Annotated in this window: 78 protein-coding genes and 1 pseudogene; 56 read left to right on the forward strand and 23 right to left on the reverse strand. The window is 34.1% G+C overall.

Features of this window, described 5'->3' with window-relative positions; genetic code table 11:
- Positions 1-1,144 (reverse strand): replication protein (locus tag AC0C45_RS25525; protein WP_472928958.1); only part of this gene is annotated, 1,144 nt, incomplete at its 3' end.
- Positions 1,145-4,161: 3,017 nt separating this feature from the next.
- On the opposite strand from AC0C45_RS25525, the gene AC0C45_RS25530 reads away from it, so the two are divergent.
- The 18 genes from AC0C45_RS25530 (at position 4,162) to AC0C45_RS25615 (ending at position 25,100) form a co-directional block, all read left to right on the forward strand.
- A complete protein-coding gene (locus AC0C45_RS25530) occupies positions 4,162-4,380 on the forward strand; it encodes a hypothetical protein (protein ID WP_353636128.1) in 219 nt (72 codons plus the stop codon).
- 550 nt (positions 4,381-4,930) lie between these two features.
- On the forward strand, positions 4,931-5,182 hold the full coding sequence (locus tag AC0C45_RS25535; RefSeq protein WP_472928959.1) for an AbrB/MazE/SpoVT family DNA-binding domain-containing protein: 252 nt from the start codon (positions 4,931-4,933) through the stop codon (positions 5,180-5,182).
- Between the two features lie 702 nt (positions 5,183-5,884).
- Positions 5,885-7,840 carry a BglG family transcription antiterminator gene (locus AC0C45_RS25540; protein WP_472928960.1) on the forward strand — a complete coding sequence of 652 codons (1,956 nt, stop codon included), beginning with the start codon at positions 5,885-5,887 and terminating at the stop codon, positions 7,838-7,840.
- Between the two features lie 155 nt (positions 7,841-7,995).
- The gene (locus AC0C45_RS25545) at positions 7,996-9,930 is read left to right on the forward strand and encodes a fructose-specific PTS transporter subunit EIIC (protein ID WP_472928961.1); all 1,935 of its coding nucleotides are present in this window, start codon (positions 7,996-7,998) and stop codon (positions 9,928-9,930) included.
- Between the two features lie 18 nt (positions 9,931-9,948).
- A complete protein-coding gene (gene manA / locus AC0C45_RS25550; RefSeq protein WP_472928962.1) occupies positions 9,949-10,893 on the forward strand; it encodes a mannose-6-phosphate isomerase, class I in 945 nt (314 codons plus the stop codon).
- Positions 10,894-11,450: 557 nt separating this feature from the next.
- Positions 11,451-11,789, forward strand: coding sequence for an HNH endonuclease (locus AC0C45_RS25555; RefSeq protein WP_472928963.1), 339 nt, complete (start codon positions 11,451-11,453; stop codon positions 11,787-11,789).
- Positions 11,790-12,074: 285 nt separating this feature from the next.
- Positions 12,075-12,386: a PTS sugar transporter subunit IIB gene (locus AC0C45_RS25560; protein ID WP_472928964.1), complete on the forward strand. Its 312-nt coding sequence runs from the start codon at positions 12,075-12,077 to the stop codon at positions 12,384-12,386.
- A 2-nt stretch (positions 12,387-12,388) separates the two neighbouring features.
- On the forward strand, positions 12,389-12,721 hold the full coding sequence (locus tag AC0C45_RS25565) for a PTS sugar transporter subunit IIA (RefSeq protein ID WP_472928965.1): 333 nt from the start codon (positions 12,389-12,391) through the stop codon (positions 12,719-12,721).
- 25 nt (positions 12,722-12,746) lie between these two features.
- The gene (gene celB, locus AC0C45_RS25570) at positions 12,747-14,069 is read left to right on the forward strand and encodes a PTS cellobiose transporter subunit IIC (protein ID WP_472928966.1); all 1,323 of its coding nucleotides are present in this window, start codon (positions 12,747-12,749) and stop codon (positions 14,067-14,069) included.
- A gap of 22 nt (positions 14,070-14,091) precedes the next feature.
- Positions 14,092-15,498, forward strand: coding sequence for a glycoside hydrolase family 1 protein (locus AC0C45_RS25575; RefSeq protein ID WP_472929034.1), 1,407 nt, complete (start codon positions 14,092-14,094; stop codon positions 15,496-15,498).
- Between the two features lie 106 nt (positions 15,499-15,604).
- Positions 15,605-16,222, forward strand: a complete 618-nt coding sequence (locus AC0C45_RS25580) for an SGNH/GDSL hydrolase family protein (RefSeq protein ID WP_472928967.1) — start codon at positions 15,605-15,607, stop codon at positions 16,220-16,222.
- A 271-nt stretch (positions 16,223-16,493) separates the two neighbouring features.
- Positions 16,494-17,207, forward strand: a complete 714-nt coding sequence (locus AC0C45_RS25585; RefSeq protein ID WP_472928968.1) for a GntR family transcriptional regulator — start codon at positions 16,494-16,496, stop codon at positions 17,205-17,207.
- Between the two features lie 130 nt (positions 17,208-17,337).
- Positions 17,338-18,231, forward strand: a complete 894-nt coding sequence (locus AC0C45_RS25590; protein ID WP_472928969.1) for an ROK family protein — start codon at positions 17,338-17,340, stop codon at positions 18,229-18,231.
- Between the two features lie 20 nt (positions 18,232-18,251).
- Complete coding sequence (manA, locus tag AC0C45_RS25595) at positions 18,252-19,202, forward strand: mannose-6-phosphate isomerase, class I (protein ID WP_472929036.1); 951 nt, start codon at positions 18,252-18,254, stop codon at positions 19,200-19,202.
- A 1,663-nt stretch (positions 19,203-20,865) separates the two neighbouring features.
- A complete protein-coding gene (locus tag AC0C45_RS25600; RefSeq protein WP_472928970.1) occupies positions 20,866-21,813 on the forward strand; it encodes a dihydrodipicolinate synthase family protein in 948 nt (315 codons plus the stop codon).
- Positions 21,814-21,919: 106 nt separating this feature from the next.
- Positions 21,920-22,927: a LacI family DNA-binding transcriptional regulator gene (locus AC0C45_RS25605; RefSeq protein ID WP_472928971.1), complete on the forward strand. Its 1,008-nt coding sequence runs from the start codon at positions 21,920-21,922 to the stop codon at positions 22,925-22,927.
- A 174-nt stretch (positions 22,928-23,101) separates the two neighbouring features.
- Positions 23,102-24,505: an MFS transporter gene (locus AC0C45_RS25610; protein ID WP_472928972.1), complete on the forward strand. Its 1,404-nt coding sequence runs from the start codon at positions 23,102-23,104 to the stop codon at positions 24,503-24,505.
- 205 nt (positions 24,506-24,710) lie between these two features.
- On the forward strand, positions 24,711-25,100 hold the full coding sequence (locus tag AC0C45_RS25615; RefSeq protein WP_472928973.1) for a VOC family protein: 390 nt from the start codon (positions 24,711-24,713) through the stop codon (positions 25,098-25,100).
- Between the two features lie 275 nt (positions 25,101-25,375).
- On the opposite strand, the gene AC0C45_RS25620 is transcribed toward AC0C45_RS25615, so the two are convergent.
- Both AC0C45_RS25620 and AC0C45_RS25625 read right to left on the reverse strand, forming a co-directional pair.
- The gene (locus AC0C45_RS25620) at positions 25,376-25,954 is read right to left on the reverse strand and encodes a YpmS family protein (RefSeq protein ID WP_472928974.1); all 579 of its coding nucleotides are present in this window, start codon (positions 25,952-25,954) and stop codon (positions 25,376-25,378) included.
- 82 nt (positions 25,955-26,036) lie between these two features.
- Positions 26,037-26,318 (reverse strand): hypothetical protein, encoded by a 282-nt coding sequence (locus AC0C45_RS25625; RefSeq protein ID WP_472928975.1) that lies wholly within the window; start codon positions 26,316-26,318, stop codon positions 26,037-26,039.
- 430 nt (positions 26,319-26,748) lie between these two features.
- Here AC0C45_RS25625 and AC0C45_RS25630 point away from each other — a divergent pair, with 430 nt between their 5' ends.
- The gene (locus AC0C45_RS25630; RefSeq protein WP_472928976.1) at positions 26,749-28,971 is read left to right on the forward strand and encodes an MMPL family transporter; all 2,223 of its coding nucleotides are present in this window, start codon (positions 26,749-26,751) and stop codon (positions 28,969-28,971) included.
- Between the two features lie 66 nt (positions 28,972-29,037).
- On the opposite strand, the gene AC0C45_RS25635 is transcribed toward AC0C45_RS25630, so the two are convergent.
- Complete coding sequence (locus AC0C45_RS25635; RefSeq protein WP_095380001.1) at positions 29,038-29,682, reverse strand: response regulator; 645 nt, start codon at positions 29,680-29,682, stop codon at positions 29,038-29,040.
- Positions 29,683-30,879: a sensor histidine kinase gene (locus AC0C45_RS25640; protein ID WP_472928977.1), complete on the reverse strand. Its 1,197-nt coding sequence runs from the start codon at positions 30,877-30,879 to the stop codon at positions 29,683-29,685.
- A gap of 567 nt (positions 30,880-31,446) precedes the next feature.
- Here AC0C45_RS25640 and AC0C45_RS25645 point away from each other — a divergent pair.
- Complete coding sequence (locus AC0C45_RS25645) at positions 31,447-32,094, forward strand: DUF6198 family protein (RefSeq protein ID WP_472928978.1); 648 nt, start codon at positions 31,447-31,449, stop codon at positions 32,092-32,094.
- Positions 32,095-32,407: 313 nt separating this feature from the next.
- Here AC0C45_RS25645 and AC0C45_RS25650 read toward each other — a convergent pair whose 3' ends face one another.
- Positions 32,408-33,637, reverse strand: coding sequence for a sugar diacid recognition domain-containing protein (locus AC0C45_RS25650; protein WP_472928980.1), 1,230 nt, complete (start codon positions 33,635-33,637; stop codon positions 32,408-32,410).
- A gap of 618 nt (positions 33,638-34,255) precedes the next feature.
- On the opposite strand from AC0C45_RS25650, the gene AC0C45_RS25655 reads away from it, so the two are divergent.
- From AC0C45_RS25655 to AC0C45_RS25725, 15 genes are all read left to right on the forward strand, one after another.
- Complete coding sequence (locus AC0C45_RS25655) at positions 34,256-35,023, forward strand: electron transfer flavoprotein subunit beta/FixA family protein (protein ID WP_472928982.1); 768 nt, start codon at positions 34,256-34,258, stop codon at positions 35,021-35,023.
- Positions 35,024-35,035: 12 nt separating this feature from the next.
- Positions 35,036-36,016 (forward strand): electron transfer flavoprotein subunit alpha/FixB family protein, encoded by a 981-nt coding sequence (locus AC0C45_RS25660; protein ID WP_472928983.1) that lies wholly within the window; start codon positions 35,036-35,038, stop codon positions 36,014-36,016.
- Between the two features lie 40 nt (positions 36,017-36,056).
- On the forward strand, positions 36,057-38,198 hold the full coding sequence (locus AC0C45_RS25665; protein WP_472928984.1) for a (Fe-S)-binding protein: 2,142 nt from the start codon (positions 36,057-36,059) through the stop codon (positions 38,196-38,198).
- Between the two features lie 142 nt (positions 38,199-38,340).
- A complete protein-coding gene (locus AC0C45_RS25670) occupies positions 38,341-39,507 on the forward strand; it encodes an NAD(P)/FAD-dependent oxidoreductase (RefSeq protein WP_472928985.1) in 1,167 nt (388 codons plus the stop codon).
- Positions 39,508-39,527: 20 nt separating this feature from the next.
- Entirely contained in the window at positions 39,528-39,725 is a 198-nt protein-coding gene (locus tag AC0C45_RS25675; protein ID WP_472928986.1) for a hypothetical protein, read from the forward strand.
- Between the two features lie 21 nt (positions 39,726-39,746).
- Positions 39,747-40,532, forward strand: a complete 786-nt coding sequence (locus AC0C45_RS25680) for an SDR family NAD(P)-dependent oxidoreductase (RefSeq protein WP_472928988.1) — start codon at positions 39,747-39,749, stop codon at positions 40,530-40,532.
- A 73-nt stretch (positions 40,533-40,605) separates the two neighbouring features.
- Entirely contained in the window at positions 40,606-42,054 is a 1,449-nt protein-coding gene (gene nhaC / locus AC0C45_RS25685; protein ID WP_472928989.1) for a Na+/H+ antiporter NhaC, read from the forward strand.
- 57 nt (positions 42,055-42,111) lie between these two features.
- Complete coding sequence (locus AC0C45_RS25690) at positions 42,112-42,885, forward strand: LamB/YcsF family protein (protein ID WP_472928990.1); 774 nt, start codon at positions 42,112-42,114, stop codon at positions 42,883-42,885.
- Positions 42,886-42,934: 49 nt separating this feature from the next.
- Positions 42,935-43,669, forward strand: coding sequence for a 5-oxoprolinase subunit PxpB (pxpB, locus tag AC0C45_RS25695; protein WP_472928991.1), 735 nt, complete (start codon positions 42,935-42,937; stop codon positions 43,667-43,669).
- Complete coding sequence (locus AC0C45_RS25700; protein WP_472928992.1) at positions 43,657-44,637, forward strand: 5-oxoprolinase subunit C family protein; 981 nt, start codon at positions 43,657-43,659, stop codon at positions 44,635-44,637. The genes pxpB and AC0C45_RS25700 overlap by 13 nt, the downstream gene beginning before the upstream one ends.
- A 59-nt stretch (positions 44,638-44,696) precedes the next feature.
- Positions 44,697-45,170 (forward strand): acetyl-CoA carboxylase biotin carboxyl carrier protein, encoded by a 474-nt coding sequence (gene accB, locus AC0C45_RS25705; protein WP_472928993.1) that lies wholly within the window; start codon positions 44,697-44,699, stop codon positions 45,168-45,170.
- 66 nt (positions 45,171-45,236) lie between these two features.
- Entirely contained in the window at positions 45,237-46,589 is a 1,353-nt protein-coding gene (accC, locus tag AC0C45_RS25710; protein ID WP_472928994.1) for an acetyl-CoA carboxylase biotin carboxylase subunit, read from the forward strand.
- A gap of 35 nt (positions 46,590-46,624) precedes the next feature.
- Entirely contained in the window at positions 46,625-47,911 is a 1,287-nt protein-coding gene (locus AC0C45_RS25715) for a Glu/Leu/Phe/Val family dehydrogenase (protein ID WP_472928995.1), read from the forward strand.
- Between the two features lie 259 nt (positions 47,912-48,170).
- A complete protein-coding gene (locus AC0C45_RS25720) occupies positions 48,171-48,917 on the forward strand; it encodes a class II aldolase/adducin family protein (protein ID WP_472928996.1) in 747 nt (248 codons plus the stop codon).
- Between the two features lie 495 nt (positions 48,918-49,412).
- Positions 49,413-50,762 carry an MFS transporter gene (locus AC0C45_RS25725; RefSeq protein WP_472928997.1) on the forward strand — a complete coding sequence of 450 codons (1,350 nt, stop codon included), beginning with the start codon at positions 49,413-49,415 and terminating at the stop codon, positions 50,760-50,762.
- A gap of 632 nt (positions 50,763-51,394) precedes the next feature.
- Here the strand turns inward: AC0C45_RS25725 and AC0C45_RS25730 are convergent.
- Complete coding sequence (locus tag AC0C45_RS25730) at positions 51,395-52,270, reverse strand: LysR family transcriptional regulator (protein WP_472928998.1); 876 nt, start codon at positions 52,268-52,270, stop codon at positions 51,395-51,397.
- 245 nt (positions 52,271-52,515) lie between these two features.
- Between AC0C45_RS25730 and AC0C45_RS25735 the strand changes: the two genes are divergently transcribed.
- Positions 52,516-53,058 (forward strand): acyl-CoA thioesterase, encoded by a 543-nt coding sequence (locus AC0C45_RS25735; protein ID WP_472928999.1) that lies wholly within the window; start codon positions 52,516-52,518, stop codon positions 53,056-53,058.
- Between the two features lie 692 nt (positions 53,059-53,750).
- On the opposite strand, the gene AC0C45_RS25740 is transcribed toward AC0C45_RS25735, so the two are convergent.
- Both AC0C45_RS25740 and AC0C45_RS25745 read right to left on the reverse strand, forming a co-directional pair.
- Positions 53,751-54,056: a PepSY domain-containing protein gene (locus AC0C45_RS25740; RefSeq protein WP_472929000.1), complete on the reverse strand. Its 306-nt coding sequence runs from the start codon at positions 54,054-54,056 to the stop codon at positions 53,751-53,753.
- A 948-nt stretch (positions 54,057-55,004) separates the two neighbouring features.
- A complete protein-coding gene (locus tag AC0C45_RS25745; protein WP_472929001.1) occupies positions 55,005-55,496 on the reverse strand; it encodes a PepSY domain-containing protein in 492 nt (163 codons plus the stop codon).
- Positions 55,497-55,920: 424 nt separating this feature from the next.
- Between AC0C45_RS25745 and AC0C45_RS25750 the strand changes: the two genes are divergently transcribed.
- Positions 55,921-56,409, forward strand: coding sequence for a PepSY domain-containing protein (locus tag AC0C45_RS25750; protein WP_472929002.1), 489 nt, complete (start codon positions 55,921-55,923; stop codon positions 56,407-56,409).
- 699 nt (positions 56,410-57,108) lie between these two features.
- Here the strand turns inward: AC0C45_RS25750 and AC0C45_RS25755 are convergent.
- Complete coding sequence (locus AC0C45_RS25755; RefSeq protein ID WP_472929003.1) at positions 57,109-57,429, reverse strand: PepSY domain-containing protein; 321 nt, start codon at positions 57,427-57,429, stop codon at positions 57,109-57,111.
- An 858-nt stretch (positions 57,430-58,287) separates the two neighbouring features.
- Between AC0C45_RS25755 and AC0C45_RS25760 the strand changes: the two genes are divergently transcribed.
- A complete protein-coding gene (locus AC0C45_RS25760) occupies positions 58,288-60,360 on the forward strand; it encodes an ArnT family glycosyltransferase (RefSeq protein ID WP_472929037.1) in 2,073 nt (690 codons plus the stop codon).
- Positions 60,361-61,323: 963 nt separating this feature from the next.
- Complete coding sequence (locus AC0C45_RS25765; RefSeq protein WP_472929004.1) at positions 61,324-62,436, forward strand: polysaccharide deacetylase family protein; 1,113 nt, start codon at positions 61,324-61,326, stop codon at positions 62,434-62,436.
- A 1,103-nt stretch (positions 62,437-63,539) separates the two neighbouring features.
- Here AC0C45_RS25765 and AC0C45_RS25770 read toward each other — a convergent pair.
- Positions 63,540-64,622, reverse strand: a complete 1,083-nt coding sequence (locus AC0C45_RS25770; protein WP_472929005.1) for a glycosyl hydrolase family 18 protein — start codon at positions 64,620-64,622, stop codon at positions 63,540-63,542.
- A gap of 62 nt (positions 64,623-64,684) precedes the next feature.
- The gene (locus AC0C45_RS25775) at positions 64,685-68,011 is read right to left on the reverse strand and encodes a glycosyltransferase (RefSeq protein WP_472929006.1); all 3,327 of its coding nucleotides are present in this window, start codon (positions 68,009-68,011) and stop codon (positions 64,685-64,687) included.
- 832 nt (positions 68,012-68,843) lie between these two features.
- Here AC0C45_RS25775 and AC0C45_RS25780 point away from each other — a divergent pair.
- From AC0C45_RS25780 to AC0C45_RS25810, 7 genes are all read left to right on the forward strand, one after another.
- Entirely contained in the window at positions 68,844-69,857 is a 1,014-nt protein-coding gene (locus tag AC0C45_RS25780) for an SIS domain-containing protein (RefSeq protein ID WP_472929007.1), read from the forward strand.
- A 303-nt stretch (positions 69,858-70,160) separates the two neighbouring features.
- Positions 70,161-70,346 (forward strand): YitT family protein, encoded by a 186-nt coding sequence (locus tag AC0C45_RS25785; protein WP_472929008.1) that lies wholly within the window; start codon positions 70,161-70,163, stop codon positions 70,344-70,346.
- A gap of 161 nt (positions 70,347-70,507) precedes the next feature.
- Positions 70,508-71,305 carry a substrate-binding periplasmic protein gene (locus AC0C45_RS25790; RefSeq protein ID WP_472929009.1) on the forward strand — a complete coding sequence of 266 codons (798 nt, stop codon included), beginning with the start codon at positions 70,508-70,510 and terminating at the stop codon, positions 71,303-71,305.
- Positions 71,306-71,326: 21 nt separating this feature from the next.
- Entirely contained in the window at positions 71,327-72,001 is a 675-nt protein-coding gene (locus tag AC0C45_RS25795) for an amino acid ABC transporter permease (RefSeq protein ID WP_098525984.1), read from the forward strand.
- Complete coding sequence (locus AC0C45_RS25800; RefSeq protein WP_472929010.1) at positions 71,979-72,746, forward strand: amino acid ABC transporter ATP-binding protein; 768 nt, start codon at positions 71,979-71,981, stop codon at positions 72,744-72,746. Before AC0C45_RS25795 ends, AC0C45_RS25800 begins: the two co-directional genes overlap by 23 nt.
- 150 nt (positions 72,747-72,896) lie before the next feature.
- Positions 72,897-73,739, forward strand: coding sequence for a PfkB family carbohydrate kinase (locus AC0C45_RS25805; protein WP_472929011.1), 843 nt, complete (start codon positions 72,897-72,899; stop codon positions 73,737-73,739).
- Positions 73,740-74,023: 284 nt separating this feature from the next.
- Complete coding sequence (locus AC0C45_RS25810) at positions 74,024-74,755, forward strand: GntR family transcriptional regulator (protein WP_472929012.1); 732 nt, start codon at positions 74,024-74,026, stop codon at positions 74,753-74,755.
- 356 nt (positions 74,756-75,111) lie between these two features.
- On the opposite strand, the gene AC0C45_RS25815 is transcribed toward AC0C45_RS25810, so the two are convergent.
- The 3 genes from AC0C45_RS25815 to AC0C45_RS25825 all read right to left on the reverse strand — a co-directional run bounded on the left by AC0C45_RS25815 (position 75,112) and on the right by AC0C45_RS25825 (position 77,636).
- Positions 75,112-76,293, reverse strand: a complete 1,182-nt coding sequence (locus AC0C45_RS25815; RefSeq protein ID WP_472929013.1) for an IS256-like element ISBame1 family transposase — start codon at positions 76,291-76,293, stop codon at positions 75,112-75,114.
- Positions 76,294-76,717: 424 nt separating this feature from the next.
- On the reverse strand, positions 76,718-77,050 hold the full coding sequence (locus AC0C45_RS25820; RefSeq protein ID WP_472929014.1) for a hypothetical protein: 333 nt from the start codon (positions 77,048-77,050) through the stop codon (positions 76,718-76,720).
- 337 nt (positions 77,051-77,387) lie between these two features.
- Positions 77,388-77,636, reverse strand: a complete 249-nt coding sequence (locus AC0C45_RS25825; protein ID WP_472929015.1) for a hypothetical protein — start codon at positions 77,634-77,636, stop codon at positions 77,388-77,390.
- A gap of 356 nt (positions 77,637-77,992) precedes the next feature.
- Here AC0C45_RS25825 and AC0C45_RS25830 point away from each other — a divergent pair, with 356 nt between their 5' ends.
- The 5 genes from AC0C45_RS25830 to AC0C45_RS25850 all read left to right on the forward strand — a co-directional run bounded on the left by AC0C45_RS25830 (position 77,993) and on the right by AC0C45_RS25850 (position 81,877).
- Positions 77,993-78,871 (forward strand): Rpn family recombination-promoting nuclease/putative transposase, encoded by an 879-nt coding sequence (locus tag AC0C45_RS25830; RefSeq protein ID WP_472929016.1) that lies wholly within the window; start codon positions 77,993-77,995, stop codon positions 78,869-78,871.
- A 225-nt stretch (positions 78,872-79,096) separates the two neighbouring features.
- The gene (locus tag AC0C45_RS25835; RefSeq protein WP_098580618.1) at positions 79,097-79,306 is read left to right on the forward strand and encodes an alpha/beta-type small acid-soluble spore protein; all 210 of its coding nucleotides are present in this window, start codon (positions 79,097-79,099) and stop codon (positions 79,304-79,306) included.
- A 433-nt stretch (positions 79,307-79,739) separates the two neighbouring features.
- Positions 79,740-80,039, forward strand: coding sequence for a hypothetical protein (locus AC0C45_RS25840; RefSeq protein ID WP_335443323.1), 300 nt, complete (start codon positions 79,740-79,742; stop codon positions 80,037-80,039).
- A 12-nt stretch (positions 80,040-80,051) separates the two neighbouring features.
- A complete protein-coding gene (locus AC0C45_RS25845) occupies positions 80,052-81,185 on the forward strand; it encodes an FtsK/SpoIIIE domain-containing protein (protein WP_472929017.1) in 1,134 nt (377 codons plus the stop codon).
- Positions 81,182-81,877, forward strand: coding sequence for a hypothetical protein (locus tag AC0C45_RS25850; RefSeq protein ID WP_472929018.1), 696 nt, complete (start codon positions 81,182-81,184; stop codon positions 81,875-81,877). Before AC0C45_RS25845 ends, AC0C45_RS25850 begins: the two co-directional genes overlap by 4 nt.
- A gap of 94 nt (positions 81,878-81,971) precedes the next feature.
- Here AC0C45_RS25850 and AC0C45_RS25855 read toward each other — a convergent pair.
- A protein-coding gene (locus AC0C45_RS25855) for an IS3 family transposase (protein ID WP_472929020.1) occupies positions 81,972-83,128 on the reverse strand; the annotation gives its coding sequence in 2 pieces (ribosomal slippage) (positions 81,972-82,858 and positions 82,858-83,128; 1,158 coding nt in all).
- A gap of 355 nt (positions 83,129-83,483) precedes the next feature.
- On the opposite strand from AC0C45_RS25855, the gene sinI reads away from it, so the two are divergent.
- Together sinI and AC0C45_RS25865 are read left to right on the forward strand one after the other, a co-directional pair.
- Positions 83,484-83,618 (forward strand): DNA-binding anti-repressor SinI, encoded by a 135-nt coding sequence (gene sinI / locus AC0C45_RS25860; RefSeq protein WP_472929021.1) that lies wholly within the window; start codon positions 83,484-83,486, stop codon positions 83,616-83,618.
- Between the two features lie 388 nt (positions 83,619-84,006).
- On the forward strand, positions 84,007-84,564 hold the full coding sequence (locus AC0C45_RS25865; protein ID WP_472929038.1) for a hypothetical protein: 558 nt from the start codon (positions 84,007-84,009) through the stop codon (positions 84,562-84,564).
- Positions 84,565-84,762: 198 nt separating this feature from the next.
- Here the strand turns inward: AC0C45_RS25865 and AC0C45_RS25870 are convergent, their stop codons facing one another.
- Both AC0C45_RS25870 and AC0C45_RS25875 read right to left on the reverse strand, forming a co-directional pair.
- Entirely contained in the window at positions 84,763-85,065 is a 303-nt protein-coding gene (locus tag AC0C45_RS25870) for a hypothetical protein (RefSeq protein ID WP_472929022.1), read from the reverse strand.
- Positions 85,066-85,171: 106 nt separating this feature from the next.
- Positions 85,172-86,305, reverse strand: a complete 1,134-nt coding sequence (locus AC0C45_RS25875) for an NADH:flavin oxidoreductase (protein WP_472929023.1) — start codon at positions 86,303-86,305, stop codon at positions 85,172-85,174.
- A gap of 573 nt (positions 86,306-86,878) precedes the next feature.
- Between AC0C45_RS25875 and AC0C45_RS25880 the strand changes: the two genes are divergently transcribed.
- The 3 genes from AC0C45_RS25880 (at position 86,879) to AC0C45_RS25890 (ending at position 89,675) form a co-directional block, all read left to right on the forward strand.
- Positions 86,879-87,211 carry a hypothetical protein gene (locus AC0C45_RS25880; protein WP_472929024.1) on the forward strand — a complete coding sequence of 111 codons (333 nt, stop codon included), beginning with the start codon at positions 86,879-86,881 and terminating at the stop codon, positions 87,209-87,211.
- A gap of 132 nt (positions 87,212-87,343) precedes the next feature.
- Entirely contained in the window at positions 87,344-87,748 is a 405-nt protein-coding gene (locus AC0C45_RS25885; RefSeq protein WP_472929025.1) for an NUDIX hydrolase, read from the forward strand.
- 373 nt (positions 87,749-88,121) lie between these two features.
- Positions 88,122-89,675 carry a DUF4365 domain-containing protein gene (locus AC0C45_RS25890; RefSeq protein ID WP_472929026.1) on the forward strand — a complete coding sequence of 518 codons (1,554 nt, stop codon included), beginning with the start codon at positions 88,122-88,124 and terminating at the stop codon, positions 89,673-89,675.
- Between the two features lie 95 nt (positions 89,676-89,770).
- Here AC0C45_RS25890 and AC0C45_RS25895 read toward each other — a convergent pair whose 3' ends face one another.
- From AC0C45_RS25895 to AC0C45_RS25915, 5 genes and pseudogenes are all read right to left on the reverse strand, one after another.
- Positions 89,771-89,992, reverse strand: coding sequence for a helix-turn-helix domain-containing protein (locus tag AC0C45_RS25895; RefSeq protein WP_075422544.1), 222 nt, complete (start codon positions 89,990-89,992; stop codon positions 89,771-89,773).
- 337 nt (positions 89,993-90,329) lie between these two features.
- Positions 90,330-90,809 (reverse strand): hypothetical protein, encoded by a 480-nt coding sequence (locus AC0C45_RS25900; protein WP_472929028.1) that lies wholly within the window; start codon positions 90,807-90,809, stop codon positions 90,330-90,332.
- Between the two features lie 801 nt (positions 90,810-91,610).
- The gene (locus AC0C45_RS25905) at positions 91,611-92,345 is read right to left on the reverse strand and encodes a MerR family transcriptional regulator (protein WP_472929030.1); all 735 of its coding nucleotides are present in this window, start codon (positions 92,343-92,345) and stop codon (positions 91,611-91,613) included.
- A 692-nt stretch (positions 92,346-93,037) separates the two neighbouring features.
- Positions 93,038-93,724, reverse strand: a complete 687-nt coding sequence (locus AC0C45_RS25910) for a ParB N-terminal domain-containing protein (protein WP_472929032.1) — start codon at positions 93,722-93,724, stop codon at positions 93,038-93,040.
- A gap of 107 nt (positions 93,725-93,831) precedes the next feature.
- Positions 93,832-94,093 (reverse strand): annotated as a pseudogene (locus AC0C45_RS25915) (replication protein); the annotation flags it as partial.

The following is a 94,093-nucleotide window of genomic DNA, read 5'->3' on the forward strand; positions in this document are numbered from 1 at the left end:
CTTCTGGCGTTAGTTCTTGCCCTAAATCTTGCTTTAACTGAATCATTTCAAGCTGTTGATCCAAAGAAATAGTTTCTTCTTGTGTACACTCATTTTGCTCCTGTTCAGCTTGTAACCAAGCAGGAACGATTTCCTTACGGATGATATGTTTAGGTATAAATAGTGCTGCTGTCTCGGCTTCTGTATGTATGTCTGACTCAGGTGTTGGTTCTTCCATATTCCCTTTAAGTAGATTCTTAAATTGATTGAGTGCAATTTGATAAACAAGACGGCACATGTCATCCAGTGATAGGGGAGTACCCTTATGATTCGCTTCATGGACATATTTATCTAAGCCTACAATGGCTGTATAAGCGATTTCATGAACTTGTTCTTTCACAATCTCAATCTTTGTATCTCGTTTTACGGCTTTTGCTGCATTTTGAATACGCGCATAAAAGTCTTTTAGTTGATGACCATATTTCCCTGCATACACATGATTTACTTTTTTAGGCACACCTTTGATATAAGCAAATGACTGTGAAGCAGATATTAAATGATTATTTAAATGCTTTTTAGGTAAATCAAGGTTAATAAAGGGGGACGATGTTTTTTCGCCCTCAAAGCTCGGTGTATCAACGTTTTCAGTACTTTCTGGACTTGTCACAGGAGTTGTCACAGGAGTTGTCATTTCTTCTTGTTGAAGCGTTTGAATACCTGTTGTATCGTGTGCAAAAAAGATTTCCTCACAAATTTGATTAAAGTTCGTGTGGCTTTTAAGGATAAACACATAGCTATCAGGATGAGCACCTGTTGTATCTTCTTTAATGTAACGTGCCACGATCATAAATGGTGTTTCCTTTAACGATTTCACAAAGCGAGAAACGGTACTTTGGGATACATCAAACTTTTCCATAAGTGTTTTGGAGTGAATCGCTTGAATACCTGTGGCAACAAGGTTATAAATCACGTAATCTAACATTTCCATACGTTTTTTAGGGAATACTTTATGTAGGGCTTCTTGTTGTTGTTTAAAATATGTACGAAGGGTTTCTAAAAACGCTTCTTTCTTTTTACGAAGGGTCGGTTTTTCTTTCCATAACCATTTAAATCGTCCGTTGAAGGTATTTACATCTGGTAAATAGCAAGTTAATATCTTGTTCATTTGTTCATCTTCTCCTTTAAGGAACACAAAAAAGACACTGTTTCCCTGAAGAAAGGAAAACAATGCCGTGATTTTGATGAACTAAGCCCTTGAAATAGATGTCAATTTCATATAAAATAAAACCATAAGTTTTATTTTATAGAAAAACTAACTCTATTAACAAGAGACTTCGACAAGTGTTTTCCCTACCGTAACTAGGGGGAACGGTTTAAGAGTGGTGGTACACTACTTAAACAGTTGAAGTCTTTTTTCTATCCGCACGTTTTTGTTAGTTTTATTATAGCGTTAACTAGTCTCATAATTCAATAAAAATTAGCAAAATATATCAAAACAAGTATTTTTAGCTACGATCGGTTTGTTATTTCTTTAGGAGTCGACTTCATCATAGCTGAATTTGTGGAATTTGGGGAGGGGTATTTTTTTACCCCTCCCCAATTAGTTAAAAGTATGTTATGATGTTTATTTTGTTATTTTTGGGAATTTAATGAATGAATACAACTTCAATGTTAAGGGTAAATGGGCATTCTGGTTAGTGCCATTTTTTATAGTCCTTTTTCTAAAAGGGGACTATAAAAAATGACACTATGCAAAATTCAAAAAGTATGATATAGGCAGGTTCTACTTATAAATGTAGAAGCCGCTTTTTTTATTAATGTGTGAGGAGAAAATAGTCCTATTAGAAAATTAGGAGCCTCAAGTGGTGAGCTTACTTATGAGAAAATTAGTGCAGTTCCATTCTTTTTTTGTTTATATTTGAATTGATTACAAATGTCAGATATAGCGTCGCCAGGATATCTAAATTTGTTTTTAAGCATGTAATCTTGAATGTATTAATATGTGACTTTATCGAGTAAAATCATCTGGATTTTGTAATCATCATCTCTAGGCTTCCTCATCAATTTTTTTAACATATCATTTAAGTTTTTCATCGGAATTACATAACGTTCCATCATCTTACTGTTGGCTTCAATTAAATTCTCAGGATGTCTTTCTGGCTCAGATTGTTGATTGAAAATAGCTAATGTGTGAACCTTATTCCTTGAAAATTGTTATCATGATTGACCATGTTTCTTTGCTAACTTATCAATCTTTTTAACATCAATAGGACCAACATCTCTTATTTGAAGTTCCATATTTGTTTGAAATTCTTAAAATACTGGTGCCCCTTAAAAAATAGAGAGAAGAGCATAAGGGGTTTTTGCCCCCACAGACTGTGTGGGATTAGGCAGAGCCTAACAAAACCTTGGGTACAAGGAAATGTTTGCAAGAACCCCCTCAGCGCACCCTCGAATTAAAGGACAGTCCCTTCACCGTACCTTCAGTGATCGCAACATTTGTGTCAGAAGCCCCTTCACCGGCCCTTCATAGTTGATAAATGTCCCCTCAAGGGTCACTTCATTTTGAAGTGTTTTTTGAAAAAATAAGACAGAAGCAAACGATCTTTCTTTATTTATTTCGCACCTTTGTAATCAAAACGGCCATTTCTTTTTGCTTACAATACAAGTGATTTACTCGTGCTTTTTTATCATTCATGAATCAAATTTTATTCTATAAATGATTACCGTTCTGAAAAAATACACGTTCATAGGCGTCGATATTTATTTTTTTTATGTAGAAAAAGATTTTATAAAAAAGAAAACGAAAGGCTATGGAAAAGCCAAGACAGAATCTAAAATTGTGATAAAAAAGATGCGATTCAATCTAATGATGAAAGCATTCAGTTCTATGAGGGTGACCAAAAAAGTCTACAAGAAAAGATCCAAAAATTAAGTTAAAAGCAACAGGATTTTGTCGTAAAGTGAAAAAACACATGTTAACAGTAGGTCAACATGTGTTTTTTTGAGGTTCACAGCAGGTTCACATGCTCAATTTTCATGTTCACAGTAGGTTCACGTGAAGGAGCTTACATCAACAGTAGGTTCACACTTTAGAGGTTTTCGTGATATCACGGTTTTGCTAGGCTTTGCCTAGCCTATCACCCTATATGATAGCAAAAACCCCTTATGCTCTTCTCTCTTTTGTAGTGGGAACCACAATTTACAGGAAAGGAACGAATGTCATGGATATGTTTTTACAAAATATCGATTTGATTGTCGTTTAAAAATTAGGTGAAATCGCGAAAGGAAAGAACATTTCTTCCCAAGAATTTTTAAAAGTCAGCTTAAAAAGGAGGGAGGTACAGAGAGAGTTAAAGGATTATGACAAGGGAAGAAAAGTGAAATAATAAAATGGATTTACGAAATTTTTTGCACGGAATGATGGCGCACAAGAGATAGAACGTTAAAAAAAGCAAAGGTTTGAAAACGAAGTGAAGGCTGAAGAGTATTCTTGTTTTATACTGGGAAAGTAGAAGGAGAGAAAAAGCAGCAGGCAAAACAAGGTGAGGCTCTTTTAGTTATGAAAGATCCATATTTATAAATTCATAGTCAATCAATTGAATCTTATAAAGACCTTTTCCCCCCCCATTTTGCGAGCAATGCACATAATCATTACAGAACTTACAATGGGTTAGATCCTCCTTCCTAATTGGTGGATTAACAATACTCCCACAATAAAGACAAGTTAGTGTAGTCACTATAAAACCCTCTTATGTTGTAAAAAAAGAGAGCATTAATGCTCTCTCTTAACACTCAGGATTCATACTCCTTTTCTTCATCAATCCATCTATCTTCGGTCAATAGCCCACACTTGGGGCATTTATATTTTGGATCTATTTGAGTTGTTATTTCCTCAACTTTACAAGGTTCACATAAATGAATTAAAAACAAGTATTATCACACTCCAAATAAATAGAAACCATATCATTGTTATTATTATGGGTTCCATAAGTGATAATAACATCTTTTTCATATTTTAAAAGGTTACATAATATCAAATTAGCTTCTCCTTAAAAGAGAGCAGTATTAGAAAGTATATGAGTCAAGGATTAAGGGGAGGGCTTCTTTTTATTTTGTCTTCTTACCATATAACCCTTATCATGGAAGTAGATGATAATTATGGTGAAGGAGGACGCAATTATGCGAGCAAAAATCGAAAAGGCTAAACATGTGGTCATGTTTAGAGCTACAGGAGAGTTTTATGCGCATGAGGTCAATCAAGATAAAATAAGAATGGGTTTTTTTGTCTGTCCTTCATGTGAAGTCAAAGTACATTATAAACATGATCATTTCTTTTCTCGTGAGCATACACGAAATTGTATCTATGTGAAAGAGCAATTTAAGAAAAAAGCCTACTAGATAAATGAAGATTCAATGATTTTATATGAGACTACGGAAAAAGGGGGAAAACTGCATGAAAAATCGTGTTTATCAAAATGGACGCTTAATTCAAACAAATAAAAAGTTTTCAGCATTGAAGAAAAACAGAAAGAGTGGATAACGAACGAATTAAGACAACGTTATATCAGCGCAATTAACTATCCTTATACCAAATTACACCCTAAGAAACGAGATCAAATTTTAGACGAAGTGTACGACCTTATCGAGAGAGAAGAAATTTGGATACCTTATGACGAAGTGAAGAGACACTATTTTAGTAAAATCCCTTCGTTTATTCGTAAGAATAAGAAGATAATGCAAGAAGAAACAAAAGATGTCTAGAGTAACTATAGACGGGCACTTTTTTAAACATCCGATAGCCTCAAGGCTACATAACAGGCTTAAGCCTGTTATAGTACTATTTATATACTTGTAGGAAGGCACCTAAGGTTCCTTTGTTGGGGTGATAAATCCATCCATAGAAAATAAAATGAAGTAGAATATCGCAGCAAGAAGAGGAGAATATGAAATGAAGTCAACAGGTATTGTACGAAAAGTAGATGGATTAGGAAGAGTTGTTATTCCAGTTGAGCTGAGAAAGGTTCTTGCTATTAAAGAAAAAGACCCTATCGAAATCTTTGTTGATGGGAACCAAATTATTTTAAAGAAATACATGTCTTATAACGAATGTATAGTAACAGGTGACATCACTCCTCAAAATAGGGAATATGCAAAAGGTTTAGTGCTAAGTCCAAGAGGGGCAGAAATTTTTAAAGAATGAAATTGAGTTTAAGTTCAATATAAAGGCTTAATTTATACATGATTTTATGCAGTAAAGGTAATTTGTCAAAGGCTTGAAATCTTAATAAATCTATAATGTATAAAATTATGCATAAAAAATAAATTTAAATGTCACGTCCTCCCTTGGTACTCAAGGGAGGGCGTTTTTTTATTTGATTCTTTTAAGCGTTATTACGTAAACAGTGATTACAAAATTTGAAGTTGTACTATAGATTCGATCTTACTGTTGTTAAAAATCTATAAGTTTAGTAATGTCTCCCTCTAAATAAGTTTTATTTTTTATACTTATCACGTCTTTCTTTAGGGTAATAGTGGTAGTATGTCTAAGGTTTAAAGATTAATAGTGATTAACTTAAAGTTTCTGCACCATAACCTTCATAATGCATTTAATAAGCCATAAAGGTTTAAATCAATTCAAATAAAAGTATAGACAATTACGTATGCCTATACTAATATAATGAAGATGTCAATTGAAAGCGTTTTTAAGCTCTATCTAAAAATGCTAAAGTAATATGAAAACAGTTTTACTAGCTTCAATTGGGGAGTACAACGGTTGTAAAACATATTAGAATCTGGATCGTGATTAAAGTCTCTTAAATAGCAGTAAGGAATGAAATTTTACAAAAAATAGACTTTTTCTCTATCGGAGCAAATGATTTAATATAAGAAACAGGTGAAACTCATGAATACAAGACAAAAAGAAATTTTGTATCTATTGTTATCTCAACCTGATGAATATTTACTGGTGCAGGAATTTGCGGATAGATTAAATTGTTCTGAAAAAACAATTCGCAATGACTTGAAGATGATTGAATATTACCTTGATAAGCATTCAAATGCTCATCTAATTCGAAAACCAGGACTAGGTGTTTATTTAGATATAGAAAAACATGAAAAAGTGCGTTTATGTAATAAGTTTTATATAGTAGGTAATAATGCAGAGTATGAAATCGGTGAGGAAAGGTTATTGCAAATCTCCTATAACTTACTAATGAATGTAGAGCCAATTACAGCAAAAGAGTTAGCTGCTCAATATTTCCTAAATAGAGCTACAATAAAGAAAGACTTAAATAAAATTGAGAAGTGGTTAGAGCATTTTAGCTTAAGACTAGTCTCAAAACAACGAGTAGGTTTGATAATTGAAGGAACTGAAAAAAATAAAAGAAAAGCATTGGCTAGAATGTCAGATTTAATTAATAACTCAGATTTTGTAGGTCATTTTGTTAAGAGACAGTTTTTATCTCATGAAGTAGAATCTGTAGCAAATGAATTGAAAGCGCTCCAAATTCGTTATTCTTTATATTTTACAGATGAAACGTTTGAAGGTTTATTATTGCATACATTGTTAATGATTCGACGAACGAAACTAAAACAATCTATTTCAATTTCTAAAAGGGAAATAACTCTTTTACAGGAGAAAAAAGAATATAAGTGGACTTGTGAATTTCTTAAAAGATTGGAACAAGTTTTCGCCATGCGTTTTCCGGAAGAGGAAGTAGTGTATTTAACATTGCATATATTAGGTGGGAAGGTTCGTTATCAAAAAAATGGTGCATCATGGAAATTAGATGAAAGCGATGAAGAAAACACCGAATTTTTTAAGGTTCTATGTCATTTAATTCATCGTGTATCTGAACTAACTATGCTAGATTTTGGTAAGGATCAAGTTTTGGAAACGGGGTTAAAAGTCCATTTGTATACAGCTTTAAATCGAATAAATTATGATCTTTCTGTATCAAATCCAATGTTGAATGACATTAAGAAGATGTACCCTTACATGTTTGATATAGTGATTGATGTACTTGGAGAAATTAATCAGTCGTGTGCTCTTTCTATTCCAGAGGAAGAAGCTGCATATCTTACCTTGCATTTTCAAGCATCTATCGAACGTTTAAATGGTAATAGGCAAAAGCAAAAGAACGTAATCATAGTATGCCATATGGGAATTGGAATGTCACAATTATTACGGACAAAGATTGAAAGGAAATTTCATCAAATTTATGTGATGGATTGTATTGCGAAAGCTGATTTAGAGGAGTATTTAACGAAGCATCATGATGTGGAACTTGTTATTTCTACAATATCTCTTCCGGAATTAAAGATTCCTTACCTTGTCGTATCACCACTATTAGAATCTACAGAAGAAAAGAAACTAGGAGAATTTATCAAAGAACTTGAAGAACCAGTCCGTCAAGAACAAATAGAGTTTGCTCTGCTAAACTATGCAACCCCTTTTCTAGTTTTTTTACAAGAGGATATAGAACACCGTTATAAGTTAATCGAGAAGTTAGCAAACGCCTTGTTTGAAAAAGGTTATGTCGAAAAAGAATATGCTGTTCATGCAATTATGAGAGAAAAAATGTCAGCAACAACCATTGGGGCAGGTATTGCAATTCCTCATGCGAATTCCAAATTCATTAAACAGTCAGCAATTGCTATCGCTACATTAAAAGATCCCCTTGAATGGGGAACTGAAAAAGTGAACCTTGTATTTATGTTAGCTGTAAAAAATGATGATCAAAAAATGACAAAGAAATTATTTCAAGAGTTATCTTTTATAAGCGAACAACCATTCTTTATTCAAAAACTTACTAAAGAAACAAACGTAATGAAGTTTCTATCCCATTTACATTATTAAAAAAAGCAAGGCATTTATGCCTTGCTTTTTTTGTTTGATAGGGAAAAAGTTCAATTTTTCCGGAAGCTACGGTAAAAAACAAAACTTTTGACTTTGTGATATTGCTATATAGTATTTGTAGGCGCTTACGAAAAAGAATTTGAGGAGGACTAGAAATGAAACTGTTAGCGATTACATCATGTCCAAATGGGATCGCCCATACTTATATGGCAGCAGAGAATCTGCAAAAAGCGGCAGATAGATTAGGGATTCAAATGAAAGTTGAAACTCAAGGTGGAATAGGAGTGGAAAATGAGCTTACTGAAAAGGATATTCATGAAGCAGACGGCATTATTATAGCTGCAGATCGAGCTGTAAATAAAGATAGATTCACAGGGAAAAAGTTACTAGTTGTAGGCGTTCAAGATGGTATCCGTAAGCCACAAGAATTAATTCAAAAAGTAGCAAGTGGTAATGTACCTGTTTACCAGTCACTATCAAAAGAAGAAAAAAGCAATCAACCGCAGAAAAAACAAAATCCAATTTATCGTCATTTAATGAATGGTGTATCCTATATGGTTCCATTCATTGTAGTTGGTGGATTGTTGATTGCTATTGCTTTAACCCTTGGAGGTGAAAAGACACCAAAAGGTTTGGTTATTCCAGATGATTCTTTTTGGAAGATAATTGAGCAAATTGGAAGTGCCTCATTTACTTTTATGGTTCCAATTCTAGCCGGGTATATTGCTTATAGTATTGCAGATAAACCAGGGCTTGTACCTGGTATGATTGGTGGATATATTGCAGCAACAGGAAGTTTTTATGGAAGTACAAGTGGTGCGGGGTTTTTAGGAGGTATTATTGCTGGTTTCTTAGCAGGATATGTAGCGTTAGGAATTAAGAAATTAAAAGTTCCCAAAGCGCTCCAACCTATTATGCCAATTATTGTTATCCCAGTAGTTTCTTCCCTTATTTTAGGGTTAGCATTTGTATTTATTATCGGTGCACCCGTGGCACAAGTTTTTGTAACATTAACTGCTTGGTTAGCAGGTATGCAAGGATCTAGTTCCATTCTTTTGGCATTAATTTTAGGAGCTATGGTTTCTTTTGATATGGGTGGTCCAGTTAATAAGGTTGCATTCTTGTTTGGTTCAGCAATGATTGGTGAAGGAAATTACGAAATTATGGGTCCAATAGCTGCGGCAATCTGTATTCCACCAATCGGAATGGGACTTGCTACGTTCTTAAGAAAGAGAAAATATCAAGCTTCAGAGAGAGAAATGGGTAAAGCAGCATTTACAATGGGTCTATTTGGTATTACAGAAGGAGCTATTCCATTTGCAGCACAAGATCCACTTCGCGTAATTCCAAGCATTATGGCCGGTTCTATGACAGGTTCTGTTATTGCGATGATAGGTCACGTAGGAGATAGAGTAGCACATGGTGGTCCGATTGTTGCAGTACTAGGAGCAGTGGATAATGTACTTATGTTCTTTATTGCTGTTATTGCAGGTTCTTTTGTAACTGCTATTTTAGTAAATGTGTTAAAAAAGGATATTGCTAAAGTAGACATGCAAGAAGTAGAAGCAATAAAAGAAGTTTCGACAGGAAAAGAAATACCACAAGTTCAAAAACAAGTAGAACAGGTAGAAATAAAAAAATTAAAAGATATAACGAGTTTAGAACTGATTGATACTGATTTAATGGGAGAAACACGTGACGATATTATTGATGAAATGATTGGAAAACTAAACTTTGCTGGTGCGTTATATTCAGAGTCTGAATTCAAACAAGCTATTATGAATCGAGAAAAAGAAAGTACGACAGGCATTGGCATGAATATTGCGATTCCTCACGGAAAATCGGATGCTGTTAAGAAACCAAGTGTAGTATTTGGAATTAAACAATCAGGAGTAGATTGGAAAAGTCTTGATGGAACAGAAGCAAAATTAATATTTATGATTGCCGTACCGAAAAGTAGTGGAGGAAATGAACATTTGAAAATTCTTCAAATGCTCTCTAGAAAACTAATGGATGACAGTTATAGGGAACGATTATTATCTGTCCAAACAAAAGAAGAAGCATACAAACTACTAGATGAAATCGCATAAAACAAAGGGAGATTAATTATGACTGAACTATTATTTTTTGAACCCGTTTTCAAGGAAAGAATTTGGGGTGGAACAAAATTAACTTCTTTTGGTTATGAGATTTCATCGGACCAAACAGGAGAGTGTTGGGCTTTTGCAGCACATACACATGGACAAAGTGTTGTGAAAAATGGTAAATATAAAGGCTTAACTTTAGGTGAATTGTGGAAGAAAAACCGAGCTGTATTTGGGGATTTGGATGGAGATTGTTTTCCTCTTCTAACAAAAATTTTAGATGCTAATCAAGATCTATCTGTTCAAGTACATCCAAATGATGAATATGCCAATATCCACGAGAATGGAGAATTTGGGAAAACAGAATGTTGGTATGTTATTGATTGTGAAGAAAATGCAGAAATTATTTATGGACACCATGCAAAAACAAAAGAAGAATTCATGTCTATGGTAGAACAGGAAGAATGGGATAAGTTATTACATCGTGTAAAAGTAAAGCCTGGAGATTTCTTCTATGTTCCAAGTGGAACTGTTCATGCAATTGGGAAAGGAATTTTAATATTAGAAACGCAGCAAAACTCTGATACAACTTATCGATTATATGATTATAATAGAAAAGATTCAGAAGGGAATACACGTGAGCTTCACTTGGAAAAGAGTGTGGAAGTTACGGAAATTCCATGTACATCAAATAAACTAACTGTTCAACAAGAAAAAATAAACGATTTGAGTGTAACCACTTTTATTGAATGTCCGTACTTTTCAGTACAAAAATGGTTATTAAACGGTCCGACTAGTTTAAAACAACAAAAACCTTTTCTTCTTGTTAGTGTAATAGATGGGAAAGGGAGTCTAATTTCCGGAGGGAATACATATTTCTTCAAAAAAGGAGATCACTTTTTAGTACCTAATGATTTTGAAGAATATCAGCTTGTAGGAAACGCTGAGTGCATTGTTTCAAGCCTGTAGTGCCTTCATTTATGAATAAAAGAGATACTGTTAAAGGCTATGGTTTACATTCATTGTATGGAGGCTGAAATGATTCTTATCTTGAAGAAGGTGTGTTTGCACGGGACGGAAATTACAGAAATTCAAATGCTCGTTTTAACGTAGCAATTTCTTTATGAATGCTAGATGACCTTAAAGAAGATGATGGCACACTACTATAATAGGTCCAGTAATATATTTAAGGCTACGATGATTATTATATTTAGAATGGTTCTGAATTTCAGTATACACATGACAATGAAGATAAATCCCTTTTCTTCTCTACACGAACTGTGGCTAGCTAATGGCTATTTCTATGTTATTTGTAAATTAAAACAGTGCTGTGAAATGGAACTTATCATCTAAATTAGAATACGCCCTTGCTAAATAAACGTAAAGGCGTATTCTCAATAAACTTCTACTATGTATACATTTTGGAGAAATAGTTTTGATTTACTCCGTTAAACATAAAAAGCCTCTTTATATTTCTTTTGTAAGAAATAATCAAATGTAATTAATGTTATAAGGGAGATGATATTTTGAGTAAGAGTAATGAAATGATAAGACTAGCAAACCAACGAGGCTATACAGTTAATAAAGATGGTGAGATATTTAACCCAAAAGGGAGAAAAGTAAAGGGTTCCATACGTAAAACTAAAAATCATTTCTATAAAACATTCGGTATAACATATCTTGGAATGTCAAGACCAATACTAGTTCATCGGTTTGTAGCTTATAAAAAATTTGGAGAAGCTGCTCTAGAAGGTGAATGCATTAGACATCTCAATGATAATTCTTTAGATAATAGACCAGATAATATTGATATTGGAACTTATAGAGAAATTTTTGATGCTACAAAGAATAAAATTCCAGTATGAAAACCGTAATATTACAAATAGTATGTAAAAAATTTTTCACATAAATCTAAAAGTATATTATATATATTTTCTTATTTTACTTGCTTTATATCAGCAAGTTTTTTATTTTAATCATAATATAGGAAGTGAAAATAAAAGATACTCTAGTTATATTCAAATATTTAGAACAATAAATAAAATTAATCATTTTTAATTAAATGTCTAGACATTTAATTAAAAATGATTATAATAATTATTATAAGGTTTATTTGAAAGCGCTTAATAAAAAAGGGGAGTTTGATTAAAATGTACAAAATTTTATTAGCTTGCAGTTCAGGAATGTCTACTAGTTTATTAGTTACAAAGATGCAAGACCATGTGAAATCTTTAGGGGAAGAAGCTGAAATTTGGGCAGTGGGACAAGATAAAGCTAAACAAGAAATGGAAAAGGCAGATGTTGTGCTAATAGGACCACAAATGAGTTTTTTAAAAGGGGAATTTCAAAAAGAAGCACAAAAGCATGGAATCCAAGTGGATGTAATTGACATGATGGCATATGGAATGGCTGATGGAAAAAAAGCCTACGAACAAGCAGTAAGCTTAATAGGAGGTAAGTAAACATGGAAAAAATACAATTAGAAAATTTAACTGAGGAACAAGTTAGCTTCCAAATAATCTTACATAGTGGAACAGCTAGAAGCAAAATTATTCAATCGCTACGTGAATATCGAGAAGGAAATTTAGCACAGTCTTCCACTTTATTACAAGAAGGAGAAGCTGATTTACAAGTCGCCCATGATATTCATTTTCAGATGATTCAAAAAGAGGCAGGTGGAGAAAACACTCCTTTTTCTTTACTTCTAATGCATGCTGAGGATCATTTAATGTCGACGTTAACAATGAAAGAGCTTGTAAAAGAAATGCTAGAAATTTTTAAAGTTAAAAATCTCTAGTCTAGAGATAACAGGGGGATATTTTATGAATCAGGGTTTCTTTGATAAATTGAGCAAGTACCTTGTCCCAATAGCTGGAAGGTTAAACAATAACCGATATCTATCTGTATTACGGGATGCATTTATGCTAGCGTTCCCATTGACGATTTTTGGTTCAATTGCGGTGGTACTAATGAATCTTCCGTTCCTTGACAAAATTATGAGTGAAAGCAGTTTAAATGCTTTTCGCTCAGCTTTTAATATAGCTCCACAGGTGACAATGGGAATTATGACCATTTTTGTAGTATTTGGGATAGGTTATTATCTTTCTAAAAGTTATGGTGTAGAGGCTGTATTTGGAGGTGCTATTGCTCTAACGTCCTTTCTCATCCTTACACCATTTTTACTAGAAGTAGAGGGGAAAGAGGCCATACAAAATGTTATTCCAATTGACAGACTAGGAGCTAAGGGGATGTTCCTTGGTATGCTTGTCGCCTTTACATCAGCGGAAATATATCGATTTATTGTCCAAAAGGATCTTACAATAAAGATGCCCCCAGGTGTTCCTCCGGCAGTAGCTAAATCATTTTCTGCTCTTATTCCAGCTGTGATTACGCTAACTATTTTCCTTGGAATTAATATTTTGATTACCCAGGTATTTAAAACAAATATGCATGACATAATTTATCATCTAGTGCAAGCTCCATTAGTACATCTAGGTAGTGGAATTGTGCCGACATTAATTGCAGTTTTTGCTATTCAGTTGCTATGGTTCTTTGGTTTACACGGCCAAATCATTATTAATTCTGTAATGGATCCAATTTGGAATACATTAGCTATCGAGAACTTAGATGCATATACCAAAACAGGAGAAGTTCCCCATGTGATTAGTAAACCATTTATGGAGATTTATACAGTTGGCATGGGTGGAACTGGGATGACACTTGCTGTCGTAGTATCTATTTTACTTTTTATGAAGAGTAAACAAATGAAACAAGTTGCAAAATTAGGATTTGCTCCAGGACTTTTTAATGTAAATGAACCAATTATCTTTGGATTACCTATAGTAATGAATCCTTTAATCATTGTTCCTTGGATTTTATCACCAATAATCGTTACGCTAGTTTCCTATTTTGCAATGTCTACAGGGATTGTACCACCTCCAACAGGTGTAACTGTTCCTTGGACTGTTCCTATTTTTATTAATGGCATAATGGCTACTAACTCCTTTGCAGGTGGATTGCTGCAGTTGGTTAACTTTTTCATCGTTCTAGCTATATGGTTTCCATTCTTAAAAGTTATTGATCGAGTAAATCTTCAAAAAGAACGAGTTGAAGATGAAAATAATTCAAATCAAAAAATTTCTTAAAGGGGTAATAAATATGAAAATTATGGAAGAAGTTCAAAAATATTTCAAATATCAGTTCCCGAAAGGTTTTTGGTGGGGATCTTCTGCATCTGCTACACAAACTGAAGGTGCTACCGACATAGAGGGAAAAGGAAAAAATATATGGGATTTTTGGTATGAACAAGAACCAAGCCGTTTCTTTAACGGAGTAGGTCCTGCTGATACCTCTCAATTTTACTATCGTTATAAAGAAGATATTAGATTAATGAAGGAAATTGGACATAATTCTTTTCGTTTATCTATTTCTTGGTCTCGGTTGTTTCCAACTGGTAAAGGTACAGTAAATAGTAAGGCTGTAGAATTCTATAATAATGTCATTAATGAAATGGTGGAAGCAGATATTGAGCCATTTGTAAACCTGTATCATTTTGATATGCCTATGGCTATGCAGAATCTCGGAGGGTGGGAAAATCGTGAAGTTGTAGATGCATATGTAGAATACGCTACAACGTGTTTTCAGTTATTCGGAGACCGTGTGAAAAAATGGTTTACACATAACGAACCGATTGTACCAGTAGAAGGTGGATACTTGTATGACTTCCATTATCCAAATGAGGTTAACTTTAGAAAAGCAGTTCAGGTTGGTTATCATACCATTCTATCTAGTGCAATGGCTATCCAAGCATACAAAAAATTAAAACAAGATGGAAAAATAGGTATCATTCTTAATCTGACACCTTCTTACCCAAGAAGCCAACATCCTGCCGATGTGAAGGCTTCCGAAATTGCAGATGCCTTCTTTAATCGCTCGTTTCTTGATCCGTCTGTAAAAGGAGAATTCCCAGCAGAGCTCGTTGCTATTTTAAAAGAAGAAGGATACATGCCAGTGATGGAAGAAGGAGATCTTGATTTAATTAAGTCCAATACAGTGGATCTTCTTGGAGTTAACTATTATCAACCAAGACGAGTGAAGGCTAAAGAAAATATGCCTAATCCTGAGGCACCATTTATGCCTGACCGTTATTTTGATAATTACATTATGCCGGGGCGTAAAATGAATCCACACAGAGGATGGGAAATCTATGAAAAAGGTGTATATGACATCTTAATAAACGTAAAAGAAAATTACGGAAACATTGAATGTTTCATTTCTGAAAACGGTATGGGTGTAGAAGGAGAAGAACGCTTCCGTGATGAAGAAGGAATAATTCAAGATGATTACCGCATTAAGTTTATAGAGGAACATTTAAAGTGGGTTCATAAAGCCATCAAAGAGGGATGTAACGTAAAAGGATATCACTTATGGACGTTTATGGACAACTGGTCGTGGACAAATGCTTATAAAAATCGTTATGGTTTTGTATCAGTAAACCTTGAAAAAAATGCAGAACGTACAGTTAAAAAGAGTGGAAGATGGTTTAAACTAGTATCCGAAAATAACGGTTTTTAAGTAGAAGATGGTCATACGACCATCTTCTTTCAAAATGTATAAGAGCTATCCAAGCCATAAATTGACCGTAATTTATTACTACTTTTAGTAAGGGAGTTACAAAGTAATGAATTCTAATCACTTATTATTATTTATAGGGGATAGTATTACAGAGTCAGGAAGAAATAAAGAAAATGAACATCTAGGAGATGGGTATGTACGATTGATTCGAGATTATTTTCTGATTAATTCCCCCAACAAAGTTGCTACAATTCTAAACAAGGGAGTGGGAGGAGATAAGATAACCGATTTGAACTTACGGTGGGAAGAAGATGTTATTAAACTAAATCCAGATTATATTTCTATTTCCAGTGGCATTAATGATGTTTGGAGACAGCTCGATCATCCAGGGAAAGAGCAAGTTTACCCAGATCAATTCAAGGAAATTTATAGGCGTTTACTAGCGAGGGTAAAAGACCGTACAAAAGCTAAGCTTATTTTAATGGAACCGACCATTATTGAAGAAGACAGAAATTCGGAAGGGAATAAAAAATTAATTCCCTATGTAGAAATCGTACAACAATTAGCAAAAGATTTCCATGCTATACTTGTGCCTACTCACCAGGCCTTTATTAGATACCTCAGCTCAACCTCAGAGTGTCGTCTTATCACTGATGGGGTACATATGAACTCAACTGGAAATCTTCTAGTGGCTCACACATGGATAAAAAGCTTTAAGTTATAGTGAGGAAAACCTCATTAGCTAGTGTGTATTTGGCTATAATCTCCAGTATTGGTATGCAAGCAATTATAAATTCCCATTGTTTTGGTAAAGATTATATTTTAATTTTAAGTATATACATTAGTTATTAAAAGTATATACATTCATATTGTGTATATTATAATAATGAGTATAACTAGGGAAATGCAAATAATAACATGACTTAGCTATGGGAATTTACAGCATATATAAAATAACAATTGTTTTCTTTAAGCAATTACTGGAGGAGAACCTATTGAGTAAATACGAACATATTTCAAGTGAAATGAGAAAGAGAATACTAGAAGGAGTGTATCCTATTGATCAGCCTATCCCTGATGAACTATCTCTTACCAAAGAATTTACTTGTAGCCGAATGACGGTAAAAAGAGCCTTAGATATTCTTGTGATGGAAGGATTGTTATATCGTAAGCGAGGACATGGAACCTTTATTATTAAATCAGCTATCCAAGATAATAAAGTGAATGCCACCGATAGAGAAAATTTAGGATTAACGGGCCTTCTTAAAAATAAAAAGATCGAGACAAAATTAATTAAGTTTGATGTACTGTTTCCGCCGCCCCAGGTAGCTGCTCATCTATCAGTGGACGATGATACGCCAGTATATCATGTTATTCGTCTAAGAAATGTAGAAGGAGAACCTTTTGTTATAGAAGAAACATACATGCCTACCAATCTTATTGTTGGTATAGATAAAAGTGTTCTTTATTCCTCTATTTATAGTCATATTACAGACAAACTGGGACTTAAAATTGGAGGGGCCCATCGGAAGGTGAGGGCAGATAAGTCAACGGATTTGGATCAAGAATATTTAGGCTGTAAGAGTGATGACCCAGTTTTAGAAGTCGAGCAAGTAGCTTATTTGAATACAGGTGTACCATTTGAGTATTCATTTTCAAGACATCGCTATGACAAGTTTGTGTTTACCAGTGTGAATATTAGAAAATAAGCACTTACAAATTTGATTTTAAGAGAAAAAATAATCCATTAATCTATGCGTAAGAAAATGATAGTAAATATTGTTGGGATATCAAGAGTCAAATATTTTATTGGAAATTACAGAACAAAGGGGAATTGTTATGCTATACGGGGGAATAGAAGCAGGTGGAACGAAATTTGTATGTGCTGTAGGTGATGGAAATGGACAAATTTTTGAAAGAGTCCAATTCCCTACTACTACACCTGAGGAAACAATAAAGCAGGTTAGTGAATTCTTTAATCAGTTTAATTTAAGGGCCATGGGTATAGGAGCATTTGGTCCCTGTGATGTGAATGTCGAAAGCGCTACCTATGGGTATATTACTTCCACACCTAAGCTCAGTTGGAGAGGTTATCCTATCCTAAAGAAGCTTGAAGAGTCATTTAATATACCAATAGGTTTTAATACAGATGTGAATGCTGCTGCCTTAGGAGAAGTAACATTAGGGGCTGCAAAGGGGCTTGATAGTTGTTTATATATTACGGTAGGAACAGGAATAGGTGCAGGAGCTGTGGTAGGAGGAAAACTTCTTCAGGGGCTTTCCCACCCTGAGATGGGGCATATCACCGTTCGACGTCATCTCAAAGATACTTATCCAGGGATATGTCCTTATCATAATGATTGTCTGGAAGGGCTTGCTGGAGGGCCTGCCATTAAAGAAAGGTGGGGAAAACCAGGGATTGAATTAGTGAATAGTTCAGAAGTATGGGAAATGGAATCCTACTATCTTGCACAAGCTTTGGTCCACTATATCCTTATTTTGTCACCTAAGAAAATTATTTTGGGTGGAGGAGTAATGAAGCAAAAACAGTTGTTTCCCCTCATTTATAGAGATGTAAAGAAGCTGTTAAATAAATATATTGAATTTCCGCAATTATCTGATGGAATAGAAAAATATATTGTTTCTCCAGAATTAGGGGACCTTGCGGGAATTACAGGAGCGTTACTTCTAGGCAGAAAAGCTAACGAGACACAACCGGAAAAACAAAAATAAAAGAACAAAAGGGGTATATTATAATGCTGCAGCCATTATTTCTAAAGCCAGTTTTTCAGGAGAGAATTTGGGGAGGCAAGGGATTAGAGGATAAATTTGCGTACAAAATCCCTCATGATAAAACAGGTGAGTGTTGGGCAATTTCAGCACATTTAAATGGACCATCTACTGTTGAAAATGGTCCGTTCTCTGGAAAGACTTTAAATGAAGTTTGGAGAAATCACCCAGAAGTTTTTGGTTACTATGAAGGGGATACTTTTCCACTTTTAACAAAAATTTTAGATGCTAATCAAGATCTGTCTGTACAGGTACACCCTGATGATATCTATGCAAATTTATATGAAAATGGAGAACTAGGTAAAACAGAGTGTTGGTATATCATTGATTGTAAGGAAGGATCAGAGATGATATATGGTCACAATGCTAAAACAAAAGATGAATTCATTAAAATGATTGAAAACGAGGATTGGGATAAGTTACTTCGTCGAGTAAAGATAAAACCAGGTGATTTTTTTTATGTGCCTAGTGGTACCATTCATGCCCTATGCGAAGGAACAATCGCACTTGAAACACAACAGAGTTCTGATACTACATATCGCATTTATGATTATGACCGAAGGGATGAGAATGGAAAAAAACGTGAACTACATCTTAAAAAGGCAATAGATGTTACGACAGTTCCTTTCATAGATATAAATAATCAACCCATTGTAACAAAATATAAAGATTTACTAGTTACTACTTTTGTGGAAAGTGAATTTTTCTCTGTTCATAAATGGGAAATAGATGGGATAGCATTTTTAACAATGGACAAACCTTTTACGTTATGTAGTGTAATAAATGGAAACGGAATTCTTAGGGGAGAAGAAGGAGAATATTCGTTTAATAAGGGCAGCCATTTTATCCTTCCTGCAAAAGTAAGAAATTTTGAGATAAGTGGAAACTGTGAATTGATTGTTTCACATTTATAGACTAATAAGTTGATTTATAGCGAGATAAAAATGATCATTTAAAGGATAAAATATTGTACAGTTTAAGTGTAGAGGTACTTAAAAGGAAATTTAGAAATAAAATACCTCTTTTAAAGAAACAAACAAAAGTAGTATGGATAAACAGAGGGCTAAATATTTAATTTTCAAGTGAAAGGTCATGATGACAAGAGATCGATCATGCTGGTAAAGCTAGTTTTATTGCTCTAAGTGTAAATCAAACCATGATTATGCATTTTTAAATAAATACAGAGTAAAAACTTAGAAGGGTATATCTTATGATATGACCTTTTATTATGGTTAAATTTCATCTTTTTTTCACTATTAAATGATAAATTAATTGTTCATCATGCTGTAAAGCATTTTTTCATAGATATTCCCCTTCACAAGCTTACCTAAAAAAGGTGAGCTTTTTTTATGACCTGCATTATATTTACAATTACTTCTAAACTAACTATAGTCCCTTTGATTAACCCATGTAGTTTATTAATTTCCTGGTATTCTCCTCGAAGCGCAGGTAAGAGTTTTTGCTTAATATACTTATTCACCTTTGTGACCGAGATATCAAATTCATAACCACTTTCTATATGACTGTCATCTTTATTAATAGAATTTATTTTTTCTTGTTGGTTATATGTATAGCTAGTTTTCTTTAATAAAGTAGATGACATGAATATTATATATTCAATAAAAATAAGTTTGATAGAATCACAAATCATAAAAAACATTTTTCTTATTTGTAAATTAATTAATAATTTATTATGATACATCTATATAAAGTTAAATGTTAAAAGTTTTATAAACTTATATATAAATATTAAAACATTTTAATTAAAAATAGTTATATCATTTACCTACCTTGTAGAAAAACATTCTATTTGTCGTCACTAAGAGTAAATAGTAAAATTATATTTTTTATAATACAGTTTGTACATTTACAGTTTTAAATAGAATACGTTTATATTGTATTTTTAATTAGATTTATCGTATCACAAACATACTAACATCAAATAATTATATACTTTCTGTTTAGTGAAAATAAATACATCAATTTCTTAAAAAGGAAGTAGAAGATGAAGTGGTATATAATAAAAGTAAAACTCACAATTTGTCGTCACTAAGTATAAGTAGTAAAACCTTAGTAATATATGAAGTACTTTAGTATTTACTTAGATGATAAAATAACTTAAGTAAGGTTATTTTCTGAAAAAGAATCGATCGCAATATTGATTTTTAAAGTTATGTGTATATGAATCTACAAATCTGGACAGGCTAATAAAGTATTCTCCCTATTCCAATAAATTTGAACAACCTTTGTCTTTATAGCAAAGGTTTCTTTTTATATAAATAGTTTTCAAGGTGCACATCTTCTAAAACTAACAGTAAGGTATTAACCCTAACATCCATTTTCAAAGTTAATTATTAAAAATAAAAGCTTCAAATTACGACACTAAATAAGTAAACGTTTACTTTATATTTTTGATGTTTTCCATAGTTTTAACTGCTATAAAAGGGGTTAATAGAGCCTTTTTTAATTTATTTTGTCAGAAAATAAAAATAATATTGACAATTAAGCGTTTTCATTTTATGATTACTTACGTAAACGATTACTATAAATTAAAAATTGAAAAAGGGGATGTTTTTAATGAAAAACAAATTAAAATGGAGTGGTGTATTTCCAGCAGTTCTTATTCCGTTTAAGGACGATTATTCAATTGATGAAGAGGGCTTTCGTTCTTTAGTTCGCTGGGTCGCAGGTCATGAAGGGGTTAATGGAATTGTAGTAAATGGTCATACAGGGGAAATTATGACTTTATTGCCTGAAGAACGTGCAGAGGCCGTACGAATTGCAGCTGATGAACTAAAAGGTCGCATTCCTGTTATCTCTGGTGTTTCGGCAGAAGGAACAATCGAGGCTATCCAACATGCTCGAGCTGTAGAAAAAGCTGGAGGAAGTGGAATCCTTCTTATGCCTCCACATTCTTGGCTACGATTTGGGATGCAAGAAGAATCACCAGTACAGTTTTTTAAAGACGTGGCAGAAGCTATTAACATCTCAATCGTTGTTCACCAATATCCAACTTGGACAAAAACATCGTATACAACTAGCCAATTATTAGAAATGGCTGCTATTCCAAACGTTGTGTCCATCAAAGTCGGACAACGAGATATTGCACAATATGAAGTAGATATTCGAGCACTAAAAAAGAATGCGCCTGATGTTTCACTGTTAACGTGTCATGATGAATACTTGTTACCTACTTTAGTTCAAGGAATCGACGGTGCATTAGTTGGATTTGGCTGTTTTGTACCAGATTTAATCGCAGAGCTAGTGAAATGCGTGAAAGACCAAGACTTAACAGCAGCTAATGCGGTGTACGATCGTATCTTTGAATTAAAGCAAGCTGTATATAAAATGGATGAGCCTTCTTCTACTTCTCATTTGCGTATGAAGGAAGCCATGTATCAACGTGGATTAATTAGTAGCTCATTAGCAAGACGTCCTGTATTACCTTTAAAAGAAGAAGAGGTAGAAGAGATTCGTCAAGGGTTATTAAAAGTAGGATTACTAAAAGATGAAGTGAAAGCGTAATAGATGTTGTAGGTAGTGGGGGCAATCTTGCAACCACTACTCTTTAGTATTTAGGTGGGACTCGTTTATAATAGATAGATATACTTGACCCACGGAGGTATGTACTATGAGTGTAAGTATCAAGGATGTGGCACTTAAAGCTGGTGTTTCAACAGCTTCTGTTTCACGAGTATTGACAAATAAACCTGGTGTTGGTGCGAAAACAGCAGAACGAATTCGCAAAGTAATGGAAGAATTAGATTATCGTCCTAACTTAGGAGCAAGAGGACTTGTTAAACAAAATACAGGAAATATTGCAGTTGTAGTTCCAAGGGGATCATTTATTTTAAATAACCCGTTCTTTTCAACAGTATTAGAAGGAATAGCAAAAGGAATTGACCAGACGGACTATAATATGATGATGTCGTTTACCTCTTCTCAACAGAAACGGTTGCTTGAAACTCAAGCCGTAGATGGTGTTATCCTTTTTGCACCTAGGAATGAGGAACTAAGCTTAGAATGGTTAGAGAGTATTCGATTACCGATTGTCGTAGTGGGGAGCTATTTAGAAGGATCACCTTTTCCTTGTGTACGACCGGATGATGAAGATGGTATCAAACAAGCTGTGAATGCTCTCTATGAGCTAGGGCACCGAAATATTGGGATTGTAAATGGACCGATGAGTTCCATGCATAGTGTCAAGTGTTTGAACGGCTATAAAGAGAAAATGGATGAATTAGGTTTAAATTATTCTTCTGAAAATGTTTTTGAAATTGCTGAATTTGATGCGCTAAAAGCTACAACAGAAGTAGCTGCGTTTCTAAAAAAACATAGAGACATTACAGGCATCGTTTGCTCATCTGATTATTTAGCCATCGGCGTTATTAAAGCAGCTGATATGATTGGCTTATCAGTACCTGAAGACTTATCCGTTGTGGGAGCTGATGATGTTCCGATTTCAGATTTTATAACTCCTGCGTTATCTACAGTTCATGTGGATTTACTAGGTATTGGACAAAAAGCAACCTCGATCCTGATGAGTATGTTAGAAGGGAAACAAATTCGAAAGAAAGACGTCGTATTCACAATGGAATATGTCGACAGGTCCACAACCGATAGGCCAAAACATAACTAACATTTATACGTAGGCTCTAAAAAGATTTTAGGGTCTACTAGTTGTTGTCTTTTGTTGTAAACCTTTTCATTTTATTAAAATCTTATATTTCCACTTTAATTAAGTATTGTTTTATACATCCTAGGATCATTGTCATTGCGGTTAGAGGGAATCCCTACTAAGGAGGATTTATGTATGAATACAGAATTAAACAGAAATTCTTCAGAACCCACTAAGACTATCAACTATGATCACGAAGAAATTGGTTTGTCTAATCGTGCTACTGAACTGCTTACACGTATAGAGAGCGTTCCCTTTTCACGTTGGCATATTAAACCACGTGTCATTATGGGTTCAGCGACATTTTTTGATGCTTTTGATGCATTATCTCTAGCATTCGTTTTGCCTGTATTAATTGGAATATGGAATTTAACTCCTGGTCAAATTGGTATTCTTATCGGTTCCGGATACCTTGGACAAGCGATTGGAGCTATCTTTTTTGGTTGGTTGGCTGAACGGTTTGGCCGCGTTTATAGTGCTAAATGGACCGTTTTTTTAATGTCAGGAATGAGCATTGCTTGTGCGTTTGCTGGGAATTTTCATGCACTACTATGGTTACGGTTCGTACAAGGTATTGGAGTAGGCGGTGAAGTTCCTGTTGCTGCAGCTTATATAAATGAACTTTCAGTTGCACAAGGACGCGGACGTTTTTTTATGCTATATGAAATGATCTTCCCTCTTGGGTTAATGATATCTGCGCAGATTGGTGCTTTAGTTGTACCTAGTTTTGGATGGAAGTGGATGTTTTTAATCGGTGGAATCGGTGGATTAATTGTCTTTTTATTCTTCTTTAGGTTGCGTGAATCGCCTCGTTGGTTAATTTCAAAGGGCAGATTCGATGAAGCAGAACGAGTGATTGAAGAAATTGAATCGAGTACGGATAAACGTATAGAAGCAAAAATTAGTGCACCTCAAGCTGTAGTAAAAGGAGATTGGAAAGAATTATTTTCCCCTTTTTACCGCAGTAGAACGCTAATTGTTTGGACTCTTTGGTTTTCTTCCTACTTTGTTGCGAACGGACTCAATAACTGGCTTCCAAGTTTATACAAAACAGTTTATAACCTTCCATTAGAAGAATCTCTACATGCAGCGTCACTAACGAATGTCATTCAAACGATAGCTGTGTTTGCTTGCGCATTACTTATTGATAGAGTTGGCCGTAAAAGGTGGGCAACTATCGCTTTTCTAGTTGTAGGGTTACTTTTAACAACGCTTTGGTTTAACGGTGCAAAATCTGCTGAAAGTGTTATGTATTTAGGTTCAGCAGCATACGGTGTCATGGGAACAATTACGGTTCTTCTCTACCTCTATACACCGGAAATTTATCCAACACGTATGAGAGTACTTGGAATCGCATTTGCGACAGCCTGGTTACGACTAGCTTCAGCTATTGCTCCTACGATACTCGGCTTTGTATTAGGCGCTAAAGGAATTAGTTCTGTTTTTGTTCTATTCGCTTGTGTAGCTGCAGTGGGTGCATTTATGGCATTTAAGATGATTGAAACACGTGAGAAGGTATTGGAAGATATTGCGCCATAGGCGAGCAAACTTTAAGAGGTAAGGTTAAGATAATCTTACCTCTTTTGTTTATGAAGGCTACGATTTGTTAATTCCTGTACATTATCTCTTTATCCCTACCAGGTAAGAGAAACGTTACAATAATAGAATTTTGAAGTACGTAAATGATCAATAGATGAGGGAGCTCTTTAAGTAATGTTATTTTATGCCGAAAGGAAGAATGCGAATGATTAAAAAAATAGAACACGTAGCTATAATTGTTAAGAACATGGATCAGGCCATTGAATACTACTCGGATATGTTTGGCTTCAAGGTTCGCCTTCGAGGGTCTTCAAAAATAAGAGAGATGGCATTTTTGTATCTGGGCGAACAGCCAAATATAGAAATTGAATTAATTCGAGATATTAGTTCTATGAGTGATTATCATAAAAGGGGTATTGTTAATCACCTCGCTTTTACAGTAGAGAATATGAACGAAGCAATGAACCACTATAAGAAAAAAGGAATTGAATTTTTATCTCCTGAACCCCAACCAACACTAGAAGGTGGACGTATGATTTTGTTCCACGGACCCAGTGATGAACTGTTACAATTAGTAGAAAGAGTAAAACGATAAATAAAACAGAATCATCAAAATAAACTACTTAGGTTATTTCCACTCGATATCTGAAAAAGTAGTATTTATCGTCGGAAACCCACCTGCTAGGCCAGTGGATTTCCGGCTTTTTTAGTTATCATAAAAAATTTTATAGGAACCAAGCAAACGAAAGAACCCCTACGAAATTGAGATTTCCAAGGAGATTGAGCTTCTGTATTTTGCAACCTATTTAAGGAGATTATTCCTTTATCTAAATCAGCGCAAGAACTTGTTAGAAATCTCAATTTCAATCATTAACGATCTGTGAAAAACAGTAATTTGAGGGAAATATCATCTTTTTTTAAATTGATATGATTTACCTTAATTTTCATATGGCTATGATTAATCTTCAACTTTTGTAATTCAACATAAATTATCTTATTAACCGGTTGGATCATTATCCAATCGGGGAGCTTGACCGAGCTATTCACAAGCTTCAAAACAGAAGAAATAGGAAGATTTAACTTACCTAAAGAAAAAGATTTTGGTATTAAAATTAAATCTCCATTTTTTGAAGCTTTGGGTATAAACGTAATTTTTACTTGAACTTTTTCTGAGAGGACAGGCACAAATCCCTTGAATTCAATCACATCATTTTTTAAACGTACGTTGTATGATGTGGTTATATTCACATATTGATTAAGTAATTTGTTAAGGTCTTCCTTATGTGTACTAATATTAAATTGTACAGACTTTTTATTATCCATAAATGTGTTTGGTAATGAAGTTGGCTGATCTGTTGAAAAGACCATGCCCCCAACCATTATTATGATGAAAAGAACTCCTCCTAAAAGCGTAAAAAAGGCAATTTTCCATCGGTTTTTTATACTCATAAGCATGTTCCTTTTAATTCTATTTTTTATCTGTTTACATCTTCTTTTCATAATACGTTTTCGCAGGAAAACGCAACCTAAGTTATTCTTCTAGATTAATATTGTTTAATTGTTGTTTTAGGTCCCAATCTTTAAGTTTTGCCTTATCCTCAAACCATATATTTCCCCCTTGAAGCCAATATTCACGATATTCATCAATAGTCATTCCTAATTCCATTTCGTCATATTCTGGCTGAAAACCACAACAAGAACATATCAGTCCGATATTCGGTGTCCCTTTTTTGTTATATAGTGGTCTCGACAAATGACTATATCCACAAACTAAACAAACGTAAGATTTTCTCTTCCTAAAGTTTTTAAACAATGGGTTTGTTCACCTCTTTTTGAACCAATTAAAAGACTTCAGAATCAGATCATTAAATTTTTTTAAAAAAGACTATTCCTATGACTCTAAGCAATAAGGGTCCTTATCCCATTAATAATAGGGTGTCATCGTATTCTTGGGCTTTAACTTTCCTTATCCTAATACAAAATGAAATTTAAAAAAACGTACGTAAGGGCAATCTAACCTATGTTTTTTAAAAGCAAAGAATGTTCCCACATTTATTGAAATCTTGTTAAATAGACTCTTGGAAGGAAATACCTATTAATTTTTTTGAAAAATCTTTTTTTATAAAAAACATAAAAAATAATAAATCTGCCCAAACGTACGTATTCAGCATTAAAATCCTTTGTTACGATTTGTTTTGAACAAGAGATATATAGATTGAGCAGTAAATGGAGAGGAGAACGATATGTCTAAATTGTTGTATAAAGTAGGTGGCTGGTCTGCCAGAAATAAATTTAAAGTCCTTGGTGGTTGGATCATTATAATGATTGCCATCCTAGGAATTGCTTTTTCCATGAAACCAGCGTTCAGTGAGGAGATGACTATCCCAGGAACAGCTTCTGAAAAAGCTGCTGATATCATTTCTGAAGAATTTCCATCTTCACCTGATGTTGGGTCGATACGGATGATTTTCGGTGCTGAGGGGAAAGAAAAACTTAATTCAAAAGAGGCTCAAAAAGCTATCTCGGATGCACTTGCTAAAATCTCGCAGGATAAATCAGTAAAATCTATTGTGAATCCTTATGAAGTAGGCACCATCAATAGTGAGGGCACTGTTGCCTATGCTGATATTACTTATAAAGAAAAAGCTGAAAATATAACTGAAAAATCTAAAGAACTAGTAAAAGATAGTGCCAAGATGACAGAAAATCAAGGTATTCAAACAGAATTAAGTGGAGATATTACAGCTTTTAAACTTGAGATTGGTGGCATATCCGAAGTAATCGGAATCGTTATGGCATTCATCGTGTTGGTTGTCATGTTCACTTCATTTTTGATAGCAGGATTACCGATTTTCACAGCTCTGATTGGATTAGCTACAAGCCTAGGAATTACATTCTTAGCTACTAATTTCTTTGATATCTCGTCAGTAAGTATGACGCTAGCCATTATGATTGGTTTAGCAGTCGGTATAGACTATGCATTATTTATTTTCTCTAAGCACAGACAACAGCTGTCCGAAGATATGGATATTCATGAATCAATTGCCCGAGCAACGGGAACAGCTGGAGGAGCCGTTGTATTTGCTGGTTTGACTGTAATGGTGGCACTCTGCGGTTTAACAGTAGTTGGCGTACCATTTCTCGCAGTCATGGGATTAACGGCAGCTATCAGTGTTTTAATGGCTATGCTTATCTCTATCTCGTTAGTTCCAGCTGTTTTAGCTTGGGTAGGGAATAGGATGAAACCTAACCAGAATGTGTCAGGTATTTTTCGATTCGTTACAAAGGGAGGGAAAAAGAGACAGGGACAATCAACTAATTGGTGGGGAAGATTTCTCAAACGTCAGCCATTGTTGATTACTATTATTAGTATTTTGCTTCTATTAACTATTAGTGTACCTGCTCTTCACCTAAGACTCGGTCTTCCAGATGACGGCATGAAGGCTGAAGGTACGCCAGAAAGGCAAGCCTATGATTTAATGGCAGAAGGGTTTGGTAAAGGAGTTAATGGCCCCCTTGTTGCGTTGATTGATGTATCTAATACAAGTGAAAATAAAACAGATGCGATTAATAAAATTTCTAAAAAACTAACAGAATTAGACAATGTGTCTAGTACAACTCCCCCGGTACCAAGTGAAAGTGGAGACTACGTAATTGTCAATATTGCTCCTAAAACCGGACCTAATGATGAAGAGACGACAAATTTAGTACATGATATAAGAGATATTACAGCATCAGATAGCAAAAATAGCCCACACATATACGTGACGGGTATGACTGCAATTAATATTGATATAGCCGAAAAACTAAATGACGCTATACCGTTATTTGCTGGTTTAATTGTAGGATTTGCTTTCTTATTACTGGTAATTGTATTCCGATCTCTACTCGTTCCCCTAACTGCAGTACTAGGTTTTCTATTAACTATGACGGCTACGTTAGGGTTTGCAGTCTTCGTTTTACAAGATGGTTATTTGGGTAAATTATTCGGAATTCCTGCAGAAGGGCCTATTTTAGCCTTCTTACCCATTCTTGTAATAGGTATCTTGTTTGGTCTTGCTATGGACTATCAAGTCTTCCTTGTTAGCCGTATGCGAGAGGAATATGTAAACACAGGGAATGCGAGAGAATCTGTTCAAGCAGGTATCAAGTTCAGTGGTCCTGTCGTTACGGCTGCTGGCTTAATCATGATTTTCGTATTTGCGAGCTTTATATTCGCAGGAGATGTAATGATTAAATCAATGGGATTGGCTCTCGCCTTTGGTATCCTATTTGATGCTTTTGTTGTTAGATTGACCATCATTCCAGGTCTTATGATACTAATGGGAAAAGCATCTTGGTACTTACCAAAATGGTTAGATAATATTATTCCAAATGTTGATATTGAGGGCCATGGTCTAGACGAAGTATTAAAAAAAGAAAAAAATAAAGAAGAAAAAAAGCATAGCTTAAGATATGATAAGTAAAAAAAAAAGACTTCTACTTTATGTAGAGGTCTTTTTTTGTTTCGTCTTTTACCTTATCGGTTTATTTTATAAATGAATGATACCAGATTGAATGGCTACAACTACAGCTTCCGTTCTTGAATCAACCCCTAATTTATTATAGATACTGGTTAATTTAGACTTTACTGTTCTCTCTGCAATCCCTATGTCATAAGCAATTTCCTTACTTGTAGAACCACGTGCTATGGCTTGTAAGATCGTCATTTCTCTTGGTGTTAACATGACTTTAGATTTACTTTGCTCTTTTAGAAGTTTTGTTTTATAGTTTTGAATTCGCTCTGTAATCTCAGGCTGTAGCAAAGTCTCTCCTCTAATGGCTGAATCGATGGATTCGAATAAATTCTCTACTCCTGTATCCTTTAATAAATACCCTTTAGCTCCTGCCTCGATTCCTTTCATCATCAATTGATCCTCGTTATAGGTAGTAAGGATAACAATAGGAATTTCAGGGTTTGTTCTTCTGAGTTCCGTAATAGCTTCTAGTCCACTCATGACCGGCATATACAAGTCCATTAAAATAACATCTGGCTTTAGTTTTTCTACTAGATCAATAGCTATTCTCCCGTTTTCAGCTTCCCCTACGATTACATATTTATCACTTGTTTCAATAAGTAATTTAAGACCCTCTCTCACTACCAGGTGATCGTCTACAATTAATATTCTATGTTGCATTTACTCAGCTCCTTGCAGTGGGATGTTAATTTGTACATTTGTTCCTTTATTCTCCTCGCTATCAATGTCCACTTTTCCTCCTATAATACGAACTCTTTCTTGAATACCTAACAATCCATAGTGGTTCCCATTATTTATTTTCATATCAGTATTAAAACCGATCCCATCATCTTTGACTGAAACGAAAAGAACGTTTTCCTTTACCTCAATTCTTATCCAAACGTTTGTGGCTTTTGCATGACGCGCTATGTTTGATAAACATTCGCTTATAACACGCAAGCAGTGTTCTGATATCGTACTGGAAAGCTGTTGCATAACTCTGAATTCAAAATGACATTCTAGTCCAGTTGCGACAGTAAAATACTGTACTTCCTCTATAATAGATTGTTGGAAATCATACTCTTCCTTAGTATGCAGGCGTAAATTATCAATTGCTAATCGTGCATCAGCTAATAATTCACTCACTCTCTTCATAGATTGCACGACAATTTCTTGGGCTCTTTTGTCATTCCCTTTAGTGAGATGAACATTCGTTGCTTCTAATTGCATTTTTAGTCCAGCCAACCCTTGTGCCAATGTATCATGTAAATCCCTTGCCATCCTTTGACGCTCGTTATGTAGTGTGAGCCGTTCAACTTGCTGGTGAGCTAATTCAATTTCTTCTAACATATACTGTGTTCGTATTCTAGCATTAACTTGGTTGAAAAATATAACAGCATAAGACACAATAACCACCATGATAGGTAGAGTAATAATCAAAAATGTATCAATGATTTTATCAGGGACCATAACTAATGTATTTATAGTGAATAAAACAAGAATCATCAAAAATAGATAGTTTTTTTTGCGTCCTGCGGTTCCTATTGCTTGGCCAACCAATAAGGGATAAAGAGTAATAATTATTAGAGGGATATCTTGTGTGAAAAAGGCACTGATATATACAATGAATGACTGCAAGACAAAATACATCCAAAATTTTCTAGGTAAAAATAAATTAGAATAACAATAGATAGTGGTAAAGAGTATAATGAGTATTGTAAAAATTACATATTGTTCGATTGCAGGCGCAGTTTTAATTTTTAATATTAAGGATATAGTATAAGCTATTACTATCCATATTAATCCAGGTAATCTTGCGGCCCTCATATTGTTATATTCTTTCTCATTCGGTGTCCTACCATAAGCCGTATTATTCATAACTCTTCACTTCCTTTAGTAATAAACATAATATAAATTCTCCCATTATATATGCCCTTAAGGGCAATCAAAATTTCTATTATTAATACTCAGAATCTGAGTCAGAGTCATATAAAGTTATTGAGAAGATAAAAAATAAAAGATGGAACAAATCTAATAGTAATCTTTTGTAAGTAGTATACAATATGTATTTCTGGTTAACATAATGGATTTTATAGGTAGTTACAAATGTAAGAAATTTCATTATTTTTAAATGTTTTAAGTAGTAACACTATATAGATACAAAAAGTATCTGATATACCTTAAGTAGGGGTGTAAAACTTTCAAAAGAATGTTATCCTATAAATCGGACTAACTGGATATGAGCTAATTATAGTTATACAAAAAGAATTCTTAATATAAAAATTTCATTATTTTTTTCCTAGAGGCTTTGGCTTTAACTTAGAAGAATTTCAAATAAAAGATGTATAGGTAACTAAGCCAAATGTTAAATGTAATTTTTATTAATAAAATAAACAGGCTTAATTAAATTTTTAAGAAGAATCACATCAAAATAGGGGGGAGTAGATGAGAAATCGTTTTGTAAATCTCTTATGGTTTGTTTGTTCCATTATGCTCAATGCTTTAGGCAATAGCTTTATGATAATTTCACATTTAGGTAGTTCTCCCTGGACAGCTGCTGGTCAGAATCTGGGTTCTATATTACCGTTTTCTATCGGTGTATGTATTATCATTTTAAATTTTTTTTCATTTATCCTTAGTTATTTGATGAAAACAAAATTCACTTTAATTATGGTTATAAAAAGTATGGGGTTAACTTTCATTTATGGGATGTTTGTAGATATGTTTGTGTCTTTACATCAGGTAGTCTATGTACCCGAAAATATATGGGTTCGTTGTTTATATTCATTAATTGGGCTTAACTTTATTGCAATTGCTATATCTATTTACTTTCAAGCAAGTTCAATATATTTACCTTCTGATTATTTGTTAAAGTCATTTGGAAAGCTAATGAACAATTACAAAATTGGAGCAATTATGTGTATGCTAATTCCTTTAACAACTAGTATTGTTATTATGTTACTTAATCATCATGTAATTGGTCTAGGTATAAGCACTCTACTATTTGTATTTGGAAGTGGCTTTTTAATAGATCATTATAATAGGGTGATTATACTGAATAACTATAAAAAGCCAAATATAAGCGCACCATAAAGGGTTTATGGTGCGAAGATAATGTTTATTTAAAACACATAGAGATTTCTAGATGAAGTGTCTTTTAAACAACGTTTTCAAATAGTCGATAGATGAACTTCACTTGATTTTGGAGAGCCTGTTTCCATAAAACAAGCTGTCCTTTCTTATTATATACATCGAGTCTATGTCAGAAATGAGAGGTGTAGCCGTGCGAAAGGATTTCAGTTCTAACGTGGAACACAATCATCGATTTATTAAAAAATGATGATTGTGTTCCATATTTTTGTGCTTACTTCTAGTAATTAATTAAATTAGTAGACTCTTAAGGGTCCTAGTTGATATTTGTAACAACATTATCTGAATTGTTATATTGTTTAATAACAAGATAAAGAAGCATACAATGTTCAAAATTAGATGTATCTAATGATGTTAGTTCTTTTATTTTTTCTAAACGATAAATTAATGAATTACGATGTATGTATAGGTTCCTTGCTGTTTTACTTAAATTCATATTGTATTTACAATAAACTAAAAATGTCCTAGCAAGGGTAGAAAAGTTATCATGGTTTATCAGAGGAAGTAAATCCTGACTGAGATTATTGAAAAACTCGGATGGTAATTCGTTTGTTAATATTTCTAAGGTAATATCCCAATTATTGTAGTGATAAACTTGTGGAACTATATTTGTCTTTTTTCCTGCTATTAGCGCTCTTGATGCGTTATGATAAGATTCCTTCATTCCTATAATTCCACTTTTTGAGTCACCTATTGAAATAGCAGAAGAAAGATTGTATTTTTTATTTAAATGCTGATTAAATTTTTTAATTGTATAGTTAATTTTTTTCATAAATTCAATGTCAGTTTCTTCTGAATCAATAACTTTGAAAATTCCAAATTGTTCGAAGTTTAATTGACCAATTATATCCTGGTTATTGCTCATAAAAAAGTACCTAATAATCTCCAAGAGCTCCTGTTGAATTTGTTGTATTGATAATGAACTATATTGTGTTCTAGATGAATTAATTGCCAATGTATCAATATCAATAATTAAACAAATTCTTTTTATTGTTAAGTTATAACCTAGCATTTCTCCATATCTAGTAATATGTTCTAAGTCATATTCATTATGAGTGCCATTAAAATGGAGAAGATAATGTATCAAGGTATCTAATGCTTTTACTTCAAGTGAATTCATCTCTTTTTTTAAGGATTCATGACAGATCATCTCAATATGATTTTTTACAAGCTGGATATATTTATCAGTCTCCTCATTTTTTTTAATCTTCCCTATAATTCCAATAGCACCAAGTACTTTGTTATTCACAATAATAGGAGCAGCTACTCCAGGATAAATATTTGGTAAATTTCGTACGTGTTCTTCCCCCCAATAAATTAATTCTTTTCTTTTAACTACTTTAAATAATAGTTTATCGAAAATACCTAATCTCTTTGGGTCACTTACTCCAATAAGATAGCCGTTACTGTCAGAAATGCTTACAGGATAACCTATTATCTTGGTTGTATCTTCTGATACTGTTTGGGCAATATGTTCTAGAATCAATTGGGTCTCCTCCTTGATGTTTAGATATAATTTATTGTCCCTGAGAGGAATAAATGAATTATAGAAATAATCGTTTTTTATTCTTAAGAACAGAAAATTTTTTTATTAGCTACACTAATTTTCGTAGTTTTAATAATTAATTTTAAATTTATTTATTATATATCTCTATCAACTTGTTAGAAGTTCTTACATAGTTAGATTTTATATAATGGTAAAACCATATATTAATAGAATTCAATTCATATTTTATAAAAAAAGACAATTAATTGTAAACGCTTTATTTTTAATTATAAGGCATTCGAAAATAATTAAAAGAATAAATCTTTCTAAATTAGAAAGGAAGATAATCTAATATTTACAAAAACTAGCCATATTTTTTACATAATTATACATATAATTTAATTTTTTGTGTATTTTTCTGTTCTTTTGTTGAAATTACACTAATCTAATAGTCAGAAAAGTTTAATTTTTTGTACATTTTTGACGTAGTTTAAAAACCAATATTTAAATTATAGTTATAACAAGTCCTAATACAAATTATTTAAAAAATAAAAGGTAAGTTTTATTCGGTTAACTTAGTATAGTTCTTTATACAAATTGTTTAAAGGGGGAGTCAATATGAATATTCTTGTAGTTGTAAAAGAAACATTTGATGTAGAAGAGAAAATTGTAATTGAAAATAATAAAGTTAATGAAGAGGGCGCTGAGTTCATTGTTAACCCATATGATGAGTATGCTATTGAAGAAGCTGTTCGTCTTAAAGAGGAAATTGGAGGAGAAGTCACGGTAGCTACCGTAGGCTCAGACCGATCTGAGAAGGTATTAAGAACAGCATTAGCAATGGGAGTGGATAAGGCTATTCTCATAGAGGAAGATACAATATTAGAGGATGAGAGTATAGTAGCAAAAATTTTAGCTAATTTTGCCAATAAAAATAATTTTGATCTTATTATTGGAGGTAATATGTCTGTTGACTATGGATCTGGACAAATAGGTCCACGATTAGCAGAAGAGATTGGAATTCCTCAAGTTACGGCAGTTACTAAATTATCTATTGAAGGTAATGAAGCTACTGTTGTTCGTGATATTGAAGGAGATATTGAATCTATTCAACTGTCACTTCCTTTCTTAATGACAGCTCAACAAGGGTTAAATGAACCACGTTACCCATCTCTTCCTAGTATTATGAAGGCTAAAAAGAAGCCTATTGAGAGAGTTAGCGCTATGGAACTAGGCGTATCTTTAGGAGAAAATCCAGGAAAAAGCATTACAGTTAAACAATATCTCCCGCAAGAAAAACAAGCAGGAAGAGTGCTAGAGGGAAATATAGCCGATCAAATCAAAGAACTTGTTCAAATTATGCAGCAAGAAACTAAATTAATTTAGGAGGTTATTATAATGAATAGAAAAGTGCTTGTATTAACGGAAACTAGAGAAGGCCAATTACGTAATGTATCATTAGAATCCTTATCTGCTGCTAGGAAGATTGCTAATACAGGGGAGGTTATAGCTGCTGTATTTGGGAATGATGGTGAGCAATATTTAACAACGCTTGCTCAGAATGGCGCTGACAATATTTATCTAGTAAAAAATGAACAATTAGAGCAATATACAACTGATGCATATTTTCAAGCAATTTGTCAAGTTATAAAAGAGGTAGAACCTGATGTTATTTTACTTGGTCATACGGCAATTGGAAAAGATGTCGCTCCTCGTGTAGCTTCTCGATTAGGATTAGGACTTATATCAGACGTGACAGATTTGTCAGTGGAGGGGGAAGACATTCTCTTTACAAGGCCAATTTATGCTGGTAAGGCTTTTGAAGTAAAAAAAATTACAGTAGGTAAAGCTTTTGCAACCCTTCGTCCGAATAATATTCCATTAGAAGAATGTGATGTTGAAAAGACGGTGAAATCTACTCTTTTAAATGTTCAAATTCAAGATATTCGTACCACTATCAAAGAAGTAGTTAGAAAATCTACGGGTGGAGTAGATTTATCGGAAGCCAATGTTATCGTATCAGGCGGTCGTGGGGTTAAAGGGGAAGATGGTTTTGTCCTATTAAAGGAGTTAGCTGATGTGCTAAATGGGGCTGTTGGAGCATCCCGAGGAGCTTGTGATGCGGAATATTGTGACTATTCTCTACAAATTGGTCAAACAGGGAAAGTAGTTACTCCTGACTTGTATATTGCCTGTGGAATATCAGGAGCAATTCAACATGTAGCAGGAATGTCAAATTCTAAGATAGTTATTGCTATTAATAAGGATCCTGAGGCTCCTATTTTTCAAGTAGCCGACTATGGAATTGTTGGAGATTTATTTGAAGTAGTACCTTTATTAACAGAAGAATTTAAGAAGTTAAAACATGCTACTGTTTAATTCAGTAAGTATGCCAACCTATAAAGGGATGTGAAACATTATGAGTTGGGTGCATATCAACCTCATTGCATTTTTACTGGTCGTCGGTTATGCAGTTTATTTATTTGCTCATTTGATGTATAGCCGTATGACCTTCATCAAGCTCGGTAGAGCTGTAGATTTAAAAGAAAGTGCGCCCAAAAGTCTTAAGGCATTTTGGGTCAACGTTTTTGGGCAAAAAAAGCTTTTGAAAGATCGTAAAAGTGGAATTATGCATATTGTTTTATTTTACGGTTTTCTCCTCGTACAATTTGGAGCAATTGACTTGATATGGAAAGGGTTGAACCCTAGTTCACATTTACCTCTTGGTCCTATATATCCATATTTTCTTTTATCGCAAGAGGTAGTAGTCATGTCCATTTTAATTGCCATTTTTTATGCATGGTATCGACGCAATGTTGAAAAATTAAAACGATTAAAAAGAGGTTGGAAGGCTAATCTAGTCGTTTGGTTAATTACCATTTTAATGCTAAGTACATTCTTATCTGAAGGGTTGGAAATAATCTGGCTCCATTCAGAAAAACTAGATTTTCATTATACCCAGCCAGTTGCTTCTACAATTGCACTTTGTCTGAGCAATATTGGATCAAATAACGCTGGTGTCTTGTTCTACATTTTTTGGTGGGTACACTTACTTACATTGCTTTTCTTCCTAGTATATATACCCCAGGGTAAACATGCACACTTAATATTCGCATCTTATAACTGGTTAATGAAAGATAAAACTCGTCCACCTGGGAAACTAAGCACCATGGACTTTGAAAAGTTAGAAGAAGAAGGTGCAGAAGAATTTGGAGTGGGAAAAGTTGAAAACTTTACACAAAATCAGTTAATAGATTTATATGCGTGTGTTGAATGCGGACGATGTACGAACATGTGTCCTGCATCAGGGACAGGAAAAACTCTCTCCCCAATGGATTTGATTATAAAAATGCGAGACCATTTAACTGAAAAAGGTGCCGCTATTACTGGTCGTACCCCTTGGATGCCTGCTACTGTTTTTAAAGAAACGAATGGAAATATGTTAGCCAGACAAGCAAAGGTAGCAAATGAAAGTGCTAAAGAAGTAGCAGTAGCTCAAGATCAAACAGAAAATGATAGTCTTTCTGAGCTCAAACTCAAAATTCCTTATGATGTGTCTCTTATTGGAGATGTTATTACAGAGGAGGAACTTTGGGCATGCACAACTTGTCGTAACTGTGAAGATCAATGTCCAGTAGGGAATGAACATGTTGGCCACATTATTGATATGCGTCGTTATTTGGTCATGACAGAAGGTCAGGTACCATCCGATGCACAACGTGCATTAAATAATATTGAACGTCAAAGTAATCCTTGGGGAATTAATAGGAAGGATCGGATTAAATGGCGTAAAGACATGGAAGATGTTGTACCTACAGTAAAAGAGATAGAGTCATTTGATTACCTTTTCTTCGTTGGTTCTATGGGATCTTTTGATAATCGTAGTATAAAGCTGACTCGTTCATTTGTTCGAGTGATGAATAAGGCTGGAATAAAATTTGCTATTCTTGGGAATGAAGAGAAAAACTCGGGTGACACTGCACGACGCCTTGGTAATGAATTATTATTTCAAGAATTAGCAATGGAGAACATTCAAAACTTCCAAAAATATAATGTTAAAAAAATCGTAACTATGGATCCACATGCCTATAATACCTTTAAACACGAGTATCCGGAGTTTGGATTAGACGATGTGGAAGTTTACCATCACACTGAATTGTTATTAGATTGGCTAAATCAAGGACTTATTAAACCTGTAAATGAAGTAAAGGAACGTGTTACATTTCATGACTCATGCTATATTGGCCGATACAATGGTATTTATGATGCACCCCGTCAAATTTTATCTACAATTCCAGGAGTGAATCTTGTAGAAATGGAACGGTCAGGATGTGACAGTATGTGTTGCGGAGCTGGCGGAGGCATGATGTGGCAGGAAGAAGATCAAGGTAAACGTGTTAATATTGAGCGAACTGAACAAGCATTAGCAGTAAATCCAACAACAATTGCTAGTTCTTGCCCTTATTGTTTAACAATGTTATCGGATGGGACAAAGGCTAAAGAAGTAGAAGATGAAGTACAGACTTTGGATATGGTTGAGATTCTAGAAAAATCATTGTAGTCATTTAAAAAGGGCTTAAATTATTATTAATGAATCTTGTAATAATTATTCTTTTTAAGAATGTTAAAATACGCAAATAGGGAAGCGCTTACAAATTTATTAACTAATGCAATTATATTTATCTATTTAAGGAGAGAAGGATATGAATAACCAATTTGATCTAATTATTGTAGGTGGAGGAATTATGGCAGGAAGCTTAGCATACAACCTGCTTAACGACGGTTATACAGGAAGTATCGCTATTCTTGAAAAAGATAGAACTTATGAATACTCTTCAACACCGCGAAGCGAGGGAGGGATTCGCCAAACGTTTAGCACTGAAATAAATATTAAAATGAGTCAGTACAGTTATCAGGTATATAAAAGGTTTGAAGAAGAGATGGCAATTGATGGAGAATTAAGTCTCATTGATTTTAAACAACATGGTTACTTATATCTATTAAATGATAAGACACTTCCAGTATTTAAGGAGATTATGAAAATGCAAGAATCTCTGGGAGTTAAAGCACAATTAATGGATCAAACAGAAACCAAAGAGTTCTTTCCAGAGCTTAATGTGGAAGATCTAGAGGGTTCCGTTTTAGATCCAGATGCAGGAAATATTGATCCCTATTCTGTTTTACAAGCATATATCAAAAAGATAAAAAGAATGGGCGGCACCTTTATTTATGACGAAGTCGAAGCTATTTTACACGAAAATCAAAAAGTTACAGGTGTTAAGTTAAAAAATGGAGAGAAGTATCATGCGCCAATAGTTGTCAATGCTGCAGGTGCATGGGCGGGTGAATTGAGTCGAACAGTAGGTATTGATATTCCTGTTAAACCTCTCCGTCGACAATTATTCAGTATAGATACTAAGAATAAATTTCAAAATCATATTCCATTTACTTTTGATCCTACAGGATTACATTTTCGTAGTGAAGGATCAAAGATAGTTGTCGGGTGGGCAAATGACGTTCCATACGAATATAACTTCCGTTTAGAAAAAGCTTTATTTGAAGACAAGATTTGGCCAGTTTTAGCTGAACGCTCTCCGAATTTTGAGCAAGTAAAGTTAGAAAGAGGATGGGCAGGACTCTATGATTACAATTACATCGACCATAATGCAATTATTGGTGGACATCCATCAATGAAAGGATATTATGTAATCACTGGTTTTAGTGGCCACGGATTTCAACATGCTCCAGCTGCAGGAAAGGGGCTTTCCGAATTAATTCGCCTTGGTAAATTTGAAACAATTGATATGTCTTCACTATCTATAGAACGTTTTGCTACAAAACAACTTATTTTGGAAACAGCAGTATTTTAATAATAGAGCGAGGAAAAAACATGAGGTTAATAGGGAAGGTTTCATTTATAAACAGTCAGAGTCAAAATACTACAGCATTTATGGGACCTGAATTTGTTGAGGCACCTGTTGCTAGAAAAGAATTATTTAAATTAGTTCACCAAGATAAGTTTGAGTCTACTCTAATAGGAACAGGCTTTGTAAAGAATAAATTTATATTTGGAATAACCACTTTCTAATATCATAAGGAGGAATTAAATATGAGATTAAAAGACAAGGTATCAATTATAACTGGAGGAAGTCAGGGCATCGGGGAAGCAACTGCAAAAAAATTAGGGGAACACGGATCAAGAGTAGTCATTGCAGATATCAACGAAGAAATCGGATTACAAGCTGTAGAGAAATTAAGATCAAATGATATTGATGCGATTTTTATAAAAACTGATGTAAGCAACGAAGAAAACGTTAAAAGTTTAATAAATGAAACTGTAAATCACTTTGGGGGTCTTGATTCCTTAGTGAACAATGCAGCAGCCACAATGCGCAAGTCAGTAGTTGATACATCTTTAGAAGAGTGGAAAAAAGTCATCGATGTGAATTTAACAGGGACTTTCCTTTGTTCAAAGTATGCGATTCCTGAAATCTCCAAAAGAGGGGGCGGATCAATTGTTAATATGGCCTCGTGGCACGCATATAGAACAATTACTCGTTTTGCAGCTTATGCTGCTTCTAAAGGTGGAATGACGGCATTAACAAGACAGATGGCTCTAGATTGTGGTCCTCTCAACATTCGAGTGAACGCCGTATGCCCAAGTACTGTTGACACACCAATGTTGTATGAATCATTTAAAAGTTTACCTGATCCAGAAGAGGCATTTAAACAATCTTTAGCCTATCAGCCTCTCGGAAGAATCGCAACTGGTGAAGATATTGCTAATGCCTGCTTATTTCTCATCTCAGATGAATCAAATTATGTTAGTGGGCATTCATTAATGCTTGATGGGGGAACTTTCAATAAGGTTGCACGCCCATTAATGTTTGATTAAATCCATCATAGTTGTTTAGAAAATCCATTAATACTGCTGCAATGCAAAGTATATTAAGGATTGGAGATGTAATATGGAAGTTAATAATACCCGTCAACCGAAATTATGGGAAGTTTTTACGGTACTTATGCTGTTTTTGCTCACAATGTACGTTTCCTTAGCCGTTTTTAATCTTCCTATTCAGTTGTCTCTTTTAGCCTCTTGGTTTTTAATTATTTTTCTTGGGTTACGTCTTGGACATTCTTACAATGGTTTACAAACATCAATTGCAAGGGGAATCTCTACTGGTTTAGAAGCAGTTCTCGTTATTATCTTTGTTGGAGCTTTGATTGGATCATGGATAGCCGGGGGGATTGTTCCGACTCTCATATATTATGGACTAGAAATTATTAATCCGAGTATCTTTCTTTTTGCTACATTAATAGTTTGTGCGATTACCTCTATTGCGACAGGTACGTCCTGGGGAACTGCTGGAACAGTTGGTATTGCAATGATGGGTATTGGTGAAAGCTTTGGACTGCCTCTGCCTCTTGTTGCTGGTGCGGTAATATCAGGAGCATATTTTGGTGATAAATTGTCTCCTCTTTCTGATTCTACTGTTATGACAGCTTCTCTGGCTAGAGTAGAAATAATAGCTCATATCCGATCAATGCTCTTAATAAGTATACCTGCACTAATTATTTCTGGAATTCTTTTCTTGATAGCTGGATTTTTCTTTAACAGTAATAGAGCTGACTTAAGTATTGTACAGGATAATATTAATGCATTAAAGGATGCCTTTAGTATTGGTTGGTACATGCTTATTCCTATAGTAGTAACAATTATTATGTTGGCTAAAAGGATGCCTTCTATACCCACTCTTGCATTTGGTTCTGTGCTTGGAATCATTTGGGCAAATCTATTTCAAGGTATGGATGTCATTCCGGCAATAGAAACTCTGTATAGTGGCTTTAGTATTGAATCAGGTGTACCTTTTATTGACAAATTGTTTAACCGTGGTGGTATTGAATCAATGTTAGGTGTTATTTGCATTATGATATTAGCATTAGGATTTGGAGGGCTAATGGATCATGTTGGGCTCCTAACTACAATTAGAGTCAAGTTGATAAAGTATATGAACAACCCTGGACGATTAACTGCTTTAACGATTATATCTTCCTTTTTTGGGAATTTTTTCGGAAGCTCTGGTTACGTTTCTTTAATAACAGGGGTCAAAATGACAGAAAAGAGTTATGAAAAATTAAAGATAGACCGACGTGTTTTATCAAGAAATTTGGAGAGTGGGGGCATCTTAACTGCCCCAATGGTTCCTTGGTCAGATAACGGTATATATATGGCGACTATACTTGGCGTGTCTACCATATCGTATCTTCCGTTCTTATGGCTGAATTTCGTTGGGCTTGGTGTAGCCCTGTTTTACGGATTCTCTAATAAGTTCATTTGGTATATAAAGAATGACGGAAAAAACAAAGATGAAATTAAAACGGAAATTGAAACGGGAACTAAAACGGGGACTTTCTAAAAAATTACTTAGTAAATAAATTAAATATTAATACAGTTACTTTCTGGGGGTAAAAATATGGTAAAAAAAATTGATTTAAACTGCGATATGGGAGAAAGTTTCGGTGCCTATAAATTAGGAATGGATGAAGAAATTATTAAATTGATATCTTCAGCGAATATTGCTTGTGGATTTCATGCAGGGGATCCTAATGTAATGGATCAAACTGTTGCTATGGCAAAGGAATTTAATGTAGGTATTGGTGTTCATATAGGATATCCTGACCTTCTTGGATTTGGTCGTCGAGATATAGATATTTCACGGAAGGATTTAATGAATTATATCATTTATCAAATTGGTGCTCTTGAAGCATTTTGCCGTAAACATCATGTAGAAATTCAACATGTAAAAGCACATGGTAGCATGGGAAATATGTCATTTGTAAATCGAACAATTGCTGATGCTATTGTCGACGCTGTATATGAAGTTCTGCCTGAAACAAAAATATTTGTTCTCCCAGGTACTGAAATTCAAAAGGCAGCTGAAGAAAAAGGATTATCATCTGTTTTAGAAGTTTTTGCTGATCGTGCATACAATAGGGATTTGACACTTGTTTCCCGCAAGCTACCTGGTTCTGTTATTAAGGATCCCGAAGAAGCAGCAGAAAATGTATTAAGAATGATTCTGGAAGGAAAAGCCAAAACAATTGATGGAGATTTTATTGATATAAAAGCAGATAGTGTATGTGTTCATGGTGATACACAGGGCGCCCTAGACATCGTTCGATACCTGAAAAAGAGAATAGAAGATAAACAGATAGAAATCGCCCCTGTCGGTCAGTGGCATAAATAAAACAGACTATATTTTTAAATTGTTTTATATAAGGGAAGGGTGAATATTGGTGAACACAAATACAGTTAATCTTTCTCCCACATACTTTCCAATGGGTGAACAAGCTATTGTCGTTCAATTTGAAAATAAAGCTTCTATAGAGGTTAGTCGTCAAGTACAAACCTTTGCACATTTAATTAATAGGAATTCAATTGTTGGAGTAAACCAACTTATCCCTGCTTTTAATAACCTTACGGTTTTATACAACCCTAAAATGATAGGATACTATGAGCTATTAGAAAAACTTCAGGAAATAGAGAAATTAAATTCTGAGGAGGTTGATTTTAAAAGTAAAACTATACATGTCCCTGTTGTATTTGGAGGAGAATACGGACCAGATTTAGAGGAGATTTCTAAACATGCCAACCTAAGCATTGAACAAGTAATAAATCTTATTCATTCTAAATCTTATTTTGTTTATATGATTGGATTTATTGCAGGGTATCCATATGGTGGTGATATTGATCAAAGACTTTCAATGCCAAGACGTTCTAATCCAAGAATTAAAGTGAAAAAAGGAACCGTTCAAATTGCTAATAATTTAACTGGAATTTGTACCATGGATTCCCCTTCTGGATGGCATTTGGTGGGATGGACCCCAATGGAAATATTTAATCCATTCGAAGAACCTCCATGCATACTGCAAGGGGGGAACTATATTAAATATATTCCAATAGATAAAAATGAAGCTGAATTATGGAATGAAAAGAAACAAAGAGAGTGGGATCAAGAATGGAATTCGTAGAAGTAATAAAACCAGGATTATTAACTACTGTTCAAGATTTAGGACGACATTTGTACAGAACTTTTGGAGTTTCCGTATGTGGGGCAATGGATCCGTTATCTATACGTCTAGGGAATATTCTTGTAGGGAATGATGAAGGTGCAGCAGCTTTAGAAGCAACTTTGATTGGTCCCCATTTAAAATTTAATACAGAAGGAGTAATTGCAATAACAGGAGGTAACCTGTCACCCCTTCTAAACAATAAGCCTGTTTCTATGTGGAAAGCTTTACGTGTTCAAAAAGGTGATGAACTCAAGTTTGGTAGTTGCAAAGATGGTTGTCGTGCATATATCTCTTTTGCTGGTGGAATCGATATACCCGAGGTGATGGGAAGCAAATCTACGTATATCCGAGGAAATTATGGAGGTATTGAAGGAAGAGCAATAAAAGCTGGAGACTCTATACCCGTTGGGATGTCTTTATTTAGTTTTAATGATTTACATGGAAGAAAGTTACGTCCAGAGGATATCCCGAATTTTGAGGAGAGTCGTCCTATTGAATTTATCTTTGGTCCGCATATTAATGAGTTTACAAAAAATTCTTTTAAAGAATTTATTGAAGGTTCCTACACTTTATCCAATGAATCAGATCGTATGGGATATCGTCTTCAGGGTCCTCAACTAGAACATATAAATGGTCCAGATATTATCTCTGACTTTATGACAGTAGGCACAATTCAAGTTCCTGGTAGTGGTCAACCAATTGTTCATATGTCTGACTGTGGTACTTCAGGAGGTTATACAAAATTAGGAGTTATCGTTGGTGCTGATTTACCTTATATGGGACAAAAAAAACCAGGGGATAAAATTAAATTTAAACCAGTAGACATAGAAGATGCTCAAAGTAAATGGAATAAACAAGAACATTCTATAGAAGAGCTAGGTCTTATTAATAAGCTTTTGCCTAAAAGACGTTTACAAGCAAACTAGTCCTTGTATTTAAAACAAATTTATCTAAATTATATCTTTTATTAATAGGAGTGTTAAGAATGTTTAAAATTCAAGAAATTCGAGAGATTATTAGATTAGTTGATCAATCAGCTATGCAGGAATTCAAATTCGAAAATGATGATACAAAAATTTCAATGAAAAAAGGTGGGGAAGTATTTAAAGATTCCTCTACACCTAAACAAGAACAGCCTTTAACTTCAAATTCAGACGTTTCTTCAATAAAAGAAGAAGAGATTTTAGTAAATGAGGTTGAGCAACTAAAGAAAGATAGTATATATAAGGTATTATCTCCAATGGTTGGTACATTTTATGCTAGACCAAATCCAGAAGCAGACGCTTTCGTACAAGTAGGGGAACAAGTAAAGGAAAAGGATGTGGTTTGTATCCTAGAAGCAATGAAATTATTTAATGAAATTGAGGCAGAAGTAAGTGGAGAAGTTTTAGAAGTTTTAATAGAAGATGGTCAACTTGTTGAATATGGTGAACCTTTATTTTTAATTAAAAGAGATTAATTCTTGAATATCCAAAAGAGTTAATTGATTATTGTCATAGTAAATTGATAAAAAGGGGATATTACGATGTTCAAGAAAGTTCTAATCGCCAACCGGGGCGAGATTGCTGTTCGTATCATTAGAGCCTGCAATGAAATGGGAATTGAAACAGTCGCAGTATATTCGGAAGCTGATAAAGAGGCATTGCATGTAAAACTAGCAGATGAGGCTTATTGCATTGGAAAGACAGCTTCCAAAGACAGTTATTTAAATACTGTCAACTTAATGAGCGTTGCTACAATCACAAAAGCTGATGCCATTCATCCTGGATATGGTTTCCTTGCTGAAAATGCAGATTTTGCTGAGATGTGTGCATTATGTAATATTACATTTATTGGGCCTGAACCAGAAGCAATTCAAAAGATGGGTGCTAAAGCAATTGCCAGAGAAACCATGAAGCAAGTAGGAGTTCCTACAGTGCCGGGTACCGATGGCTTAATTGAAGACTTAGATGAAGCCTTTACAATCGCAAAAGATATTGGTTTTCCCGTTATCATAAAGGCCACTGCTGGTGGTGGTGGGAAAGGTATGCGCTTAGCTTACAATGAAGAAGAATTACAGAAAGCGATTCGTCAAGCACAACAAGAGGCTGAAACCGCATTCGGTAATTCTGGTGTTTACCTTGAAAAGTATTTAGAGGAACCTCGTCATATTGAAATTCAAATTATTGGTGACAAACATGGAAATGTTGTTCACTTAGGAGAACGGGATTGTTCAATTCAACGACGTCATCAAAAATTAGTTGAGGAAGCACCCTCACCTGCTCTTCATGAAGAACTAAGAAGTAGGATGGGAGAAGCTGCTATTTTAGCAGCAAAGTCGGTTAATTACCATGGGGCCGGGACAGTTGAATTTTTATTAGATAAACACGGTGATTTTTACTTCATGGAAATGAATACCCGCATTCAAGTAGAACATCCTGTCACAGAATTAATTACAGGTATTGACTTGGTGAAAGAACAAATTAATGTTGCTGCTGGCTATTTCTTATCATTTAGCCAACAGGATATTTCAATAAAAGGGTGGGCGATTGAATGTAGGATTAATGCAGAAAATCCAGCTAAAAACTTTATGCCTTCACCCGGTAAGGTAGAAATGTACCTTCCTCCCGGCGGATTTGGAGTCAGAATTGATAGTGGTGTATATCCAGGTTACCAAATCTCACCTTTTTATGATTCGATGGTCGCGAAAATTATTACTTGGGGAAGTGACCGCGATGAGGCTATAGATAGAATGAAACGGGCACTTGGTGAATTTGTTATTACAGGCATAAAAACTACTATACCTTTTCATTTAAAACTATTAGAACATGAAGCTTTTAAGGAAGGAAACTTTAATACAAAATTCCTAGAAATTTATGACCTCTCAATTGATGAATAAAATTTAATTTAAGTTAAAGAGAGAAGGAATGGATAATGAGCTCTATAAATCCTACATTAACTAAACAACAAGAGAACGTAGGAGAACAATTGAATGTTTTAGAAAGAACACAAAAAGTCATCTATAGAGCACTTAAAGAGCTAGGATATAAAGAGGAAGCCTACGAATTATTAAAAGAACCACTTAGATTATTGACTGTTCGTATACCTGTAAGAATGGATGATGGAACCGTTCAAGTTTTTACAGGATATCGTGCGCAACATAACGATGCAATAGGACCTACAAAAGGAGGAATTCGTTTTCACCCTGATGTAAGTGAAGATGAAGTAAAAGCCCTTTCTATGTGGATGAGTATTAAATGTGGTATTACCAACCTACCGTATGGGGGAGGAAAGGGAGGGATTCAATGCGATCCTAGAAATATGTCTTTTCAAGAACTAGAGCGTTTAAGTCGTAGCTACGTTCGTGCCATTAGTCAAATTGTAGGCCCTACTAAAGATATTCCAGCTCCTGACGTTTTCACTAATTCTCAAATTATGGCATGGATGATGGACGAGTATAGTCGTATAAGGGAATTTGACTCTCCTGGTTTTATTACAGGTAAACCCTTAGTATTAGGAGGATCTCTTATGAGAGAATCTTCCACAGCTATGGGAGTAACAATGATAGTGAAAGAGGCAGCTAAAATTGTTGGTATTGATATTTCAGGGGCAAAAGTTATTATTCAAGGATTTGGAAATGCAGGTAGTTTTCTAGCAAAGTTTCTTCATGATATGGGTGCAAAGATTGTAGGAATATCAGACGCATATGGAGCCTTATACGATTCAGAAGGATTAGATATCAATTACCTTTTAGATAATCGAGATTCTTTTGGGACAGTTACAAATCTTTTTGAAAACAAAATTTCTAATCAAGAATTATTAATAAAGCCATGTGACATTCTCATTCCAGCAGCAATTGAAAATCAAATTACACAAGAGAATGCTCCATATATTAATGCAAAAATTGTAGTAGAAGCTGCGAATGGGCCTACAACTTTAAAAGCAACAGAGATATTAACTAAAAGGGATATTTTAATTGTACCAGATGTTCTAGCAAGTTCCGGTGGCGTAATTGTTTCATATTTCGAGTGGGTGCAAAATAATCAAGGATATTACTGGACAGAAGAGGAGATAGAAAGTAAATTAAAAAACATTTTAACTACTTCTTTTTTAAATATATATCAAACATCCGTAAATAAAGGAATTGATATGAGACTAGCAGCCTATGTGATAGGGTTAAAACGAATGGTAGACGCTTCTACACTTAGAGGCTGGATTTAAGTAACATGTAATTTAATTAATTCAACTAATTTAAGGAATCAATAATTATAGGCAGACCTATGGTCGTTTAATAATACTGAATATTCCGAATTGTTAGGAGTGTATTTATGTTAATGAATTTTCATATGTATGGCCTCCCTTGATACTTCAAGATTATTCAGGTATCTAGTTATTCAATATTAAACAGCTTTATCTGATATTGAATGTAAATAAGGGTCTATTTAATTATTGCTTTTAAAATTAAAAGGAGTGTTTAGACATGAATACTACAGATCAAAAGACTAACTTTATTCAGGAGCGTAAAGAGAGAAAAGAAAAATTAGCTGGTGCTTTTCGACTATTCTCACTGTTTGGTTTCGATGAAGGAAATGCTGGACATATTACGGTAAGAGATCCAGAATATGATGATTGCTTCTGGGTTAATCCATATAATATGCATTTCAGTCAAATTAAAGTATCTGACCTTATTTTAGTCAATCATGATGGTGTAGTAGTAGAAGGTGATAAAGCTGTTAACAAGGCTGGATTTACGATCCATTCTCAGCTCCATAAAGCACGTCCAGATGTAGTTGCAGCTGCACACGCTCATTCCGTATACGGAAAAGCATGGTCTACCTTAGGAAGATTACTTGATCCAATTAACCAAGAAGCTTGCGCTTTTTATAAAGATCATAGTTTATATGATGCTTATACTGGTGTAGTACATGACTTGCAAGAAGGAGAAAGAATTGGAAAAGCTTTAAAAAATCATAAAGCTGTAATACTTCAAAACCATGGCTTACTTACTGTAGGAGGATCTATAGAGGAAACCGTGTGGTGGTTTGTCAACATGGAACGTTCTTGCCAAGTTCAGATACTAGCCGAATCCGTTGGAAAACCTGTTTTAATTGAGGAAGAACATGCAAAGCATACAGCAGCTCAAGTTGGCACGCCTGAAGAAGCAAAACGTTGTTTCCAACCATTGTGGGAACGAATTGTTAATCAACAACCTGACTTTTTAGATTAAAGTTTTTTGAAAATATAAATCTTATTGCCATTACAGTATTAACAGAATGATTCTCGAAATTGGATTTTCAAATAGTAAATAGCAAGAACAAGTGTCCTTCAAGTCCGTTTTTGGTATTTATCTATGGTAATACACTTACTATTCAGTTTTCACGCAAATGATTTATAAATAACTTCATCCTCTTTTTGGGCAGATTTCATCCGTTGGTGAAGTCGCCCTTTTTTTATCAGATAATGCAAGATAGAGTATGGTTTCCACTAGGATTCTGTTACAAAGATTACCTTTGTTTTTAAAAAGCATATATAGTCCTTTTAAAATTAAATACTATGCGCTTTTTCAAATATTTCATGAATGAACTATAAAATAGCAAGAGCTCATGGGAAATACAAATCATGCATTCTTCAAAAGAATGGGCTTTTTACAGTTGAAGATTTAAACGAAGAGCGTATCTGATGGGTTATAAGAATTAAAAATGATAAAAAGGAGATGAAAGGAATGTGGACACCGAATAAAAATCAAATTGAAAGGGATCCATACAAAAAAAACGCAGGAACGCTAATTGATACCTCAAAACCAACTAACGTTCGCTGGCAAATCTTTATTATGTTACTCATTTTAGTAACGATTAACTATGTCGACCGTTCTGCTTTATCGGTTGCTTTGCCAGCAATAACGCAAGATTTAAATTTGGATCCTTCCATAACTGGAATTATACTAAGTTCTTTTTTTTGGGGATATGCTCTTATGCAAATTCCATGTGGTTTTCTTGCGGATCGTTATAAGCCCACAGGATTAATAATAGGCTCAACAATCGTATGGGGGATTGTACAAACTATTACAGGATTTGCTAATACCAGTAAAGTATTTATATTCCTACGAGTCTTACTTGGAATTGTGGAAGCCCCTTTGTATCCTTCGGGTACAAAGTTACAATCTGTTTGGTTAACCTCTAAGGAAAGAGGACGCGGTGCTACTTTACTTGATAGTGGATCCCCTTTAGGTACAGCCGTTGGTGGCCCTATTATTGTGGCATTTATGGCCTGGTTTGGAGGGTGGCGTCTCGCTTTAGTCGGTACCGGGATCCTTACTATTATAATTGGCTTTCTAGCTTGGTGGGTTATTAGAGGGAATCCTTCAAACCATCCAAGAACTAATGAAGCAGAACGTGAGTATTTGAGGAAAGCTCTCGACGAAGAATACAAGGTAGATAAAAGGATTTCTGAGGCATCAATAGGTTCTAAAGATTATCTAAAAAGCAGCAGTTTCTGGTTCATGTGCATTAGCTTCTTTGCATATAACACCGTATATTTTGGCTTAATGACATGGGGACCCATGTATCTTGCACAAACTCAAAATTTGGATATCAAAAGCGTAGGTAACGCCATTTTTATCATCTTTGGTGCAGGATTCGTAGGAGAGCTAATAGGAGGATGGATCGTGGACAAATGGCGTAAGAAAGGAGGAAGCCACAATATTGTCATGCGGACTCTTTTATCAATAGCCGGTATTATGAGTGGCGCTGCTATTTTCCTTCTTGGGCACATTACTTCCTTAACCTTAGCTATCACTTTGCTTGCTGTCACTTTATTCTTCCTTCGCTGGTGTGGTTTGTTTTGGAGTGTACCTGCGGCCATTTCTCAACAAAAGCACGTTGGAGTAGTGGGAGGATGTTTGGGTTTCACAGGAAATTTGGCAGGCATTGTCACTCCCCTTTATATTGGTTTTATCGTATCTGCAACCAAATCCTACTTTGTCGCACTTATGTTATTTGCTGTAGCTGGTTTTGTTTTAGCTGGTGCATCCTTACTCATTAATTACACTAAAAAAATAGGAAGCGAAACATAATTTAATGAGTTTGAAGTCAAGGTTCCCCCAGCATTACGCTAATTCACAACGTTAAGTGTTTATATCAAAGGTAAGTTTTATTAAAAGTCTATTGTCCTTGGAATTCGGTTTAGAATTGGATTTTTAATTGGTCATTATAATTGCTGGATTATGATTGATAAAGGCCCACAATAAAATATATACTCAGCATAAGATATGTGCAGAATAATTGAAGTAACTAGGAACGACTTTTTTATAAGGAAAGCTAATTTGTCTTAATTATTCCCTCGGATTATATTAGACAAGGAGTAAAATGGAGTCACAATATAGGTCCCAAAAAGAAAAATACATGGAAGATCTATACCTTTAAGTGAAGGATAAAATACATCTGTTATAAACCTTTCAACATTTATATAGCGTATAAAAAAATACAATATAAAAAAAGTATTTTTTATGCTTATATTTGTCCCAATGAAATAAAAAAGTCACCCCCACCTCTAAAGTGGGGATGATTTTTTTGTCAAGGGTTGGACTTTTGCATCTGCTTCTATAGTATAGCATGTGTAAAAATTAGATAAAGATTAAATTTTGAATATTCTAAAAACAAATTATAGATACATTTTTTATGAGGAGTTTTTATAATAGCCTGTATGCTAAAATGTCTCATTTTTCACAAACTCCACAAATTCCCTCATGACATTCCACTCTAAAGATTCTTCATGATAATACATCCAAGTTCTACGCATTATAGGATTTCCTTTTTGATCTACTATGTCAATTTTATGTAAATCTTTCCTGTTAATCAGTATTCTGTCAGGTAAAATAGCGTAACCTAGACCATTTATCACCATTTCTCTACAGGTTTCAACCTGGTCAACTTCTATACTAATAAAGGGTTCTTGTACATAGTTTTCAGACCACCAATTATCAATGAGCAATTTTAACAAATGGTCTCCTCTATAATCAATTCTTGGAACAGTAGGAAGGTTTTTTACATTAATTTCTTCCATTGAGGTGATACATATAGTTTCCTCAAAAAGTAAATGATTCGATAATCCTTTGCAAACATAATCTCCCCTAACAAAGCCAACATGCACATCTTTTTTGTGTATAAGTTGAGAAATATCTTTGCTCCATCCCGTGATTACCTTAAATTGTACATGCGGGTACTGTTTTTTAAATAATCTTAAAAGGTAAGGAAGCTTATAGTTTGCAAAAAAATTAGAAACGCCTAACTTTAAGGTACCTACAACTTCATTATGGATGTTATTACTCATGTTAAAGACATTATCTTTTATTTTTTGATAATTCTTAAGGGCTTCTTCTGCACAACTAACAAGATACTCTCCTTGTGGGGTAAACTGAATTCCTCTGCTTTCACGGGTTACTATTTTAGCACCTAGCTCCTTCTCCATATGTTTTATACGATTCGTTAATGCTGGTTGAGTAATAAACAACAACCGAGCTGCTTTCGTGATGTTTTTTTGAATATACAAAACTTTTAGTATTTCCCAATCGCGATAATCCATGATTTCCCCCATCTATTTCTTATAACTATTTTTTATATGTATGTATAATTTTTTAGCATTTTATTTTTTCTCATTATTCATTTATTCTTATTCATAAATAATCCAGAGCTAATTTAATAGCAAAGATATCTACATAGAATTATTATATATAGCCACTAAGAAGAAATCATTAAGAAGATAAAACTATTTCTATATTCTTAATCTCAATGAGGAATAGATGAGTATACAATAAGGAGGCGTAGTATATGGAATTTAAGTATTGTAATGAATCTAGAGTAGTACGAACATGTCGTGTATTCCCAAATGATATGAATAATCATCATACATTATTTGGTGGTAGGTTAATGAGTGATTTAGACCAGGTTGCTTCCATTTCAGCAGCTCGTCATAGTCGAAGCGATTGTGTAACAGCTTCCATTGATTCAATTGATTTTCTACATTCTATTAAGGCTACAGATTCAGTATCTTTTGAATCTTATGTGACCTGTACAGGCACATCATCTATGGAGATCTTTGTGAAAATAATAGCCGAAGGTTTAAAAAGTGGGGAACGTAAAATAGCAGCTACTGCTTTTTTAACATTTGTGGCTGTTGATCAGTTTAAACAGCCTATAGATGTTCCTACAGTTATTCCTCAAACAGAAGAAGAGATAAAATTACATCAGACTTCGCTAGAGCGGACAAAAACACGCAAAGAAAGGAAAGAAAAGAGTAAAGACTTAGCCACATTTTTAACAATTGATAATCCTTGGGATTTGAAAAGACTAGGTCAACTTACGAACGTATGATTTAGTAATAGGGTAAGAAAAAAATTCTATGCATCTGTTCTAAAGAAATAGCGTGGTGTAGCAGGGTAATTACTATAAAATATGCTTCTTTAGAAAAATTACAATTGAAGAATTGAACAGTTTTACTTAACGCTACTATTTGTATGATACGCGAATTACAAACTAAACAAAAAAACTGCAATTATGTTTCTAATTGACGGCATTGTAGTTTTTTTGCTTTTTTTTAAAAAAATATGATTTCAACTAATAGATAAATCTTTAATTAGATGGATAATTATAGTAAGCAATATTTTTTATTAAATAAATTTCGACTTGGTATAAGGTAGAATCTATACGCTTAATCATATTAAGCAGTTTAAAACGGTGAAACTTTCTTTAGATGCTATGTCTCTACTGAAAAATGGTTAGATACTATTCTGTCCAAAAGGGCACCTTTTTTGTTTTTACATATAAGTAAATTTGAGTAAAAATATATAAAATATATTCTTTTTCTCATAATTATGCTATAATTTATCTGCTAATATATATTTCCAATGATTATTCTTCTAAAGAGCTACCTCGTTTTTAATAGAGGTAGCTCTTTATTTTGCTACTTTTTAATCTGGACCAACTATAAATAAGGATTAAAAAACTCCGGAGTATTTTCCGGAGCCCACTTAATGAGAATTATAGAACTCCATTCGTATTGATAATTAATCTAAAGGTACAACATCTAACACCGTACCTGTTTTTGCATCTACCGTTACTTTAAAATCATGACCATCTTTATGGATGATGTATGAGTAAATATTATTGTGGAATGATACAGATTTAAACGTTCCTGGTTTTGCTTTTAATGCAATGCCTCTGGCTTGATTTTCACTAAAATGTTTCACTTGATGTTGGCTTACTGCTTGTGCTGAATTGATATGATGAGCATCAGCTGCAAATGTTGGAGAAACTGCACTTGCTCCCACCATTACTCCTAAAGCTGCTCCTGCTGCTAATTTTCCAATCATGATGATTCCTCCGTTTAGGTTTTTATAATGTGTTAATAGTAAAGAAACAAGGACTTTATCTCCAAATTGTGAATGAAAATATGTTGTACTGTTTAATTGAAATTACGAATCAAGAAGTGATATGAAGAATAAAGTCCTTTTTAAAGGTTATAGCTTTGAACAAAAAATAAAATGACTAATCATTTTACCATCCATATTTATCAATGATTTCTTTGCTACACATTCACTATAAAAAACAAATATGAAGTGATCGTGAATTAAGCCTTAGCAACTTCTGAATTATCTATGAATGTTAGTTTGTATTTTCATTAACTTTTCACTATTAAAAGTTAAACTCATTGTTGAATAGGAAAAGTTGATCCTTTTCTTTAAAATAATCCTCTTTGAGCTCACCTTTATTAAGGTGAGCTTTTAACTTTTTACTTAGAACCACTATTACCTTTACAGCTATTTTTTTGACATCTAATTAATCTAAAATCTAAAAACGCACATGTCTGTGTGCATAATGTACTAAATTAAAGGTCAATCCTAAGACATTTTCTATTCTCATTAACAATTTTCCGGTTTGATCCATAATAAAACCTTATTATTTTTGAGAGCGCCTAAGCTCTAATAAGAACTACCAATACTTTAATCTCGAGATGGGATGCTTCTTTTAAGGAGAAAGTATCTTTTTTTACTTTTCCTTTTATTTGTAAAATTTATATCTTGATTAAACTATACAAGACGCCGTGAGGCATCGACCTATGTGATGATTCTATGTAGCAAGAAAGCTCCTTTCAGCATAAAAAATTTTTCCCGTTTCTAAGCTTTATACGGCATGCATCTTTAGGTAATATTATTACGATTATCTAAAACAAAAAAGGTCACAGAATTTATCTCTGTGACCTTTTTTATTCATTATTAGCAACGTATTCTAAAATATTGCCTCGTTAGCTTATTAAGCTATTAATTACAACTGCATGTACCTGTTTTTGCATTAACCTTTACAATATGATCAACACTGTCCTTATGAATTACAAATACATAAACATTTGATTCAAATGATACCGATTTATAAGTTCCTGGACAGGCTTTTAATGCAATTTCCTTGGCATGATCTTGAGGGAGAACTTGAATGTATGACAAAGCTTCCACCTTTAGTACTTCTCCAGTCTCCCCGTTTACAGTGACTTTGTAATCTGTGCTATCTTTATGAATAATATACGTGTAAACATTGTTCTGGAATGATACAGATTTAAACATTCCTGAACATCCCTTTAATGCAATTACTCTAGCCTTCTCTTCTGTAAATTTAACTTGGTGTTGAGAGACCACTGTTGTTGAATTGGTATGATGAGTCTCCGTTGCTCCTACGCCAGCACAAGCACTAACTCCTAAAGCTGCTCCTATTGCTAATTTACCGCCTAAAGCTACCCCAGCAACTAAATTTCCAACCATATTTAATTCCTCCATTTATTAATATTTTTTGCGAATCACCATTGAGAATGAAAAGGTTCTGTCTTTTTTCCATACCTTTAATGTCAGACTAGAAAAAGAACAGATTCACCCTTTCTCTCAAGGCTTCCGCCTTCTGATCATGGCTAAAAAATAAACAATTATAGAAAGTAGGAATATCCGTAGGATTTACTCCTTACATTCTTTAGTATTATTTATTTGTTTTGCCGGAGTTCATTTTACAGCTTCAAGCTGAATGTGGAGTGTATTTTAGCTGAAAATCAAAAAAATAATATATGATTTATCTGGAAGAGCATTCAGCTAATTTTCAGTTTCAATTAATATGGGGTTCATTTCTAACTTGCATAATAAAGCACGTAGAAACGATTAAAAAATATAAAGAAGCGCAATGGAGGAAAGTTTAATTATGATTAAGTTTGGAAAAGTATTATCAGGTGTTGCATTAGGAGCAATCGTAGGACTTAGCTCCCTCAGTCCAGCTTTTGCAGCTGAAACTTCACATGTGAACTCTGCGAAAACAAGTTCACAACAAGAATGTGGTTGTGTCGCACAAACAGAAGCGAAAACAATCGCATTAAAAAAACTTCCAGGTACGTTTAAATCTGTCGAACTTAAAGATAACGTGTATACATTCTTAATTCATGGCAAAGACAACAAAGATCACCATGTAAAAGTTGATGCTAAGACAGGTAAAGTGACAAAAGTAGAGACTGTGACACAAGTTAAAGTCTTTACACAAACGGAAGCAAAAACAATCGCATTGAAAAAACTTCCAGGCACATTTAAATCTGTTGAACATAAAGACAATGTATATACATTCTTAATTCACGGAAAAGACAATAAAGACCACCACGTGAAAGTTGATGCCAAAACTGGTGCATGTAGCTACCAATAAAGTAAAAAAACCGTTGCCTGATCAACGGTTCTTTTACTTTATTTCTAAATAACAACAGTATAGGCATAGAGAGGTTGTTAAAAACTCCTCTTTAATCTTTAGGGATATTCCATCATATTTATAAGTGTCTCTATTCCTAATGGCAATTAAGCGAACACATAAAAAAGAGAACTTCTATTGGAGGAAAGGTTTTGATGAGTTCCGTGTTTCTCTTATATGTAGTTTTTATACATATGCTATTCCTATAAAATATAGTCTTGTTGCGAGAATTCACTTCGATTTTATTAAAAGAATTCCTCAAAGAGAAAGGTCCTCTTAAACTATCTTATTATTATAAATTTAGATATCTCCAAGCATATAGGGAATAAGAACTATAAGGAAGAATAAAGAAAGGCTTGTAAATAACAAGATATATTTAATTAAAAATTTCAATCCAACATTCATGCAAGAAATAAGAATTCCTAAAATCGATAGGATCAAAGGAATTAGTGGCCCCGATTCGGTCAATGAAGCATGATAATGACTGTTTTTGTACACGGCTAAATACAAAGTAAACACATGAGAATAGACCAGCAATAAAGAAATAATGTTTACTATTATCTTACCTAATTTGCTACTAGTTAAAATTTTCATCTGATTTTCCATCCCATAAAGAAGATCATCACTTTAATCATAGTGATAATCTTCTTATTAAATAAATTATTTTACAGTTACCACTTTCAAAACAGCACCTGTTTTTGCATTCACCGTTACTTTAAAATCATGGCCATCTTTATGAATAATATACGTATAAACATTATTATGGAATGATACTGACTTGAACTTCCCTGGTTTTGCTTTTAAAGCAATTGCTCTAGCTTGATTTTCACTGTACTGTTTTACTTGGTTTTGGCTTACTGTTTTGGTTGAGTTCGCATGATGTGTCTCAGCTGCAAAAGATGAAGAAACGCCACTCACTCCTATCATAGCTCCTAAAGCTATGCCTGCTACTGCTTTTCCCATTGCTAACTTTCCAATCATGATAATTCCTCCATATCAATTAATTTGTCTATAGTGCTATTTTTTATTAGTTAAGCAAAGGATCATATCTGTAAGGAACAAAAATAATTTGTTTATACTTGATTGTTAAAATTACGGTTTTAAGGAATGGAAAAGTTTATTATGGATGATATGATACTGTTTTTTAGCTATACAGATAATGTCCTTTGCTTATGTGTTTACTATAAAAAATAAACATGAAGTAGCTGTGAACTTAGTCTTAATGCTAACTGAATAATCCCTGAGAGTTCCTTTTTATTTTCACTAACTTTTCATTATTAAAGGTTAGACTAATTACTGATAAAGCAAGTTGACCTTTTTTTCATTTTTGAAACCCTATTTAAGCCCATCTTCAATGAAGATGGGCTTTCAAATTTTAAAGAAGAGAGTATTTCCTTTCAGGATTCTTCCACTAATAAATAAACTTAAAACTCTTTGACTTCATCGATTTAATTTTCATGCACCCCTGGCTGCTCCATCAATTTCTTCTGCCTAAATCATTCCATCTATTTTCGCACTAGTGACATCTGCCTTCCTTACAGAGATTCTTATCCTTAAATTTCCTTTAGCGCTGAATTCAATAAATCAGCATCTGGACGCTGTTCACAATAATAGTATAAACCCCTAGCGTACGACCTTGGCTAGCAAACTGTTGTATCTTTTCAACATTTTGCACCAGGGTTAGAGACTGTTCAAGGAGCCTTTTTATTCTCCTTTTTGTTCATAATTAGTTCATATATGCTTGGTAAACTGAGGCATACTCGTTACAGTAATAAATTTATTGGAACAAAGACTATTTGTATTTACTAAAAAGAAAGAAAAAAGGGGCATTCTATGAACATTAAAAACAAAAAAATTGATTTAGTACTTATATGTATTTTGCTAATCGGACTTTTTTTAAATACATATAATATTTGGCAGGATGATTCTGCCAACCAATATTATTTGGCAGCTGTTAAAAGTATGACGCAAAGTTTCCATAATTTCTTCTATGCTTCATTTGACCCTTCGGGATTCGTATCGGTTGATAAGCCACCTCTCGTTTTATGGATTCAAACTATCTTTGCGTGGATCTTTGGAGTGCATACGTGGAGTGTCATCATTCCGCAGGCACTTGCAGGGATAGGGTCCGTATTTCTTCTCTATGTAATGGTCAAACCGACTTTTGGCAAAGGCCCGGCACGCATCGCTGCCCTTGTGATGGCGGTAACACCAATCGCTGTAGCTGTTAGTCGGACAAACAACATTGACAGCATGCTTGTCTTCACTCTATTGTTTGGCTCCTGGTGCTTGATGAAGGCAGTCAAACAGGGTAAAACCATCTGGTTATTGGTAGCATTTGGGATGATTGGGCTTGCATTCAATATGAAAATGCTTCAGGCATTTATGGTGCTGCCTGCATTTCTTCTGTTCTACCTAATAGCTTCTCAAATTACTTTAAAGAAAAAAATTATCTCCCTTATTATCTCACTTGTCGTTCTTGCAAGCCTATCGTTATCATGGGCACTCGTAGTTGACTACATCTCGTCGGATAGCCGTCCATATATAGGAAGTAGTCAGAAAAACTCAGTTCTCGAACTAGCATTTGGCTATAACGGGACTGAGCGTCTTCTTGGTCAAAAAACAGGTAATTCACGTGCTGATATGGGTTCCGGGCATGGTGGAAACATGCCAAACGGCAGTGGTATGCAAGCGCCAAGTCAAAATTTTGTTTCTGATCATAATGCCCAGAAGCAGGATGGGCATAATCCATTTGGTAGCAACAATCAGCCACCACAGGCACCTTCTGGGCAAAATGGTTCTACTAATGATGGCGGAGGTGGACCACCATCGCAAAATGGCGGCAGTAAAGGTGGTCCAAACGGAGGCGGACAAAGTATGAACATGTTCGGCACCGGAAACGCCGGACCGTTGCGACTCTTCCAGTCAGCACTTTCTGGACAAATCAGCTGGATGCTTCCATTCGCGCTATTTGGTCTTTTAGGTATTATTATCAGCTGGTTCCGTAATCGCGATGGAAAAGCAAACGAAATAAAAGAAACCCTTTTTTGGACTGCATGGCTCGTACCTGTAGCTGGTTTTTTCAGCATCGCTGGTTTTTTCCATCACTATTATCTGATTATGCTCGCACCCCCGATTGCGGCACTTTCCGGAATCGGGTGGTATGCAATGTATGATTTATACAAGAATCATAAAGACTGGGCAAGCTATCTGCTGCCTGCAGCCGTTTCAGTCACAGCTGCATTTCAAGTTTATATTTTAAGTAATTATATAGATCAGATTGGTAGCTCATGGATGTACCTACTCGGGATTGTAGGGATTGTTCTTACAATCGTGTTGTTCACGCTCAAGCGCAATCATCCATTCGGAAAACAGCTCACCATTATCAGTCTGTGTGCGCTTCTCTTCGTACCAGTTTACTGGTCGGCAACGCCCCTTCTTTACGGTGGCAATAGTGTTCTCCCTGAGTCAGGTCCACAGCTAAAAAGCTCAACTGGTGGCGGGGGAATGTTCAGCTCAGAAGTGGATACAGAATTGCTTTCATACCTTCAAGAACATAATACGGGCGAAGAGTACTTGTTCGCTACGCTTACAACGGTAACAGCTGCACCGTATATTATCAACACTGAGGAATCTGTCATGGCGCTCGGTGGATTCAACGGCACCGACCCGATTCTGTCAGTAACCAAGCTCAAAAAACTCATCAAAGAAGGGAAAGTGAAATACTTCCTTCTAAGTGGTGACAACTCAGGTAATAGTGAGCTTGTCTCATGGATCAAAGAAAACGGTACTAAGGTTTCTTCTGATGAATACAGCAGCTCCACAAGTAATATAAATAGCAGAATACAATCAGGCGTGAATGGTGGCCCAGGCGGGGGACAGCAGCAGACACTTTACAAAGTTGAATTGTAGTCAATTGATGAAAGCTCATGGGAATTTGATTCCCATGGGCTTTATTTTTGGATATAAGACTAGGTTTCAATATCATGAATCATGGAATCAAGCATCGCTAATGGAATAAATTGAACAAAGGCATCATAAGCCTTGTATGGACGAGAGATTAAAAGATGTCCCAACATCTAAAATAGAAGGTAATGCAGATTACTCAAAGTAACGTAATGAACCGTTTACTCTAAGTCGTAAAAAGAGTTGAAAATACAACGCTTATAACCTTATATATATTTATAAACGTTCATACCTTAGCCGCCATTCCAGCTATCCTGTCTGCGAAGCTGCAGAACAATGGATTAAACGTTAATTAATTTCGCTTTGGCTTGGAATCAGCAACATCGAGGAGATTATGTGGACTGAAAAGGTTGTTGCATCATCAAAAGCTCACCCATCTACTAATTGAAAATTTAAATTTAATGCTTATAAGAATGAGGGGGCTACAAGGAATGATGAAATCGAAAAGTAATTCATTCCTTTCTATAGGATATTCTGAGGTTATACCCAAGAAAAAGCTATTACTATATCTATCGTAATTAGAGATGTTTTCAGTATATTGAAATGATTTTGGCAGAAAGGTCAGGGATAGGTTCCTTGGTCTTTTTTGTTTAATCTAGTCATGATTAAGCATTAACGTTCATTTAGTTATTGTTGTATTATCATCCCTTTTGACTCACATTTAAGACCACTGTTCTAGGTGCTTCTTCTTTCTCTTTCCACTTTCTCAAACGTTTCAGCTATCTTTGACAGATTTTTCTTTTAATAAAGCTTTTCTTCTTGTTCATATAACCGGAAAACCGACTTATAATCATATATTGCGTTCATTTTATCGTGACTACCTGATTTATACATAAAAAAAGAGTGAAAAAACCAAAATAAAACCGATGTATAAATCAAAAATTTTTTTAAAAAGGGGGCCAAAAGATCATGAAGATCAAATTCTTTTTCTTTGCTTATATGAAGAAATTCTGTTTTCTTACCTTGTGTCTTATCGTCTATTTTTTTCTTTCACTTATTCCTATACCTGTTTATGCTCAAGAGTCTAAATTACCGGAGGCAGACATTTATATTGATAATCAACCGATCCGCACAATCTACATTATGAGAGAAGGTCATCTGCTTGTACCGGCTCTTTTTCTGAAAAATACAGGGGCACATGTTGATTGGAATGAAGAATATCGTTCTGTTGTATTTCAACTAAGAGAGACAAAGTTTGCGTTACCTGTCGGGAAAAAATATTCCGATGACTATGTAAAGAAGACAGGAAACTGGCAGCGACAGTCTCTGCCTGTAGCAACAATTGATTTCGGTGGAGAGCCTTTCGTACCTTTAGTGAATGTTGCAAACAAGTTAGGAATGAAAGTGAGGTATGATGCTAAACTAGCTCATACATTTATTACAACGACCATTCCTTTTAAATCAAACATGATTAAGTCTGTAAATACAACAGAAAAGCTTGTTGCTTTAACCTTTGATGATGGTCCGGAAAGCCACTATACCCCACAAATTTTAGATGTGTTAAAAGAAAAAGGAGTACCGGCTACTTTTTTTGTACTTGGTAAACAAATAAAGGCATTTCCTAATGAAATGAAACGCATTGCTGTGGAAGGTCATGGGATTGCAAATCATACATGGAATCATCCTGAACTTAAACGTATGTGGACTACTAAAGTGAGAGATGAAATTCGCTTTACACAAAATGAATTGCAGAGAGTAACTGGAAGGAAGCCTGATTTATTCCGTCCGCCATACGGGGCTCTTACCAAGTCAGATATTTCAGTTCTTAATGAGATGGGGATGAGAAATATTCTATGGTCTGTTGATACCCTTGACTGGAGTGGCTTATCAAGTAAGGAAATACTCTCAACTGTTCAGCGTGATATAACACCTGGGGGGATCATTTTACAACATAACTTTCAATCAGAAGCTCGTCTTTTAGATGGTACAGTAGAAGCACTACCCAAAATTATTGATGAATTACAGAAAAAGGGCTATAAATTTGTTACACTACAAACCCTGTTAGCAAATCAAACTAAATGAAGGGAATACAGCTTTGAACGTACTACTAGGGTATTGTAAAAAAAGTTCCAATAAGAAAGAAGCTCTCTGTCTCATTGGACGAAGAGTTTCTTTCTGCTTTTCCTTTTGTATCTTTTATTCCCTCTACGGATAGTCCCGGTATAATTCTCAATATAATCTTGAATATTCCCTTTCGTTACTTGTAAACCGAACATCCTTGATATACCAACGATTTCCTAATTTCCAATAAGAAGAAAATGTATTAAAAGCGCACATGTTACACTTGTGAAAGTTCTCACAAAAATAGTTTTGCAGTGAAATATTCCTCGATATCCCCATTTATGTAAGGTATGTAAATGACAAGTAGGAATAAAGAAAAGCTTGTAAATAGCAAGAGATGTTGTGTATTTTAAGATGCATAAAGATAAATATATCTTTTACTACTAAACCCAATAGTTCTCCAACAAAAAGGACTTTCTAAACTGATTAGATAAATTACCCAAAAAAGTTAAATTGACCATATTTATCTTATGTACTAGAATTTATCTAAACGCAATAAGTAGGAGAATGGTATTAATAATAAACATAAAGAATGATGTTTGGATTCATTGTGGGATAAAATTGGATGTTTTTAAACCTGAGGAAATAGCGACCTATGTCTATATACAGTCAAAAGGATACTTCACTTGGCCTTATTGTGATATGCAATTGTTTCTGAGTACCAAAAATAAAAAAGATTTTCGATCTGTAAAATGTTACAAGTGAGAGATCAATAAGCTATTTTCTAGAAGGGGAGGATAGAAAGATAATTTATGTACTCTAATACTTGGAGAAAGAAAGTTTTTCAGCAACTAACGTTATTTATGGATTACCATCAACTTCACTGGATTTTAAATCATGACTATCCTGAATGGGAAAAAAAAATAGTGAAACAACAATTAGAAAAAAGATTTAATGATAAGATTTTCTAGCTTTATAAGTAAACCGAAGAATTATTAATTAGGAAGCTTCAAGAGCTTCTTAATCCAAAGAAAAAAAAGACTATAAAATAATTCTTGAAAATTATTTTACGGTCTTTTTTCAGTTTATATGAATTTAAAAATTGCTATATTTAAATATTCCTCTTATTCTTTAGTTGATGCGTTTAGTGATTGTTTATAATAGTCCCATGTATGGGCAGTCTCCTTACCTAAACTCCATGTTCCAGTTCCTTTCAGGTTGTATTTCTTTATTAATTGGAGCTTTGCTTTAATAGATTTTTCATTTTCATACCATAGTGTGTAAGTTCCGGGAGGAAGTTTTGTCCCATTTACTGTACTCAAATCATCACTCGTTTTAATAGTAAATGTAGCCATGGGTGACTGATATTTCTTATTGTAAACAATATCTCCATCATATTTTTTTATAAGAGCAGCTACATTTTTAATCGGAACATCAATACCTCGGACCGTCCCTTCATCATTCCAAAGCCTCCCATAAAAAGGGATCCCTAAAACAATTTTTTGAGACGGTACTTTCTGTGACAAAGCATATTTAATTGTTTTTTCTACAAAAGGGAGACTTGCTACCGGTCCAGAAGTTTCGTGATTAACCGAATGTTCATCATATGCCATTAACATTAGATAATCACTGTATTGAGCTAATGTAGTATAATCATAAGCGCCTTGCCATCCAATGTTCCACCCTTCAGGATTTGCAGCTACTGCCACAGAAACTTCTTTTTCTTTAGGTAATTTCTCCTTTAGAAGTTTTACTAACTTATTATAATTTTCCCTTTCCCCTTCGGTAACATGCTCAATATCGACATTGATTCCGTCAAGATCATATCGTTCAACCATATCAGAAATCTGAGAAGTGAGTTCTTCTTTGTTTTTCAATGCGGCTTTAGCATATTCTTCGTTCCAATCATCGCTTATAAACGGTACAACTTTAATAGATTCTTTGTGCATTTCTTCTATAAATTTAGAGCTAATAAGTTCGGACACTTGTAGTGTACCACCAGAATTCAACTTAAAGTAGGGAGGGGAAACTTCATCTAAGGTCCCCTTAGTTTGTTTAATACTTTGAAGCTGGTCACTAATATCACCGTCATAAAGATAAGACATAACAAACTTGTCATTCTTATCTGGAGCTGCCTTTACTTCATAAAAAATAAAGGCGCATGCTAAGGTGATTGCAAGTAAGAGGTACACTTTCTTCATTTTCATTTTATTGGTTTCTCTCCTCCACCTGTTGGGCTTATAAAAGCGCATTTATTAATTGTTTATGTTTAGGCGCCTTTTTCTATTTCTTTTTCAGGGAGCTTAACATTTCCTGAACGCTTTAGTTTATTCCATCCTACAAGAATACCTTTTAAGGCAAATATGATTGATTTCCATACTGTATATGTCAAAAAGTAACGGTAAACAATACGCTGCACAAATAATAACAATATAGGTTTTGTCTTCACTTTTTCTAATTTAAATGAATAAAATGTAGTCAATAAATCTATAGCTAGAAATCCTGCATAAAAAGTAAGAATTTTAGGCATATCTCCAAACAAACCGATAATAAAAATTAGGTCAGCTAAAGGCGCGAGTGCCTGTAATACATATTGTAACCACATATTTGGCAAGCCAATAAATCCTAATGTTTTTTGCTTTGGATTGAATAAAGCTCCTCGATGTTTCCATAGACACTGTAAAATTCCATAAGACCAGCGAAAGCGTTGTTTGATAAAGCTTGTCAAGTTTTCTGGAGCTTCCGTATAAGCATAGGCATTTGGTTCATACGTAATACGATATCCTTTACGTAATAGCTTCAATGTAACATCTGTATCTTCTGCTAACGTATCTTCTTCAAAATATCCAACCTCTGCCACGGCTCTTTTACGCCAAGCACCTATAGCCCCTGGTACAACCGTAATACAATTCAGTTCATCAAAAGAACGTCTTTCAAGGTTACAACCTGTTACATACTCTACATGTTGCCATAAGGTTAAAAGATTTCGTATATTTCCTATTTTAACGTTCCCTGCCACAGCTGCTACTTGCTCATTATCAAAGTTATTAACAAGTAACGATATTGCATTAGAAGCAATGGAAGTGTCAGCATCAAAAATGACAATAATTTCACCGTTAGACTCTGTAAATCCTGTATTGATAGCTGAGGACTTCCCGCCATTTTGTTTGGTAATAAGACGGACTCTAGAATCATTATAAAACACCTTCTTAACCACATTAGCTGTCTGGTCGGTAGAACCATCATCAACAATAATAAGCTCAAAATTAGTATAGTCACTTTTTAAGATAGAATGAACTGTATTTTCAATTACACTTTCTTCATTATAAGCAGGAAGAATGACAGTAACCGACGGGTTAAATCCTTCTCTTCTTCTCCTATTCTCATAGTTACGTTTATGTTTAAAACTAAAGAATAAAAGGAACAGCAAACGTATAATACCTATAACAATAGCAGTAGCAAAGAACCAAGTTCCGAACTTCGAGAAGAAAATATATAAAGTATCAGCTAGTTTATAGAAAGTCATATATAGGCTTGAGCTTTCTTGTACTTTTGGCATGACATCGTCACGATTTTTTTCTACTAATTCACTAGGTGTGACAAATGTGTAGCCTTTTTCGCGAAGAGTGTCAATGATTTTAGGAAGAGCTTCGATTGTAGTAGATCGATTGCCTCCAGCATCATGAAGCAAAATAATATCTCCATTTTTAAGATTTGTCTCTGTCACCCGTTTAACTATCTCATCGCTCGATTTTGATTCCCAGTCCCTACTGTCAATTAAGGAACCAACCATTGTATAGCCCATATTCTGAAACTGAAATACTGATTGAAGTTCGTCTTCAGAATAATCAGCATCAGTAGTATAAGGTGGGCGAAGCAGAGTTGTAGAATGACCTGTAATTTGTTCAATAAGCCTTTGGGTAGAATTTAATTCTACTTGTAAAGTTAAAGAATTGTCCTTTTTTATATCAGAGTGGCTAAAAGTATGATTACCGATTGTATGACCTTCTTTATATATTCGTTCAACAATTTCAGGATAAAGAGCAGCTTGTTTTCCTAAAACAAAAAAAGTTCCCTTCACATTTTTCTCGCTTAAAATATTAAGTACTTGAGGCGTAAAGGTTGGATCTGGTCCATCGTCAAATGTAAAGGCTATTTTCTTACTTTCTAATCCTCCAAACCTTTCAATATAATAAGGAATCGGATATTTCTCATATGTCTCAAGATTAATAAAACCATTTGTATCTACTTTAATATTTCGGGATCCTACTTCAGATTCTGGAGATACTTTTATAACTTCCCCTTTTCCTTTAAAGTCAATTGGAGTTAAATTCTCTATAGTTTCCAGTTTTTTAACGTTATTTTCTATGGAGGTATTACTTTTTAGTAAGTCCCATATATTCATCTCTTCGTAACCGAGACTTTGGATAGCCAGTCCTTTTATTCCTTGTTCCATTGCTATTTTTAATTGGTTATAGGATGTTACAGCATCTAAAAACCAAATAATATGTTCTTTATTATCTTGCATGTATCTTAGATAAGGACTTCTGCTAGTTTGATCCCATTGAATTTTCAAATTTGATTCAGAAGCCTTTTCCATTATTTCCGTATATGTTAAATATTTGCCTGATTCTTTACTATCTACTGTCCAGTCATACCCAAAGTTTGCTAAACAAACAATTAACTTTTCGGGAGGGACAGGTAATTCATTTATTACTTTTTGAGACCAACTAGCAGAGGCAACTGATCCCGGTTCAGTAGTTTCAGAATGTTCATCAAAAAGCATGACAATCATTCGATCAACTGTTCCTGAAAGAGCAGAATAATCATAAGCTCCATTATCTGGCGTTACAGTTAAAATGACTTGAAGATCGTTAGAATGAAACAGTTTATACAACTCAGACATAAAAGAGGTCAAAAGAACTTTGTCTTCCTCACTCATATCTCTAAGATCCATATTGATCCCATCATAATGGTCACTTTTTACTTGCTGATACAAAGACTTAATGAATGCTGTACGCGACTTAGAGGAGCTAATTAACTCATGAAACATTTTTAGATCCGAGGTATTTTGTAAACTGAGTCGGGGCATAATTTTCACATTATTCTCTTTAGCTAACTCATCGATGTCCTTTTCCGTAGTTTTTTTAACAGTTTTGTTAGATCTTAAGTAGTACCAGTCAGGCATTACTACACCAAGAGAATCAATATTTTCTTTTAAAGAAGACTTACTGTAATCGTCATCCTTTTGATAAAAACCATATATATTGTCTTTACTTATTTCAGAAACAGCATCTTTTTCATTCAAACTCAGTTTAGATGAAACTTGGCTCGAAGATGCCAGTTGTTCATTAATTGGAATAACATTATCTTCTTCTAATTTTAGTGCAGATAAGTCTGGATTTTTAAATAAACTTACCGCAATCACTGAACTAACTACAATAAAAAATATCATAATTATAACTGTAACTATCCTAATAATACTCCAACGTTTCCCAGAAAGATCTTGGAAGACAAAATTCTTTGGTGGAACTCCTTTCAATTTTTTTAATAGTCTATACTTACGTAATTTCTGAGCAAATTCCCTAAACAGCATTACCACTCCTTGATTTTATAAATAAATCTTACTTTAATTTTCAATAATGAAATTTTAAAGTAAGTGAAATGAAAAAATATTTCATGTGGGGATGTTACCAATTTGTCTCACTAGTAATCTAGTATGTAAATTGAAAATGAATTTATGATGAATATAAACTGAAAGTTAGCTTAAAATTATAAACTTCAGTAAATTCCTTGAGGGGATGATAAACCATAGCTCTGTTTTAACTAAATATGAAGAATTAAAAATGTATTTACTGTTTTTTGGAAAAAATGGTCTTTTAGCGAAACTTATACAAAAAGGAAGACATCTTATTTTGGGAGATAACCTTCCTTTTTAGTTTATCTGTTGGTATAAGTAAACTTAAGAATGTCCTGTCATTATAGCTTTGGATATCTCCAAACATATAGAGGATAAGAAGCAGAAGGAAGAATAAAGAAAGACTTGTATATAGTAAGAGGTATTTAACTAAAGGTTTTAACCTAACTTCTAAGAAAAAAATAAGAATTTCTATCATTTCATTAAGTAAATATAAACATACTTTATTAAAAATCACGTTATCATTTATCAATTTTTGTAGAAAAACCAACAATTTTTCTACAAAGTATACTTTTAAGGATTTTGTAAAAAAATTGAAAATCAAATTACCAACGGTCTTAATGGAATGATTGTTATTTAAATTATCAGAATTTTTTAATATTTATATTGAATCTCACAATATTGCGTGATATAATCTAAATTACAAATGGTATATACCATTATATTTTTTATACTCAATGGTATATACCATTGAGTAGCTAACTTAAAAATTATGAGGAGAGATTGCTAAATGTTAAAGTTTAACCCACAGAACTACTTAAAAGTAACAAATGGAGCAATTTTATTAAGAGCAGAAATAGAAAAGAAAATGGATGAAGTTTCAAAAAAAGAATTTAAAAACTTATTCCTTATTGGATCAGGGGGTTCTATTGCTATTATGTATCCATTTGAATACATATGGAATTCTACTTCAACTATTCCTGCTTACGCTGAAATTGCTTCTGAATTTATGCTACAGAGTCATAAGCAATTTGATAAAAATTCAGTTGTTATTCTCTCTTCTCTATCTGGTACGACAGAAGAGACTGTTGAAGCAGCACAATATTGTAAGGAAAGAGGAGCAACTACTATTGGATTAGTAGGAGAAATGGATACACCATTAGCTAACATCGTAGATTATCCGATAGCTAACTACGCAGAAAACGACTATGCTGCAGATTCAATAAATCTTCAAATGTATATGATTATCTTCAGACTAATGCATAATAACGGAGAATTCCTAAAATACGATAAATTTGTATCAGAGTTAGAAAAAATGCCTGAAAATCTAATTTCAGTAAAAGAACAGGCGGAAGAAAAGGCTAAAGAATTTGCAAACAAATATAAGGATGAAGATTATCATATGTTAATTGGATCTGGAACAGCATGGGGAAGAACTTATGCATATAGTATGTGCGTATTGGAAGAGATGCAATGGATTCGTACGAAGTCCGTACATGCAGCAGAATTTTTCCACGGAACAATTGAGCTGGTTGAAAGAGACACGAGTATTATCTTACTTAAAGGGGAAGATGCAACGAGACCATTAGCTGATAGAGTAGAGCGTTTTGCTGAGAAATATACAGACAAGCTTACGATTTTTGATACTAAAGATTATACGCTTGAAGGGATTAGTCCAGAATTTCGTCAATATTTCCCTCCACTGGTTTTAGGAAGTCTACTTCAACGAGTAAGTGTTCACCTAGAAGATAAGCGCAATCACTCCTTAGATAAAAGAAGGTATTACCGTACTGTAGCTTATTAAGAATTAGTTAAACTTGAGGAGAATATAAGATGTAAGCGTTCTCCTCAAGTGAGTTTCTTAAACTACAGATTTTAGTAATAAAAGAATCAATAACTACTACATACGTCAATACTTTTCTGGAAATTTAAAGTTTTTAAACGTACAAATAGATGTGTCTGATGAAAGAAAGTTTTTGGAAAAGTATTGATTATAAAATAATTTCCCTTTAACATCCATTCATTAGACCTAGGGCATCATGAATTTAAAGTTAATGAAGAGTTAACAGAAGATAATCCGAGAGAATGTGTGAAAGGATGTTTTATTGTGGCTCGTAAGTATCAGATTACTTATGAACTAGCAGGAATTACAGTAGGTTGTTTTCTATTTGCTTTTGGAACCAATTGTTTACTAACACCTTCAAGTTTACTAGCTGGCGGGCTGGGGGGAATTTGTGCAATTTTTTATCATCTATCTAAGAAAACGTTTGGGAAATTGAAATTGAAATGGTAGTCTAAATAAATTTTATTTGGTATATACCATTTTGATTTTTCTGTGATATGATAACCCTATCTTTATAATTTTAGGAATTTTCATTATTATCAAACAATATTACTGTCAGGTTGTAGGCGATTAATAAGTAAGAACATCTTTAATATAGGGGGAAGTTTGTAATGAAAAAAGTTCTAATAGTATGTGTGACTCTTATTTTACTTATTGGGATAGTGGGATGTGGAAAAAATACATCAACTAGTGGAGAAGCTTCAAAAAATGATAAGGAAATTAAAGTAATAACTACAGCTGGAGGATATCCATTTAATGCTACAAACCCAAAAACGAATAAAATTGAAGGTTTTATCATCGATATTGTTAATGAAGTAGCGAAGAGATCAGATGTAAAAACTCAAATATCAACTGGAGAATGGAATTCGCTTATTCCTTCTTTACAATCCGGTAAGGCAGATGTTATTGCTGATGCTATGTATATTACTGACGAAAGAAAAAAACAAATTAACTTTACAGATCCCGTGTTTGGCTTTGGTGAAGGCCTTATTGTACCAGAAGGTGACAAAACGACAAAATCATTGAAGGACTTAAAAGGAAAAGTTATCGGTGTTCAAATGGGGACGTCATTTAAAGATATGCTAGAAAAAGAGAATAAAGATTTAAATATAAAAGTGAAGACTTACCAAACACTATCCGATTTACTAAAAGATATTCAGACAAACCGTATAGATGCAGCTTTAGCAGACGCTCCTACTTTTAGTTATTTTAAAGCTAAAAATCCTAATATGAAGTATCGAATTGTTGACGGGTATGTTCCTTCTCTTACAGGGAAAGTTGGAATAGGCGTATCTAAAGATCGTCCTGAACTAGTAAAAAAATTCAACAAAGCAATTCAAGAAATGAAAGCTGATGGCACTCTTAAAGATATTTATAAAAAATGGGGTGTGAATTGGGACTTTAATTAATGAAGAGGGAGGGGACTAAAAATGAATGATTTTTTATCAAATGCGAGAGAATTTGCACCAAGATTTCTTGAAGGTACCATTATTACAGTTGAATTAACCATAATATCATTAATTCTCTCTCTTATTATTGGTTTAACGGTTGCTCTTGGTAAAATAACCCCTAATAAATTTATAAATAAAGTATGTGGTATTTATATCAGCATAGTGAGAGGAACACCTCTCTTAGTGCAAATGATGTATGTTTACTTCGTTTTCCCTGATTTAGGTCTTTCATTAAGTGCTTTTCAGGCAGCTATTGTTGCTCTTTCTATTAATGAGAGTGCTTACTTAGCTGAAACATTCCGAGCAGGTATTAAATCCATTCCTAAAGGACAAATGGAAGCAGCAAAGGCTATTGGAATGAATTATTCTCTTTCGATGCGTAGGATTATTCTTCCCCAGGCAATTAAAAATGTCATCCCTGCCATCGGAAATTCAGCTATTGTGTTAATTAAAAACTCTTCGCTAGCAGCCGTTATTACAGTGACAGAGTTAATGCATGAAGGAAATCTCTTAGCCTCGTCAACATATCAAAATATACAGATATTCACGATGATCGGGATTATTTATTGGGCTTTACATTATCCACTTGCCATTCTTGTAGATTATTTAGAAAAGCGAGGTAATAAAAATAATGTTACAACTAGCCAATATTAAAAAATCTTTTAATGAAAAGAAAGTGATTAAAGGAATTGATTTATCAGTACGTAAAGGTGAAGTAGTCGTTATCGTTGGGCCAAGTGGCAGTGGGAAAAGCACTCTTTTGAGAATGATGAATGCCCTTGAATATCCTACTGAAGGAGATATCAGGTTAGAAGGAGAGTCTATTCTCTATAAAGATATAAATGGAAAGCATATTTCACGAAATGACAAGGAATTAAGTAAATTTCGAGCTGAAATCGGAATGGTATTTCAAGGTTTCCATTTATTTGCCCACAAAACTGTTCTTGAAAATATTATTGAAGGGCCTATTCACGTAAGGAAAATAAAAAGAGACCAAGCAATACAGGAAGCAGAATATTTGTTAAAGAAAGTTGGTTTGTTAGATAAACGTGATCAGTACCCTCATTCTCTTTCTGGGGGGCAGCAACAACGAATTGCTATTGCAAGAGCATTGGCTATGAAACCAAAGATGTTGCTTTTTGATGAACCAACTTCTGCCTTAGATCCTGAATTAGTCGGTGAAGTGCTTATAGTAATGAAGGAGTTAGCACTAGAAGGAATGACAATGGCTGTAGTTACCCATGAAATGGGCTTTGCTCGTGAAGTAGGTGACCGTGTCATATTCATTGATCAGGGAGTAATTGTTCAAGATGCACCACCAGAAAAGTTCTTTCATACTACTAATGGTAATGAACGTATCAGAAAATTTTTAAGTACATTATCAAGAAATGCTGTTTGAAACTGAAAGTACATTTGAAAATAAAAAGGATCTTTAAATTGATTATAGGGTTAAAGAAAGTAGAATAACTTTAAATTAAATAATAGATCCTTCACTTTTATTTAAATAACTTACTTATTAGATGAAATATAGATACAGAGGTGAAGGGAAATGAAGGTAATAGGGATAGGGGACAACGTAGTTGACTATTATCAAGACCGTGATGAAATTTATCCAGGAGGAAACGCTCTGAATATAGCTGTTTTATGTAAAAGATATGGGGTTGAGAAAAGTTCGTATATTGGAGTAATCGGAAACGATCTGGCGGCTGATCATATTGTAAATAGTTTGGTGGCTGAAGATGTTGATATCTCTAGGATCAGAAAAGCATATGGACCAAATGGAGAATCTGTAATCTCTCTTAACAAAAATAACGATCGTACCTTTGTCGGATCAAATAATGGAGGGGTGCAAGCCCTAATAAAATTAAACTTTGATGAAACTGATCTTAACTATATTTCAACTCATGATCTTATGCATACAAGCTTATATAGTCATATAGAACAAGATTTACCTGTGCTCTCTGAAAAAATAGCTATTTCTTTTGACTTTTCTTTCCGACACGAAGAAACATACCTTAAAGAGGTTTGCCCCTATGTTGATTATGGATTTTTCTCAGGAAGCGAATTGAACGAAACGGAGTGTATTGAGTTAATGCACTACGTGAAAAGCTTAGGAACAAAAGTTATTGGAATTACAAGAGGGGAAAAAGGTGCCTTATTTTTAGTAGATGAACAAGTTTATAAACAGCCTATCGTTGAAGCAAAGGTAATAGACACCCTAGGAGCAGGTGATTCCTTTATCTCGATGTTTTTGACACATTATCATCAACATCATAATGTAAATGAAGCATTGTATCAATCGGCAATAGCAGCAGCAAAAAACTGTGAAAGTTACGGTGCATTTGGATATGGATTAAGTAAAAAAACAAATCTCTCAAAAAAATTGGTATGATTTTTTAGAGTATCTTTGAATTATAAGGGACGGTCCCTTTAGTATTTGAGTCCGTTCCCTATTTTATTTTATACTTACCACAGATAACTATTATATGAAAGGTTATCATTCTTAAAAATATTGGAGTATTTTTTATTTTAAATGGTATTGATTGAAGTTACCCAATATTTATCCAATAAGATTGACTAATTGTAGCTTTATGCCAAGGTTGTAAACTTTTACTTATATATATATTATCTATTAATAACAGATATAATTTGAAAATGTAAAGAATGGGGTAGAAAATGGAAAAAGAAATTGATGGAGTTCCTTATTATCAAAAGCTGAAAACAATGTTTATAGAGGAAATTAAAAATGGAAATCTTAAGTACGGCGATAAGATTCCTTCAGAAAGGGAGTTAGCTGATAAATTTAGAGTGAGTAGAATGACAGCTCGTCACGCGCTATCTACTTTGGAAAGAGAGGGATTTGTAGAACGAAGAGTAGGCGTAGGTACATTTATATCTAATCGTAAAATTCAGTGGAATTTTATAACTGTAAATAGTTTTACGAAAGGGATGGAGGACAAAGGATTAAAACCTACTACTGAGACAATCTTTGCAAAAATTGAAAAAGCAGATGAATTTCTAGCAAATAAATTAAATATTTCTATTGAAGGAGAAGTTTTTTCTTTAAAAAGATTAAGAATTATTGATGATATTCCAGTTGCTATAGAATTAAGTCAAATACCATACAAGTTTTGTCCGCAAATAGAAGAGTGTATATCTAACAAAATATCCTTATATAAGATATTAGATGAATTTTATGGGTTAAAATTGGCTAAACAAAAGCAGTATATGCGAATATCTTTATCCGATTCGATTGAAAGCAAATTACTTAAAATTGGAAATGAAACCCCCTGCCTCTCGATTGAAGGCACCACTTATGATTCTTTAAAAAGACCTATTGAATATTACCAAACGTTAGCAAGAGGAGATCTTATCGAATTCTACTCAGAACCTACTAATCCCCAGTGAGTATAAGCTCTAATTGTTTTTCATTTATTTTTAAATTTTCTATGTAGTTATTCCATAATTAATCAAAAATCATCTAACCTTATATAAGGTTAGGTGATTTTTAAAGTTCAATGCTCCTTTTTCCACAACCATTGCAATAGATAAAACTTCTTATAGGTTTATATAAAGTTAGAAAGTTCTTGCAATACATAATAAAAGGTTTCTATTTATCGTAATACTGAAATATATTATTATTTTATTGTTTCCACAGATTAATATACAGTTTTAATATAAGTGCATTAAACATAAAAACTATAATTGGGACCGTCAATAATTTTGTGTAAATACGAATTTCCTTTTCTTATAGATGTTATTCACTAGTTTGTTTTAAACATCATTTGTAGCTCTGCGCGAGCTTGATCAAAACCAATGTGACATCTCGTAGCAAAGCGCTGATTATACTGGTCAAATTGGGAAACAAGGAAGCGTTCAAGTGACTCTTCGTTTGGGAATTGTTCCTTACGCTTACTATATTTCTTGATTTGTTTATTAAAAGATTCAATGAGATTAGTCGAATAAATACTGCGCCAAATAGACTTAGGAAAGCTATAAAACGTGAACAAGTAAGAGTTATTGAGCAATGGCTTTGTCACTTTTGGATACTTTGACTTCCACTTTTCAATAAACGAATGCAGGGCCTGTTGGCCCATTTCAAGGCTTTCTGCACGGTACACGGATTTAAAGTCTTCACAGATTTCAGCTCGATCAGATACACGAACTTTATGAGCAATCGTACGCGAAAGATGGATGCAGCATGTTTGATAAGAAGATGCTGGATAGACAGAGAAGACACTGTCTGAGATGCCTTTTAACCCGTCGTAAATAAACAACAGTATCTCCTCTACGCTACGAGATTTGATGTCTTCTAAGAGTTCTTTCCATACAAAGGCGGATTCGTTAGGAGCGATTGTATAGCCAAGTACTTCTTTTGAACCGTCTTCGCGAATGCCAACGGCAATATAGACAGCTTCTTTTGACACCGTATCTCGTTTCAAGGCAATGTACGTAGCATCTAAATAAACGCACGCATAACGTGCGCACAAGGTTCGATCACGGAAGGCTTCTACCTGTTCAGACATCACCTTTGTCATATTTGAAATTGTTTGAGGCGTGTAGTGATGACCATACATGCGCTCCATTAAATGGGCAATTTCAGCTGTCGTTACACCCTTTTGAAACATATGGATGACAAACGCTTCAAGCGTATCATTGGCTCTTTTATAAGGAGCCACCGTCTGTTGCTTAAAATCGCCATTCCGATCACGAGGAATAACGAGATGAAGTTCTCCAAACTCTGTGTGTAGCGTCCGTTCATACGAACCATTTCGTGAATTCCCTGTATTAAATCCAATACGGTCATATTTTTCATAGTCTAAGAAAGCTGTCAATTCGCTCGCTAAGAGCGTATTAACGGCATTTTCTAAGTGAGAACGGAAAATTTTCGTTACATCTTCTTTTTGGACTAGAGCTTGAACAAGATCTGTTGTAAACTGATTCATAGGAAGACCTTCTTTCTTTGAATTGGTTGTGGTGACTTAATTCTACAAGAAAAGGTCTTCCTTTTTGTATTTATTCATTTACACAAAATATTTTACGCTCTCCTATAATTTCAATTAGTATAAAGTAATTAATATATCAATAATAAAAGTAATGATTAATGTATTTTATTAAAAAATAGTTTTATAATTTACATATCTTGTAGAAAAAGCCCATATTTGTCGTAATCAATACTAATTTCTCTCTTTGAACCATCTCTAAGAGGGAATACTCTAAACCAATCTTTCATGTAATCATATCTCCTTAAAAATGAAAAGAGCAACCATCATATACTGGCTGCTCTCTCTAGAAAAAATGCACTCACGCAAATGTGTATGTGAACGTATTAGTGTTATACTATATCAGTAATAAAAAAAGGAATAATTTTTATTTACCTTGATACATTATTAATCGCTCTTTTGCTAAATTAATTAATTCCTTTAACTCTCTAACGGACTGCTTGTTATTACAATCACTTAATAAATCTATTGTGTCTTGCAAAAACTGTTCTCTTCTTTTTATTCTTTTATACTCAGCTCTATATTCTTCTGCCATCCTTGCTATTCGAGTAGAACCCTCACGAGGAGTCGCAACTCTTTCAAAATTTGAGGTGCGAGGCTTTGTTCCTTTTTCATCAAACGTAGCGTTGTCTGGATTCCTGTTCCTCAATCCTGATTGACCCAAAATACTCCGTGCCGCCCGTTCTCTTCCAGTGGCCATTATCATTTCCCCTCTCTGCAATTGAGATTTGAAATAAACCGTCCTGTATAGATTCAATAACAACAAAATAAACCCTTCTTTAAATATTTAGTTGCAGTTAAATAAAATCTTTATTATTTTTTGAGTGGATAGGCAAGCTTACTGCAATAGCTACATAGTATCTAAAGAATCGCGCTTCGTTACCTAATCAGTAGCTAATTCAGTAACGTTACCGCGTTAGCACAAGCTTTATATACGTAATGACGCCCTTCATATTGCTTTCTTTATTGGACCCTTCACTAGTTATAGATAATGACCTCACTTTTCCTTTATAGAAAAAGCAGGGCCGTCTAAAATGTTAGGTATTTTTTTCAAACGTTACAACATGTATTTCATTATCTATCAATCGAAAATATGTCTTTGGATATGATCCAATATAAGTAGGTAATCTTCCTTTTTCATTCTCTATATAAACGTTATAACCTAACTCATCGACAGTCTCAAATCCGTAATACTCCTGCCCTTTTGTGATATTCAAGCTTTCAGCCAAACCATCTAAGACACATATGATTTTTATAAATTCAACTTCTTTATTTTTTCCACTCATACTTCCACTCTCCCACTTAATAATTTTCTGTATATTCAGAATTATATCGTTTTAAAAAGTGTTACTCCATACGCCAATCGACCCTATTGAATTAAATACCGATGTTTTTATGCAAAAACGGCAATCTCTAAAACTTGGGTATGTACAAGAGGTCCATAAAAAAGGCAGCTTTTGTTCAATTGTTCGAAGTTGAGACAAAAACTATTGGAGAATGAATAGGTTATTAAGAAGACCTTATATCTAAGAGGAGTAACAAGTTTTTTAATATGAGCGTATCGAATCAGAACGTGTTATATAGGAAGAAGAAATCTAGTCGTGATATACTAATAACAAATATAAATATGACGGAGGGCATTATGACGAAACGATTAGATTTGCGTGTCGACTTTGCATTTAAATCGTTATTTGGTACCCATGGAAATGAATCCATTTTAGCTGCCTTTTTAAATGCGGCACTTCGCTTTCCAGATGAGAAGAAGATTCAAACGGTTCAGTTATTAGATCCGCATTTTAATAAAGAAAACCAAGAAGATAAACGTTCAATTTTAGATGTACACGCGCAGTTAGAAGATGGAAGCCGCGTTAATATTGAAATTCAACTTAATAATAAGCATGATATGGAAAAGCGAACACTCTATTATTGGTCCAAAATGTATAGTAGCCAAATGAAGGAAGGTATGGATTACGGAGAGCTTTGTAAAACCATTACTATTAACATTGTGAACTTTCGTTATTTATCACATATGCATGATTATCACTCCACCTTTCAGTTATATGAGCGCGAACAGAAATTACTTTTAACCGATATGCTGGAAATTCACTTTATGGAACTACCTAAGCTATTAATTAAATGGCGTAACAGAGAGGTAGACCCACGAGAAGATCAACTTGTTAGATGGTTATTATTACTTGAAGCATCGGAAGATGAAGAAATCACTCAAGTATTGGAGGAGATTGCGATGCAAGAAGATCAAGTATTAAAGAAAGCAATAGATGAATGGGAGCGTGTGAGTCAAGATCCAGAAGTATTACTTGCTTATGAAGCAAGACGAAAAGCTCTTTTGGATGAAAAATCTGCTTTAAAAAGAGCAGAAACGCTTGGAGAAAAAAAAGGAAAAGAAGAAACGCTAAAAAAAGTAGCCTTAGGCATGATCGAAAAAGGACTTGATGATGCTGTAATTATTGAATTAACAGGCTTTACTTCAGAAGAAATTGAAAAGCTTCGTCGTCAATAAATAGAAAAAAGAGCCGTATCTAAAAGATACGGCTCTTTTTTCTACACATGGCAAGTGTATAGATTTTATAACAAGGAAATGAAACATCTAATCCCACTTTTTACAGAGTTATTTGTTTCTAAGAGTTAGTATGGCGAGCACATAAGGTAAAATACATCCACTATTTACCATGTATATGCCTCTTCTATAATAGGAAACTTAAAAGAAACAAGGAGGTGACACAACATGGCAAACAACAAAAGTAGCAACAACAACGAATTATTAGTATATGGTGCTCAACAAGCAATCGATCAAATGAAATATGAAATCGCGAGCGAATTTGGTGTAAACCTTGGTGCTGATACAACTTCACGTGCGAATGGATCAGTAGGTGGCGAAATTACAAAACGTCTTGTACAAATGGCTGAGCAACAACTTGGCGGAGGACGTTTCTAATACAACTTTATAAGTGATGGCTAAAGGGAGAATGGAAATTCATTCTCCCTTTTTCTATGAATAACTTTCTACATCATGTTATGAAAAAATAGAACTTTGAGACAACCATTCACACATAAAAAACCCTGCACCTCTTACATAACCATCTACTCCTTACCTACTGCAGTAAGGGTTCTTTTTTATTTTTTGAGTGGACAGGCAAGCTTACTGCAGTAGCCACATAGTATCTAAAGAATCTTAACTTCATTATTTAATCAGTATCTAGTTTAGTATCGTTACTGCGTTAATACAAGCTGTATAGGCTTCGTGAAGCCCTCCGTGGAATCTGTAAGGGAGCTGAGCCGAAGAGGCGAAGGGGGCGACCGGATGTGTTGAGCTGAAATTATGCATAAATAAAAGGCCAAAAATTGAACGAATGAAAGAAGGTATCAACATGAGAAGAACAAAAAGATTTACCTTTCGAAAAATCTTTCTTCCACCTCACAAATTATCTCTCACGAGACCTCGTCCCTTCAAGGCTTATTCCTTTGTCCCGTTTAGCCCACTTGCCATGCTTGACCCCACTATTCTGACCATAGGAGGCATTGTCTTAGGAATTGCTATTATCGAACGAATATTAGAACGATGGGGTGTGATCGATCTTGTGGATCAGTTTGCGAAAGTGATGCGCTTTATCTTGCCTGTTACCTTCTATAGCGCCTTGATTTACTTTTTTGCGACCTTTATGTTCTGAGGAGGAATGTTGATGTTTGAAAAACTCAAATTACGTGGCCAGTTGATAAAAGCGTTTCGTACGGCAGAGATTTACCGGGTGGTGAAACGTGGAGACCGTACCTCCTATCTGTTTCCGAAAATTCATCAAATCGATCATCATCACACCTATACACGGTACGCCTTTTCCTTACTGAATGGGATCGATCCTGAGCTTTTAAACAAAAAAAGATGGGCATTACGGCAAGTATTAGGTAGCAACATCGAGATAAATGGCAACCTAAAGAATTTTAGTATCACCGTTCATCATAAAAGCCTACCTAAGATGCTCAATTATCGTTATGAGGTCATTCATCACCATATTGAGAAAATGGAGCTCCCCGTATGCATTGGTCAAGATATCTATGGAAACCCTGTTTCATGGGATTTTGCAGATTTAGAAACGTTACTGATTTCTGGCGAAATTGGGGCAGGAAAAAGCAGCTTAATGCGTGTCATCCTCACAACGTGGGTGAAGTATGCCTCACCTGAAGACTTGCGCTTGGTGTTAGTAGACCTTAAACGAGCTGATTTAGGGTTATTTCATGGAATTGATCACGTTGATGCGCTTTGTTTTGAAGCGAAAGATATGAGAAAACCTTTTGCCTTACTTCGGGCTGAAATGTATCGACGAGGCGACTTACTATTAGAGCACGGCGTGACTCACATCAGCAGGCTCCCTTTTAAGCTGCCTCGTATCGTTGTGGTAATTGATGAAATGTCTATAGTGAAGAGAGAAACGGAGCTTGTAGAAATGATTCAACAGTTTGCCAGCCAAGGGCGTGCACTAGGTGTTCATACGATTATTGCCATGCAGCGTCCCGATGCCGATTTGTTGAATTCAGCACTGAAAGCAAACTTGAGGGTACGGATCTCTGGTAGGCAGGCCGATGCCACAAATGCAAAGGTGGCAGGAGTACTTGGGGCAGAAGAAATCGATGCCGAAGCAAGAGGACGTATGAAGATTAAAATCGATGAGGTGAAAGAGTTTCAAGCCTTTTTCTTAGATGAAGGAGCTTGTAAGGAGATACTTTCACCTTATAAAACAAAGGTAAAAGATCCTGAACCTCAACTGGAGGTTGTGTCACAGTCTATCTTTGGATTGTTAGAGAAGGAGGAACAGCGATGAGCTTTCGGTTATCTCAGCGTGATAAAGACATCATTGGGTTTATCAATCAGTTTCGGGCTGTGGATCGAGACTCATTAGTGGAACTGTTCTTTAAACAGCTGAAATCGCCCATAAATGCGTGTAATAGTGTGATGGTACGTTTGTATCGGTTAGGGCTGATTGAACGTACACAGCAGTATTCTCCGACGGTCTATTTGCCTGTAGATGCGAAGATTAAAAAGAACTCTCAAAAAATATTACATTTCCTTTATATCTTGGATGTCTATAAACAAATGTGTACGTATAGTGTACCTAAACACGTCCTTGTGGAAGATAAGCCCACTGGACGAAAAGGAGGGATTGAACCGGATCTATTTTGTATTTTTAAAGGATCTCCTTTTTGGATTGAAATACAGAGAAATCAGTATTCAGAACAGAAAATGCAAGCGAAGATTAGCCTCTATGAAGAGTTTTTCTTTTCGGATGAATGGCAGGCATTACATTGGCAGCCGGAGGATCGAGCAGCCATATTCCCTTCCGTTATTTTGATTACGCCTATTCGTTATGCGGTATCTTCAGAACATATTCGCATCATACAAGTAACAAGTATTGATGGATTGATGGAGAAATACAGAAGTTCAACTAAACAGCAAAGAGATGGAAGACCAAGAACATCAGCTTCTTCTGGTGGAATTAAAATTAACTTAACATAAGATAGTAAGAAAATATGCCTTCTGATAAAAAAAGAAAGCTACCCCATCGTTGTGGGACTGACCCCTGATTTCGAGACAGGGATCAAAACACCTTTTAAACAGCCAGTTGTCGGTATTGTACCGGTGACTGGTTGTTTAGTTTCGTTTGAATACGGATATGGTTATAATAAGTAATGTAGCTTTCGACAGTTTGCTCTACGATGGCAGTCGTAGTACATGTTAACTCGTCGAGGTAAAACGTTTCAGACTTTAGGCTGGAATGAAACGATTCAATGGAGGCATTATCTGCAGGTGTCCCTTTGCGGGACATACTCATGATGATGCCTCTTTCTTTGACTTTTCGTTGATACGCATATGATGTGTAAACCGAACCTTGGTCGCTATGCAACGTACATCCCTCAGGTAAAGGAGGGAGTTGACGTAATGTATCTAAAACAAACTCTACGTTTTGACAATCACTCACTGAATACGCAATGATTTCACCATTAAATAAATCTTGAATACTTGAAAGATACAACTGTTTAGGTCCAAAAGGCAAGTAAGTAATATCGGTAACCAGCTTTTGAAGAGGGCGCTCTGCTCGGAAATTACGGTTTAACACGTTTTCTGCAACCTGATAAGGTTGTCCTGTTTGTTTCCGTTTTTTCCTTTTCACTCGGCATTGCCAACCGTATTTCTGCATAACACGCTGCACTACTTTATGGTTGATATGCATGGTTTGATTGAGTAACGCTGTAATTTTTCGATAGCCATATCGAAATTTATGTTTACGGCACTGCTCACCAACTTTTCGTTCTATCCATTTCTTTCCCTTTGTTTCTTCTCCTTGCTCATTTTTCTGCCAACGATAATAAGTGGATCGAGGAATATCCAGACACTGACAGATTTGAGAGATAGGCAGTTTCTCTTTTAATTCTTCTACTAAGTTCAATACAACTTCTGGTACCACTCCCTTTCCAACTCTTTGTACTTTTTTAAGACTTCAATCTGTTGCTTTAAATATCGATTTTCAGCTTCTAACTTTGATGGAGTATCTTGAGAATGAGCTCCTTTTCGAGGAGTGTATGTTTGCCCAACGGGCTGTGCCAGGTGATAGGATTCTCCATTTCTATGCCACCTCATCCATGTTTTGAGCTGTGTATAGTTGCGAATCTGTAAACTTTCCATAACTTCTTTGATTGGTACTCCTGATAATCTCATTTCAATTGCTTTTAATTTCACTTCTACTGGATAGCTAACTCTTTTTCCCATAGAAAAAACACCTCCAAGTTATTGTTAGGTACTACATACCCGTTTTTTACTTAAAGGTGTTTTTTTATTTGTCTCACTTTATGGGGTCAGTCCCCCTGTTCAGGAGTTTTTCTGCTACATTTATTTAACCAAAGGATGGAAATCTTTCGACCTCTTGAGTAGTTTGTTCAAAGTATCAACAATAATTCTTTCAGTTTACTTTTTTCTACATTAACTCTTAATTAATTGTATAAAAAGACTTATATTGCAGGAATTTAGAAGAAATTTGTTGAATAAATAGTCTTAATTTTCAATATTTTATTGTTAAATGATACCGCCTAATTAATCTCAATTAGGACAGTTGGAGGAATCATGAGTGCTAAAAGAAGAAGAAAATAAGTTTGATGAGGAATGGATAAGTCTCATGAAAGAAGCACATCATCTAGGTCTTTCAATCGTGGAAGTAAAAGAATTTATATACTCAAAGCAAAAAGAGCCTGTTTCTAAATAATACAGGCTCTTTTTGCTTCTGAAAAGGCACATTATGATAACTAGAACTATTCTATAAGGAATAATAAACGTTTATAAAAATGAATTAAATACTAGTTGTTTCACGATTATTTTACATTTAATGTTAAAAATGATCATTTTTAACTAAAATTAAATTTAGTGATTTTAGCATTTTATTACATTTTAAATATTTATTATATTTATGGTATAGGGGATTTAGAGTAACCAGCTATAACATTTGACAAAAAAACTGTTATTTCATCTGGATTTTACACATGGGTACTAACACCGGCTCGCTTGTTCAACCATATTACCAAAATGTAAATAATAAGGGAGTGAAGGACTTGCAAGTGAAACGTTGCCTTTCCGCACTATGTTTTCTTTTTGTTATGATGGGATTTATAGCAGTACCTACGAACGGAGCGTATGCAGAAAAGGAGTATACAATTAAAACATTCGATTATGTAACTGTCGATGGAAAAGAGGTAGATTCTTCAGTTAAGATGAATAGCATTTCTAACAAAGATATACAAGTAACTATGGTTCTACCTAAACAGAATAAAGAGGGCGCTTGGTTGGCATATGGGTTTACGAGCCGGGAAGCTTTAAATGCATTTATTGAGAAGGATAAACAGAGACTTCAAAACAAAGTCATTATGATGGGCAGTGGTTCTTGTTGTACAGATTTCTACGAGTCTAAAAATAAAGGAGGTCAATACATTTATTGGAGAGACGGTTTTAAAAACTTGCCTTCCAGCTGGAATGACAGAATTTCGTCTTTAAGTACAGCATCACCTTCTTCAAGCTATTCAACGACTCTCTGGGAGCATACTTCATCTCAAGGGTATGGAAAAGGAGTCTCTTTTAGGCACTCCGATTGGTATGGTAAAACTGCTAATATGGCCTCTGATTGGGATAATAAAGCTTCAGCAATTGAGATAAAATAAACAAGAGATTACCTGCGACCAAATAAAGAGGTCTTAAAACCACTATTCTCTCATTCTTTTAGAAGAAGTGAGTGAATAGTGGTTTTTTATGGAATTCGTCTCAATCTTAGCAAAGGTTTCTTTTGGAATTTAGGATGCCGATGAATGAAATTATTTTCCTTGGTATTCCAATAATAGATTTTTTAACCATAAACATAATTACTCTTCTTTTGAAATATTATTCTTTCGTTTCTTTCTTACTATAAGACTGATGGCAACGATTAAAGCAATTAGACTATATATCCAGGTAAACATAAAGGCAAGACCTAATCCGATATTAGCATCAACATAGTTGCTGTTTAAATCATCTATGGCTAGATAAAGAAGTGGACCGCCCCCAATAATCAAAAAGAGCAACAAGAGAATATTTTTTTTCGTTTTTCTGTTGATAAGGAAAATAATTAAAAAGGGCAGCAAAAGAAACAATTCCGAAGCTATCGTCAAAGTCAACAGCTTGTTCATAATAAATTCGCTCCTTTTCGTCATTATTATTAAGCTTGAAGTTTATTGTAATACATTCAATAATATCTATCCTATGAAATTTTTCTTTCGTTCCTAAATATGTTCTTCAAATCTCAAAATCCTTAATTCTAGCATTTGGTCTTAGCACTTTTTCTTCATCAAACTTTGCCAATGGTTCCCCCTTTTTGACTTTGTTGACCCAATCATGGTTAGCAAGAGCTCCTTTACCTAAGGTAATTATGTCGGCTTTCCCGTTTTCAATGATTTCTCTTGCCTTGGTAGGATCCTCTAAATGTCCGTTTGCTATTACACAAACTTTCCCATATTTTTTTGCCAGAGCCGCAAGCGACAAATCCCCGTTGCTCAAACCTGAATTGGTTCCAATAGTTTCTTCATCTTTTGAAAATGCTGGTTCCCATGCTTCATACTCTGTAACATGAATAAAGTCAAGACCGGCACGTCCTAACTGACCAAAGATGATTTCAGCATCTTTTTCTTTTCCTACCCACTTGTAGTTATAATCATTTATCTTTCCTTGTGAAATACGAATACCAATGGTAAAGTCCTGTCCAACGGCTTCTCGAACTGCTTTTGAAACTTCAACCAATAACCGGACTCGATTTTCAGTAGAACCACCGTATTCATCTGTACGTCTATTGGTATAATCAGTAAGAAACTGGTCAAGTAGGTAACCATTAGCTCCATGAATTTCAACCCCATCAAAACCAGCAGTTTTTGCATGTTTAGCCGCATTAATAAACCCATTTATCATTTCTGTGATTTCTTCTTTTGTTGCTTCCCTTGGAATCCGGTACAGACCTTTCCCTTCATAAAACTCCATTTGTTTTCCTTTTGGCTGGACAGCAGATGGTCCGATTGTATCTTGAATAAAACGATTCCCTTGTGAAAGGGCTCCCGCATGCATTATTTGTGCAAATATCTTAGCACCTGCTTGATGGACAGAATCGACGACTTTCTTCCATGCTTGTGTTTGTTCTTCATTAATAAGACCTGGATTATTAAAATAACCTTGGCTATACTTGTTATCCGTATAAATTGCTTCCGTAATAATGAGTCCAAATCCTCCACGGACAAATGATGTGTAGTATGATACCATCTGATTGGTTGCCAACCCTTCAAAAGTTGCGCTTACGCGTGCCATTGGAGCAACCCCTACTCGGTTATTTAATGTTATATTGCCTAATGTAACATTTTTAAATAATAGTTTTGGATCAGTCATTGTTAAAACTCCTTTCTTTTTTCTGCCTCTCATTTTGCTACTATCATATAGATGTAAAGTCTTTGGGAATCTTCTTTAAATATCTATTTGACCAATCTAGTTCCTCTTCCATGGTACCTTTAATCCCCTATTTTTATCCCGACCCATTTCCTTTTCTATTTACCTTATCTAATTCCACTTTAAGTATCTGGATATGAGTGTTTGCTTTCGGTTACTAATAAACTAATCGTGTTTATCTCTTACAGTTTCTTACTAAGGGGTTTTTTTGTTTCTAAATAACTTTCCTTCTTTCTATTTTCCAAAATAATCCTTAATTCGTCTATACGACCTTCATACTGTATTTTTGTTTCTTAAATTCCTTCTTTTTTCGCCTTTTGTGCATACTCAGATAAAACAACTTAGTCAGTTAGTTAGATATTAATAGACGCATTACAGAAATTTTGGGGTTCAGAGACAAGAGGTCTTTTTTTAGGTGGGTTATACAAAGAGATATGTTATATATTGGAAAAGAGGTGACTTGTTAAGCTTTGGCGAATTAAGGAAAGGAAACAAATAGAGAAGGAGGACTTAATAGTGAAAGAATTAGTCATTAATGATGTTGTATTTGATGTAAAATATCTTACTATGTCTACAGTCAGCAAAGAAGAAGTGGGACTTGAAAAAAGAATTATTAATAATGGAAAAATGACTAAGGGAAGAGATCAAATTAAGTTTTCATTTTCTGTTTTAGGTAAACAAGATTATCAATTATATGATTCCTTTTTTGAGAATAATCATTATACCGTCGTGATTCCTGAAACCAGTGAAAGATTTATAGCTCATAGTGTTTCGCATAGTACATTTTATCAAGGAGCTGAAGTAGCTGATGACACAGAAGTGGTATTTAAAGTTACACTTACCAAATAAAGAAATCGTCTGTGTTTGAGCTCACACTGGAACTTATTTAAAGGACTTGCTTAAGAATATCATCGAGTTTGATTAAGTTCTATTTATAAGAAATACCTGTACGCCTATAATGTTTTTTAAGGGGAGATCTTAGTGAATACGTGTAGTGGTTTTGCAATAATTTGCTTAAATGATAAAGATGAATTATTAATGGTCTCCCAAGAGAAAACCAACATGCCAAAGCTTTGGTCTGTTCCTTCTGGTGCTATCGAAGGACATGAACGGCTCGAAGATTGTTGTGTTCGAGAAGTATGGAATCAAACAGGTTATCAAATAGAGATAGTAAAAAAAATATACGAGAATAGGTCTACTACTTATAATGTTGATGTGCACATAACCTATTTTGAAGTTAAAATATTGGCTGGAGAAAAGAAAGTCCAGATCGTAGACTCATATTTCTGGCAACCTATATCTAAAATCAATCATTTGAACCTGTTATTTGAAGATGAGCGTGAAGTTGTACTAAATTATATAAAAAAGAAAAAACAATTCACTTAATCTTGTTCAAGAATATTACTTTACCTCTATACAGGTACATGGAGGCCCATTGTCTTTTGAAAAAAACTATAAAAATATATAGAAGGGAAGTTAAATAATTGATTAATACAACCCTTAATTTAATAAAAATTGTCATGCATACTACTATGAAGAATAACTTAGTCTTTATGAATCATTACCTCAATTCGAGGGACATTTTGTTATCTAGATCTAAGAGACCATAAAGTATATTATTTATATCTTCCAAGATAATTTATATGGTTAACAAAAAAAGCTACTGGCCTCGACAGTAGTTTTTTCTGTTATTGTTATACTAGGATTCGATGAATTTTTTATGGACGTAAATGTTCATCATGAAGAAGGAGAGAATTAAATGGTTACAACAGAAATCCCCAAAAAGGTTGCAGTAAAAGATCCAGAAACTGATACAACAACTGTTGAACAGCTAACATATTATCGAATATTAGCCCCACTAAAAGTTAGATCACTCTTATCTCATCTTAATTCAAGTGAAAAGAAATCTATTTCCTTTGATTTTAAAAAAATGAAAAATGGGGATTTAGATCCTTTACGTCACACATTTATAGAAGAGGTAGACAAACAGCAAACAGGCTCTACTGAAACATCTGAAAACAAAGAATCTACGCCTTACAAAGTAGATTTTGTTAACATGCAAAAGAAAGCTTTTAATTTATATGAAGGGGTAATTCACGTACATGGTATCCCAGACGACGGTATTAAGTTACCAGTGGAGGAAGTTAAAATAGATGAGTTGAAAATCGGAAAAAACGAAGTCGTTTATATGAACAATGAATCCACCCTTGTTACTTACCAAATCATTGAAACAGAGAAGGGATTCAAGGTCGTTATAGAAGATACTTTAACGTTGGATTTTGATAGGAGAAAGAAATCTGGTCTATTCCATCTAGAAAGAGTAAAAAGCCTCGGTTCCTATATGAAATGTTTACGATTAATAAACTATTACATACAGCGCAATAAGTTTCCTTTTCAATCTCTAGAGTTATCTGGTGGGACATTAAATTTAAAGGGACATCTCCAACAAATTGAGGAAGAGATTGAATCCTACAAAGAACTGATAGATATTTGTACTCAAATTGGAATAAGTAAAAATTATATATTTGATGATAAGGAAGATTTCCCTTCCCTATTCAATGCTATAATCAATATCTTTAAAAATAAACAATATAGCTTACTAAATATTCATCAAGAAAAACTAAAAAAAACGGAGATAATCAATATTGAACTTTCCAAATATGTGAAACTAGCATTAGTATATGAAGATGGATGTTTCCTTAACCTTTATAGTGAAGAAGCATTAAAAATAACGGGTAGATATTCTTCTATAACAGATGTAGCTAGTAATCACGGGCAGGATACTGTTGAACCTGTTATGTTACCTGATAATCGGGAAAATCATGGCCAAAAAGTAAGCATTTTCGCTTCTCGAAAAATTGAAGAAATGGTGAAAGATACAAACTTTGATTTTGACATAGTAAAATTATCTTTTGCTGATGAACATCATGATATACAAGCTGACTTAACAATTACTAGTTCTTTAGATTATATAGAATTTTATGATAAAACCCTCGATGAAAATTATTTAGAGCTTGCTCTTGATCTAAACCAACGATACTTAGCTAAGTATTCTGAAGATGAAATTGCAAAAGTTAATATTTATCTCATTAAACTCAAGCAAGACCATGAATTATTAGAAGATGAACAAAATGATCTTTATAACATACAAGCAAGAGCAGAAATCAATAATGAGCAAACAATATGTTTTGCATGTGAGGTTTTGTTGAAAAATAAGAAAAAAGCGAAGAGAATATTTGCTACTCTTCCTGATGAAGAAAAAGAAGAAATCATGGAATTTCCAATCTACCGTTTTTATCAAAACTTGGAATAGTATGCTCATCTTCCTTTGTATATAGATTGCTAGTAAACTTTTATAAAGTTTTTTTCTTAATGCAATAAATAAGCTCTATTTGCCTATGATAGGGCTTATAAGTTAAAAAAGTCCTCTACTTTCGCCTTAGAGTCAAGTTTCTTTAAAATATTCATTACTTTTTTTATGGTTGAGCCAGATGGAATATAATTTGAGTCATTATAAATTTTACTAACTGTATGTCTATTTAAATTAGTTGCTTTAACTAATTTGGTTTGAGTATAGCCCTTGCCCATTAAGTATTTTCCTAACTTACTTTTTTTAGTGATTTTAGGCATACTAACACACTCCTTTTTATAAAGGATGGACGTATTCTAAAAAAACTATACATTTTTGTATAAAAAAACAGGCAAAAATCTTAATTTACAACATATAATAAACTATAAAATAAACAGTATATAAATATTGCTTATGCAGAGTTGGAATAATGTCGATATTTTTGTCATAATCATATAGCATGAATATAGTTAAGACCGCCTTATACACTGATAAGTAATGGGCGGTCTTTGTTATAGATATTCTTTGAAATTGGACTTCACACAAAAAAACCTTTACCTAGAGAGAAAAGTTTTTTTGTGTGAATATTAGATAACGAGATACCGCCATTCTAGCAAATCATTTTTCAAAAAAGGTTTTTAACCACTTATAAAAACTCTTCTTTTGTTGGTGTGCTTTTTTTAACGCCCGAATTTCACGAGCCATTGAGATTAATTGACGTTCGCGTTCTTCAAATTTTGCATCGATATAGCTTTGTATCTCTTTCATTTGCATCTCACGTGGTTCTAGGCTAAGAGTTTGCTTTTCAGTTGAAATGTTAGGTGGAGTGGCTGGTATTTGCAATAGGTTAAATTTTTTTGCAACGGTTATAACGGATTTTTCTAAGGTCATTTCGGGATGAGCATAAATTCTTTTTAGTTCATGAAAAATGGTAACGTCGTCATTTGTATAAGCTAATCTACCTTGTTTTTTAGTAAATTGCACACCAATTTTGGCAAAATGGAAGTTGTATTTTCGTATAGTTGATATGGGCAAACCAAGTATATCGGCTAATTCTTCGGTGGTATATGCTGCCTCTGCGGTTATAACTCTCAACATATGATCACCTCCTCTTATCAAGAGAACTATTCTAGGTATATACGTGAAAACCTTCAATTAATAAGAGGACGAGATATTATACGTGTAATGCTATGGTTACTATAGTAATCGGTATTCCCAATTGAGGGTATATTAGCATGTTTAGCTATTTAATAACGTCATAGATTAAATAACTGCCCTTTTCCCTTATCGTGATGGTTTTTTCTGCTTTAGCGATGCATTTAGCCATATAAACATAAACTATTTAAAGAGATTAATCTAATAAATTATTAACTAGTGTTATCTTAATTTTAAAGTGTAATATCTACTGGATTTGAGTCAGTAATTTAGATATAACAAAGTTGTCATGATACTAGATGAGCTAATTGTGGCATTGATAAATGTTAGAATTTTATTTTTAGAGGATTAAATCTTTTGTTATATAAAATCTATTTTTGAATTCCTGTTTTATTTAGGGAATTATTAATCTATAAACTCGTAAATAAAACAATAATGATTCATTTCCGTTTTTATTAAATTTAAAACATTTTAGAGGTATATTTGTAAAAAAAATAAATAAATTATCTTTTAAATTATTGATTTTCTACACGATGAAATTTTAAACAATTCTTCAACATGTTCATTATAATTAAGCAATAAAATTCGGTTAATCATGAAAATAATCCTAAAATGATAATTAAAGCAATCATAAGTAAATTCCGATTTAGATATTTTTATGAAATTGATAAATAATTAAATAAAGATATTATTGTTTTTCTATTATCTATTAGTTGACAAAATAAAAAACCAGGAATGATTTTCCTAGTTTGAGAATAGCTTTTGCCATAATGTCTTCTTTTGATTTTGTTCTTTAATCAACTCTTTTTGAGTATGAGTAAATGCATTTAAAAGGTCTTCATCTCTTTGTTTTAATAACTCTTTTAGATTAGTATTTATTAGTTCTTCAAGATTCTGTTTGCTCTGATTTGAATCTTGTTCAGCTAAATTATCTTTTAGCGTTTCTTGAGTTTTTCTAATGCTTTCAAGAAGAACTTTATCGCGTCTTTTTAGGCTGTTTTCTATGTATGCTTCTAAGTCTTTATTTTCTGTTTTCACTTCAATCATTTGCTGCTTTGTTGCTGCAATTTCTTTATTTGCATTAGCTAACTCTTTTTGAGTAGAAATAAGTTCTTTTGTTAGAAGCTCCAATTTTTCTGAAAGAATCCTGTTAAATTCTATTTGTTGTTTCTGGCCTTCAACTAGGTGATCTATCTTCTTTTCTAAAATAGATCGTTCTTCGTGGTCATTAATAGTCATTTCTTCGCCATTACGCCATTGTTTCACTTGATCCCAGGACCAACCTTGCTCCTGAATTTTCTTCTTTATACTGTTAAGTGTCTCTAGATTCTCTTTTGTAAACCTTCTATGACCTTTTCCATAATCAGTGCCTGTCCACTCTGTAATAATATTGAATTCTTCGCACCATTTACGAAGCAAATCTCCAGAGATACCCAGTATATTTACTACTTCTTTTGGTAAGTACAATTTTTCAGACATAACTACACCTCCATATGTCAGTTAATAATTAATATAATACAAGAATCATGCATTTGATTTCGAAGCGAAACGTATCATGGGATGATTAACGTAGATTCTAATAATATTATTCTTGTCTCATTATTGATTCTATATTAACTGCTAATTTCTCCTATGTAAATCTTAAAACAATAATAATATAATAACTAATTCCTGAATGAAATTATCGTTTTATCTTTTAATCAATAACTATTATTATTGATTAAAAAAACGGAAATAACTTATTATTGATTTAATTATCGTTTTAGTTTATCTTGGGTTCAACTAAATTTGTGTTTTAACTAAAAAAAGAAAGTTATTTTTTATTCAGAAACATGAATTCTCTTTTTAGTTCACCTCAAGTTTAACTAAAATCTGGTTGTCTGGACACATAAATGAAATAATAGGTCTAAAATAGTATTATTCAACTAATGATGTATCAAAAATAAAATGATTAAATTTAGCAGAGCTAAAAGGAAAGTTAGAGCGTTCTTTTAAATTTAATGACTTATAATAATACCATCAACAATGGAAGGTGAAATCATACAGTAGATGAGCTATATATAGAAAGTGGCTTTCAAGATAAATAGACAGCAAACAACTATGAAAGGGGGATACTTTATAGTTGTTTGCTGTCTATTAGGAATAACAAGCGATAATTAGATTAAAAAGCTTTATTCTTTAGATTCATACACTACTGGAACTTTATTCATTTTAACTATTTTGGCCACAATATAACGACGATAGCCATCCTTTAAAACCTTCGTTTCTTTCTCAATCGTTAACGGCTTGTCAAGGTGTCCTGTACGTTTCACAAATTCAATGACTTCTTCTGTTTTCACAGGGTTGGGACGTGTCTTTAAGAAGGCTTCAGGAACGATAATATCATCAAAACTCACGACATCCTTTGTCCCTTTTGGCTGTACAGTTTTCACTTCTTTTGCTACAGGCTCTTGTTTTTCTTCCTGCTTAGTAGCTGCAACCTCTTGTTGAGCCTTAGAAACCTCTTGTTGGGCTTCTTTCTTATCTTTTGACTCATTGGCTTCTTTATCGTTTTTATTCGGGAGAACGGTAATCTGGAAGCAGATGATCCCAATTTCTCCAGGGCACTCGTCAATGGGAATATCTAACGTTGGTTCCCCTTGAACTAAGATCTTTTCATGCATAATACTCTTTTTTGTCAGTCCGGTTTTATTGAAGGCTTTCTTGGCAACAAACACGGTATACGAAATAAACGTACTCTTCTTCAGTCCTTTAGGAGCAGCAGGTGAACCTTTTTCACGCATATCAAAGGCAACGTAGCGATCGTATTCTCGTAATGGTCCTGTCGCAGATCCTGTTATTGTCATTTTATGTGGCATCGTGATCTCCTCCTACTTAGTTACATATATTGATTATTTAGAAGTATGTTCTAAATAATAATAATCTTATTAAACATCAGCTTCCAAGGGATTTCTTCACTTTTGAATTAGGAAACTGAGCCTTTTAACTGGTCCTGTTGGTGCAATAAAGCTTGTTCCTGTGGTGTTAAGGCTTGTCCTAGATCCTGTTTTAGCTGCGCCATTTCTAACGAACTGTACGTAGAACTGTGCTCTTTGAGTACGTTTTCTTCTTCTGGCGTTAGTTCTTGCCCTAAATCTTGCTTTAACTGAATCATTTCAAGCTGTTGATCCAAAGAAATAGTTTCTTCTTGTGTACACTCATTTTGCTCCTGTTCAGCTTGTAACCAA

It is taken from the genome of Priestia sp. VA7, assembly GCF_055710015.1.

Bases quoted from the DNA above. Each gene is read 5' to 3' on its own strand.
- AC0C45_RS25530 (WP_353636128.1), top strand. From the start codon at position 4,162: ATGCGAGCAAAAATCGAAAAGGCTAAACATGTGGTCATGTTTAGAGCT.
- AC0C45_RS25535 (WP_472928959.1), top strand. From the start codon at position 4,931: ATGAAGTCAACAGGTATTGTACGAAAAGTAGATGGATTAGGAAGAGTT.
- AC0C45_RS25540 (WP_472928960.1), top strand. From the start codon at position 5,885: ATGAATACAAGACAAAAAGAAATTTTGTATCTATTGTTATCTCAACCT.
- AC0C45_RS25545 (WP_472928961.1), top strand. From the start codon at position 7,996: ATGAAACTGTTAGCGATTACATCATGTCCAAATGGGATCGCCCATACT.
- manA (WP_472928962.1), top strand. From the start codon at position 9,949: ATGACTGAACTATTATTTTTTGAACCCGTTTTCAAGGAAAGAATTTGG.
- AC0C45_RS25560 (WP_472928964.1), top strand. From the start codon at position 12,075: ATGTACAAAATTTTATTAGCTTGCAGTTCAGGAATGTCTACTAGTTTA.
- AC0C45_RS25565 (WP_472928965.1), top strand. From the start codon at position 12,389: ATGGAAAAAATACAATTAGAAAATTTAACTGAGGAACAAGTTAGCTTC.
- celB (WP_472928966.1), top strand. From the start codon at position 12,747: ATGAATCAGGGTTTCTTTGATAAATTGAGCAAGTACCTTGTCCCAATA.
- AC0C45_RS25575 (WP_472929034.1), top strand. From the start codon at position 14,092: ATGGAAGAAGTTCAAAAATATTTCAAATATCAGTTCCCGAAAGGTTTT.
- AC0C45_RS25580 (WP_472928967.1), top strand. From the start codon at position 15,605: ATGAATTCTAATCACTTATTATTATTTATAGGGGATAGTATTACAGAG.
- AC0C45_RS25590 (WP_472928969.1), top strand. From the start codon at position 17,338: ATGCTATACGGGGGAATAGAAGCAGGTGGAACGAAATTTGTATGTGCT.
- AC0C45_RS25600 (WP_472928970.1), top strand. From the start codon at position 20,866: ATGAAAAACAAATTAAAATGGAGTGGTGTATTTCCAGCAGTTCTTATT.
- AC0C45_RS25605 (WP_472928971.1), top strand. From the start codon at position 21,920: ATGAGTGTAAGTATCAAGGATGTGGCACTTAAAGCTGGTGTTTCAACA.
- AC0C45_RS25610 (WP_472928972.1), top strand. From the start codon at position 23,102: ATGAATACAGAATTAAACAGAAATTCTTCAGAACCCACTAAGACTATC.
- AC0C45_RS25615 (WP_472928973.1), top strand. From the start codon at position 24,711: ATGATTAAAAAAATAGAACACGTAGCTATAATTGTTAAGAACATGGAT.
- AC0C45_RS25620 (WP_472928974.1), bottom strand. From the start codon at position 25,954: ATGAGTATAAAAAACCGATGGAAAATTGCCTTTTTTACGCTTTTAGGA.
- AC0C45_RS25630 (WP_472928976.1), top strand. From the start codon at position 26,749: ATGTCTAAATTGTTGTATAAAGTAGGTGGCTGGTCTGCCAGAAATAAA.
- AC0C45_RS25635 (WP_095380001.1), bottom strand. From the start codon at position 29,682: ATGCAACATAGAATATTAATTGTAGACGATCACCTGGTAGTGAGAGAG.
- AC0C45_RS25640 (WP_472928977.1), bottom strand. From the start codon at position 30,879: ATGAATAATACGGCTTATGGTAGGACACCGAATGAGAAAGAATATAAC.
- AC0C45_RS25645 (WP_472928978.1), top strand. From the start codon at position 31,447: ATGAGAAATCGTTTTGTAAATCTCTTATGGTTTGTTTGTTCCATTATG.
- AC0C45_RS25655 (WP_472928982.1), top strand. From the start codon at position 34,256: ATGAATATTCTTGTAGTTGTAAAAGAAACATTTGATGTAGAAGAGAAA.
- AC0C45_RS25660 (WP_472928983.1), top strand. From the start codon at position 35,036: ATGAATAGAAAAGTGCTTGTATTAACGGAAACTAGAGAAGGCCAATTA.
- AC0C45_RS25665 (WP_472928984.1), top strand. From the start codon at position 36,057: ATGAGTTGGGTGCATATCAACCTCATTGCATTTTTACTGGTCGTCGGT.
- AC0C45_RS25670 (WP_472928985.1), top strand. From the start codon at position 38,341: ATGAATAACCAATTTGATCTAATTATTGTAGGTGGAGGAATTATGGCA.
- AC0C45_RS25675 (WP_472928986.1), top strand. From the start codon at position 39,528: ATGAGGTTAATAGGGAAGGTTTCATTTATAAACAGTCAGAGTCAAAAT.
- AC0C45_RS25680 (WP_472928988.1), top strand. From the start codon at position 39,747: ATGAGATTAAAAGACAAGGTATCAATTATAACTGGAGGAAGTCAGGGC.
- nhaC (WP_472928989.1), top strand. From the start codon at position 40,606: ATGGAAGTTAATAATACCCGTCAACCGAAATTATGGGAAGTTTTTACG.
- AC0C45_RS25690 (WP_472928990.1), top strand. From the start codon at position 42,112: ATGGTAAAAAAAATTGATTTAAACTGCGATATGGGAGAAAGTTTCGGT.
- AC0C45_RS25700 (WP_472928992.1), top strand. From the start codon at position 43,657: ATGGAATTCGTAGAAGTAATAAAACCAGGATTATTAACTACTGTTCAA.
- accB (WP_472928993.1), top strand. From the start codon at position 44,697: ATGTTTAAAATTCAAGAAATTCGAGAGATTATTAGATTAGTTGATCAA.
- accC (WP_472928994.1), top strand. From the start codon at position 45,237: ATGTTCAAGAAAGTTCTAATCGCCAACCGGGGCGAGATTGCTGTTCGT.
- AC0C45_RS25715 (WP_472928995.1), top strand. From the start codon at position 46,625: ATGAGCTCTATAAATCCTACATTAACTAAACAACAAGAGAACGTAGGA.
- AC0C45_RS25720 (WP_472928996.1), top strand. From the start codon at position 48,171: ATGAATACTACAGATCAAAAGACTAACTTTATTCAGGAGCGTAAAGAG.
- AC0C45_RS25725 (WP_472928997.1), top strand. From the start codon at position 49,413: ATGTGGACACCGAATAAAAATCAAATTGAAAGGGATCCATACAAAAAA.
- AC0C45_RS25730 (WP_472928998.1), bottom strand. From the start codon at position 52,270: ATGGATTATCGCGATTGGGAAATACTAAAAGTTTTGTATATTCAAAAA.
- AC0C45_RS25735 (WP_472928999.1), top strand. From the start codon at position 52,516: ATGGAATTTAAGTATTGTAATGAATCTAGAGTAGTACGAACATGTCGT.
- AC0C45_RS25740 (WP_472929000.1), bottom strand. From the start codon at position 54,056: ATGATTGGAAAATTAGCAGCAGGAGCAGCTTTAGGAGTAATGGTGGGA.
- AC0C45_RS25745 (WP_472929001.1), bottom strand. From the start codon at position 55,496: ATGGTTGGAAATTTAGTTGCTGGGGTAGCTTTAGGCGGTAAATTAGCA.
- AC0C45_RS25750 (WP_472929002.1), top strand. From the start codon at position 55,921: ATGATTAAGTTTGGAAAAGTATTATCAGGTGTTGCATTAGGAGCAATC.
- AC0C45_RS25755 (WP_472929003.1), bottom strand. From the start codon at position 57,429: ATGATTGGAAAGTTAGCAATGGGAAAAGCAGTAGCAGGCATAGCTTTA.
- AC0C45_RS25765 (WP_472929004.1), top strand. From the start codon at position 61,324: ATGAAGATCAAATTCTTTTTCTTTGCTTATATGAAGAAATTCTGTTTT.
- AC0C45_RS25770 (WP_472929005.1), bottom strand. From the start codon at position 64,622: ATGAAAATGAAGAAAGTGTACCTCTTACTTGCAATCACCTTAGCATGC.
- AC0C45_RS25775 (WP_472929006.1), bottom strand. From the start codon at position 68,011: ATGCTGTTTAGGGAATTTGCTCAGAAATTACGTAAGTATAGACTATTA.
- AC0C45_RS25780 (WP_472929007.1), top strand. From the start codon at position 68,844: ATGTTAAAGTTTAACCCACAGAACTACTTAAAAGTAACAAATGGAGCA.
- AC0C45_RS25790 (WP_472929009.1), top strand. From the start codon at position 70,508: ATGAAAAAAGTTCTAATAGTATGTGTGACTCTTATTTTACTTATTGGG.
- AC0C45_RS25795 (WP_098525984.1), top strand. From the start codon at position 71,327: ATGAATGATTTTTTATCAAATGCGAGAGAATTTGCACCAAGATTTCTT.
- AC0C45_RS25800 (WP_472929010.1), top strand. From the start codon at position 71,979: ATGTTACAACTAGCCAATATTAAAAAATCTTTTAATGAAAAGAAAGTG.
- AC0C45_RS25805 (WP_472929011.1), top strand. From the start codon at position 72,897: ATGAAGGTAATAGGGATAGGGGACAACGTAGTTGACTATTATCAAGAC.
- AC0C45_RS25810 (WP_472929012.1), top strand. From the start codon at position 74,024: ATGGAAAAAGAAATTGATGGAGTTCCTTATTATCAAAAGCTGAAAACA.
- AC0C45_RS25815 (WP_472929013.1), bottom strand. From the start codon at position 76,293: ATGAATCAGTTTACAACAGATCTTGTTCAAGCTCTAGTCCAAAAAGAA.
- AC0C45_RS25820 (WP_472929014.1), bottom strand. From the start codon at position 77,050: ATGGCCACTGGAAGAGAACGGGCGGCACGGAGTATTTTGGGTCAATCA.
- AC0C45_RS25825 (WP_472929015.1), bottom strand. From the start codon at position 77,636: ATGAGTGGAAAAAATAAAGAAGTTGAATTTATAAAAATCATATGTGTC.
- AC0C45_RS25830 (WP_472929016.1), top strand. From the start codon at position 77,993: ATGACGAAACGATTAGATTTGCGTGTCGACTTTGCATTTAAATCGTTA.
- AC0C45_RS25835 (WP_098580618.1), top strand. From the start codon at position 79,097: ATGGCAAACAACAAAAGTAGCAACAACAACGAATTATTAGTATATGGT.
- AC0C45_RS25840 (WP_335443323.1), top strand. From the start codon at position 79,740: ATGAGAAGAACAAAAAGATTTACCTTTCGAAAAATCTTTCTTCCACCT.
- AC0C45_RS25845 (WP_472929017.1), top strand. From the start codon at position 80,052: ATGTTTGAAAAACTCAAATTACGTGGCCAGTTGATAAAAGCGTTTCGT.
- AC0C45_RS25850 (WP_472929018.1), top strand. From the start codon at position 81,182: ATGAGCTTTCGGTTATCTCAGCGTGATAAAGACATCATTGGGTTTATC.
- AC0C45_RS25865 (WP_472929038.1), top strand. From the start codon at position 84,007: ATGATGGGATTTATAGCAGTACCTACGAACGGAGCGTATGCAGAAAAG.
- AC0C45_RS25870 (WP_472929022.1), bottom strand. From the start codon at position 85,065: ATGAACAAGCTGTTGACTTTGACGATAGCTTCGGAATTGTTTCTTTTG.
- AC0C45_RS25875 (WP_472929023.1), bottom strand. From the start codon at position 86,305: ATGACTGATCCAAAACTATTATTTAAAAATGTTACATTAGGCAATATA.
- AC0C45_RS25890 (WP_472929026.1), top strand. From the start codon at position 88,122: ATGGTTACAACAGAAATCCCCAAAAAGGTTGCAGTAAAAGATCCAGAA.
- AC0C45_RS25895 (WP_075422544.1), bottom strand. From the start codon at position 89,992: ATGCCTAAAATCACTAAAAAAAGTAAGTTAGGAAAATACTTAATGGGC.
- AC0C45_RS25900 (WP_472929028.1), bottom strand. From the start codon at position 90,809: ATGTTGAGAGTTATAACCGCAGAGGCAGCATATACCACCGAAGAATTA.
- AC0C45_RS25905 (WP_472929030.1), bottom strand. From the start codon at position 92,345: ATGTCTGAAAAATTGTACTTACCAAAAGAAGTAGTAAATATACTGGGT.
- AC0C45_RS25910 (WP_472929032.1), bottom strand. From the start codon at position 93,724: ATGCCACATAAAATGACAATAACAGGATCTGCGACAGGACCATTACGA.